The organism is Ruegeria sp. YTSC230 (assembly GCF_059609665.1).
The window spans coordinates 1-115,343 of the sequence record NZ_JBXWMC010000001.1; the positions used below are offsets into that span (position 1 = coordinate 1).

At 53.8% G+C, this 115,343-nt stretch carries 101 protein-coding genes and 6 pseudogenes (1 of these 107 running past the window's edge); 73 read left to right on the forward strand and 34 right to left on the reverse strand.

All coding sequences use genetic code 11. The features are described 5' to 3' along the window. Window positions 1-89, forward strand: a pseudogene (locus tag AC2FD9_RS00005) (IS6 family transposase); the annotation flags it as partial. A 78-nt stretch (window positions 90-167) separates the two neighbouring features. On the opposite strand, the gene AC2FD9_RS00010 reads toward AC2FD9_RS00005, so the two are convergent. Further along, entirely contained in the window at window positions 168-947 is a 780-nt protein-coding gene (locus AC2FD9_RS00010; protein ID WP_496834770.1) for an MOSC domain-containing protein, read from the reverse strand. Window positions 948-1,347: 400 nt separating this feature from the next. Between AC2FD9_RS00010 and AC2FD9_RS00015 the strand changes: the two genes are divergently transcribed. The 13 genes from AC2FD9_RS00015 to AC2FD9_RS00075 all read left to right on the forward strand — a co-directional run bounded on the left by AC2FD9_RS00015 (window position 1,348) and on the right by AC2FD9_RS00075 (window position 15,617). Further along, window positions 1,348-2,667 (forward strand): ABC transporter substrate-binding protein, encoded by a 1,320-nt coding sequence (locus AC2FD9_RS00015; protein WP_282168719.1) that lies wholly within the window; start codon window positions 1,348-1,350, stop codon window positions 2,665-2,667. 79 nt (window positions 2,668-2,746) lie between these two features. Then, a complete protein-coding gene (locus AC2FD9_RS00020) occupies window positions 2,747-3,694 on the forward strand; it encodes a carbohydrate ABC transporter permease (protein ID WP_058274730.1) in 948 nt (315 codons plus the stop codon). Next, complete coding sequence (locus AC2FD9_RS00025; RefSeq protein WP_010442361.1) at window positions 3,691-4,629, forward strand: carbohydrate ABC transporter permease; 939 nt, start codon at window positions 3,691-3,693, stop codon at window positions 4,627-4,629. Before AC2FD9_RS00020 ends, AC2FD9_RS00025 begins: the two co-directional genes overlap by 4 nt. After that, window positions 4,626-4,814: a hypothetical protein gene (locus AC2FD9_RS00030; protein WP_058274732.1), complete on the forward strand. Its 189-nt coding sequence runs from the start codon at window positions 4,626-4,628 to the stop codon at window positions 4,812-4,814. Before AC2FD9_RS00025 ends, AC2FD9_RS00030 begins: the two co-directional genes overlap by 4 nt. Window positions 4,815-4,816: 2 nt before the next feature. Continuing rightward, window positions 4,817-5,914 (forward strand): ABC transporter ATP-binding protein, encoded by a 1,098-nt coding sequence (locus AC2FD9_RS00035; RefSeq protein ID WP_496834771.1) that lies wholly within the window; start codon window positions 4,817-4,819, stop codon window positions 5,912-5,914. Beyond that, the gene (locus AC2FD9_RS00040; protein WP_496834772.1) at window positions 5,907-6,899 is read left to right on the forward strand and encodes an ABC transporter ATP-binding protein; all 993 of its coding nucleotides are present in this window, start codon (window positions 5,907-5,909) and stop codon (window positions 6,897-6,899) included. Before AC2FD9_RS00035 ends, AC2FD9_RS00040 begins: the two co-directional genes overlap by 8 nt. An 11-nt stretch (window positions 6,900-6,910) precedes the next feature. After that, a complete protein-coding gene (locus AC2FD9_RS00045) occupies window positions 6,911-8,533 on the forward strand; it encodes a dihydroxyacetone kinase subunit DhaK (RefSeq protein ID WP_282168716.1) in 1,623 nt (540 codons plus the stop codon). A gap of 37 nt (window positions 8,534-8,570) precedes the next feature. Next, window positions 8,571-9,599, forward strand: coding sequence for a LacI family DNA-binding transcriptional regulator (locus AC2FD9_RS00050; RefSeq protein WP_496834773.1), 1,029 nt, complete (start codon window positions 8,571-8,573; stop codon window positions 9,597-9,599). A 28-nt stretch (window positions 9,600-9,627) separates the two neighbouring features. Further along, complete coding sequence (locus AC2FD9_RS00055) at window positions 9,628-10,683, forward strand: sugar phosphate isomerase/epimerase family protein (protein WP_496700085.1); 1,056 nt, start codon at window positions 9,628-9,630, stop codon at window positions 10,681-10,683. Beyond that, window positions 10,683-11,837, forward strand: coding sequence for a Gfo/Idh/MocA family protein (locus AC2FD9_RS00060; protein WP_496834774.1), 1,155 nt, complete (start codon window positions 10,683-10,685; stop codon window positions 11,835-11,837). The genes AC2FD9_RS00055 and AC2FD9_RS00060 overlap by 1 nt, the downstream gene beginning before the upstream one ends. A gap of 77 nt (window positions 11,838-11,914) precedes the next feature. Next, window positions 11,915-13,372 carry a xylulokinase gene (gene xylB, locus AC2FD9_RS00065; RefSeq protein ID WP_496834775.1) on the forward strand — a complete coding sequence of 486 codons (1,458 nt, stop codon included), beginning with the start codon at window positions 11,915-11,917 and terminating at the stop codon, window positions 13,370-13,372. A 78-nt stretch (window positions 13,373-13,450) separates the two neighbouring features. Beyond that, window positions 13,451-14,329: an aldose epimerase family protein gene (locus AC2FD9_RS00070; RefSeq protein ID WP_496834776.1), complete on the forward strand. Its 879-nt coding sequence runs from the start codon at window positions 13,451-13,453 to the stop codon at window positions 14,327-14,329. Continuing rightward, complete coding sequence (locus tag AC2FD9_RS00075) at window positions 14,319-15,617, forward strand: cytochrome-c peroxidase (protein ID WP_058274740.1); 1,299 nt, start codon at window positions 14,319-14,321, stop codon at window positions 15,615-15,617. The genes AC2FD9_RS00070 and AC2FD9_RS00075 overlap by 11 nt, the downstream gene beginning before the upstream one ends. On the opposite strand, the gene AC2FD9_RS00080 is transcribed toward AC2FD9_RS00075, so the two are convergent. Both AC2FD9_RS00080 and AC2FD9_RS00085 read right to left on the reverse strand, forming a co-directional pair. After that, window positions 15,618-17,126, reverse strand: a complete 1,509-nt coding sequence (locus AC2FD9_RS00080; RefSeq protein WP_496834777.1) for a CRTAC1 family protein — start codon at window positions 17,124-17,126, stop codon at window positions 15,618-15,620. Next, a complete protein-coding gene (locus tag AC2FD9_RS00085) occupies window positions 17,116-18,333 on the reverse strand; it encodes an ROK family protein (protein WP_496834778.1) in 1,218 nt (405 codons plus the stop codon). The genes AC2FD9_RS00080 and AC2FD9_RS00085 overlap by 11 nt, the downstream gene beginning before the upstream one ends. A gap of 151 nt (window positions 18,334-18,484) precedes the next feature. Here AC2FD9_RS00085 and xylF point away from each other — a divergent pair, with 151 nt between their 5' ends. From xylF to AC2FD9_RS00110, 5 genes and pseudogenes are all read left to right on the forward strand, one after another. Further along, window positions 18,485-19,504 carry a D-xylose ABC transporter substrate-binding protein gene (xylF, locus tag AC2FD9_RS00090; protein ID WP_282168707.1) on the forward strand — a complete coding sequence of 340 codons (1,020 nt, stop codon included), beginning with the start codon at window positions 18,485-18,487 and terminating at the stop codon, window positions 19,502-19,504. 60 nt (window positions 19,505-19,564) lie between these two features. After that, window positions 19,565-20,863, forward strand: coding sequence for a sugar ABC transporter permease (locus tag AC2FD9_RS00095; RefSeq protein ID WP_496834779.1), 1,299 nt, complete (start codon window positions 19,565-19,567; stop codon window positions 20,861-20,863). Continuing rightward, the gene (locus tag AC2FD9_RS00100; RefSeq protein WP_186437488.1) at window positions 20,863-21,666 is read left to right on the forward strand and encodes an ATP-binding cassette domain-containing protein; all 804 of its coding nucleotides are present in this window, start codon (window positions 20,863-20,865) and stop codon (window positions 21,664-21,666) included. The genes AC2FD9_RS00095 and AC2FD9_RS00100 overlap by 1 nt, the downstream gene beginning before the upstream one ends. A gap of 8 nt (window positions 21,667-21,674) precedes the next feature. Further along, on the forward strand, window positions 21,675-22,982 hold the full coding sequence (gene xylA, locus AC2FD9_RS00105) for a xylose isomerase (RefSeq protein WP_496834780.1): 1,308 nt from the start codon (window positions 21,675-21,677) through the stop codon (window positions 22,980-22,982). A gap of 62 nt (window positions 22,983-23,044) precedes the next feature. Then, window positions 23,045-23,715, forward strand: a pseudogene (locus tag AC2FD9_RS00110) (IS6 family transposase). Between the two features lie 7 nt (window positions 23,716-23,722). On the opposite strand, the gene AC2FD9_RS00115 reads toward AC2FD9_RS00110, so the two are convergent. Continuing rightward, on the reverse strand, window positions 23,723-24,502 hold the full coding sequence (locus AC2FD9_RS00115) for a HalD/BesD family halogenase (RefSeq protein ID WP_496834781.1): 780 nt from the start codon (window positions 24,500-24,502) through the stop codon (window positions 23,723-23,725). Between the two features lie 107 nt (window positions 24,503-24,609). On the opposite strand from AC2FD9_RS00115, the gene AC2FD9_RS00120 reads away from it, so the two are divergent. The 9 genes from AC2FD9_RS00120 (at window position 24,610) to AC2FD9_RS00160 (ending at window position 33,189) form a co-directional block, all read left to right on the forward strand. After that, a complete protein-coding gene (locus AC2FD9_RS00120; protein ID WP_496834782.1) occupies window positions 24,610-25,524 on the forward strand; it encodes a LysR family transcriptional regulator in 915 nt (304 codons plus the stop codon). A gap of 247 nt (window positions 25,525-25,771) precedes the next feature. Continuing rightward, a complete protein-coding gene (locus AC2FD9_RS00125) occupies window positions 25,772-26,131 on the forward strand; it encodes a group I truncated hemoglobin (protein ID WP_282121406.1) in 360 nt (119 codons plus the stop codon). 965 nt (window positions 26,132-27,096) lie between these two features. Then, window positions 27,097-28,515, forward strand: a complete 1,419-nt coding sequence (locus tag AC2FD9_RS00130; protein WP_496834783.1) for a circularly permuted type 2 ATP-grasp protein — start codon at window positions 27,097-27,099, stop codon at window positions 28,513-28,515. A 2-nt stretch (window positions 28,516-28,517) separates the two neighbouring features. Beyond that, the gene (locus AC2FD9_RS00135) at window positions 28,518-29,459 is read left to right on the forward strand and encodes an alpha-E domain-containing protein (RefSeq protein WP_496834784.1); all 942 of its coding nucleotides are present in this window, start codon (window positions 28,518-28,520) and stop codon (window positions 29,457-29,459) included. Window positions 29,460-29,462: 3 nt separating this feature from the next. Next, window positions 29,463-30,260 (forward strand): transglutaminase family protein, encoded by a 798-nt coding sequence (locus AC2FD9_RS00140; RefSeq protein ID WP_282121409.1) that lies wholly within the window; start codon window positions 29,463-29,465, stop codon window positions 30,258-30,260. A gap of 11 nt (window positions 30,261-30,271) precedes the next feature. Next, the gene (locus AC2FD9_RS00145) at window positions 30,272-31,003 is read left to right on the forward strand and encodes a proteasome-type protease (RefSeq protein WP_496834785.1); all 732 of its coding nucleotides are present in this window, start codon (window positions 30,272-30,274) and stop codon (window positions 31,001-31,003) included. Between the two features lie 447 nt (window positions 31,004-31,450). Next, window positions 31,451-31,972 (forward strand): ricin-type beta-trefoil lectin domain protein, encoded by a 522-nt coding sequence (locus tag AC2FD9_RS00150; protein WP_496834786.1) that lies wholly within the window; start codon window positions 31,451-31,453, stop codon window positions 31,970-31,972. After that, window positions 31,969-32,646 (forward strand): PEBP family protein, encoded by a 678-nt coding sequence (locus tag AC2FD9_RS00155; RefSeq protein ID WP_496834787.1) that lies wholly within the window; start codon window positions 31,969-31,971, stop codon window positions 32,644-32,646. The genes AC2FD9_RS00150 and AC2FD9_RS00155 overlap by 4 nt, the downstream gene beginning before the upstream one ends. A gap of 18 nt (window positions 32,647-32,664) precedes the next feature. After that, window positions 32,665-33,189, forward strand: coding sequence for a ricin-type beta-trefoil lectin domain protein (locus AC2FD9_RS00160; RefSeq protein WP_496834788.1), 525 nt, complete (start codon window positions 32,665-32,667; stop codon window positions 33,187-33,189). Window positions 33,190-33,926: 737 nt separating this feature from the next. Here the strand turns inward: AC2FD9_RS00160 and AC2FD9_RS00165 are convergent. Next, window positions 33,927-34,346, reverse strand: coding sequence for a hypothetical protein (locus AC2FD9_RS00165; protein WP_496834789.1), 420 nt, complete (start codon window positions 34,344-34,346; stop codon window positions 33,927-33,929). Window positions 34,347-34,622: 276 nt separating this feature from the next. Here AC2FD9_RS00165 and AC2FD9_RS00170 point away from each other — a divergent pair. Beyond that, window positions 34,623-34,838, forward strand: a pseudogene (locus AC2FD9_RS00170) (protease HtpX); the annotation flags it as partial. A 123-nt stretch (window positions 34,839-34,961) separates the two neighbouring features. Here AC2FD9_RS00170 and AC2FD9_RS00175 read toward each other — a convergent pair. From AC2FD9_RS00175 to AC2FD9_RS00185, 3 genes are read right to left on the reverse strand one after another with little or no spacing between them, the layout of a single operon-like run. Further along, entirely contained in the window at window positions 34,962-35,987 is a 1,026-nt protein-coding gene (locus AC2FD9_RS00175) for an adenylate/guanylate cyclase domain-containing protein (protein ID WP_496834790.1), read from the reverse strand. Beyond that, the gene (locus AC2FD9_RS00180; RefSeq protein WP_496834791.1) at window positions 35,980-36,321 is read right to left on the reverse strand and encodes an Hpt domain-containing protein; all 342 of its coding nucleotides are present in this window, start codon (window positions 36,319-36,321) and stop codon (window positions 35,980-35,982) included. The genes AC2FD9_RS00175 and AC2FD9_RS00180 overlap by 8 nt, the downstream gene beginning before the upstream one ends. A gap of 3 nt (window positions 36,322-36,324) precedes the next feature. Continuing rightward, a complete protein-coding gene (locus tag AC2FD9_RS00185; protein WP_496834792.1) occupies window positions 36,325-43,731 on the reverse strand; it encodes a GAF domain-containing protein in 7,407 nt (2,468 codons plus the stop codon). Between the two features lie 448 nt (window positions 43,732-44,179). Between AC2FD9_RS00185 and AC2FD9_RS00190 the strand changes: the two are divergent. Further along, a pseudogene (locus AC2FD9_RS00190) lies at window positions 44,180-44,813 on the forward strand (IS6 family transposase); the annotation flags it as partial. Window positions 44,814-45,282: 469 nt separating this feature from the next. On the opposite strand, the gene AC2FD9_RS00195 reads toward AC2FD9_RS00190, so the two are convergent. Next, entirely contained in the window at window positions 45,283-45,510 is a 228-nt protein-coding gene (locus AC2FD9_RS00195; RefSeq protein ID WP_496699827.1) for a hypothetical protein, read from the reverse strand. 59 nt (window positions 45,511-45,569) lie between these two features. On the opposite strand from AC2FD9_RS00195, the gene AC2FD9_RS00200 reads away from it, so the two are divergent. The 6 genes from AC2FD9_RS00200 to AC2FD9_RS00225 all read left to right on the forward strand — a co-directional run bounded on the left by AC2FD9_RS00200 (window position 45,570) and on the right by AC2FD9_RS00225 (window position 52,776). Next, window positions 45,570-46,226: a GNAT family N-acetyltransferase gene (locus AC2FD9_RS00200; RefSeq protein ID WP_496834793.1), complete on the forward strand. Its 657-nt coding sequence runs from the start codon at window positions 45,570-45,572 to the stop codon at window positions 46,224-46,226. Between the two features lie 233 nt (window positions 46,227-46,459). Next, window positions 46,460-48,190, forward strand: coding sequence for a sensor histidine kinase (locus AC2FD9_RS00205; protein WP_496834794.1), 1,731 nt, complete (start codon window positions 46,460-46,462; stop codon window positions 48,188-48,190). After that, entirely contained in the window at window positions 48,187-49,527 is a 1,341-nt protein-coding gene (locus tag AC2FD9_RS00210; RefSeq protein WP_496699830.1) for a sigma-54-dependent transcriptional regulator, read from the forward strand. The genes AC2FD9_RS00205 and AC2FD9_RS00210 overlap by 4 nt, the downstream gene beginning before the upstream one ends. Window positions 49,528-49,652: 125 nt before the next feature. Further along, complete coding sequence (dctP, locus tag AC2FD9_RS00215) at window positions 49,653-50,663, forward strand: TRAP transporter substrate-binding protein DctP (protein ID WP_496834795.1); 1,011 nt, start codon at window positions 49,653-49,655, stop codon at window positions 50,661-50,663. A 68-nt stretch (window positions 50,664-50,731) separates the two neighbouring features. Then, on the forward strand, window positions 50,732-51,364 hold the full coding sequence (locus AC2FD9_RS00220) for a TRAP transporter small permease (RefSeq protein WP_170716593.1): 633 nt from the start codon (window positions 50,732-50,734) through the stop codon (window positions 51,362-51,364). Between the two features lie 11 nt (window positions 51,365-51,375). Beyond that, on the forward strand, window positions 51,376-52,776 hold the full coding sequence (locus tag AC2FD9_RS00225) for a TRAP transporter large permease (protein WP_496834796.1): 1,401 nt from the start codon (window positions 51,376-51,378) through the stop codon (window positions 52,774-52,776). Between the two features lie 460 nt (window positions 52,777-53,236). Here AC2FD9_RS00225 and AC2FD9_RS00230 read toward each other — a convergent pair whose 3' ends face one another. Continuing rightward, entirely contained in the window at window positions 53,237-53,962 is a 726-nt protein-coding gene (locus AC2FD9_RS00230; RefSeq protein WP_496834797.1) for a TetR/AcrR family transcriptional regulator, read from the reverse strand. A 196-nt stretch (window positions 53,963-54,158) separates the two neighbouring features. Here AC2FD9_RS00230 and AC2FD9_RS00235 point away from each other — a divergent pair, with 196 nt between their 5' ends. The 8 genes from AC2FD9_RS00235 (at window position 54,159) to AC2FD9_RS00270 (ending at window position 62,016) form a co-directional block, all read left to right on the forward strand. Continuing rightward, window positions 54,159-54,854 carry a hypothetical protein gene (locus tag AC2FD9_RS00235; RefSeq protein ID WP_496834798.1) on the forward strand — a complete coding sequence of 232 codons (696 nt, stop codon included), beginning with the start codon at window positions 54,159-54,161 and terminating at the stop codon, window positions 54,852-54,854. A 145-nt stretch (window positions 54,855-54,999) separates the two neighbouring features. Beyond that, on the forward strand, window positions 55,000-55,257 hold the full coding sequence (locus AC2FD9_RS00240; RefSeq protein WP_496834799.1) for a hypothetical protein: 258 nt from the start codon (window positions 55,000-55,002) through the stop codon (window positions 55,255-55,257). 44 nt (window positions 55,258-55,301) lie between these two features. Further along, on the forward strand, window positions 55,302-55,490 hold the full coding sequence (locus AC2FD9_RS00245) for an outer membrane beta-barrel protein (protein ID WP_496834800.1): 189 nt from the start codon (window positions 55,302-55,304) through the stop codon (window positions 55,488-55,490). A gap of 386 nt (window positions 55,491-55,876) precedes the next feature. After that, window positions 55,877-56,980: an alpha/beta fold hydrolase gene (locus tag AC2FD9_RS00250; RefSeq protein WP_282168683.1), complete on the forward strand. Its 1,104-nt coding sequence runs from the start codon at window positions 55,877-55,879 to the stop codon at window positions 56,978-56,980. A gap of 171 nt (window positions 56,981-57,151) precedes the next feature. After that, complete coding sequence (locus tag AC2FD9_RS00255) at window positions 57,152-57,574, forward strand: DUF6653 family protein (protein ID WP_496834801.1); 423 nt, start codon at window positions 57,152-57,154, stop codon at window positions 57,572-57,574. A gap of 136 nt (window positions 57,575-57,710) precedes the next feature. Continuing rightward, entirely contained in the window at window positions 57,711-58,043 is a 333-nt protein-coding gene (locus AC2FD9_RS00260) for an NIPSNAP family protein (protein WP_282168681.1), read from the forward strand. A 409-nt stretch (window positions 58,044-58,452) separates the two neighbouring features. Further along, window positions 58,453-59,319: an NAD(P)-dependent oxidoreductase gene (locus AC2FD9_RS00265; RefSeq protein WP_496758085.1), complete on the forward strand. Its 867-nt coding sequence runs from the start codon at window positions 58,453-58,455 to the stop codon at window positions 59,317-59,319. Window positions 59,320-59,643: 324 nt separating this feature from the next. After that, complete coding sequence (locus tag AC2FD9_RS00270) at window positions 59,644-62,016, forward strand: autotransporter family protein (RefSeq protein WP_496834802.1); 2,373 nt, start codon at window positions 59,644-59,646, stop codon at window positions 62,014-62,016. Between the two features lie 241 nt (window positions 62,017-62,257). Here AC2FD9_RS00270 and AC2FD9_RS00275 read toward each other — a convergent pair whose 3' ends face one another. After that, window positions 62,258-63,169 (reverse strand): LysR family transcriptional regulator, encoded by a 912-nt coding sequence (locus AC2FD9_RS00275; protein WP_496834803.1) that lies wholly within the window; start codon window positions 63,167-63,169, stop codon window positions 62,258-62,260. A 107-nt stretch (window positions 63,170-63,276) separates the two neighbouring features. On the opposite strand from AC2FD9_RS00275, the gene AC2FD9_RS00280 reads away from it, so the two are divergent. From AC2FD9_RS00280 to AC2FD9_RS00305, 6 genes are all read left to right on the forward strand, one after another. Next, on the forward strand, window positions 63,277-63,651 hold the full coding sequence (locus AC2FD9_RS00280; protein ID WP_496834804.1) for a hypothetical protein: 375 nt from the start codon (window positions 63,277-63,279) through the stop codon (window positions 63,649-63,651). Window positions 63,652-63,663: 12 nt separating this feature from the next. Further along, window positions 63,664-64,629, forward strand: coding sequence for a TIGR03571 family LLM class oxidoreductase (locus tag AC2FD9_RS00285; RefSeq protein WP_496834805.1), 966 nt, complete (start codon window positions 63,664-63,666; stop codon window positions 64,627-64,629). Window positions 64,630-64,641: 12 nt separating this feature from the next. Continuing rightward, on the forward strand, window positions 64,642-65,430 hold the full coding sequence (locus tag AC2FD9_RS00290; protein WP_496834806.1) for an SDR family NAD(P)-dependent oxidoreductase: 789 nt from the start codon (window positions 64,642-64,644) through the stop codon (window positions 65,428-65,430). 92 nt (window positions 65,431-65,522) lie between these two features. Continuing rightward, window positions 65,523-66,368: an enoyl-CoA hydratase/isomerase family protein gene (locus tag AC2FD9_RS00295; RefSeq protein WP_496834807.1), complete on the forward strand. Its 846-nt coding sequence runs from the start codon at window positions 65,523-65,525 to the stop codon at window positions 66,366-66,368. A gap of 41 nt (window positions 66,369-66,409) precedes the next feature. Next, window positions 66,410-67,396 (forward strand): zinc-dependent alcohol dehydrogenase family protein, encoded by a 987-nt coding sequence (locus tag AC2FD9_RS00300; protein ID WP_496834808.1) that lies wholly within the window; start codon window positions 66,410-66,412, stop codon window positions 67,394-67,396. A 355-nt stretch (window positions 67,397-67,751) separates the two neighbouring features. Continuing rightward, window positions 67,752-69,509, forward strand: coding sequence for an adenylate/guanylate cyclase domain-containing protein (locus tag AC2FD9_RS00305; protein ID WP_496834809.1), 1,758 nt, complete (start codon window positions 67,752-67,754; stop codon window positions 69,507-69,509). Window positions 69,510-69,645: 136 nt separating this feature from the next. Here AC2FD9_RS00305 and AC2FD9_RS00310 read toward each other — a convergent pair whose 3' ends face one another. Further along, window positions 69,646-70,578, reverse strand: a complete 933-nt coding sequence (locus AC2FD9_RS00310; protein WP_496834810.1) for a LysR family transcriptional regulator — start codon at window positions 70,576-70,578, stop codon at window positions 69,646-69,648. A gap of 364 nt (window positions 70,579-70,942) precedes the next feature. Between AC2FD9_RS00310 and AC2FD9_RS00315 the strand changes: the two genes are divergently transcribed. After that, window positions 70,943-72,622, forward strand: coding sequence for a BCCT family transporter (locus tag AC2FD9_RS00315; protein WP_496834811.1), 1,680 nt, complete (start codon window positions 70,943-70,945; stop codon window positions 72,620-72,622). Window positions 72,623-73,107: 485 nt separating this feature from the next. Here the strand turns inward: AC2FD9_RS00315 and AC2FD9_RS00320 are convergent. Continuing rightward, window positions 73,108-73,865 (reverse strand): annotated as a pseudogene (locus tag AC2FD9_RS00320) (IS5 family transposase). A gap of 817 nt (window positions 73,866-74,682) precedes the next feature. Here AC2FD9_RS00320 and AC2FD9_RS00325 point away from each other — a divergent pair. From AC2FD9_RS00325 to AC2FD9_RS00365, 9 genes are all read left to right on the forward strand, one after another. Continuing rightward, entirely contained in the window at window positions 74,683-74,940 is a 258-nt protein-coding gene (locus tag AC2FD9_RS00325; protein ID WP_496834812.1) for a YjhX family toxin, read from the forward strand. Between the two features lie 9 nt (window positions 74,941-74,949). Then, window positions 74,950-75,471 carry a GNAT family N-acetyltransferase gene (locus tag AC2FD9_RS00330; RefSeq protein WP_496834813.1) on the forward strand — a complete coding sequence of 174 codons (522 nt, stop codon included), beginning with the start codon at window positions 74,950-74,952 and terminating at the stop codon, window positions 75,469-75,471. 446 nt (window positions 75,472-75,917) lie between these two features. Beyond that, window positions 75,918-77,039 (forward strand): aromatic ring-hydroxylating oxygenase subunit alpha, encoded by a 1,122-nt coding sequence (locus AC2FD9_RS00335; RefSeq protein WP_496834814.1) that lies wholly within the window; start codon window positions 75,918-75,920, stop codon window positions 77,037-77,039. Window positions 77,040-77,062: 23 nt separating this feature from the next. Further along, on the forward strand, window positions 77,063-78,562 hold the full coding sequence (gene betC / locus AC2FD9_RS00340) for a choline-sulfatase (RefSeq protein ID WP_496834815.1): 1,500 nt from the start codon (window positions 77,063-77,065) through the stop codon (window positions 78,560-78,562). Window positions 78,563-78,570: 8 nt separating this feature from the next. Beyond that, window positions 78,571-79,362, forward strand: a complete 792-nt coding sequence (locus tag AC2FD9_RS00345) for an SDR family NAD(P)-dependent oxidoreductase (protein WP_496758112.1) — start codon at window positions 78,571-78,573, stop codon at window positions 79,360-79,362. Continuing rightward, a complete protein-coding gene (kce, locus tag AC2FD9_RS00350) occupies window positions 79,362-80,294 on the forward strand; it encodes a 3,5-dioxohexanoate:acetyl-CoA acetone transferase (RefSeq protein WP_109312331.1) in 933 nt (310 codons plus the stop codon). The genes AC2FD9_RS00345 and kce overlap by 1 nt, the downstream gene beginning before the upstream one ends. 10 nt (window positions 80,295-80,304) lie before the next feature. Then, on the forward strand, window positions 80,305-81,723 hold the full coding sequence (locus AC2FD9_RS00355) for an aminobutyraldehyde dehydrogenase (RefSeq protein WP_496834818.1): 1,419 nt from the start codon (window positions 80,305-80,307) through the stop codon (window positions 81,721-81,723). Beyond that, the gene (locus AC2FD9_RS00360; protein ID WP_496834820.1) at window positions 81,723-82,463 is read left to right on the forward strand and encodes an SDR family NAD(P)-dependent oxidoreductase; all 741 of its coding nucleotides are present in this window, start codon (window positions 81,723-81,725) and stop codon (window positions 82,461-82,463) included. Before AC2FD9_RS00355 ends, AC2FD9_RS00360 begins: the two co-directional genes overlap by 1 nt. Then, window positions 82,463-83,395 (forward strand): 3-hydroxyacyl-CoA dehydrogenase NAD-binding domain-containing protein, encoded by a 933-nt coding sequence (locus tag AC2FD9_RS00365; protein WP_496834822.1) that lies wholly within the window; start codon window positions 82,463-82,465, stop codon window positions 83,393-83,395. The genes AC2FD9_RS00360 and AC2FD9_RS00365 overlap by 1 nt, the downstream gene beginning before the upstream one ends. Here AC2FD9_RS00365 and AC2FD9_RS00370 read toward each other — a convergent pair. The 7 genes from AC2FD9_RS00370 to AC2FD9_RS00400 all read right to left on the reverse strand — a co-directional run bounded on the left by AC2FD9_RS00370 (window position 83,373) and on the right by AC2FD9_RS00400 (window position 91,913). Further along, window positions 83,373-84,404: a GlxA family transcriptional regulator gene (locus tag AC2FD9_RS00370; protein WP_282150826.1), complete on the reverse strand. Its 1,032-nt coding sequence runs from the start codon at window positions 84,402-84,404 to the stop codon at window positions 83,373-83,375. The two genes, AC2FD9_RS00365 and AC2FD9_RS00370, sit on opposite strands and share 23 nt — an antisense overlap. A 256-nt stretch (window positions 84,405-84,660) precedes the next feature. After that, entirely contained in the window at window positions 84,661-85,716 is a 1,056-nt protein-coding gene (locus tag AC2FD9_RS00375; protein WP_282168663.1) for an ABC transporter ATP-binding protein, read from the reverse strand. Further along, window positions 85,716-86,963 (reverse strand): MGH1-like glycoside hydrolase domain-containing protein, encoded by a 1,248-nt coding sequence (locus AC2FD9_RS00380; RefSeq protein WP_496834824.1) that lies wholly within the window; start codon window positions 86,961-86,963, stop codon window positions 85,716-85,718. Before AC2FD9_RS00380 ends, AC2FD9_RS00375 begins: the two co-directional genes overlap by 1 nt. Before the next feature lie 5 nt (window positions 86,964-86,968). Continuing rightward, window positions 86,969-88,177, reverse strand: a complete 1,209-nt coding sequence (locus AC2FD9_RS00385) for a carbohydrate ABC transporter permease (RefSeq protein WP_058274684.1) — start codon at window positions 88,175-88,177, stop codon at window positions 86,969-86,971. Then, entirely contained in the window at window positions 88,177-89,409 is a 1,233-nt protein-coding gene (locus AC2FD9_RS00390; protein ID WP_496722828.1) for a carbohydrate ABC transporter permease, read from the reverse strand. Before AC2FD9_RS00390 ends, AC2FD9_RS00385 begins: the two co-directional genes overlap by 1 nt. 57 nt (window positions 89,410-89,466) lie before the next feature. Further along, window positions 89,467-90,822, reverse strand: coding sequence for an ABC transporter substrate-binding protein (locus AC2FD9_RS00395; protein ID WP_496834826.1), 1,356 nt, complete (start codon window positions 90,820-90,822; stop codon window positions 89,467-89,469). Beyond that, window positions 90,819-91,913, reverse strand: coding sequence for a LacI family DNA-binding transcriptional regulator (locus tag AC2FD9_RS00400; RefSeq protein ID WP_496835492.1), 1,095 nt, complete (start codon window positions 91,911-91,913; stop codon window positions 90,819-90,821). The genes AC2FD9_RS00395 and AC2FD9_RS00400 overlap by 4 nt, the downstream gene beginning before the upstream one ends. A gap of 251 nt (window positions 91,914-92,164) precedes the next feature. Here AC2FD9_RS00400 and AC2FD9_RS00405 point away from each other — a divergent pair, with 251 nt between their 5' ends. Further along, window positions 92,165-92,383, forward strand: coding sequence for a hypothetical protein (locus AC2FD9_RS00405; RefSeq protein WP_496834828.1), 219 nt, complete (start codon window positions 92,165-92,167; stop codon window positions 92,381-92,383). A 550-nt stretch (window positions 92,384-92,933) separates the two neighbouring features. Here AC2FD9_RS00405 and ureG read toward each other — a convergent pair. The 9 genes from ureG to AC2FD9_RS00450 all read right to left on the reverse strand — a co-directional run bounded on the left by ureG (window position 92,934) and on the right by AC2FD9_RS00450 (window position 98,408). After that, on the reverse strand, window positions 92,934-93,563 hold the full coding sequence (gene ureG / locus AC2FD9_RS00410; protein ID WP_496834830.1) for an urease accessory protein UreG: 630 nt from the start codon (window positions 93,561-93,563) through the stop codon (window positions 92,934-92,936). Beyond that, the gene (locus AC2FD9_RS00415) at window positions 93,560-94,213 is read right to left on the reverse strand and encodes an urease accessory protein UreF (RefSeq protein ID WP_496834831.1); all 654 of its coding nucleotides are present in this window, start codon (window positions 94,211-94,213) and stop codon (window positions 93,560-93,562) included. Before AC2FD9_RS00415 ends, ureG begins: the two co-directional genes overlap by 4 nt. Beyond that, window positions 94,197-94,649, reverse strand: coding sequence for an urease accessory protein UreE (ureE, locus tag AC2FD9_RS00420; protein WP_058272433.1), 453 nt, complete (start codon window positions 94,647-94,649; stop codon window positions 94,197-94,199). Before ureE ends, AC2FD9_RS00415 begins: the two co-directional genes overlap by 17 nt. A gap of 28 nt (window positions 94,650-94,677) precedes the next feature. Beyond that, on the reverse strand, window positions 94,678-94,902 hold the full coding sequence (locus AC2FD9_RS00425; RefSeq protein ID WP_109312318.1) for a DUF1127 domain-containing protein: 225 nt from the start codon (window positions 94,900-94,902) through the stop codon (window positions 94,678-94,680). A gap of 121 nt (window positions 94,903-95,023) precedes the next feature. After that, a complete protein-coding gene (gene ureC, locus AC2FD9_RS00430) occupies window positions 95,024-96,784 on the reverse strand; it encodes an urease subunit alpha (protein WP_496834834.1) in 1,761 nt (586 codons plus the stop codon). Further along, window positions 96,759-97,091, reverse strand: coding sequence for an urease subunit beta (locus AC2FD9_RS00435; protein WP_058276343.1), 333 nt, complete (start codon window positions 97,089-97,091; stop codon window positions 96,759-96,761). The genes ureC and AC2FD9_RS00435 overlap by 26 nt, the downstream gene beginning before the upstream one ends. Beyond that, a complete protein-coding gene (locus AC2FD9_RS00440; RefSeq protein ID WP_158506935.1) occupies window positions 97,088-97,249 on the reverse strand; it encodes a hypothetical protein in 162 nt (53 codons plus the stop codon). The genes AC2FD9_RS00435 and AC2FD9_RS00440 overlap by 4 nt, the downstream gene beginning before the upstream one ends. An 18-nt stretch (window positions 97,250-97,267) precedes the next feature. Further along, window positions 97,268-97,570 (reverse strand): urease subunit gamma, encoded by a 303-nt coding sequence (locus AC2FD9_RS00445; protein ID WP_496834836.1) that lies wholly within the window; start codon window positions 97,568-97,570, stop codon window positions 97,268-97,270. A 1-nt stretch (window position 97,571) separates the two neighbouring features. Next, window positions 97,572-98,408, reverse strand: coding sequence for an urease accessory protein UreD (locus AC2FD9_RS00450; RefSeq protein ID WP_496835494.1), 837 nt, complete (start codon window positions 98,406-98,408; stop codon window positions 97,572-97,574). A 375-nt stretch (window positions 98,409-98,783) separates the two neighbouring features. Here AC2FD9_RS00450 and urtA point away from each other — a divergent pair, with 375 nt between their 5' ends. Genes urtA through urtE form a run of 5 tightly spaced genes read left to right on the forward strand, consistent with a single transcriptional unit; the run spans window position 98,784 to window position 104,745 of the window. Beyond that, window positions 98,784-100,064, forward strand: a complete 1,281-nt coding sequence (gene urtA / locus AC2FD9_RS00455; protein ID WP_496737442.1) for an urea ABC transporter substrate-binding protein — start codon at window positions 98,784-98,786, stop codon at window positions 100,062-100,064. A gap of 59 nt (window positions 100,065-100,123) precedes the next feature. After that, window positions 100,124-102,076 (forward strand): urea ABC transporter permease subunit UrtB, encoded by a 1,953-nt coding sequence (gene urtB / locus AC2FD9_RS00460; RefSeq protein ID WP_496834837.1) that lies wholly within the window; start codon window positions 100,124-100,126, stop codon window positions 102,074-102,076. Between the two features lie 3 nt (window positions 102,077-102,079). Next, window positions 102,080-103,309 (forward strand): urea ABC transporter permease subunit UrtC, encoded by a 1,230-nt coding sequence (gene urtC / locus AC2FD9_RS00465; protein WP_496775886.1) that lies wholly within the window; start codon window positions 102,080-102,082, stop codon window positions 103,307-103,309. Further along, complete coding sequence (gene urtD, locus AC2FD9_RS00470; protein ID WP_496704462.1) at window positions 103,306-104,046, forward strand: urea ABC transporter ATP-binding protein UrtD; 741 nt, start codon at window positions 103,306-103,308, stop codon at window positions 104,044-104,046. The genes urtC and urtD overlap by 4 nt, the downstream gene beginning before the upstream one ends. A gap of 3 nt (window positions 104,047-104,049) precedes the next feature. Continuing rightward, window positions 104,050-104,745, forward strand: coding sequence for an urea ABC transporter ATP-binding subunit UrtE (gene urtE / locus AC2FD9_RS00475; protein WP_496699864.1), 696 nt, complete (start codon window positions 104,050-104,052; stop codon window positions 104,743-104,745). A gap of 426 nt (window positions 104,746-105,171) precedes the next feature. On the opposite strand, the gene AC2FD9_RS00480 is transcribed toward urtE, so the two are convergent. Continuing rightward, entirely contained in the window at window positions 105,172-106,116 is a 945-nt protein-coding gene (locus tag AC2FD9_RS00480) for a hypothetical protein (RefSeq protein ID WP_496834839.1), read from the reverse strand. A gap of 277 nt (window positions 106,117-106,393) precedes the next feature. On the opposite strand from AC2FD9_RS00480, the gene AC2FD9_RS00485 reads away from it, so the two are divergent. Beyond that, window positions 106,394-106,549 (forward strand): hypothetical protein, encoded by a 156-nt coding sequence (locus tag AC2FD9_RS00485; RefSeq protein WP_282151865.1) that lies wholly within the window; start codon window positions 106,394-106,396, stop codon window positions 106,547-106,549. Window positions 106,550-106,646: 97 nt separating this feature from the next. Here the strand turns inward: AC2FD9_RS00485 and AC2FD9_RS00490 are convergent, their stop codons facing one another. Further along, on the reverse strand, window positions 106,647-107,066 hold the full coding sequence (locus AC2FD9_RS00490) for a hypothetical protein (protein WP_496834789.1): 420 nt from the start codon (window positions 107,064-107,066) through the stop codon (window positions 106,647-106,649). Between the two features lie 276 nt (window positions 107,067-107,342). Between AC2FD9_RS00490 and htpX the strand changes: the two genes are divergently transcribed. After that, complete coding sequence (htpX, locus tag AC2FD9_RS00495) at window positions 107,343-108,248, forward strand: zinc metalloprotease HtpX (RefSeq protein ID WP_496834841.1); 906 nt, start codon at window positions 107,343-107,345, stop codon at window positions 108,246-108,248. A 399-nt stretch (window positions 108,249-108,647) separates the two neighbouring features. Here the strand turns inward: htpX and AC2FD9_RS00500 are convergent, their stop codons facing one another. Together AC2FD9_RS00500 and AC2FD9_RS00505 are read right to left on the reverse strand one after the other, a co-directional pair. Further along, on the reverse strand, window positions 108,648-108,812 hold the full coding sequence (locus tag AC2FD9_RS00500; protein WP_496834843.1) for a hypothetical protein: 165 nt from the start codon (window positions 108,810-108,812) through the stop codon (window positions 108,648-108,650). Beyond that, window positions 108,809-109,303: a hypothetical protein gene (locus tag AC2FD9_RS00505; protein ID WP_496834845.1), complete on the reverse strand. Its 495-nt coding sequence runs from the start codon at window positions 109,301-109,303 to the stop codon at window positions 108,809-108,811. The genes AC2FD9_RS00500 and AC2FD9_RS00505 overlap by 4 nt, the downstream gene beginning before the upstream one ends. Before the next feature lie 509 nt (window positions 109,304-109,812). Between AC2FD9_RS00505 and AC2FD9_RS00510 the strand changes: the two genes are divergently transcribed. Beyond that, window positions 109,813-111,486 (forward strand): acetolactate synthase large subunit, encoded by a 1,674-nt coding sequence (locus AC2FD9_RS00510; protein WP_496834847.1) that lies wholly within the window; start codon window positions 109,813-109,815, stop codon window positions 111,484-111,486. Between the two features lie 93 nt (window positions 111,487-111,579). Here AC2FD9_RS00510 and AC2FD9_RS00515 read toward each other — a convergent pair whose 3' ends face one another. Continuing rightward, the gene (locus tag AC2FD9_RS00515; protein ID WP_496834848.1) at window positions 111,580-112,335 is read right to left on the reverse strand and encodes an N-acyl homoserine lactonase family protein; all 756 of its coding nucleotides are present in this window, start codon (window positions 112,333-112,335) and stop codon (window positions 111,580-111,582) included. 219 nt (window positions 112,336-112,554) lie between these two features. Here AC2FD9_RS00515 and AC2FD9_RS00520 point away from each other — a divergent pair, with 219 nt between their 5' ends. From AC2FD9_RS00520 to AC2FD9_RS00535, 4 genes and pseudogenes are all read left to right on the forward strand, one after another. After that, window positions 112,555-113,430, forward strand: coding sequence for a 1-acyl-sn-glycerol-3-phosphate acyltransferase (locus tag AC2FD9_RS00520; RefSeq protein WP_496834850.1), 876 nt, complete (start codon window positions 112,555-112,557; stop codon window positions 113,428-113,430). A 133-nt stretch (window positions 113,431-113,563) separates the two neighbouring features. After that, window positions 113,564-113,704, forward strand: a pseudogene (locus AC2FD9_RS00525) (IS6 family transposase); the annotation flags it as partial. A 573-nt stretch (window positions 113,705-114,277) separates the two neighbouring features. Then, entirely contained in the window at window positions 114,278-115,303 is a 1,026-nt protein-coding gene (locus AC2FD9_RS00530) for an ABC transporter substrate-binding protein (RefSeq protein ID WP_113788652.1), read from the forward strand. Further along, window positions 115,304-115,343, forward strand: the 5' portion of a protein-coding gene (locus tag AC2FD9_RS00535; RefSeq protein WP_496834852.1) for an ABC transporter permease. The gene runs 2,177 nt beyond the window's last position; the window shows 40 of its 2,217 coding nt (coding positions 1-40); the start codon lies at window positions 115,304-115,306; its stop codon lies beyond the right edge, outside the window.

The window sequence follows — 115,343 nt, forward strand, 5'->3', positions numbered from 1 at the left end:
ACCAGGAAAGATCGCTAGCCAGTCGAGACACCTTCAAGCTGACCCGCGCCGCCGCTCTTAGCGAGTGGCGTCAACTTTGTTCCGGATAAGTTCGCGATTTCCGCGGCAAACTGAGGCTAGTTCAAATTAGTCTGACAGCACCCCGCTGAGATTATTTCGAATTTGTTCTACGGCGACCACATTCCAAGTTGTCCTACGTTAAGAGTTCCGCTGTCTTTCACCTCTGCATAAACGCCCATATCCATGTGGCCCAAGTGTTTTCGAATAAGGAACGGGATTCTCATGTCTCGTTCGGCTGTTTCTGGGTTAACTTCAGTGGCGGCGCATCTTTTTGTTCGCGAGATAATTTTTAATTTCACGTCGCCAAACACCAAGGTAAAGCCGACAGAGTCCAATTCGGAAAACGGTGGTAACCCCTCCAATTCAATATTCGCGCGAAACCTTGCCGGGTGTAATTCCACGTTTAGCTGTCTACCAAGCGCGTCGACAGAGGCCAGGTTGAGAATAGAAATAGCGTTCATCATTTTTGGCGACACGACCGAAACGTCCGTAAATCGATGTGGGTAGGAAGAGACAAACACTGGCGGCTCGGGGTCCCTTAGACCGAGTGTGTTGTAGAGGAAAGTCGCCGCGTCCCTTTGCCCCTTTGGCTCACGCGTTTCGAAGTGGTGAGTTTTCACTCCTACTTTAATTTCCAGCAGCTGGTTTTGAGCGTCGAATTTAGTTTGGAGACCGGCCAGACCTGCTTCATTCAAAAGCACAACAAAGCGGTCTTTTTCCAGCGGTTTCGGATTAAGGGTGTCGAAACCGGAGTTGTAGCGAGCAAAGCCAAAAAGGCGGTCACCAGGAATGCCTTCTCCCGCCAGCAGGTTAACGGTGCTTAGTGGTTCCGGACTCAAACCTTTGATAGGGTAGCGGTTCATCCGCACAATGTTGAGTTCGTTCATTCGTGGGATCCTGATTTGTCGAGATATTCCGGCGGTGGGGCTAGCAAGCGCTCTTCAAACTATCCCAATTTAACTCCTTGGATGAACGTCTAGAATATGGTTTCGGCACTATCTTTGGTGGGTTCGGGTTGGCAATCTAAAGCCTTCGGCGTCGCGATTTAAAGCATAGACGCGTTCAATTTCGAATTCCTTCTCCCTTTTCGCATAATGATTCTGAGGGGGCGGGGCGGTGAAATATGTAATAAAAGCAACTTAGTATTGATCATTGTCAAGGTAGATTTAACGGCTCTGAGGTACGAACCTCAAAAATTTCTGGACTTGAGGTGCGTACCTCAAATAGCCTTGGAGGTATGCCGCGATTCGCACATCCTCGATTGACGGCGAAAAAAGGGAGGAATGGATGACTTACACAAAACTGGCTTCGGTCAGCGCAATAGTCCTTGCCGCTACTACTCTTTCTACCAAGGCAAATGCTGAAGATCTGACACTATGTTGGGCGGCATGGGACCCGGCCAACGCGCTTGTCGAACTATCAAAGGAATTCGAAGCAGAATCCGGCCACACAATGAATTTCGAATTTGTTCCTTGGCCAAATTTTGCGGACAGGATGCTGAACGAACTGAACTCCGGCGGTAAGCTCTGCGACCTGCTGATTGGTGATAGCCAATGGATCGGCGGTGGCGCTGAGAATGGCCACTATGTCCAGCTGAACGACTTCTTCGATGCTGAAAGCATCAGCATGGACGATTTCGCACCTGCAACAGTTTACGCTTATTCGACCTGGCCCAAGGGTACACCAAATTACTACGCGCTGCCCGCGATGGGCGATGCGAATGGTTGGTTCTACCGCAAGGATTGGTTCGAAAACCCTGAAATCCAAGCCGCGTACAAAGAAGCGACTGGTCAGGACCTACGCGAGCCTCAGTCTCAGAAAGAGTTGTTGCAGATCGCGCAGTTCTTCCAAGGTCGTGAAATCGACGGCAAGACTGTGTATGGGGCTGCAATCTTTACCGAGCGCGGCTCGGAAGGCATCACCATGGGTGTCACCGGGGCCCTGTATCCGTGGGGTTTCAAATACGAAAACACTCCTGGCTCATATGATATGGAAGGCGCCGTAAACTCACCGGAAGCGGTTGAGGCTCTGGAATTCTACAAAGAATTCTACAAAACGGCGACGCCTCCGGGATACACCAACTCTTACATGGGTGAGAGCTTGGATGCATTTAAATCCGGTCAAGTCGCCATGGCTATGAACTGGTTTGCGTTCTTCCCGGGTCTTTACGCCGATCCCAATACCGGCGGTGACAAGATCGACTTCTTTGTGAACCCACCGCAAAATCAGGCAGGCTCGACACTGGGCGGACAAGGAATTTCTGTTGTCAGCTACTCGGATAACCAGGACGCCGCACTTGAGTACATAAAGTGGTTCGCGCAGCCGGAAGTTCAGGCCAAATGGTGGGAACTTGGCGGTTACTCGGCACATAACTCGGTGCTTGAAGATCCTGGTTTCGTGGACAGCCAACCGTTTGCCGGTGATTTCCTAGAAGCAATGGGTGGAGTACAGGATTTCTGGCAGGAGCCTGCCTATGCGGAACTCCTGCTGGCAATGCAGAAACGCATCCACGACTACGTTGTTGCCGACCAAGGCACAGCTCAAGAAGCGCTTGATCTTTTGATCGAAGATTGGACGGAAGTCTTCGAAGACGAAGGTAAGCTGTAACCCGGACGCAGGCAGGAGCGGGTGCGAACCCGCTCCACCTTCTCCCGTGTGTCGTAATCCAACAAGAACTGGCAATGAGATGTCTGACAGGTCCGTAAATCGCGTTGCGCAGGCAACGCCCGAGCGAGTTGCGCGAAAAATCAGGGGTTTATCCGACCGCGCGATCGCATGGATATTCATCTCCCCAACGATATTTCTACTGCTGGCAATCAACATCTTTCCGTTGATCTGGACCATCAAACTTAGCTTTACCAACTACAAGGCCAATCGGATCGGGCGCGAGGTCAAAGACGTTGGCTTCAAGAATTACGAGCGTATCCTAACCGACTCTGACACCTGGCTGAATATGCAGGCGACGGCGCATTTTCTATTCTGGACGATCTTCTTTCAGGTTCTGATCGGGTTCACTTTGGCGTGGCTGATCAACAAGAAGTTTAAGGGCAATGACCTTTGGACCACGATCATTGTGTTACCGATGATGCTGTCCCCGGCCGTTGTCGGGAACTTCTGGAAGTTCCTGTATCAGCCACAGATCGGCCTGTTCAATTACATCGTGTCCTGGTTCACCGGCAAGGAGCCGTCGAGCTTTGAGATGTTAGGCTCAGTAACTTTGGCCCCATGGGCGATCGTCATTGTTGATACATGGATGTGGACGCCGTTTGTTATGCTAATTTGCCTAGCCGGGCTGCGCAGCATTCCCGACTATATCTACGAGGCTGCCGAGATCGACCGGGCCAGCAAGCTGCGGCAGTTCCTCACGATTACTATCCCGATGGTGCTGCCATTTCTGATGCTCGCGGTGCTGTTTCGTGGGATCGAGAACTTTAAGATGTTCGACTTAGTGGTTCAGCTCACCGGCGGAGGGCCGGGTTCTGTAACGGAACTCACTTCGATCAATCTCAAGCGGGAGGCGTTTGAGAAGTGGCGCACCGGCTATGCCTCGGCCTATGCGATCATCCTTTTCGTCACCGTGTTCGGCCTTGCGTCGATCTACGTCAAAGCCCTGAACAAGGTGAAACAGAGATGAGTAGCTTTTCCGTCACCGAACCTTCGAACCGGTCCAAGTGGATCGCAGGCTTCTTGGTCATCACTTATGCGCTGATCACGATGATCCCGTTGGTGTGGATCTTGCTGACTGGCTTCAAATCGCCAGCCGATGCGATCAGCTATCCACCCAAGGTGGTTTTTGACCCGACGCTAGAAGGCTATGTCAACCTTTTCACCACACGCACACGGCAAACGCAGGAGTTTCTGGAAGCCAATCCACCGCAGAATTGGGCCGATGAGATCGTGCGCCAATACGACATGGTGATCGTTGGACCATCCAAGTTCGGTGAGCGCTTTATGAACTCGGTCATCATCGGGTTTGGATCAACGTTCCTGAGTATTTTTCTTGGCACTTTGGCGGCCTATGCCTTCAGTAGGTTCAAGGTCCCGCTTAAAGACGACCTTCTGTTCTTCATCCTCAGTACAAGAATGATGCCCCCGGTTGCTGTCGCCATCCCAATCTTCCTGATGTTCAGAAATCTTGGACTCAGCGATACGCACTTGGGAATGATCCTGCTGTACACGGGCGTGAACATCTCTCTGGCAGTGTGGTTGCTGAAAGGATTCATCGACGAAATCCCAAGAGAGTACGAAGAAGCCGCTCTCATAGATGGCTACACACGCTTTCAGGCATTTTACAAAGTGGTGCTGCCACAAGCCGCGACCGGCATAGCCTCGACAGCTATCTTCTGCCTCATCTTTGCATGGAATGAATATGCATTTGCCGTACTGCTTACCTCAGCAAATGCGCAGACCGCGCCGCCCTTCATCCCAACCATTATCGGTATCGGTGGTCTGGACTGGCCTGCTGTGGCGGCTGGAGCAACGATCTTCCTGATCCCGGTTATGATTTTCACCATCCTGATGCGCAAACACCTGCTGCGTGGGATCACATTCGGAGCCGTGCGCAAATGAGCGAGTTTCTTACCGGATTGATGCGGCTTCGCCGCGGCCCATGGGAAATGGTCGCAACTATCCTTATCGCACTGGGTGTCTTCATGCTGATGCAGCCCTTTGTCCTTTGGGCTTTCACCTACTCTTTCATCGTAACGCTGATCGGAACCGTTATGTTCATCATCGTCAGCCACTTCCCGGAGTAGAAATGGCCCAGATCATAGTCAAAAACGTAAAAAAGATGTTCGGCGATTTCACGGCTGTACGCGAAAGCTCGTTCACAATTGAGGATGGTGAGTTCTTCATGCTGCTGGGACCATCCGGTTGCGGAAAAACAACGACATTACGGATGATCGCGGGCTTGGAACTTCCAACATCTGGCGAGATTTACCTCGACGGTGAAGAAATCAGTCAACGGCCACCTTCAGAGCGAGACATTGCCTTCGTATTCCAGATGTTCGCGCTGTACCCGCATATGAACGTGCGTAAGAATATCAGCTATCCGTTGATTTCGCAGGGGATGCCACGTGCCGCGGTCAAAGCCAAGATAGAAGAAGTCGCCGGAATTCTGGGGATAACAGACATTCTTGACAGCCCCGTCGGAGGGCTTTCGGGAGGAGATAGACAACGGGTTGCGCTCGGGCGCGCGATTGTTCGTGACCCCAAGGCATTCATGATGGACGAACCTCTTGGTGCACTTGATGCAGAGTTTCGTGAACACATGGCCGAAGAACTGCGCGCGCTTCATGACCGTATGGGTGCGACCACTGTTTACGTTACACATGACCAGTTGGAAGCCATGCAAATGGGCGACAAAATCGTAGTGATGAACAATGCTGTGATCGAGCAATTCGGCACGCCTCAGGAGATTTACGACAAACCCGCTACGATGTTTGTAGCTAATTTTATCGGGTCTCCTTCGATGAACTTCCTGCAATTTCAGGGAAAGGTCGAACCTGGCACTGAAATGGTTCGCCTGAACGGGCATGACGAACCTGTTCCCAAACTGATGGAAGGGGCCGAAGGTGACTTGGTTTTTGGTGTCCGCCCCGAGCATGTTTTTCTATCGGATGCAAGCGCCTACCGGGCCAAGGTCCTGGCCGCAGAATATTTGGGAACCACCCAGATCGTGACATTGCAAAGCCCCAACGGTGAGCTGAAAGCCCGAATTGATGCACGCGAAGTCGTTAGCCCTGGCGAGACCGCGGGATTGGAGTTCCGCTCACCCGCAGTAACCCTTTTTGAAAAATCTACCGGACGCGCGTTGAGGTCCGCTCTGAACGACGAGGTGCTGAGCAATGGCTGAAGTCGTTTTGGAGAGTATCTCGAAGTCATTCGGCAATCTTAAAGCGGTGGATGATATCTCAATGACGATCCCCAACGGTGCCTTTGTGGTGTTGTTGGGCCCGACCGGCGCGGGAAAAACAACAACACTGAGATTGATATCCGGACTTGAGAAACTGGATTCAGGAACAGTGCGCATTGGCGGGCGTGACGTTGGAATAGAAACACCTGCCCAGCGCGATGTGGCGATGGTCTTCCAGCAATACTCGTTGTACCCGCATATGACAGTGCGTGAGAACCTGTCCTTTCCCCTGCGGTCACCGATCCTGAAGACGCCAGAGGATGAGATCGCGAGGAAGGTCAACGAAGTCGCCGAAATCCTCCAGATCCCACACAAGCTGGACAACAAAGCCACCGAACTGTCCGGCGGCGAAATGCAGCGCGTTTCAATCGGGCGGGCGCTAGTGCGTGACCCCCAGATATTTCTGATGGATGAACCCCTCAGCTCTTTGGACGCCAAGCTTCGGGCGGATTTGCGGGTCGAATTGAAAAGAATTCAGGCAGATCTGGGCTCCACGCTTTTGTATGTGACCCATGATCAGGTCGAGGCCATGACGATGGCTACGCATATCGGCGTGCTGGAAGAGGGCAGGTTGGTGCAATACGGCACGCCTCGAGATATTTATGAAAACCCCCGCAGCGTGTATGTCGCGAGCCGGTTGGGTTTGCCGCGCATCAACATTCTGCCATCCAACTTGTTTGGAGGGGATCACAAAGGCCCTCAGATTGGCCTTCGTCCCGAGAATATCATGGAAGGCGAGGGCAGTGATGCTCGTGTGATCCGTGCCGAGCACCTTGGTGACCAAACGCGATTGCACTTGGATTTGAATGGCCACACGGTCGTGACCTTGATTGATGTTCATCAGGACTACCCTGCCGGGCAAACGATAAAGATTCGTCCTCATAACCCGTTGTATTTCGACGCCTCCGGCGCGCGCGTGGCTTAAGGAGCAAAAGCATGGCCCAGTTCCTCAATACAAAAGAAACCCTTGTAACAGAGGCGATAGACGGCCTTTTGGCCTCTTCTGGCGGCGCATTGACTCGGTTGGACGGTTATCCGCATATCAAGGTGGTTTACCGCTCGGACTGGGACAAATCGAAGGTTGCGTTGGTCTCTGGTGGAGGGTCCGGTCACGAGCCAGCTCATGCAGGTTTTGTCGGGGCTGGAATGCTGACCGCCGCTGTTTGCGGAGAGGTGTTTGCATCCCCATCGGTTGAAGCGGTTCTTGCTGGTATTCTCGCCGTGACCGGCGAGGCGGGGTGTTTGCTGATCGTCAAGAATTACACGGGCGATCGGTTGAACTTCGGGCTCGCTGCAGAACGTGCCCGCGCCTTGGGGCGCAAGGTTGAGATGGTGGTGGTGGATGACGACATCGCCTTGCCGGACCTACCGCAACCGCGCGGTGTGGCAGGGACCTTGTTCGTACACAAAATTGCCGGCGCGCTTGCGGAAGATGGCGCTGATCTGGACACCGTGACCAAGGCTGCAAAAAGCGTCATCGATAAAGTGGTCAGCATCGGGATGAGCCTGGACACTTGCACTGTACCGGGGTCTCCGAAAGAGAACAGGATTGCGCCGGGCAAAGCTGAATTGGGCTTGGGTATCCATGGCGAACCGGGTGTCGAACAGGTGGAATTTGCCAATGCGGTCACAGCAATGTCCACCGTCGTGGAAAAGTTAAAACAACGGGTCGGTGCGGGGGAGTGTGTTGCGTTGGTCAACAACCTCGGGTCGACAACCCCTTTGGAAATGTCCGTGCTGACGCACGCTTTGTCCGAGACTGGTTTGACGAGTCACGTTATTGGTCCTGCGCCAATGATGACATCGCTGGACATGCATGGGTTCTCTGTTTCTGTGTTGCCCGTCAGCGAAGGCGAATTGTCGGCGCTTGAAGCTCAGGTCGGTCTGGTGGCATGGCCCGGCGTCAATTCTATTGGTCCAGTTCAAGTTGCACCTTTGCCTGATGGCTTGACCCCGATTGATCCTATTCCTTCAAACAACCCAGCCACAAAGGAAACGATTACGCGATTGTCCGAATTGCTGATAAATGCCGAAAAAGACCTGAACGAATTGGATGCCAAATCCGGTGACGGAGACACCGGTAGCACATTGGCAACTGCGGCGAGGGCACTGCAGGGTAGCCTGGACCGAATGCCCCTTGCGGATCTGACACAACTCTTCCCCGCTTTGGGCAACGAACTCAGCCAGACAATGGGCGGTTCTTCGGGCGTGATCCTTGCCATCTTTTTTAATGCTTCCGGAGACGCCTGCGCCAGTGGCGCGTCGATCCCGAAGTCCCTTGTGGAAGGTTTGAACCGCGTTAGCCAAGTTGGCGGGGCCAAAGTTGGGGACAGAACGATGATCGATGCGTTGGCTCCCGCGCTGGACGCTTTGCCTTTGGGTTTGGCTCAAGCTGCACAGGCGGCGCGCGAAGGTGCAGACAGTACGGCAAATATTCACCGTGCCAAGGCCGGTCGGGCTGCCTATGTTCCCGAGGAAAACCTAATGGGAAATAACGATCCTGGCGCTGAAGCCGTCGCCTTGCTGTTCGAGGGGTTGGCGCAGGAGATTAAAGGCTGAACGACTTGTGGAAGACCAAAAACACAAACTAAAATTGGTGAATAAGCCAACTGTGAATGACATCGCGCGCGTTGCGGGTGTTAGCTTAGCAACCGTTGATCGAGTCCTGAACAGGCGACCAGGCGTTCGGGCCGTGACCGTAGAAAAGGTTCAACAGGCAATCAATGAGCTTGGCTATGTCCGCGACACCGCTGCAGCTAACCTTGCGCGACAGCGTATCTATAACTTCTTGTTCGTGCTGCCCGATACCGACAACGAGTTTGTCGAAGCGCTCAGCAAGCAGATCGTTGAACAGTCACGCGACCAGTTAATTGAGCGGACGCGTATGAAAATTCAACGGGTGGCTCCGTTTGATCCTCAAGAAATTGTCGAGATTCTGGATGCGCTGGACAGTCGCGATATTGATGGCGTCGCCGTTTTCGGACCCGAAACGCCTTCGGTCCGGGATGCCGTGAAAAGAGCCCGGGACAAAGGCGTTCCGGTGGTGGCTTTGGTGTCTGACCTGCCTAGCTCGGACAGGGACCATTTCATTGGAATTGACAATGTTTCGGCAGGTCGTACGGCGGCTCAACTGATGGGGCGCTTTGTGCATCGCAAGGGAAAAGTGCTGGTGCTGACAGGTTCGCGCCTGGCGCGAGATCATTTGGAACGGCGCCAGGGATTTGATCTGGTTATCGCCGAGGATTTTCCGCATCTCGAAGTAGTGGCGTCGGTCGAAGGTCGCGATGACCCTGAGCTAATCTACAAGATGATGCCCGAGATTTTTGAGACCTACCCGGATCTCGTCGGGATCTACTCTTCCGCTGCTGGCAACGCCGGACTGATCCAGTTTCTGTCCGACGGCAATATCAGCAAAGATCTGGTGATTATTGCTCACGAGCTTACGCCGCTGAGCCGCGAAGCGCTGACTCGCGGGACTTTTGATGCGTTGATCTCACAGGATTCAGGCCACTTGGTCCGATCTGCGGTTCGTCTACTGCGCGCAACATCTGACAAGGTTCCGTTCAACAAAGCGCAAGAGCGCATTCGTATCGATATCTATCTGAAGGAAAATTTGCCGCCATAGAGGCATCGGTTTTTGGGGAGGAGACATTATGAAAACGATAAAAGGCCCGGCGTTGTTTCTGGCACAGTTTGCCGGAGATGAAGCGCCCTTCAATTCGTGGGACGCCATCACCAAATGGGCGGCGGATTGCGGCTATAAAGGCGTTCAGGTGCCCAGTTGGGATAGCCGGTTGTTTGATCTTGAAACCGCCGCCTCAAGCACGGACTACTGTGACGAGTTCAAGGGTAAGGCTAAAGAAAACGGCGTAGACGTCACCGAGTTGTCCACGCATCTTCAGGGCCAACTTGTAGCCGTGCACCCCGCATACGACACAGCTTTCGACGGCTTCGCCGCCGAAAGCGTTAGAGGGAACCCGAAAGCCCGGCAGGAATGGGCGGTGGATCAGGTTAAGAAGGCGCTGTCAGCCTCCAAGAATTTGGGGATATCAGCGCACGCGACATTCTCTGGCGCACTGGCCTGGCCCTATGTCTACCCTTGGCCGCAACGTCCTGCAGGTCTGATCGAAACGGCGTTTGATGAACTGGCCAGCCGTTGGATGCCAATTCTGGATCACGCGGAAGACTGCGGCGTCGATGTGTGCTATGAAATCCATCCGGGCGAAGACCTGCATGACGGGGTGACCTTTGAGATGTTCCTCGAACGGACAAGCAACCATGCTCGGGCATGTATGTTGTACGACCCGTCACACTATGTCCTGCAATGTCTCGATTATCTTGACAATATCGACATCTACAAAGACCGGATCCGGATGTTTCATGTCAAAGACGCCGAGTTCAACCCGACCGGTCGGCAGGGCGTCTATTCCGGTTATCAAGGCTGGGTTGATCGGGCAGGGAGGTTCCGGTCGCTTGGCGATGGTCAGGTCGACTTCGGGGCTGTGTTCTCCAAAATGGCGGCGAACGACTTTGACGGCTGGGCTGTGGTAGAATGGGAGTGTTGTTTGAAACACCCTGAGGACGGGGCGCGTGAAGGCGCGCAGTTCGTGTCCGATCACGTTATCCGCGTGACCGAGAAAGCCTTTGACGACTTTGCGGATGGTGGCACAGACGAGGCGGCCAATCGGAAAATGCTGGGGATAGACTGATGGTAACTGGACGCAGTGAAGAAACATCTGGCCGCATTCGCCTTGGCATGGTTGGCGGCGGCAATGATGCGTTCATAGGCGGTGTGCATCGAATTGCCGCTCGCTTAGACGACAAGTTCGAGTTGGTCGCGGGTGCTTTGTCTTCAACGCCGGAGAAATCCAGGGAAAGCGGTGCGGTGTTGGGACTCGACCGGGTCTACGACGATTTCAAGCAGATGGCGATCAGAGAGGCGCGTTTGAAATCGGGGATAGAGGCAGTCTCGATCGTCACGCCCAATCACGTTCACTACGCCGCCGCGCGCGAGTTCCTGAAGCGCGGCATTCATGTGATTTGCGATAAACCCCTCACCTCGACCCTTGTGGATGCCAAGAAGCTGGTCAACGCGGCAGAAAGTTCCGGTGCGCTGTTCATTCTGACCCACAATTATACCGGCTACCCCATGGTCCGTCAGGCGCGTGAGATGGTCGCCAATGGGGAGATCGGCAAAATCCGCGTGGTTCAGGTTGAATATCCGCAGGATTGGTTGACCGAGCAGCAGGACTTCAAACAGGCCGAATGGCGAACCGATCCTGAGCGTTCCGGCACAGGGGGGTCGACCGGTGACATCGGAACCCATGCTTATAACATCGCCTGCTTTGTGACAGGTCTGAAACCGGAGAGCCTTGCAGCTGACTTGCAGGCCTTCGTGCCAGGACGCAAAGTCGATGACAATGCGCATGTCCTGTTGCGGTTCGAAGGCGGCGCGCGCGGGATGCTGTGGTCGTCCCAAGTTGCCCCTGGAAACGAAAACGCCCTGCGATTGCGCGTATATGGTGAAAAGGGTGGGCTTGAATGGGCGCAGGAAGACCCGAACTATCTTTGGTTTACGCCTTATGGCGAACCAAAACGTCTGATCACCCGAAATGGGGCTGGAGCCGGGGATGCCGCCAATCGGCTGAGCAGGGTGCCTCCGGGTCATCCGGAAGGGTATCTGGAGGGGTTTGCAAACATCTATAGTGAAGCTGCGGATGCCATAATAGCGTTTCGAAATGGCAATTCGCCTGATCCGTCGGTGATCTATCCCACCGTTCAGGATGGGTTGAATGGTGTCAGGTTCGTCGCAGCTTGTGTGCAAAGCTCTGCAAGAAATGCAGCTTGGGTAAAGTTGGAGTAGCGCGATACTCGCCTTGACAGGGCGTCATCCATAATTAATTTTACCAATTAAAATAAAACATCAAAGGGTGACGCCGAATGTATCTTGGATTGGATTTGGGAACGTCGGGTCTCAGAGGAATTCTGATTGATGACGCCGGTCTCGTCGTTAGCGACGCAGAAGCTGGCATTTCCACATCGACGCCAAAACCCGGTTGGTCCGAGCAGAATCCGCCAGATTGGATTAACGCGTGCACAAAGGTTATTGCGAAGCTCCGGTCAGACAACGCATCGGCATTCGCAAAACTGCGCGGAATTGGTCTGAGCGGGCACATGCATGGTGCCACCTTGTTGGATGCCGAAGGTGAAACTCTAAGGCCCTGCATTCTATGGAATGACACACGATCTGCAAACGAGGCAAAAACACTCGATCAGTCTCCACAGATGCGGACCATTTCCGGGAACATTGTTTTCCCGGGTTTCACAGCGCCGAAACTGGAATGGGTGCGGTCGCACGAGCCCGAGGTTTTCTCAAAAACAGCCAAAGTTTTATTGCCGAAAGACTATCTTCGGTTTTGGCTGACAGGTGAGTACATCTCGGACATGTCAGACAGTGCCGGAACATCCTGGTTGGATGTTGACAAACGGCAGTGGTCTGAAACGGCGCTGGGTTTGGGGCACATGCAGGCCGCACAGATGCCGCGTCTTGTCGAAGGGAATGAGCCGGCTGGTGAACTGAAAACCGAGCTGCGGCATGCATGGGGCCTTTCTGGTCCTGTTGTCGTGGCAGGTGGCGCAGGCGACAACGCAGCGGCGGCTTGCGGTATCGGGAGCGTAAAGGACGGTGCGGGTTTCGTGTCGTTGGGAACGTCCGGAGTTCTTCTTGTTGCTCGGGATGCATATGCCCCGGCGCCTGAAACTGCAGTGCACTGCTTTTGCCATGCTGTTCCCGAAATGTGGATACAAATGGGGGTCATACTCTCGGCAACAAACAGTATGAATTGGCTTTCAAGCAATCTCGGCCAACCTGTGGAAAAACTGGCGTCGATGGTACCTGATAGCATTGCCAGACCTTCTTCGATTACGTTCCTGCCGTATCTTTCAGGCGAGCGAACGCCGCATAACGACAGTCGCATTCGAGCAGCATTCTTGGGTGTCGACGTCGCATCGGGCCCCGCCGATCTGACCCAATCTGTGATGGAGGGCGTTGCCTTTGCGATGCGTGACTGTCTTGAAGCCTTGAAAAGCACAGGAACCTCGCCGACCAACTTGATGGCTGTTGGAGGAGGCGCAAGATCCAGGTTTTGGTTGGAAACACTTGCTACGGTATTGCAAGTGCCTTTGGACGTTCCAAAAGGCAGCGAATTCGGCGCAGCCATGGGCGCTGCACGTCTTGCGATCTGTGCCGCCAACAATGCAAAGCCCGGCGACATTATGAAGCGGCCTAAAATTCAGGAAAGCATCGACCCACGCAACGATCTGGTCGAACCCTATGAAAGGGAATTCGGGCAATATCGGCAGTACTATAAGGCGCTGGCACCTTTGACGGGTGGATGATGGTTGAAGTTGGAAAACCTTCTCGGTTCGAAACGGTTATACTGAATGATGGGGACATGCGAGCCTCGGTCCTGAGCAATGGGGCGTTATACTCAAGGTTGGTGGTACAAGGACGTGCGGCATATTTTGGGGTTTGATGACCTAAATAAATACTTCACCGATAAAACCTATTTGGGCGCGACCGTTGGCCGTGTTGCGAACCGGCTCGGCGGCGCGCGGTTCGAGTTGGAAGGCACTGGTTTGGAGCTTAACGCCAATGAGAGTGAAGACCCTCTACATGGGGGAGCGGAGGGGTTTTCAAAACAATTCTGGAACCTTGAGCAGACCGCACCAAACGAAGTGGTAATGCGTTACCTTTCACTCGACGGGGAAAGCGGCTTTCCTGGGAACGTCCGGTTCGAAGTCAGTGTCACGCAACGGAACCCATGGTCGACCTACACACTACAAGGTCATTCTGACCGGCCTACACCGATCAGTCTTTCACAACACAACTACTATACTTTGGGCAGCGCAAGGGGTGTTGACGCACACGAGCAGGAACTCGCCTCAGAGCGGTACTTAGAAATTGACGAACAAGGAGTTCCGTCCGGCGGGTTGTGTTCGACCAAGGACAGCGAATTGGATTTCTCTACACCTAGATCGATCAGGCATGTTCCGATGCCGATCGACCACTATTTCTGCTTTGATCAAGCCCGTGACCCGACAGATCCGGTCACGAAATTCACCGCGTCGTCCGCTCTTTTTCTGGCCGCTTATGCTGACCAACCCGGAGCACAGGTTTATTCGGGTGCCCATATGGCGAAGCCACTACGCGGTTCATCTGGTTCGTGCATCGAGCCATCGGGATGCCCGAACGCGCCCAACATACCTTCGTTTCCCTCGGTCATTTGCACGCCCGAAAAACCGTACCGGCATGAACTCTCGCTCGAGATCACGGAAGGTGGCAATGGGAGTTAGGCTATTCATTCCCATCATCAGCTTTTTGATTGCTGGCACCAGCGCCAATGCTCAGGAACTTGGACCACCTCCGACTTTCCTTGAGCCTGATTTCCACCGCGTTGAATTGGGACAGTTGCTTTTCTACGATCCGGTTTTGTCCGGCAACAAGAACATCAGTTGTGCGACCTGTCATCACCCTAGGCTTGGCACGTCGGACGGCCTTTCGCTCGGCATCGGGGAAGGCGGGATCGGCTTGGGTACTGAACGCACGCTGGATACTCAGAATACGCCGGAGCAACGTATCCCTCGAAACTCACCGGCGCTTTGGAATCTTGGTGCGACGGAGTTCGCGACGTTTTTCCATGATGGGCGTCTTGAAGCCGATCCAACGCAACCAAACGGGATCAGAACTCCTTTGGGGACACATATGCGGTCCGGTTTTCAATCGGCATTGGCGGCACAGGCGATGTTCCCGGTGCTTTCACCAGACGAAATGGCCGGTCATTACTCCGAAAATGACGTCAGCGAAGCGGTTCGATTGGGGCTATTGACACAACAAGGTGGAGCGTGGGACCTGATTGCGGCTCGAGTTGCCGCCATCCCAGAATACAAGCAGCGCTTTGATGCCATTACGCCGGGTAGTGAGATCTCATTCACGGCCATTGCAAACGTGATCGCAGATTTCATCGCATTCGAATGGCGCGCCGACAACAGCCCCTTTGATCGCGCGATGCGAGGCGAAGACGCACTATCTAAAAACGCCGAATTCGGCATGCACCTGTTTTTCGGCAAGGCGGGGTGCAGCAGTTGCCACGCGGGCTGGTTCCAGACGGATCACAAGTTTCATTCGATCGGTTTGCCGCAAATCGGGCCTGGAAAGGCCGCGCGGTTTGAGAGTCATGTTCGCGATGATGGGCGACTTCGTGTTACAGGTCGTGCCGAAGATGCGTTCACATTTCGCACGCCATCTCTACGCAATGTAACGCTGACCGCGCCGTATGGGCACAACGGAGCATTTGCGCGACTCGAAGATATCGTGCGCCACCATCTGGACCCGGTTACATCCTTGCGAAACTACACGGTGGAGATGGCTTTGTTGCCAGATTTCCCGGGCTCTGAAGACGAAACTCCCTTGCTGGAGCAGCAACATCTGGATGCCATTGCCAACAGCAACAGCTTGTCGAAAATTACTCTTACGGATCACGAGGTCGACGCTCTTTTAAGTTTTCTGGCAAGCCTTGAGGATCCGGCGCAGAGGCTGGGTGTGCCTGCCCAAGTTCCAAGCGGTCTGCCGGTAGATCAATAGTCACCGACGCATTTGAACAATCTGGTTCGGTGCCACGTCCTGCCATGTGCTGGCCTCTCCATCCGGCCAGACTACCCGAAGCTGTACTTGGGTTTCGTCCCCCAAACCGAAATGATGATATCCAGCCACGCCACCAGCATGTCCACCGCCAATGGTTATTTCTCGGGTTTGCAAACCTTGCGCGGTTTGAACCTCGACAAATCCACCGACCGCTGCCTGGTTGGATTTGTCCTGAGCAACATCAACCAACAGCCAATTGCCGCCTGTTGAGATATTTTGACTGACCTCAAGTTTTGATCCGCGGTTTACGACCACCAGATCGAGCCACCCATCGTTGTTTAGATCTGCAAGCGCTGCACCACGAGACTTCGCCGTCGAGGCAACACCAGCCTCTGACGAGGCTTCGAAAAACTGACCTTCCGGGCGCTGAACCAACAGGTTATTTGGGTCGTTCAGGGCAGCATCCGGCATTTGCTCTACATTGCCTTTGGACACGAAGATGTCGTCTCGGCCGTCATTGTTGACGTCTCCAAACTGTGCGTGCCAGCCGGTCGACGGCCTTCCGTCGTTGCCGACATGTGGTCTGTGGGCCGTTGTGCCTTTTTCGTAAGTTGCATCGCGCCACGTCGGGCCGTTGGTGTCCGGGTCAAACACCTGAAGCTTCTGGTCGCCCATCGAAGTCAGATAGACCTCGGGAAAGCCATCTCCGGTCAGATCGCGAGAGGCAATACCCATTCCCCAGATCGAATAGGGCAGCCATCCGTCTTCGGACGAGTATAATCGCGGCTCAGGCTCCATCGCCCATAGCTGCTCTTGCCCATTGCGTACATAGTAGTGGCGGTCATTGCTGACACGAAGGTCTGCGCGTCCGGTTCGTGCCCAGTCGGAAAACAGAATGGAAAGCGAGCAGAAGCTGGGTTCCAGTTGCTGGAGGGGGGCGTAGCTGCCCTCGTTCGGGCGATAGAGTAGGGTTGGCTCGCAGGATTCAAACGGGCCTTCCGGGTCGAAGCGATCCACGTAAGTTCCAAATGCCAATGTTGGCAAGGATTGGTCGTCTTCCCATGTGGCCGAAAATCCAGTGGTCCAGTGATCCACGGATTGGAACTCGATGTTATCGAAGGGACGGAACTGACAATCCGACTGACCTTGAAGCAGGACATCATCGCCCACACGCAATATGGCCAGATCCATCAAACCATCGCCGTCAACGTCCAATGGGTAGGCGCCGGTTACTCCGGTTAAGGACAGCTGATCCGGTGTCTCAATAAGAAAAGAAACCTCGCCCTCAGAGGTGTTTTTGAACAGCTGAGATCGATTGGACCCGCCCGCGACGAACAATTCGGGTAATGTGTCTCCGTTACAATCAAAAACCGCTACTCCGCCGCCAACAAAGTGCTCCCAACCGCCATCGTAAATATGAACGGGCACGTCGATGCTTTTGAATTGAAGCTGTGAATCGGCATCGGCAGCTGTGGCAAGAACGAGTAATGCCGCAAATTCAGGACGCATTCGCCGCAAGCCCCTTTACCTTCAGGATCGAGACCTGTTCGATCCCATACGCGGCAGCACCTTTGGCCCACATCAGATCGCCCCAGTGATGCACTTTGATTTCAGGCAAGGGTGCGTCGACATTCACAACACCATTTTGAATGCGCGTCATAACCTCGGCCGAGCAGAGGTGTTCAAAGCTCATTTGCGCACCTGACACAATGATGCATTGGGGATCGAACAGATTGATCAGATTGGACACTCCAAGACCAAACATCTGCCCCGCACGCGCAAGCACCGAGGTGGCTCTGTCATCACCGGAATTGGCGCGAGTGTGGATGTCCGAGACCGTTTGCATGTCGTCGGCGTGACCTGTGACAGTCATTTCTCGGATCAAGGCGTAGTCCCCAACATAGGCTTCCAAGCACCCCCGTTGACCGCATTGGCACAGAGCGCCGTCGAGTTGCACTTTGGTATGCCCAAACTCAGCCCCACAGCCTCTTTTCCCGCGGTAGAGCCTACCGTCCAAAACGATACCGAGGCCAACACCATGTTCGATCGTGACAACAAGAAAGTTCTTTAGCCCTTTGCCTAGCCCAAAAAGCTGTTCGGCTTTTGCGACGAGGTTGGCGTCGTTTTCCACGAAGGCAGGGCAGGGGAGCTCTTTCGCAATTAAAGGGTTGAAATCAATGTTTCTTTCGGTCACCGAAGACGACCAGTGGACAAAGTTTCTAGCTGCATCAATCTGCCCAGCCAATCCGATTGAAATGCCAGCCAAGTGTTCGATTGAAAGACCGACCTGTTGGCATGTGTCTTCAAGGGCCAAGCGGATAGTCGATATAAGGTTTGCCGGCGACATTCGGGCGTCTTCAAGCTGGGCCTTGTGCGACGTCACCTCGTTCCCTTCAAAATCCACGAGAATGACCGAGATCATTTGGCGTGCAACCTTCAGGCCCGCGACAAGGAACGACTGGCCGTCCAATTGCAGCAAAACTCTGGGTCGCCCCCTTTTTCCCGACTTTGACTGTGCTTCGCCTTCAATCTCTTTGATCAGCCCTGCCGAGATCAAATCAGCCGTTGCTGAGGTGATCGTGGCAGGACTGGTTTCCAAGGCGGACGCGATATCAATCCGTGATACGGATCCCTTGCTTCTGATCTGTTCCAACACCCGCAAGCGGGTTGCGTTTCTTTGGTCTAAAGAAACCACAGACGCTTTGCTTTTCAGCATCTTGCCCTCTCGAATCTTACTCTGGACCCAACTTAAGTGAATTTAATGGTGTCTTGTAGGCTAAATATTTTACCGACTGAAATAAATATGGTATTCAAATTTGTGAGAGCCGCGAATCGAAATGCGATGGCTCGGCAAATGGGAGGAAATCATGAAAAAAATTCTCAGCTTTTCGGCTGTGGCCACTTTGTTGGCTTCGACCGCATTCGCAGAGCCAGTGGTTGGTGTAAGCTGGTCGAACTTTCAGGAAGAGCGTTGGAAAACGGACGAGGCGGCAATTAAGTCGGCGCTTGAAGCAGGCGGCGCCGAGTACATTTCGGCAGACGCGCAATCGTCTTCCGCAAAGCAGTTATCGGACATTGAAAGCCTGATCGCCCAAGGTGTGGACGCGCTTATCATTCTCGCGCAGGACGCACAGGCCATCGGACCGGCTGTTCAGGCAGCGGCTGACGAAGGTATTCCGGTCATTGCTTATGATCGCCTGATTGAGGATGACCGTGCGTTCTATCTGACTTTCGACAATGTGGAAGTCGGCAGAATGCAGGCCCGAGCTGTCTTTGAGGCCATGCCCAAAGGCAACTACGTGATGATCAAAGGCTCTCCTACTGATCCGAACGCAGATTTCTTGCGGGGTGGACAGCAGGAAATTATCGGAGCCGCAGTAGACAGCGGTGACATCGTAATCGTTGGTGAAGCCTATACGGATGGTTGGCTGCCCGCGAACGCGCAGCGAAATATGGAACAGATTCTGACCGCGAATGAGAACAACGTGGATGCAGTTGTTGCTTCGAACGACGGGACAGCAGGCGGCGTTGTTGCTGCGCTGACGGCACAGGGTATGGAAGGCATTCCGGTGTCCGGTCAGGACGGCGACCATGCGGCCCTGAACCGAGTTGCGCTGGGAACTCAGACAGTTTCGGTATGGAAGGATGCCCGTGAACTCGGAAAGGCCGCTGGCGAAATCGCTGTCGCACTGAGTGGTGGAACAAGCCCGGCTGACGTCGAAGGCGCAACGAGCTGGACATCACCAGGTGGCACCGCGATGAATTCGGTCTTCCTCGCGCCGGTTCCTATCACCAAGGACAACCTGTCCGTCGTTGTGGACGCCGGATGGATCCCATTGGAAGATCTGTGCCAAGGCGTTGAAAACGGACCTGCTCCTTGTAACTAATCTTCAAAGTCCCTGGCTCTGTCTGGGCCGGGGACCATTGCTGAATATGAAAGATCGGAAATGACCGAAACTTCGTCTCAGCCGGTACCTGAAAAAGCGAAACCCAGCCTGTTCCATCAATTGGAACTGGATATGCGGCTTTTGGGAATGATCGGCGCATTTGTCATCCTGTGTATCGGGTTCAACATCTTCACGGATGGACGGTTCTTGACGCCTCGGAACCTGTTCAACCTCTCCATCCAGACGGTTTCAGTGGCCATTATGGCGTGCGGAATGGTGTTCATTATCGTCACTCGCCACATCGACTTGTCGGTAGGAGCGCTGCTGGCAACAACCTCGGCCGTGATGGCAATGACGCAAACCGAGCTTTTGCCGCAAATACTTGGGATGGGTTTGAACAATCCGGCAACCTGGGCGATCACAATTGTTGTTGGGCTGTTTGTCGGCACACTGATTGGTGCATTTCATGGCTGGATGATCGGCTATCTGACGATACCGGCTTTCATTGTCACACTTGGCGGGTTTTTGGTTTGGAGAAACGTAGCGTGGTATCTGACCAGCGGCCAGACGATTGGCCCTCTGGATAGCACGTTCCTGATGTTTGGCGGGACTAACGGAACTTTGGGAACAACGACAAGCTGGCTGTTTGGACTATTCGCTACTGCGATCGCGATCTGGGCGTTGTGGAGTGGTCGCCGCGCAAAAGCGTCACATGGGTTCCCTGTGAAACCTGTTTGGGCCGAGGCCACTCTGGCTGGGATAATCGCATTTGCTATCCTTGGGTACGTTTACATCGTAAACAGCTACGCTATTCCTACGCGCCGTCTGCAACGTATGTTCGAAGCGCGCGGCGAGACAATGCCAGAGGGGCTGGTTGTAGGATACGGCATACCGATTTCTGTCCTCATTCTGATTATCGTGGCTGTCACGCTGACAATCGTGGCGCGTAAAACCCGGTTTGGACGCTACATCTTTGCCACCGGCGGAAACCCGGATGCGGCAGAGCTTTCGGGTATCAATACTCGGCTGCTGACCGTGAAGATTTTTGCGCTTATGGGCTTCCTGTGCGCCGTTTCTGCTGTGGTCGCCTCGGCGCGCCTTGCAAACCACTCAAACGACATTGGCACGCTGGACGAACTGCGCGTCATCGCCGCTGCAGTGATCGGAGGAACCGCATTGTCGGGCGGCATCGGTACCATCTATGGCGCGATCCTTGGTGCATTGATCATGCAGGCGCTGCAATCGGGCATGGCAATGGTTGGCGTTGACGCGCCGTTTCAGAACATCGTGGTCGGCAGCGTCCTCGTGTTGGCTGTCTATATCGACATCGTCTATCGCAAACGACTGGGGGCAAAATGATGCAAGCACAGGATATGCAGAAAAAACCTTCCGGCACAGGGGGCGGTTCAGGCGCGCCGCCATTGGTCGAGATGCGCGACATCTCGATTTCCTTTGGTGGGGTCAAGGCCGTTGACCATGTGTCGGTCGATCTCTATCCGGGTGAAGTCGTTGGTCTACTTGGCCATAACGGGGCCGGAAAGTCCACGTTGATCAAGGTATTGTCCGGTGCCTATCAGATGGACCACGGCGAGATCCTGATCGATGGCAAGCCGGTCGAGATTGGCAATCCCCGTGACGCCCGGGCAAACAATATCGAAACGATATATCAGACGCTCGCCTTGGCCGACAATCTGGACGCGACATCAAACCTGTTCCTGGGGCGCGAGATGACGACGCCTTTTGGTTTGGTCAACGACGCAGCCATGGAGGCCGAGTGCCGAAAGATCATGGCGCAGCTCAACCCGAACTTTCAGAAGTTCAATGACCCGGTCTCCGCCTTGTCGGGTGGGCAAAGACAATCAGTAGCGATCGCTCGGGCTGTCTATTTCAACGCGCGTATTTTGATCATGGACGAGCCGACAGCAGCGCTTGGGCCGCATGAAACGCAGATGGTGGCAGATCTAATCCACCAGCTAAAGGCGCAGGGCATCGGGATTTTCCTGATCGATCACGACGTGCATGCCGTCATGGAATTGTGTGATCGAGCCTCGGTTATGAAGAACGGAAAACTGGTTGGGACGGTCGATATCGCAGACGTCACTGATGACGATCTTTTGTCGATGATCATTCTCGGCAAGCAGCCAACGCAAAAAGCAGAATAGGGTCAGGTATGACAAGCGGATTTTTCAATGGGATCGAACGGATCCAATATGAGGGCGTGGATAGTCAAAACCCAATGGCCTTCCGGCATTACAACCCCGATGAAGTGATTTTGGGTAAACGCATGGAAGACCATCTGAGGTTTGCAGTGGCCTGGTGGCATTCCTTCGCATGGGAAGGGGGAGATCCCTTTGGAGGACCCACCCTGGAGCGCCCATGGCATCCGCAGGACGACATGGGACGGGCCCGCATGAAGGCCGATATCGCTTTTGAGATGTTTGAACTTTTGGGCCAACCCTATTTTTGCTGGCACGACGCTGACATCCGTCCCGAGCAGGGCAACTTTGCTAAAAACCTCAATGCCTTGGAAGAGATCACCAATTACATCGGTGAAAAGATGCAGGTTTCAGGCACCAAGCTTCTTTGGGGAACGGCCAATATGTTCAGCCATCGTCGCTGGATGTCTGGCGCCAGTACTAATCCAGACCCTGACGTTTTTGCATACGCCGCAGCGACAGTAAAATCCTGTATCGACGCGACCCACAAGCTTGGCGGCGAAAACTATGTTCTTTGGGGCGGACGTGAAGGCTATGAGACCCTGCTGAACACGGATCTGAAAACCGAACTGGACCACATGGGCAGATTTTTAAACATGGTCGTAGAGTACAAACACAAAATCGGGTTCAAAGGTACCATTCTTGTAGAACCGAAACCTCAGGAGCCTTCCAAGCACCAATACGACTATGACGCAGCTACTTGCATCGGATTTCTCAGGAAGTACGGGTTGGAGAACGAAGTGAAACTGAATCTCGAGCAGGGCCATGCGATCCTGGCCGGGCATAGCTTTGAACACGAAATTGCAGTCGCGGCTGCCGGAGGGATGCTGGGTTCGATTGATATGAACCGCAACGACTACCAGTCTGGATGGGATACAGATCAGTTCCCGAACAATACACCGGAAGTTGCCCTAGCTTACTATTACATCTTGAAGGCGGGTGGTTTTACCACCGGCGGCACAAACTTCGACGCCAAAATTCGCCGACAATCGATTGACGCCGTCGATCTGGTGTCGGCTCATATCGGTGGAATGGACATATGTGCACGCGGTTTGAAAGCTGCCGCGGCAATGATTGAAGATGGTGGCTTGGATGCCGCTCTTTCGGATAGGTATTCAGGTTGGAACACTCCAAAGGCGGCCTCAATGTTGGAAAGCAGTCTGGAGCAAGTATACGACCGGGTCATAGATGAGGATATTAACCCGGCACCAAAGTCCGGTCGCCAGGAAATTCTGGAAAACTACGTGAACAGGTTTGTGTGAAAATAGTTGTTGTCAGAAGAACTTGGGTTGAGGCGGGCAGGGTGCCTTCGTAGCCTTTGCGCATGATCAAACAATCGCCATTCAAATACTTCAAGACCAGTCCAGAGGTCATTCCTCTGGCAGTCATGCTGTACGTTCGGTTCCCATTGTCGCTTCGAAACGTGGAAGACCTGCTGCACGAAAGGGGAATTGAGGCGAGCCACGAGACTGTTCGATTTTGATGGAACAAAGTCGGCCCGATGTTTGCTGCTGAGATCCGAAGAAAGCGGGTGCAACAACTTCGAGCCTTTTCAAAATGGAAGTGGCATGTGGACGAGGTTTTTGTGAAGGTGAACGGCAAACGCCACTATCTCTGGCGTGCAATCGATCACGATGGTGAGGTGCTGGAAGCAGTTGTCACCAAACGCCGAAACAAGCAAGCGGCATTGAAATTCCTCAAGAAATTGATGAAACGCCATGGTTGTGCAGAGAGATCGTGACGGATCGCTTCGCTTCCTACAAAGCTGCGCTCAGAGAAATGTGCGGGCCCGAAAAACAACAGGCGGGAAGGTGCTTCAACAACCGCGTCGAGAAATCCCACCTGCCGTTTCGACGAGCCCAAAGCAGACCCAGGGGCGTTCTGCGGCGAATGACCGTTTCAAGTCCAAACTACTTGATGCTGCGCGTGGCAGCAATGTCAGCTTTCAGGTCGCTCTCGTATTTTCTACATTGCGGGGCGAGGCGATCGCGGTGAGCTACTTTTAGCTCAATCGACCATAAAAGGTCATTCGGGCGGCTTCAGAAAGTTCGACACCGGGTTCGGCATTATAAGCGAGCACTGCGAGAATGCGCGTTAGATCACCTTCATTCGGTGCCACCCGGTGAATCGAGTTGCGGCCCCGGAAGAAGACCAGTGTACCGGCATCGGCCTCGACAATTTCCACTGGTGCCTTTCCGTCCAAAATTTCATTAACTTTCTCAAATCCCATTTCGCCTAAATCTGCATCGCGAACGGCGTTAACGTATTCGAACTTCCCACCCTTTTCAGGCGCTTGCACCATCAAGGTGATGGCAAAGGACGAGTTGTCAAAATGCCAGCCAAGCTCCTCTCCCTTTTCAGCAAAATGCAGGTTGATGGAAGATAGCGGGTCTGCGTATTGGTGCATCGCGTCTTCGCCGAGGACATCGCACAAGAAGCTCCGGAAAACCGGGGCGTCATAGAGTTGGCGCAACGGTGAGCCCTGTGGCATCAAATCATCGGTAATACATCCTTTGGATGAGGTAACGAGGCGATTGCGTGCATGGTCGTCAGCAAACCTTTCGTCTTTTGGGGTCAGGTAGACGTTGTGTTGCTTGGTTGACTTAAAGACCTTGTCTTTGTTGGCGGTGCCCTCGTCACGGATTGTATCAATCGCCCCCTTTTGAACAAATCCCGGCATCACGAAGACACCCGTTTCGTTAAACTCTTTCTTACAAGCTGCGCGGAAATCCGCATTGCCGATCGGAAAGGCTTTTAAGTCGATAATGTCTTTCAGCTCCATTGGTCTCTCCTGCCGTCAAGTTGCGTTGTTGACGTGATACAGAGGCACAAAGAACAAATAAAATTGTTTTTTGTTGCCTTTAAAGTGGAAAAAGTTATCCAAGCGTCATGGTCGAAATAACACTCAAACAATGCCGCTACTTCCGAGCAGTGGCGCAGACTGGTGGGATCGCTTCAGCAGCGCAGCTCGTTGGCATCTCGCAGCCCGCCGTTGCCCAAGCTATCGCCAAACTGGAAACTCAAACGGGACTTGTGTTGTTTCGACGCTTGCACGCGCGCGGAATGGAGCTGACGGCACAAGGTGTCGAGTTCCTTCGATATGCTGAACAAATGCTGGTTTACGCCGACAAAATGGACGTCGCAGTGGCAGATATTGCTGCTCACAGAATGGGAACATTACGCATAGGCTGCTTTCAGTCGATTGCGCCGTTCTACCTGTCGCACATCCTCAGCGTCTTCCCGAGACACATGCCTGGTGTAGTTTTGGATGTCGACGAACTTCTGCAAGAAGACCTGATCATAGCCCTGGGCCGAAGCGAAATCGACCTAGCGATCCTTTATGATCTGGGCATTGATGAAACCTTGTTCCGCATACGTCCTCTTGCAACGGCAGACCTCTATCTGATCGTTCCACCAAACCACAGGCTTTCAAAAAGGGCGTCCGTGTCAATTCGAGAGATCGACGGAGAGGAGTTCGTGCTTTTTGATGCGCTTCAAAGCCGGGACTATTTTCTTAGCATTTTTGCCGAGTTCGATATTGCACCGAAGATCACGTTTCGATCGTCGTCGATTGAATCGGTTCGCTGTAACGTGGCAAACGGGCTGGGTGTTTCGCTTCTCTCGATGAAACCTGCCGACAACAAAACCTACGACGGCGGTCGGGTTGTCCCGATCAAACTCTCAGATTCAATACCGCCGATGCGAATTGTCATCGCGTCACATATGGACGCCCCAGAGAATCTGCTGGCTGACAGGTTTACCGGCATTTGTCGGAGCCTGTTCCAGGACCGGAAAATTCCATAGGACGTTGCGAGGTTGGAAGCTAAATAACGTGGAGAGCGGTCATTTATCGGACGCTGGGAAACGCCTGCTTTGTCCGCAATGCGGTCTCTCGGGAAAATTTAGCAAACGACCGCATTGAGCCCAAAGCGCTCATCGTTTTTCAAGGTGAGCTGCGATCAATTGCGTGGCCAAAATGCAATAGATTTGGCTCCAATTAGAATACCATGCTAGCGTCTGAGAAACGCCGATCAAAAAAAAGGGATAGACAATGCCTGCGACACTTTATGATCGTTTGGGGGGAACGGATGGTATTCGGCGAATAGTTGACACGCTGGTGGACAATCACTCCAAAAACCCAGTTGTCTCTGCTCGATTTGCAGGAAGTGATATGAAGCACCTCAAGCAAATGGCAGGAGACTTCTTTATTACTGGTTCTGGTGGACCTGAGATCTATGCAGGCAAGGATATGGTTGCCGCGCATCGGCACATGAACATCAGCGGAGATGAGTTTGTCGCAGTATTGGACGACGCCGTGAACGCACTACAGGCAAACGACGTTGGTCAGCGGGAGCAAGAGGAAGTTTTGTACATTCTATATAGCCTCAAAGGGCAAGTCGTTGGGATTTGAGTATTGCGTGAACGGAGTGCACACGGAAAAGTGAAAACTCGGTCATTGGATTATTTTAATGTGGAGCAGGTATCGCCCAGGTCTTGCTGAACGTCCACTGATGGCGCCAATTGACAGTGAGTTTGAGAGCTTTTTCTTGGTCTCATTCTTGCTATCTTGCTGCGTATGATCGCGTTAGGAAAATAGTGGTGCGCTATTTGGCAAAACTATTTGCAGGAATTTTCTTCCTTGCTGTGGCAGTTTCAGCCACTAGCGGTGCGGCAGCCACAGCGGTGGAGTGTAGCAACGCCGGAGGGTTACCGAAATGACAAACGGAGAAGCGGTATGTTCTTTTCGCAGCAGAACTTGCCCAAGTGAATGAAAAACATATCAGTCGCTCAGACAATGGCACCCCAAAACTTGTGGGGGCTCGCAATGCACGGGCAAAGACGAGTGTAGCACGAAGCAGGGTTGGTCAACAAAACCGCCAATGTGTGTCTATGAGAGCGGTAGAAATTCTGAAGGCAATTGCACCAAGAGAAACAAATGCGAGGCGGACCTAGTTGTTCGGGTAGCCTGCACCTAATGAGTTTGAGGTGCTGTTCCGGCGACTCCAAGAAACCTTGAAAAAATTCATTCGTGCATTTTCGGCAGCCCAGATGTTCGCCTTGGGCAAGAGTTGCAAGAGTCAATAACTTGGCTTCGGGCAAATACAGACGGCAGCTTTGTCCGCAGAGTGGTCGTTCGGATGTACTGCAGCGAAGGTCCGCATCGAGCCCAAAGCGGACGTTCCGTTGCAGCGAAAAGCCATGTAATGCTCAGTGCATCTCAATGAATGTGACATCAACTGAAAACACGAATAGCACCGCGTTGTTTAGACCATCACAATCGTCAATAAGCCTGAAAATTAGACGCTCCTTCCCTAGGCAGCATCCAACCAAGCCTGAATGACTTGAAAAATCTGATCTATGCGTAAAACTAAGAGCATGAGTGAGTATTTTGATGAAATGTTCAACGGCGATGGATCACTTAGAGGTCCATACGAAGAGATCGGCCGCTGGTTTAATGCGGAAGACGCATCACGACTGAGGGCGAAACAGCGCGAAGCCGAAGAAGTGTTTAGGCTGACGGGCATCACTTTTAACGTATACGGCAAAGCCGAGGCCGAGGAACGTCTGATACCGTTTGATATCGTACCACGAGTTGTTTCAGCGCGGGAATGGCAGCGGCTGGAACGCGGTATCGAACAGCGGGTGCGGGCAATCAACGCATTCCTACATGACATTTACCACCGTCAAGAAATTGTCCGGGCCGGGCGCGTGCCGGCAGAGATGATTGCCGGAAACGAGGCCTTCCTGCCGAAGATGCTTGGTGTCTCACCGCCCGGTCAGGTCTATACGCACATAGTCGGGGTCGATCTGGTGCGAACCGGACCAGACGAGTTTTTCGTTCTGGAGGACAACGCCCGTACACCATCCGGGGTCAGCTATATGTTGGAGAACCGGGAAACGATGCTAAAGATGTTCCCCGAGCTCTTCAGCGCGACGAATGTTCGTAATGTTTCAGACTACCCCCGCAATCTGAGACGATCTCTTGCTGCCTGCGCGCCGGCTTGCGCCGACGGGGAGCCAACCGTCGCGGTGTTAACCCCAGGCATCTATAATTCGGCCTATTACGAACATGCGTTTCTTGCTGATCAGATGGCAGTGGAATTGGTCGAAGGCCACGACCTACGCGTTGTTGATGGGCGGGTCTGCATGCGTACCACCAGAGGTTACAAGCCCATCGACGTACTTTACCGCCGCGTAGATGACGACTTTCTGGATCCCCTGAATTTCAACGCCGATAGCGCCTTGGGCGTACCTGGTATCCTGGACGTTTACCGTGCAGGAGGTATCACAATCGCCAACGCACCGGGGACCGGTATTGCTGACGATAAGGCGATCTATTCCTACATGCCTGAAATCGTTGAATTCTACACGGGTGAGAAACCCTTGCTGCAAAACGTCCCGACCTGGCGCTGCAGTGATCCCGAGTCTCTCTCCTACGTGCTGGACAACCTGTCCGAGCTTGTTGTGAAAGAAGTACACGGGTCTGGCGGTTATGGAATGTTGATCGGACCGACCGCCAGCAAGAAAGAGATTGCGGCGTTCCGCTACAAGCTCAAATCGCGGCCCGGGAACTACATTGCTCAGCCGACGCTGTCGCTTTCGACGGTTCCGATCTTTGCGCGCTCGGGACTTGCGCCCAGACATGTTGACCTAAGGCCGTTCGTTTTGGTGTCACCCGAAGGGATCAAGATCACACCCGGCGGTTTGACCCGCGTGGCGCTTAAGAAGGGATCTCTAGTCGTAAACTCAAGCCAGGGTGGCGGGACCAAAGACACCTGGGTTCTGGAGGACTGACCATGCTGGGAAAAACTGCAGGTGGGTTGTTTTGGATGTCCCGATACCTTGAGAGGGCGGAAAACACGGCCAGGCTGCTTGAAACAGGTCAGCGGATGGCGTTGACCCGTACCAAGAACTCCGCCGAGGAATGGGGCTCTGTTCTGAAAACGGCCGGCGTTCTGGATGCGTACTACGCCAAATACGATGATGTTTCAAAAGACAACGCGGTAGATTGGGTGCTGCGCGATGCTGATAATCCATCCTCGATCAAGTCAGTCATCAAACAGGCACGAGACAACGCGCGCCTTGTTCGAACCGCGTTGACCCATGACGTCTGGGGTGCAGTAAACTCCACTTGGATGCAGATCGATGAGATCATGAAGCGCCGTGTGAATGAGCGTGATTTGCCTGCGACGCTGGAACTTATTCGCCAACAGGCGGCTTTGGTTCGTGGTGCCACATTGGGAACCATGCTGCGCAATGACATCTTCGACTTCACCCGTATTGGTACGTTTGTCGAGCGGGCCGACAATACCGGGCGAATTCTGGACGTTAAGTACTATGTTCTTTTGCCCACGGCCTTTTCAGTGGGCTCATCACTGGACAATATTCAATGGGAAAGCATCCTCCGCTCTGTTGGTGCGGGTGGCGGGTATCGAATGACTCATGGAGAGAAAACGCGGCCGTCTGATATTGCCCAGTTTCTGATCTTGGATCAGCGCATGCCTCGCAGCCTGCACTTTTGCTGCAGAAAAATTCAGGAGAACCTGTCATACCTGCAGAAAGACTATGGCTTTGCCGGGCCTTCGTGCGAGGCGTCTAAAGTTCTCTACGAGAAATACCTGGATCAGCAAATCTCCGATATTTTCGAGCTCGGACTGCATGAGTACATTCAGGATTTTCTGACAGATCTCGGCAACTTAAGCCGTCAGATAGAAATCGATTACCGGTTCTATGAGTAGCAAATGAAACTGCACATTCGACACGAGACACGATACGATTTCGACGCGCCGGTTCCCTTCGGGCTGCAGCAGCTGAGGAAAACGCCAAAGTCATTTCGCAATCAGAGCATTTTAAGTTGGAGAACCAAGATCTCCGGCGGGCGCAAAGAGCTTACATTTGAAGACTACCACCGCAATACGGTGGAGTTGATCAGTTTCGAGCTAAATACCCGAAGCATCTCGTTGATCTCCGAAGGCGTTGTTGAGGTGGAAAACACACATGGCGTACTGGGGCGTCATGAAGGGTCGACACCATTGTGGCTATTCAAAAGAAGCACACCTCAGACAATGCCGGGGAAAGGGGTCGCCGATGTGGTAGGCGCGTTGCCAACAGGCAAACCACTTGAGCAGATGCATGCCCTGTCTGAAAGAATTCGAACACAGGTCGCGTACGAGGTTGGAAGTTCGCACCCGGGTTGGAGCGCAGAAGACGCTCTCAGAGCAGGTTGTGGCGTGTGTCAGGACCACGCGCATATTTTCATTACCTGCGCGCGGCAGATCGGAGTGCCGGCACGCTATGTATCCGGTTACCTTATGATGAACGAAACGGAACTACAGGACGCGACCCATGCCTGGGCCGAAGTGCATTTGGATGGTTTGGGGTGGGTCGGGTTTGACGTTTCAAACGGTATTTCACCTGACGATCGATATGTACGTGTCGCGACCGGTCTGGACTATTCCCAATCTGCACCAGTAATAGGGAACAGAATAGGGACAGCGGGCGAGCAATTGACAGTGCAGTTGCAGGTCGCACAGCAGTAACGGAGAATCTGATGACCTATGCTGTGGGCATGCGGCTGAACCGCGGACTGGTTTTCATGTCCGATACACGCACAAATGCAGGCGTGGACAATGTTTCGACCTTCAACAAAATGTTCAATTGGACAGTCGAAGGCGATCGGTCGATCACAATCTTAGCAGCTGGAAACCTGGCGACGACCCAGGCCACGATAAGCCTTCTGGAAGAGCGTACGAAAGCGCCCGCAGATCGTTCGCCATCGATTTTAGAAGCGCCGACCATGTTTCAAGTTGCGCAATTGGTCGCAGCTACACTGAATGACGTCATCGAGGAGCATGCCCGGTCCGGTCAGCAAGCCGACAGTGCCTTTCACGCGACACTCATTTTAGGTGGGCAGATAAGGGGCGGCCCGTCACGCCTGTTTCTAATTTACCCCGAAGGCAACTTTATCGAGGCTGGCGACGACACCCCGTTCTTTCAGATTGGAGAGACAAAATATGGTCGCCCAATTCTGGTACGCGCCTATGATCCGGAAATGAGTTTTCCGGAAACCGTAAAACTCCTGCTTGTAAGTTTCGACTCCACAATTAAGGCCAACCTATCTGTCGGCGCTCCGCTTGACCTGCTTCTGTACGATGAAGACAGCTTTGAAAGTGGTACACGGTCCAGATTCGAAACCGACGACCAATACTTTCGCATTATTTCCGAAGGGTGGGGCGACGCATTGAAATCTGCCTTGTCCAAACTTCCGGAATACAACTCTTAGGGAAAACTAAACGGTTGAATGCCGGTTTTGTCCGCGGTGTGGTCGTTCGGATGTACTGCAGCGAAGGACCGCATCGAGCCCAAAGCGACCAGCGCGGCGACATACATAAATGTCTGTTTCCATCTCCAAGAATAATTGCGACGGAAATTAACTAATCAGCCGTTGTACCAATTCGGACAACGGAGAAAAAATGCCGGACTGCGCACGAATACTACCTTTCATCGCATTGGTTGTCTTTTCTGGGATGAGCTTGCTCGCCATAAAAGCATTAGAGACGCTTGTTGTCGTGGGGTACACCCCGTTAGAACGCCTGTCACTGACGGCGAACCCAATTGCGTGGGGCGATGCCACGCGACAGGCAACGCGACCTTTGAGTTGAAAACCTTGGAGTGAAGAGCGTGACCCTCACGACCAGATCGCACCGAATATAGAAACGGAACACTGCTCATGAAACCTGATATCCTGTTCAATTCCATTGTGGCATTTGCCTTCATTGCCGCGCCTGCGCTTGCCGACTCACCGAGGCTTCAAACGCCTGCCCCCGTCATCTACTTGGCCGACAACCTTGACGAACAAGACGATCTCGGTTGGTGCATTGACACGCTTGGCAGAGGATTTGCCGAGCGACTGCAAGCCCATTCCTGCAAACCGGAAGGCGGCGACGTGCAGTTTTCGTTCGATGCCAAAACAGGAAATATTCAATCGGTCGCATTCTCGGACTATTGCATGTCTCATCAACCCAATGAGGAAAGCACGTTCGCCCTCGTCTCCTGCGATACTGCAGCAACTGACCAGCAGTTCGTATACGACCCAGAGAGTAGGGCCATTCGTACATCAGACGACGAAACCACTTGTGTTTCCGCTGGCCAACACAGCCAATCTGCCGGACCGTACATGTCACGGGCACTCGTTTTAACTGACTGCGTGACAACTCCTGAAGCGCTCAAGGAATGGGTGATTCTAGAATGAGACGCGCTAACGACTTCACAAAAGGACCTTTGCTGAAACCAACAATTTTCCTAATCGCGCTATTCTTTGTGACGCCCGTGGCCCTACAGGCCGAGACCTTCTCTGCGGATGTTTGGGCCGACAATTGGTTCGAACTGCGCGTAAATGGCACCCAAGTTGCCGAAGACAGCGTGCCGATCACGACGGAACGCTCGTTCAATGCAGAGAGCTTTGATTTCACGGCTGAGCGCCCCTTTGTACTGGGTCTTGTGGCCAAGGACTTTAAAGAGGATGACACGGGACTGGAGTATATCGGCACCCGTCGTCAGCAAATGGGCGATGGTGGCGTGATCATGCAAATCAGGGATGCCTCTGGCGCGACTGTGGTAGTAAGCAATGCTGACTGGCAATGCCATGTGATCCATGCCGCACCGCTAGATAAAACTTGCGAAAACGAAAACGATCCCGTGGCAGGCACAGCCCCGTGTGGATTTGATGCCAGCGAAGAACCCGCAGGCTGGGATGGTGCTGACTTCGACGTATCGTCTTGGGCAAGCGCAAGCGTTTTTTCTGAGGCTGAAGTCGACCCAAAATTCGGGTATGATGAAATCTCTTGGGATGCGTCCGCCGAATTGATCTGGGGCCCGGATTTGGAACAGAGCAACACCGTTTTGTGCCGTTTGACCGTCAACTAACACCCAAGGACAACCAACATGTTGAAATCAACCCTCATGACCATTGCTGTTTTAAGCACTGGGATGGCCCATGCGGAAAACGTCGAAATTTATGTCGTTGATATGCTCGACAACATTCAGAACGGTTATTGTATCGACATAGCAAAAGGTAAAGGTGCTTCTGCCAATCCCAAAGATGGGCTCCAAGCGCACACCTGCTACAGCCCTCTCGGCGAAGTGCTGGTCGATCAGGCGTTTGATCCAGAGCAATTCGCGGACGGTGTCCTCTTTATGCCTGAGTTTTACGTCTGCATGCAGGCTACCTTGACCGAGGCCGATGCGCCCGCTGAATTAGCTGCCTGTGATGGCTCTACAGCCCAAAGTTGGGTTTTTGACGGCGAAGGCACCATAACCCCTGCGGCTGCCCCAGAAATGTGTCTAACCCTGACGGGTGAGACCAGAACCGGTCGCAGCGAGGAAAACCAGATGATGGCAATGACGCTTCAGGCGTGCTCTGAAGAACAAGCGGCGTATCAGACTTGGTCTAATCGCACTGCGGACTGAAAGGGGCCAAGGAGGCACCCAAGTTGTGCTTCTGGGGCCGACAAGCGCGTCTGTGCAGATTTCTGTAAGTATCGTCAGAGTTCGTGTTTTTGAAAAGCCGATATTAGATTGAGCGCCCAGAATTGGCGCTTTGTCCGCAATGCGGCCTCTCTGGAAAATTTAGCAAAAGACCGCATTGAGCCCAAACTCTCGAATGCTGCGCAAAAGAACGTCGGTACGAATTAGGCGGAGGCCAGCCGTTGACCTCTGCCTTATGGGGTTATTTGCTGAAAAACTCTGCCACAGCATCAGTCGACGCTTTAACTGCCTCAGGCTTGTAGTAGAAGTCCACATGAGAGAATTCGTCAAACGCCAATTCTTTATGTTCGTTCGTCAGCTTGGCAACAAACTGGGTTGAGCAAGGCGCGATAGGTGTCTGGACACTCGGAGATCGACTTCCAAGTGAATGCAATGACTACTCGTCGAAAGTCTCTGTTGGTAATCGCAATGGCTGATCCGCACAATGCGCGGGGACAAACGGTGGCGCTGAATGATGCGGTAAGCAGTCTTCCGCAGTTGCACTCTTCAAATTCAACACGGAGACGAGGTCATCTTGCTCAAGCCCAACATGGCGATGGCTTGGATAGGTCGGCCAATCTAAGGTCTTGCTCGAAAAGCATTGTGGCTCCGTTAATAGGGACGGTAATCGATCAGCAGGAAATCCCACCTGTAGTCGAATTTTCTTGATGGGAACTCATTTAGTTGAGGAAATCTTCACCGAATTTACTTGCAACGTCGACCACACGGTTATCGTCAGTTTGAATGGAGTTCGCGGGATTGCCTCCTCCAAGCTCAGCCTTAGCGGAGGTCATCCAAAAAGCTCGTTGCCAGGGCGTCATATCGGCCGGCAGCGCCTTTAACACAGTTTCCATCAAGGGAAGCGGAGTTCCGTCTTCTGCGAACTGAAAAGATGGGTACGCGTTGATGCCTTCATATGGGACAGAAAAAACCTTTCCGGTCCTCTTCCAGATCTCACCTATTCGCGTGATTTGCCAGGAACCTTTCTTCCACTGCGCATGAACAGATCTATTGTCCAGCAACGGATATTTCCGGGCAAACTCATCTTTGCGGATGTCATCGACCGCGCAAAACGGTTCTTCGAACTTGGTAAAATACATCTTCTAACCAACAACACTTGTTGAAACACACAAGTCCATACTGTCAGAAACCCAACTTCTTGAAAGTAAGATTGTTCACACACTGTAATACGCTCTTTAGTGAGGGCGCAGGCTCACGTTATTGAATTTTAATAATTTATTTAAAATTCAGTTCGAGGGAAAATCGCCATCTGCTCAGCGTGAAAGTCCACAATGCCGCAGATCGGGGCGACAATCATTGCAACATGAACGTATTGATCACACATCATGTATGAGCCGCGTAGAGGTCTGCATCGAATGGGTTATACGAAGACTGCATTATTGATGGCCGCAATGACGGCCTTGTTCATGGGGTTGGGATACCTTCTGGCAGGAGCGGGCGGCATGCTGTTCGCATTGGTGCTGCCAGCAGGCATGAACCTGTTTACATGGTGGAACTCAGACGAAATGGTCCTTCGTTTGCACAACGCAAGGCCAGTTTCATCTGGTGACCATGCAGGGTTGTCCCAAATGGTCGGCGTAAAAAATTCAAACCGTTTTCGCGAATCCAAATTGAGTGGCTGCGACGGCGGGGAGGTTAATAGTAAACGATCTTTCAGGAAATGATATCTGAGAAACGATACTCGTGTCGGAAGATCACAAAGCGTGAATGTCGAATGGATCGGAGAAGCCCTTGATCTGGGTCCCGCCAAATGTCTCCTGAATATCAACTCCGTCGAGCAGATCCAGGGTCTCTTGATCGACCAAAATCCGGCTTCCGGTGTTCTGGGTTTCCGCTTCCAATCGGGCTGCGAGATTTACCGAGGATCCGATACAGGTATAGGTCGCCCGGTTGTCAGTGCCGGCATAGCCCGCGACGACTTCGCCTGTGGCGATACCGATCCCGATCCTTAGACTCCGTTCTCCATCCGCGAGCCGGTCGTGATTCAGCATCTCTATCATGCTCTGCATTTCATGCCCCGCAGCTACAGCACTTTGCGCAGTGTTGTTCAGAGGTTGTGGAACACCGAAGAGAGCCATCAACCCGTCACCCAGCATCAGGCTGACAATGCCGCCATTGCTGGTCACCGCCTCGAACATCAACGTGTAAAAGGTGTTGAGTAGATCAATTGTTGCCTCGGGCGCTAGGCTTTCTGAAAGTGCTGTGAAACCGCGAATGTCGCAAAAAAGAACCGATGCGTTTGCACGTTTGCCACCGATGGCAAACCCAGACTCTTGTAGGTCTTGCGCAACCTCGGTGGTTGCGAAGCGTTCGAGAAGGCGTCTTTGTTCGTCCCGCAGTCGCTTCTTTTCAAGACCGCTGGAGACGCGGGCGCTGAGAAGCGTCTTGTTCACCGGCTTGGGCAGGTAGTCTTCTGCGCCTAACTCGATGCAGCGCACAATATTGTCGAGCCCTTCGACCGAGGAGGTCACAATCACCGGCAATTCGCGCAGGTCGGGGTCCGCATTGATTGCCTCCAGAACCTGAAATCCGTCCATTTCCGGCATTTCGATATCGAGTAGAAGCAGGTCATAAGACTGACTCGACAACATCTCCATCGCGACGAGGCCGTTCTCCGCGACAGAGGCTTTGTGCCCCAACAGTTCAACGTTGCGAGACAGGAGTAGCCGATTGACTTTGTTGTCATCAACGATGAGGAGATGGCCGGGTGCATCAGTCATTGTTCAGGGTCCGCAGGGCCACAGCAGCTTTGGCGAAAACGGCCTCCAGGGCTTTCGCATCTGTAAGGTCGCCAGTCGCGGGCATGTCCCCGAGCTCGATTTTTCTTGCCAACTCGGCCAGCGTAGTCGCACCAAAGGTGTTTGCATTCGATTTAATGGAATGAGCCGCGCGGCGATATCCATCGGGGTCGGACGCGTCGGCAGCCGCTTTCAATTCGGCAATCATGCCGGGGGCTTCGTCGAGAAAGGTGTTTACAAGCTCGGCGGCGAATTCGTCGCCAGTCGCGTCCTTGAGTTCAGCGAAGATATCAAGATCAATTGGACCGTTTGTCATGGATTACTTGCTTTTCCTGGGAACATTCAAAAGGGCTTCGATGAGAATAGGCAGGCGGATCGGTTTGGCGATGTAGTCGTCCATCCCGGCATCTAAACACATCTCGCGGTCGCCTTGCATTGCGTTAGCGGTCATGGCGACTATACGCGGTCGGTCTTCTCCGGGAAAATCTTTGTTTATGCAGCGTGAGGCTTCAAGCCCGTCCATTTCGGGCATCTGCACATCCATTAATACAACATCGTATGTTTGCCGGTTCACGCTTTCGACCGCCTCAGCGCCGTTGCTGGCCAGATCAGCTCGATAGCCCATCTGTTCAAGCAAGCGAAGCGCAAGTTTCTGGTTCACCAAATTATCCTCAGCCAGCAGAATACGCAGAGGGTGCCGTTTGGCCATCAATGGATCAGTCTGGGGTTTGTCTGCGGGCTTGGTCGGTTTCACGGGAGTATCTTCGTTTGAAAACAACGTGACCAGAGTGTCGAAGAGATGCGACTGACGCAGCGGCTTGGTGAGGTTGGCAGCAAAGAGGCCGTCTTCGAGGTCGATGTCGCGCGGACCAAGAGAACTAAAGAGGATCAGCGGCAAGTCCGGATGCTTGGCCCGAATTTTCCGGGCAAGTTCCTCACCATCCATTTCTGGCATGTGCATGTCGAGAATTGCCAGATCGAACTTTTGAGCCTTCTCGAGTGTGGCCAGCGCATCGGACGGGGTTTCGCAGGTAGTGGTTTTAGTGCCCCATTTCTCGGTCTGGAGCGACAAGATTTTACGGTTGGTGGCGTTGTCATCCACCATAAGGATGCGTTTGCCTTCAAGCTCGGACTGAACGCCCACCAGATCGCGCGACGATGATTTGACCGGTTTGGAGGGTTTGGCCCGGATCGTAAACATAAAGGTCGAACCATGCCCTTCACCGTCACTTCGTGCCCACATGGTGCCGCCCATGAGTTCCGCAAGACGCTTGGAAATTGCCAGGCCGAGTCCGGTGCCGCCATATTTGCGGGTTGTTGAGCTGTCTGCCTGACTGAAGGACTGGAACAGACGGCTCATACCTTTTTCGCTCAGGCCAATACCAGTGTCGCGGACTGTGAAAGTTAGCTCAAGCGATCCGCGTTTCTTGGTGGTTTGTTCAACAGATAAAACCACTTCCCCGCTTTCGGTAAACTTCACGGCGTTGGAAAGAAGGTTCAGCAGGATCTGCCGCAACCGGGTCAGGTCGGCACTGATCGCAAGGGGCAGAGCGTCGTCAAATTCATAGGCCAGATCAAGCTTCTTTTCGGCGGCCTTGCCGCTGATCAGATCTAGCGCGCTTTCGATACTTTCACGCAGGTCAAACGGATGGTTCTCGATGTCCATCTGCCCGGCTTCGATTTTCGAAAAATCGAGAATTTCGTTGATGATGCCAAGCAGCGCGTCGCCACTGTCGCGGATCGTGTTGGCATAATCGCTTTGTTCGGCATCTAACTTGGTATCCATCAGGAGCCCACTCATCCCGATAACGGCATTCATCGGTGTACGGATTTCGTGGGACATGGTGGCGAGGAACGCGCTCTTCGCTTCGTTAGCAGACTCGGCCACCTCACGGGCCTTTTCGGCCTCGCGGAAAAGGCGCACGTTCTCAATCGCAATAACAGACTGATCCGCAAAAGACTCAGCCATAGCAATATCGTCGTCCGAAAACGGTATTTTTGATTTCCTGATGAAATAGAGCCCGCCCAAACACTTGTCTCCGCGCATTAACGGTATGCCAAGAAAAGCTTCAAATCCGTTTTCTTCGTGAAGCTTCTTTGCCAAGCGCGGTAAGCCCTGCGACGTCAAATCGTGTACATGCATGGTTTTCCCGGACAGTAACACGGACGACAGAAAATTATCCTTCGGGTCCAACGGGTGTCGGGTTCGTCCGAAATCACGTAATAGGCCTTTTGGCGTCGCCAAAGCCACTTGCCACCAGAAACTGTCATCTGACAAAGCGGCGCCTGCCATGTCGCATGAAACAAGCCGTGTCGCGGAATTTACAATCGCCTCAAAAACAGGTGTGGTATCTGAAGGCGATTGGCTGATCACCCGCAGTACATCAGCACTGGCAGTCTGTCGCGCTAAGGAAGCCTGAGTTTCATTGAACAGACGCACGTTTTCCAGCGCGATGATAGCCTGATCCGCGAAAGATTCGGCAATGGCTACTTCGTCATCACTGAAAGCCTTCGACGTTTTCCGAATAAAGACGAGAGTGCCGAAACAGTCTTTCCCTCGCATCAAGGGTACCATCAAGAACGACTTGAATCCTTGTCGCTCTACGATTTCCGTGTCCCGCGGAGATAGTTCATCAAAGCGCGATTCATCCAATTGCAGCGTCTTGCCGCTCTGGATGACGCGGGATGGCAGGTTGTCGTCGGGATCAATTGGCAGGCGCTCAGTCCAAGTGATTTCCTCTAAACCATCCGGAGTTGCGGCCGCCACTTGCCAGTATTCAGTTTTGTTAGCCTGCATGGCAATCGACAAGTCGCAATCGATGAGAGCTGTAGCCAGTCCGACAATCTTCTCAAAAACCGGTTTGGTATCTGTCGGGGATTCCGAGATCACTCTGAGAACATCCGCACTTGCCGTTTGGCGAGAGAGTGCGACTTGCGTATCGTTGAACAATTTAGAGTTTTGAATCGCTATGATCGCCTGCGAGGCAAAAGTCTCCATCTGCTTGATTTGCTTGTCCTCAAAGGCGGCTTTATTTCGGCTGCCCATACTGATGACACCAATCGTGTCACCGTCGCGTATCAAAGGTACAGAGAGAACCGACCTGTATCCTTGCAAGTTGGACCTAAGGACCGGATCATAGTTAGGGTCCGCTTGAGTATCCTCAACGTAGTCGGCGCGCCCATATAAAAGCGCCCGGGCGGTCGCCGACGTTTCCCCTGGCTCAAATGGATGCGACTCGAGGAATTTGGCAAAATTCTCTGTGAGATTGTGCCCGGCAAAGAAATGGAATTTTCCGTCCTCGGGTTTCTTTAGCGCCACAAAAGCATCCTGTAGGCGGCAGATGCGCGACGAAACCGCTACCAACGCTTCCAAAACCGGCTCTAAAGCGTCAGGGGAACGGGAAATCACCTCGAGCACTTCGGATGTCGCCTTCTGATACCCCAGTGCCTCTTCAACTTCTGCAGTGCGGGCCTGCACTTCTTTGAACAGTCGCGTATTGTTGATGGCGATCACGGCCTGGGACGCGAAGGTTTCGAGTAGGCTGACTTGTTTGTCGCTAAACGCAGCTGCCTGCCGATGCGCCATAACAATAACGCCAACGGTTACGCCATTGCTGACCAAGGGGACACCAAGAGTGGTAAGGTAGTCCCCGATCTCAGCCGCTTTTTTCCATGTGTAAGTCGGATCCCTACGGGTGTCTTTTATATAGACCGTCTTGCCTTGCAGAGCCGTGCGCCCGATGCAAGAACCTTCCTCGGGCGCGATAGGGTTGTCGGACAGGAATTTGAGAAAAGCATCACTGACATTGTGAGACATGGCCACGCGGTATAGGCCATCGTCAGCATCCTTCATTGCAAAGAACGCGTATTCCGGTGAACAGATACGCGACGAGACCTCCAGAATGGCGTCCAAAACCGGAGGAAGATCGTTCGGTGAGCGCGAGATGACGTCGAGCACTTCAGACGTCGCCGTCTGATACTTCAGCGCCTCCTCGACTTCAGCAGTACGTTCCTGAGTTTCCCGGAACAGCCGTGCGTTCTCGATGGCGATGCTGGCTTGATTTGCAAAACCCTGAACGAGTTCGACGCTGTTTTGTTGCGGCGGTCCGGCCTCTGCCCAACCGACAATTATAACGCCCCAAATCCGCGCCTCTGCCCGGATCGGTACGGCCATCAAGCGCCGATACCCAGCCTTTCGGGCAAGCTCTGGACTGAAATACTCGGGCCCCCGCGCATCTGCTAGATGCTGGACTTCGCCGCTTTCCACGACCAATGGAGCCAGATGACCCTTGGAAGGTACCAAGGGATAATCCGAAGTCAGTGCCTTCAAAGTAGCCTGCGGAAACCCGTATTGTGCGCAGAAATGATAGAGGTTGCCGTCAAAGCGCTCGAGGACGCAGAACTGCGCTCCACAAAGCTCAGCGGATTTTTGCACGACAAGGTCAAACACAGGCTGGATGTCGGAAGAAGCTTCGTTGATCAGGTGCAAGATTTCAGCACCGGAACGTTCGCGCACCAATGCGTCTTCAACCTCGGTCGTGCGCGCTCGTACTTCCTCGAAGAGCCGTGTGTTATTGATAGCAATCAACGCTTGGGAGGCGAACGTTTCCAAGAGCGCGATCTGTTTTGAATTGAATGGTGCAACTTTGTCGTGGCAGAGCACGATCACACCGACTACAACCTTATCCTTGACCAATGGGACACCCAGAAGCGAGCGATACTTGCCAATACGCGCCGCTTCCTTCCAGGCGTATTCGTCAGCTTCAGTGTCCTCGTAGTAGACTGTTTCTCCTCGTGCAGCTGTTTGGCCAATACCGCTCCCATGACCTGCCGCCACTGGGTGTGCCTTCATGAACTTCATGAAATCACTGTCAAAGTCGAGCATGATGTCAGTATGGTAAAGGTTGTCTTGCGGATTCAGAATCGAGATTGCCGCATATTTTGGCTCGCAAATTCGGCTGGCGACTCTCAGTATCTCCTGCAGCACCGGCTCCAGCTCATTCGGAGATCGCGAGATCACAGACAACACGTCCGACGTGGCGGTTTGATACTCCAGCGCCTGCGTGACTTCTTCTGTCCGCTCCTCCAACTCGTGGAAAAGGTTTGCGTTGGTAATCGCGATAACGGCCTGATCAGCGAAAGTTTCCAACAACTTGATCTGCTTGGCGGAAAAACCCAAGACCACTGACGCCCCAAGAGAGATAACGCCTACGACTTCACCGTTTTTAACCAGCGGAAGCCCAAGCAATGATTTGTAATCACCCACGCCGCTTTCTTCCAACCAGGTGTAGGTGTCATCCGCTTCGACATCTTCGACATAGCTTGTGCGTTTCGACAAGATCGCACGCCCACTTACACCGTTCTCCGTTGGCGAAATCGGGTGAGCTTTGACGTATTCTGCAAAGGCCGTATCCTGTGTGAGCGTCGAGTGCACATGAAAAAGCCCATCGTCCGGGTTCAGCATTGCGACATAGGCATCCTGCAATTCGCAGATGCGCGACGCTTCTTTAAGAATGGCGTCCAGAACGGGCGACAGTTGATTGGGAGACGCTGAGATCACACGCAGCACTTCGGATGTTGAAGTCTGATACTCCAAGGCTTGCGTGACTTCCGCCGTACGGTCTTGCACCTCTCGGAACTGGCGTACGTTATCCATTGCGATGACGGCTTGGGCCGCAAATGTTTGGACCAGAGCGACGTCATCATCCGAAAATGGCGAAGCTTCGCGGCGATAGAGAACGATCACCCCAAGACCCGTGTCGTCTTTCATCAACGGCACCGCAAGGACCGAGCGAGCCCCTTCAATCTCAACCATCTGAACCCGTTTTGGATCGCGATCCTGATAATAAAGCGGATCATCTGCAATATCGTCTTGCCGGATGATCTGGCCATCGATCATAGGGCGGATTGCAACCAGTTCCGTACGGGTCAAGGGCTCCACGAACCCCTTCAGGGCCTCATCAAAATCCGTTCGCGCTCCGATATTGGCCGGAATTGTTGCAAGGCCACGTTCGTGATCGGCGACACACAGAAAGGCCAGCGGCGCTTTGCACAAACGGCTGGCATTTTCGAGTATGCTATTGAAGACAGGGCTATCGTCATCGCGACTGCGGCTGATGACTTCTAGGATTTCGCGCGACGCTTCTTCCCGTTCAAGTCGTTCCTGAACTTCACGAAACTGGCGCGTGTTTTCGATGGCAATGACTGCATGTTTGGCGAACTCTTCAATCAACTGCACGTCAGTGTCAGCAAATGGCCGCACCTCACGGCGGCTGACCGCGATGGCTCCGATGGCCTGATCTTCTTGCATCAGGGGGACTGTAACGCGTGACCGAATGCCTTCGATCTCAACCATCATGGCGGCTGTAGGATGGCCCGAGCGATAAAAATCCGTGTCGGTCAAATCATCGATGCGACCAACCTTACCTGTTCGTATCGCAGTGGCTATGGGAATCGATTCGTCCAACTGCCACTCGTCTCCGACATCAAATTCGGTTCTCTGATGCCCCCAATTCGCCGCCAACCGCCCGTGGGTCCCGGCATCGTTGATCAGAATAAGTACTGCCTGATCTGCGCCACACACCTTGGTTGCCTGCTGAAGCACTGAATCAAAGACGCGCGCATCGTCGTCACGGCTTTGGCTAATGACCGTTAAAATTTCCTGCGTTGCCGTCTGACGCTCCAACTGCGTGTGCAGCTCATTCAATTGTCGCGTGTTGTCCAAGGCGATCACGGCTTGGGCGGCAAAGCCCTCTACCAGAGAAATCTCGTCGTCCGTAAAGGCCCGAACCTCGCGTCGGTAAATCCCGATTACGCCCACGGGCGTGCCATCTGCCGACATTAGCGGGACCGTCAGAAATGACCGGACACCTTCTTCGTCTACAAGTTGACGGCGCCATGGGTCGCCTTTGATATACTGGTCAGTCAGGCGCAAATCGACATTGTGAATAACGCGCGCCTCGCGCACGGACTCCGCAATCTGGAGATGTGAGTCCAGTGACCAACGATCTACGCCAACCTCGTAGGTCGCCAACTGATCACCAAAATGGGCCGCATATTCAAGGTGGGTTCCAGCCTCATTCAAAAGGCTCAATGTGGCGACATCTGTTTCGCAAAGCCGAGCGGTGTTTTCCAGGATCGTCTGGAACACCGGCGTCTCATCTTCTCGTGATTGGCTAATTGTCTCAAGAACTTCACGCGAGGCGCCTTCGCGTGCCAGGCGGATTTGCAATTCGCGGAATTGGCGAACGTTCTCAATGGCGATTACCGCTTGGGCGGCAAAGGTTTCGACGAGCTTAACCTGATCGTCGGTATAGGGCCGCACCTCGTCTCGCGCCAACATCAAGCATCCGATTGCACCGCCGTCCACCTTTAGAGGAACAAACAGATTGCTGCGGCACCCATGCTTGTCGACAATCAACTTGAACCGTTCATCGCCGGATTTGTGGAAATCAGTGTCTCCCATATCCACAACGCGTTTGGTCTCGCCGCTGAGGATTGTTTCAGTCACCAGAGAATTGCCCGGCTCCATCGTGTATTTACCGTCGCGCCAGAGCTGCTGAATGTCAGGGTGCAGGTTAACACTGGCCACGAGCCGCTGAAGAGCGTCGCCTTCCTGTCCAAGAACCAAGCCAGCAAAAACAGCGTCGCAAAGGTCTTTGGCAAGCGCGACAATCAGATCGCAAACCGGCTGTACGTCGTCCTTGGTCACAGAGATCGCCTGCATCACGCGAGCGGTGGCTTCAAACCGCGCCTGTTGATCAGCTGCGCTTAACTCCGAACTTGGCGCAGATGATGGCGCAGGACTTATAGGGGTCCCTGATGCCTTTTTGTCGCCCAACTGCGCCCAAACTCCCACGTCAATTCTGACTAACAACTGCCCGGAGTTTAGAGAGCATGTAATAGAAGTCACTGGAATTCTTTACGGATGATGCCCTTTGCATTCATGCACATGCGAGCACGGCCCACTAAGCTCGGATCATCCAGCAGGTCAGCGCGATGAATCAACAGTATAGTGTCAAGGCGCTGAAGGGCCTTATAGGCCTTACTGCTCAGGGCCTCCATACGCGCTTCGAAATCCTCAGGATGTTCGACCTCTGAGGTGCTCCACCGAAGGTTTAGTCAGCAGAACTTGTGTTGAAGCGGGCAGGGTGCCCTCGTAGCCTTCGCGCAAGATTAAGCAATCGCTATTCAAGTACTTCAAAACCAGTCCAGAGGTCATTCGTCTGGCGGTCATGCTGTACGTTCATTTCCCACTTTAGAGACGTGGAAGACCTATTGCATGAGCGTGGTATTGAGGTGAGCAACGAAACCATCCGCTATTTGTGAAACAGGATTGGCCCGATGTTTGCTGCTGAGATCAGACGGAAGCGTGTCTAGCAACTGCGCGCGTTCTCCCAATAGAAGTGGCACGTGGAAGAGGTTTTTGTGAAGGTGAATGGCAAGCGGCATTGTCTTTGGCGGGCTGTTGATCACGAAGGCGAGGTACTGGAAGCGATTGTCACCAAACGTCGAAACAAGCATGCGGCATTGAAATTCCTCAAGAAATTTATGAAGCGACACGGTAAAGCGGAAAACGTCGTCACGGATCGCTTCGCATCGTATCGGGCCGCTCTCAGAGAGCTTGGTGCAACCGAAAGACAGCAGACGAGCAGGTGGCTCAACGACCGCGTTGAGATCTCCCACCTGCCATTCCGACGAAGAGAATGCGCCATTCAACGTTTCAGGCGCATGCGAAGTTTGCAGAAATTCGCCTCCGTCCATTCCTCTGTCTACAACCAATTCAACCAGGAGAGATCTCTAACTAGCTGAGACACTTTCAAACTGACACGCTCCGGCGCTCTTTCCGAGTGGCGCGATCTTTGTGCCAAATAAAGGTCAGCTATGCTGGACTAGCTGAGACTGGTTCGAATTTGTCTAACAGCACCGCCATAAATATATGGCAAATCCGACCACCCTTTGACCACGCTAGAAACCGTCGATTTTGCGGTTTCCCAGAAAGTTTCTCACGTTCATGTTCAGTTCTTGTTCTGGTCCCGCTTAACCGGGCCTGCTTCGCGAGTCGCTTTTGACTGGCACTCTTCGAGTATTTTTGGACCATGGCCAGCCTTTTGTGACCTGTGATGGCCGAAATTTGGTGGTCAGTTCATCCCGCCTCTGCCAGTTCGCTTGCTGCGCTATATCGCAAGCCGTGAAGGCTGTAAGCGTCGAGGCCCAGCTTTTTGCGTTGCACGATCGTGGCCTTCTGAATTTGGTCGTAGTTCAGTTTACGACCATGTTAGTCGCAAAGGATGTAACGCAGGCTATTGGTCCGCAAAGTCCCGGAGTGTGAGAGTTCAGCCAGCGCAATGCTTTGCCAGTACAGCGAATGGCCGGTTTGTAGAAGTTTCACTGCGGCGTATGACGTCAACGTCAACGGCCAGAATGGGCCGGTATTCATCCAAGTGAAATGCGCCTGACCTCCGAATGTTGTACCGCCCACAAACGCCTGGGCCAGTTCAGTCATCCATCGGTGCTTGAGCAGGACAAAAATTGCTCATTTGACAACATGTATTTGCGACCCACATGCTGAAACGTGAAAATCGAGGTGGAACGACCAAAGGTAATTTCATGTTTAGATCATCAACCCGTCGTGAAGCAGAAAGTTTGTTAAGCGGACTTGCTCTTGGATTTTCTGCCGACCCATTCATGCGTTGGCTGTATCCTGAACCTGCCGATTTCCTTACCCACTTCCCGCGAGTAATGGACTTCTTTGGCGGGCGTGCATTTGAAAAGGGTAGCGCGTTTCAAAACGATGATTTCACTGCTGGCGCACTTTGGCTTCCGCCAAGCATTCACCCTGACGAAGAACGGCTTGTCGCCTGTTTTGAGCAGACGGTCTCACCAGAAAAGCATGATGCGTTGTTCGAAACCTTCGGGCAGATGGACAATTATCATCCCGATGAAGACTGCTGGCATTTAGCTTTTATTGCGGTCGATCCAATTCGCCAAGGAAAAGGGTTGGGGTCCGCGTTGCTTGAATGCTGCCTTAAACGTTGTGACGAAGATGGAAGACCTGCTTACTTGGAGTCGACAAACCCTACAAATCTATCGCTGTATAGGCGCTATGGTTTCCAAGAGATGGGTCTAATAAAAGCCGACCAAGCCCCCCACCCCTGTTTCCGATGTTTCGAGCCGCCCAATAGAGAGAGATCAAACGGCTGCATTGTCTGCGATCTGTGAGTTTGACAGGCTTCCTATCTCGCCGCTGCAACGAATGGCGGCAAAGAGGGCTGCGACCGCAGCAATTCGGTTGGCTACTGGATGTTGGCTGTGGCCCGGAACGTTAACTTAACTTGCCATAAAGACCCTGACAGCCTTATTAGGCCTGAAAACTCACACTTAGGATTAGAATTCCCGGGATGGACGGCCAAAAAATGCTGTGATCCTATGCTGACGCAGTTTATGAGCAATTAATGCGGTCAACTTCGCTTATTGTCATCTTTTTAGCGGCCATTGCAGCGAGCATTGGCCTTAATCTGGTGTCATACCAATACTTCCTTTCGGAGGAGCTTTCGAAAGCGCAGGGCCGACTTTCTCTCTATCAAAGTTCGGTTAACAGCGAACTCGAACGGTTTTCCCACTTCACATATGTGCTTTCACAAGACTCCTATGTCATTGGAACGGCCGAAGGTGACGGCACGGGAATATTAAACCGACGGCTCGAAGATTTTGCGGCGCGGGCGGGACTGGATGCGATCTACCTGATGGACGAGGACGGGATCACGATTTCCGCATCGAACTACCGCGACACTGAGAGCTTTGTTGGCCAAAACTACGCATTCCGCCCGTATTTCCAAACTGCCATTTCCGGTGAACAAGGCCGCTTCTATGCCATTGGGGCAACGACTGGCTTGCCGGGCTACTTCATTTCCAACGCGGTGCTTGACGATCACGGAGCTTCAACTGGAGTCATAGCTATCAAGATCGACTTCTCGGACCTTCAGGACAGTTGGAAAAATTCGGGCGAACAGGTTTTGTTGGCCAATGAGGACGGTGTTGTTCTTCTGTCCTCTAACTCTGATTGGCAATACCGCGTGCTGACGCCATTGTCGGAACAGCAACAAGAACGGATTCAAAACGCAAGACAATTTCCGGGGCAAGACTTAGATCCATTGGATTGGGCTGAGTTGCCGGGGGATCGGGCCAGAATTGCGGGGACGAAGCGGTTGCATCTTGCAGCAGCAAACTTACCGCATGGGTGGTCGCTTCACTATTTCGCAAGCGATGATCGGGCCGTCGCGCGAAGCTGGCTTGTGACCGCGCTTTTTGTCCTTTTGGCAGGGCTCGCATTCACTTTTTTTCAGGTACAACGTGCACGACGTGTAAGCGCGGCCTTGGCGCGGTCTGAACAAGAGGAATCGATGTTGCGCGAAGCGAATGAACGGCTCGCGATCGAAGTCGAAGACCGCAAGTCAGCCGAACGGCGCCTCAAACGCACCCAAGGCGAATTGGAGCGTGCAAGTAAACTGGCGGCCCTTGGACAACTCTCGGCGTCAGTAACACATGAACTGGGCCAACCAATCGCCGCCATGCGCAATCATTTGGTTGCGGCAGAGATCGGATCTCCGGTTGAAACCAAGCTATCGCGAAAAATCGGAAGCTTGGTTGACAGGATGGAAGGGATTACACGCCAATTGCGGTTCTTCGCGCGCTCAGAGAGCGAGGCTTTCGCCGACGTAAACCTGTGCGCTTCAGTTAATGCCGCGTTGGCTCTGGTTGCGCCAAACATCGAGCAGTGTAAGGTGGAAATCTCAGTTGATGCGCCGACCGGTCCGGTTTTTATCCGGGGCAGTGCACTGCGGATCGAACAAGTCATCACTAATCTTTTGCGCAATGCCATAGATGCTACGGATGAAGCGGATGCGCCTGAAATCCATATCGCTGTCACGGCTTCTGATGATGAGGTCGTGTTGGAAATTCAGGACAACGGTCACGGGTTGGGCGAGGCAACGCTGGCTGAGTTGCAAGAGCCATTTGTAACCACAAGAGAGAGCGGGCGAGGCATGGGCTTAGGACTGGCCATTTCCACCAGCATTGTCAAAGATCACGATGGCACAATGACGGCCCGAAATCGTGAGGGCGGCGGATCGGTATTCCGTGTCACCTTTCCGACGGCCTCAATTACTGAAGAAACGGACGAATGACCCAGCAGCAACCCTTCAAAGTTCTGGTCGTTGACGATGACAAATCGATGCGACAATCTCTTGTCGAGTTGCTCGAAGCCGCTGGCTGGACTGTCAGCGCCTTGCCGCGTGCAACCCAGGTGACGGAACATCTGGCCAAAGCATCAGCCGATGTCATTTTGTCCGATGTACGTATGCCCGGCATGTCGGGCCTTGAATTGCTGGCCAGCCTGGATAGGCATGTGGCGCCTCCAGTAGTTTTAATTTCGGCACATGGTGACATCCCGATGGCGGTTCAGGCCATACAGGACGGGGCGTATGGGTTTATCGAAAAGCCATATGAACCAAGGCGATTGCTTACGGTGCTGAGGCACGCGGCTGAACAAAACCGAATGCGAAAAAGCAATGCCCGCCTCAAAGACCGGCTGTTCAAACTGTCAGGCCTTGACCGCATCCTGCTGGGACAAACAGACGCCATTACAGACTTGCGACAAGATGTACTTGATCTTGCTGATACTTCGGTTGCGGTTTTGTTGCAGGGGGATACCGGCACCGGGAAAGAGCTGGTTGCCCATGCTTTACATGATTTGGGTCGCTCGCCGGAGGCACCGTTTCTGGCGTTGAATTGCGCCGCATTGTCTGCCGATACGTTTGAAGCGGAAATGTTCGGCGTCGCGGGTGAATCCGACGGAAGGCTTGTGGCGGCATCGGGCGGAACCTTGTTTCTGGACGAAATCTGCTCGTGCCCACCAGCGGCGCAAGCCAAGCTACTAAGGGTCATCGAAGATCAGCAGGTGCTGCCGGTGGGGGCTGTGTCGCCGGTGCCAGTAAGCTTCAGGGTCGTGTCAGCAACCAACGAAGACGTTGTACTGGCAGCCGAGGAAGGCCGCCTGCGTCAGGACCTTTTGTTTCGATTGAATACTGTTGTCTTATCCTTACATCCACTACGACAAAGACGGGATGATCTGGTTCTGTTGGCAACGCATTTCTTGAGCGAATACGCGCAGGTTTACGAGATAGACGCGCCAGAACTCGATCAGGACGATTTGGCCGCTCTGCTTGCACATGATTGGCCCGGCAATGTGCGTGAATTGCGCCATGTCTGCGAACGGTGCGTTTTGGCGGCTCGACGCGGAGGAGGGTCGGTGGCACAGGCTATACACAGCGATCAGCACTTCGACGAAGTGCCAGATACGCTGCGCGAAGCGGTTGCTGCTTTTGAGCGCGAGCTCATCGGCAAAGCCATCAAAGCGCACAAAGGCCGAATGGATGCCGCCGCCGAAGCGCTTGGGATCGGCCGCCGGACACTCAACGAAAAGATCGTCAAACTTGGTCTCGATAAAGAGGCGCTGTTGTAGGAGAAATCACTCTGCGGATATCCGCAGGGACTCCGAAACTTCACGCGCATTTTCCTTCATAGGCAGGCTGCTGCGCATCCTGAATACTCTGCCCAAACACATTGCGTGATCTGGGAGGAGCCATTATGCGCAAACATCTTAACCGGGCGGCCATCGCCGCCCTGTCGCTGACCGTTGCATCCGAAGCACTAGCTGTCGAATGGAACGTTTCCTTGTGGGGCAAGCGTCGTGCCTTTACCGAACACGTCGAGAAACTCGCCGAACTGGTGAACGAAAAGACGGGCGGCGAGTTCACGCTCAACATCAGCTATGGCGGCTTGTCGAAGAACAAAGAAAATCTCGATGGGATTTCGATTGGTGCGTTTGAAATGGCCCAGTTCTGCGCTGGCTACCACCGCGACAAGAACCCCTCGATCACCGTTCTGGAACTGCCGTTTCTGGGCGTGACATCGCTGGAACAGGAAATTGACCTGTCGAGGGCTGTCTATCAACACCCGGCAGTTGTCGAGGATTTGGCACGCTGGGACGCGACTCTGCTGATGCCGTCTCCGCTGCCGCAATACAACCTTGTTGGCGTCGGTGACGCGCCGAAATCCTTAACCGATTTCGAAGGTCTGAGTGTGCGCGCCACCGGCGGCATCGGTAAAGCGATGGAGACGGTTGGAGCAGTTCCGACCTCGATGTCTGCGTCCGAAGTGCGTCAGGCCATGGATAGCGGCATCGTCAAAGCTGTCAGCTTTGCACCACACGCACATATGTCCTTCGGCACCATTGAAAATGGCACGTGGTGGACGACGAACCTCAACCCCGGCACCGTCAACTGCCCAGTCGTGGTGAACTCGCTGGCGCTGGAAGACTTATCTGACGAACACCGCGAAGCTCTGCTGGGATCGGTGGAGGAGGCATTGGATCACTATGTGAGCCACTACCAGACCAAAACGATGGAAGCGTGGGGTCCTGAGCTGGATCAACGCGGCATCGAACGGGTCACTTTCAGCGATGAAGAAGTCGCGGCGTTTAAAGAAGCCGCTGCCGCCCCCGCGGCCGAGGCCTGGATTGCAGAAAACACCGAGCGTGGCCTGCCAGCACAAGAGCTTTATGACCTTGTGACTGGGAAGATCGCAAACGGCAGCTAATCCACTCACAACCCGGCGTCGGCCAAGCTGGCGTCGGGTGCCCTTTCCCCTGACAGCGGAGTACAACGATGGCCGGGTCATCCCAGGTGCTGTCTGACGACAGCCGTCTCAGCATTCTCGATCAACATCTCTACAAACTGGAGAGCTTTCTGGCCTTGATCAGCGGTCTTGCAGTTTTCTCGCTGATGGTCATGGCCGTAGTCTCCGTTGGTGGTCGGAATTTCGCCAATGCGCCACTTCCTGGTTACGTGGACTGGATCGAGCAGGCCATGCCGTTAATCGCTTTCATGGGAATTTCCTATGCGCAGCGTGATGGCGGTCATATCCGAATGGACATGGTTGTTGGAGCGCTTAGAGGCCGGACGCTCTATATCGTTGAGTTCATCACGACAGCTGTCATTCTGGCGCTGATCGTCTTGCTGATCTGGGGGAGCTGGGCGCATTTCGCACGTAGCTTTGACTTTGGTGCGCCACTCTGGAGCCGCGACAGCTCTATCGACATAGGTATCCCGTTGTGGCCCGCAAAGCTGTTGGCCCCCGTCGCCTTTAGCGTGCTTTGCCTAAGGCTTGCCCTACAGCTCTGGGCCTATGGGCGCGCGATCCGGCATCCCGATCAAGCACCTATTGCCGTCCCACTAATAGCCGATGCAGCCACTCAAGCTGCAATGGAAGCCGAGCACGTCTCGGGCCACGACAACTGAGGTTAAATCTTATGGAACCCATTGATATTGGCCTGATCGTCACGGGCGGTATGCTTGTTCTTGTGGTGCTGGGGATGCGCGTGGCCTTTGCCGCCGCGACAGCAGGCATGGTTGGTCTGATCTGGATCTTCTGGGCCAAGTTCGGGTATGATCCGGCGCGGTTCGGCAAGGCAGTGACTGTGGCTGTCAAAACAGCGGGGCAGGTGCCGCACTCCAAGATTTCAAGCCAAGCGTTGAGCCTTATCCCGACTTTCATCCTGATTGGCTACCTCGCCTATTACGCGGGCCTGACCAAAGCACTGTTCGAAGCCGCAAAGCGTTGGCTGGCATGGGTCCCCGGTGGGCTTGCGGTTTCGACCGTTTTCGCAACAGCTGGGTTTGCGGCGGTATCCGGGGCCTCGGTCGCCACATCCGCTGTGTTCGCCCGTATCGCCATCCCCGAGATGCTGAGGATCGGCTACGACAAGCGTTTTGCTGCAGGTGTCGTCGCTGCAGGCGGTACGCTTGCCTCGCTCATTCCGCCTTCGGCCATTCTGGTCATCTACGCGATTATCGTCGAGCAGGACGTGGGCAAACTGCTGTTGGCGGGATTCATCCCGGGCATGTTCTCGGCTGTGATCTATGGCTTGCTGATCATTGGCATGGCTGTTGTGATCAAAGACTTTGGTCCCGCAGTCTCAGGCTTTACATGGAAAGAGCGTTTCATGTCTCTTCCGCCCGCACTGCCTATCTTGTTTGTCGTCGTTACCATCATCTTCTTTGTCTACAACCCATTCGGAGGCGATGCTTGGGGCACGCCAACCGAGGGTGGCGCAATCGGTGCCTTCGTTGTCTTTCTGATGGCGCTATATCAGGGCATGCGCTGGTCCGAACTTAAAGACGCGTTGCTGGAGACGGCCAAGCTAAGCGTCATGATCTTTACCATCATCTGGGGCGTGTTAGTTTACGTCCGGTTCTTGGGTTTTGCTGAGCTGCCCATCGCGTTCTCCGACTGGATCGTCTCGCTCGAGATGTCGCCAATGCTGATCCTGATCTGCATCCTTCTGGCTTATGCCGTTCTGGGCATGTTCATGGATGCGATCGGAATGTTGTTGCTGACGTTGCCGGTTGTTTATCCCGCGGTCATGTCTCTGAACGGTGGCGAGGCCGTAAGTGCGGCCGACAGTACCTTCGGGATGTCCGGCCCGATGTGTGCAATCTGGTTCGGTATTCTGGTCGTAAAAATGGCGGAGTTCTGTCTAATTACGCCACCGATCGGATTGAACTGCTTTGTCGTCGCCGGCGTGCGCGATGACCTAAGCGTCCAAGATGTTTTCAAAGGGGTAACACCCTTCTTTCTGGCGGATGCAGCGACGATCGCAATGCTCGTTGCCTTCCCGGCGATCGTTCTTTGGTTGCCTGGACAGGTTTGAACGTTATGGGAATTGCTACAGGTCGAAACACGCTTGTTTTTGAAATCTACTGAACGTTCGAACATCATGACATAAGAAAAAATCTCGCGAGGCTTTTCAAATACGGCGACTGAGTCGTATGCGGACAGTCAATTTGAGTTGCCCTTTGGCTTTCGGAATTTTGATCCGACGAAGCATGAGTTGTCTGCGAATTTGAAAATGCAGATATTGGGCTAACGCGCAGCGAGATTTCGACTTGTTGTGCATTGAGCAAGTTTGGCCAGCCTCAGGTTTTGCACCCGCAGCGAACGGCAGGTTCGACGGGGCGCAGCGCAGCGACGATGTGATCAGTTGAAAGGCAGCAATTGGCTGTCCCCACGTCAGTTTTTGTGGGGCAGGGGGCTTTGCCGCAACGGCACCGAGGTCAGCATCGAGCCCTTTTTACCGAATGCTGCACGAGGTAATCGCTGACTAGACCAGATTAGTTTGCCGACGGAGGAGTTGCAGGCACAGTTTCCATGGTAGCCTCCACCGCTTCTGGCCAGCCGAAATTCGTTGTCCCATCCGGCAATCCCAAAATGCGGTCGAGCGTGAGAAACTGCATGTCGATTGCCGCCTGTAATTTCTCTGCGGCGTGATCGGCTGTGTCAGATCCCCGTACTTCAATCGCGCGCAACAGCGCGAGATCAATGAAGTTGCTTAGGAACAAAATGAGTTCTGCGGCGGTATCGACATCCGCAACGGTAAACGTGCCCTCATCACAGCCTTTCTGAATAATCCTGATCAGGACGGGCATGGCGCCAGTTCTGACCCTGCGCTTGAAGTGTTCAAGCAGAACTATGTTTTTGTCCTGATTCATGACCCTGAAAAATTCGACCTGACCTGGGTAGTCATGTTCGCGTAAGTAGTTAGCCCGCAGGTGGGTAAAGCTGTGCAACAGGTCAAGCGCAGAGGACATCTCATCAGAGGCAACAACAGCCATTTGCGACGTTACACCCTCTGCCATTCCGTCCAATACACCGAACAACAACTCGTCTTTAGATTTGAAGTGATGATAAAATCCGCCCTTCGAGACGCTCGCCATATCCAGCACATCTTGTATGGTGGTATCCTCGAAGCCTTTGGAAAAGAACAACATCTGCGCGCATCCCAGCAGCTGAGCACGCCGTTCTTCGGGCGGCATGTTCTTTCGCGTCGTAGAATTCATACACTTTCCCCTTGCAAACCGACCGGCGGTCTGTAAATGCAGACCCGTGGTCGGTTTGTACCTCGACTCGCCTGGCAGAGCAATGCAATTCGCCTGCCAACCCTAGTTTAACGATGCGTTTACGCAGCCTAATTCCGCAAGCGATAGTGCTTTGTGGACCCGGTTGAGTTGCGCTCACTATGCAGGATTGAATGCCATGATTGTTCTTGTCTGCGGGAATGTTTCACCACCCGAGTTGCGTCGAATGTCGCGCCTGACGGGTACTCGCGAATTGCTCGGGTTTCTGATCACAAATTGCCTGAAGCAGTGTGTGGCACTACGAGTGATAACCCCGACAAGCTCGAAGCAGAAGCCCCCAAAGCAACGCACAATTCAATCAGGATATGGAAAGGCTATGAAAAAACGCCACAAACCACAGGGTCCGGAGAACCCGGCATCTTTTGAAGTAAGTCGAAGTCGAAGGTTTTCTATACGACGCATTGCCAACTCAGTTCAGTTTGTACGTTCAGCGTTCGTCGCGCTCATCTGTGGTGCCGCTCTGAGTGGATGTGCCGCCAACATGGCGGCGACAGGCAGAGATGGCCCTGATCTGAGCGTCGTTAGCCAGGAGGCCACCCGGTTCAATGTTGAACGCCAGTTGGGCTCACCCGATGAATTGCAGCAACAAGCCAATGGAGACTGGGTGGCCGTCTATGATGTTGAGCCCAGGACAAAACCGAACCTTGCGCGAGCAGCAGGTCATGGAACATTGGATCTTTTTACCTTCGGGCTTTGGGAAGTTGTGGGTGGCCCGCTAGAGGTGGCACACGCGCGTCGGGTACTGGTCACTGCCCGATATGACCAATCAGGGAAACTGCTTCAAATGACCAGTAAACCCAAACCCATCTTCTAATCAAAGTTTTGGATCACGGCTGGACGGAAACCGGAAAGCGGTAATTCCAATACCCCCACTAACGGAAAATCACTCCCGCTGGCGCATCACGTATGGCCAGCGTTCAGATCGCCTTTCCACACAACCAAAAGAACGGACCTTTAAAATGAAGACTATCACGAAGATTGCGCTTGCTGCCATGATGCCGACTTTGTCCTTGGCAAATGAAAGCTGGACCGGCTTCAACGCCGGTTTGCAGCTATCCACAATCGATGTCTCCGAGGGCAACAACGACAACGGAAATGCGGCCCTCGGTCTCCATGCTGGTTATCTTCACGATTTTGACGGTTACATAATTGGTGGTGAACTTACTTATGACGCAGGTGCTGAGGGAAAGCCGAAAAAGTCGATACTGTACGCCTGAAGTTCAAAGGCGGGCATGTAATTGGCCGGACATACCTTTATGGCGTGATTGGTTACGCGAACATCGATGGCGGATCCACGAGCGAAGACGGCTATTCTGCTGGCTTTGGCGTGGCCTATCGTGCGACGGACAGGGTTCTGGTTGGTCTTGAATACCTACGAGACACATATGACACGCCGGGTGATGATATCACGGCTGAATCTGTCGCGCTTCGGGTGTCCTACAAGTTCTAGCTGTAGCCATTCGAGATTTCGAAAATGGCGGGGACTTCAAACGGTTCCCCACTATTTTACCACCTTCAAATTTCGACGAGGCGCCAGGTGACTAAAGTATCGACTCTAAAGAATGAACGGCTACACCTAGGACCAATTAAAGTGAAAGCTTGGCTCGGCTATCTTTCTTTTATGGTCTCGAAACGCCCAGCGTTTATGGGCGGTCCTGTTTTCCCGCGTTTGCCCAAACATGGGGAGCTGGCATTCCTGTCTAATCACATGCGTCGCGATGTTGGCCTCCCAGAATATCACGAGCGCGAGCCCAATCTCTACCTGAGGTATTGAGATCAGGTCGCAACGGAATTCGAGACGCCACCGCAATGCAATAATCCAATGGACAGCGAGCAATGTACTCATTCAAACTTCGACGCCTTCTCTTACTACTGACATTTTGTGTTGCCATCGTTGCTGGATGGTCTTTTGCCCAGGATCGACAAGAAGTTACCGTGACGCGCAGCGGTGAAGATGTTGCAGCCAAAAAGTGTTTCGGAAGTTTCGTTTCACAGGAAGTAGTTGTTCTTGGCGGAATTGAACAAACGATACTTATTCGCACTTGTGATTTGTCCCAACCGGTGCTGCTTTTTTTGCACGGAGGTCCGGGTGGTGCCGTGATGCCCTGGGTCGAATTGTTTCACACGCCCTTGCTGGAAGAGAGCTTTGTCGTTGTCCATTGGGATCAACGCGGAGCCGGAAGTTCATTCAACGAAGATCTCACGATAGAAGGCATCGCGCCATCCAAGTTGGTGGCGGATACACTTCAACTTACCAACCTCTTACGCGACCGCTTTGGGCAAGAAAAAATATTCCTGACCGGTCATTCCTGGGGCAGCGCGCTAGGTTTCATGACTATCGCAGAAAATAGTTCACCCTATCACGCATTCATCCCAACGTCAGAGCGTGTCGCGTGGGTAAGCAGTATGAACATGGGCTTTGAGTGGGCATTGGATCAGGCAGAAGTTCGCGGCGATGCTGAAACTCAGCGGAAACTCAAGGCGATTGAGCCGTTCGATGCACTTGATGAGGCAGATCTCACCGTTCAGCGTGAAGTTTTAGCAGACTACGGAGCCGGAGACTTTCATACCGAAGGGCTATGGGATCGCTATCTCTCCTATGTGCTAGAAGGGCGGAGCCCCTACTACACGGACGCACAGGTTAAGAACTATCTCCGCGGTCTTGAGCTATCGAGCACAGCAATTGAACAGCCCGAGATCGTTGGTGCATACGACCTCGTCACCTCGCACCCGGTCCTAGATCTACCGGTCCACTTCATAACTGGAGCAGAAGACCAGAACACCCCGGCAGATCTGGCACATGAGTATTACAAACACCTCAAGGCTCCAGCGAAGAGTTTTACCCGTATCGATGGCGCCGCCCATATGGTGATGTACGACCAACCCATTGCCTGGGCTGAAGCCCTGGTTCAAATAAGAAACCAGACGCCTACCAACTGACGAGCGGTACGGCGCGTCGTCATACAGTTCAATCAATCCTACCCCTCCCATTTTCGGAGAGGTGGATCAAGGAGTTGCAAAGATGGACATCGCTCGATTTTCCGAACGCCTGATGGGCATGAAGGACGAGGTTTGGCTGCGGCATGCGAACCCTTGGTCCGTCTGGCCCCTGTGTTGACACCCCTGCCGCTTATGGGCTTGGCAATCTGGAGCAGAGCATGGATTGATTTTTGGGCATGGCTTGCGGTCGGCGTCGTTCTTGTCTGGATATGGACCAACCCACGCGTTTTTTCGCGGCCGGAGACTTTCGACAGTTGGTCCGCGCACGGTGTTCTTGGCGAGCGTGTCTGGCTGCGGCACCGCGATAAGGTTGCGGCTCATCATAAACGCGCCGCAAATGCAGTTGCCTTCGCCAGTAGTATGGGTCTGGTGCCTTTTGCATACGGCCTTTGGGCGTTCGATCTGGGGTTCACTTGCCTCGGCATAGTTGTGATCTCAGGTGGCAAGATGTGGTTTGTGGACCGCATGGCCTGGGTTTGGAGCGACTTCGTGCGCGACGGTGGAACTCTAGATGATCTGACAGTTGGAAGTTGAGCTATGGCACCACACTTCCATCAATCGGAATGTTCTGAGCTTCTTGCATCATTCAAGGGTACGATGGGTGGCACGGCGAGGATCAGCCTCAACAGGCTTCACCCAAGAGAATATTCTAAACAATCAGGTTACACACATGATTATCGAAGTTCGCCGCTACACACTAAAACCCGGACGTCGCGAGGAGTTTATAGAGTTCTTTGAACAAGAGAACCGTGTTGCATTGCGAGACGCCGGGATGCTGGTCTTTGGCCCCCTGCGAGATTTGGACAATCCGGACAAAGTCCACTGGATGCGGGCATTCTCGTCGCTCGAGGAACGAGACAGGATCAAAGATAGTTTCTACAAGGGACCCGTATGGAACAAGCACATCGAGCCCTTGGTAATGCCCTTAATCGCCCACTTCGAGGCGGATGTAACCGAAACAACAAACGGGTTTGAGAATTTCGGCGGTGGCGTATCCCTTTAAATTCCGGGGCCCACAATCCGAAGGGCTGACAGAAGAGAACAAGACACGTTCCACAGCACCGATTGTAGCCACTGGCGGGTGCGCAGTGGGTGGCGATGATCCAAAACAGACCTTGATCGGACGGCAAACTAGCGACGCCAATACCCACCCAATTAACCGGAAGCGAAAAAGGCATTAGATCTCGAAAGTAAAGAGGGCTGCGACCGCAGCTTCTCGGCTGGCTGCTGAATGTCTGCTGTGGGCCGCCCTCGTGATCAGCTATTGGCGGGGCAGGGGGCTTTGCTGCAAGGGCACCGAGGTCAGCAGCGAGCTCAAAACGGAAAATTAGATTCCCCGGCTCTTCTCAGTCATCCGTGATATCGTTTTCAGGCTTGCGGTTGGTAAGCGGGGCACAATGGGGGAATGGGGAATGACAAGCGACATTACAGTTGTTGGACTGGGCGCAATGGGAACTGCTCTGGCAACCGCGCTCTTGGACTCCGGGCGTAATGTTACCGTCTGGAACCGCACGCAAGACAAAATAGAGCCCTTGGTGGAGCGGGGTGCGCGGGGTGCCGATGAATTGGATGAGGCCATTTCGGCAAGCCCTAGGACATTGATCTGCCTTCTCAACTACTCAACCACAAACGCTCTTTTTGATACTCCTCCAGTCTCAAAGGCTGCCGTCGGTAGCGACATTATTCAGCTTGGCACTTCGTCGCCGCAAGAATCTGAGGACAGTAAAAAGCAATTTAACAATTGGGGCGCAGGTTACCTTGACGGCACGATCATGTGTTGGCCAGGCGACATCGGAACGTCAACCGGCCGGATAGCGGTCGCAGGAGACGAAATCGCATTTTCTGATAGCAAAGCAGACCTTGACGTACTCGCCGGCGATTTACGCTACTTGGGTTCCAACGTCCGCTCGGCAGCGACATTGGAGCTTGCGTTTCTTTCGCGACTCCTTGGCATAATTTTTGGAAGTATACACGGATCGCTTGTCTGCGAAGCCGAGGGGTTACCTGTGTCTGAGTTCACGTCCATCCTTCCGCCTGGTGACAGGGCTATTCCTCTAACCGAAGCAATCCATGCAGGCTCTTTCGACGAGATTTCTGGCGGCGGCGCATCAGTTGATGTGGCAGCAGAGGCGGTCACCGGTTTGTACGATCACGCTGTTTCCATGGGTATCAACACTGAACTACCGACTGTAATGCGCAATTGGGTCAAACGTGCGCAGGACGCTGGCTTTGGAAAACAGGAAACAGCAGCAATTATCAAAGCGCTTCGTAAAAATTGAGGCGCCAATTGTCCGCTGCGTCCGCAGACTGTGAGTTACCGTTCTACAGGATTTCGCACGCGCGACGAACGGCAGCTATGCGGGTTGCGACTGCAGCATCGAGACAAGCCGATGGATGTCGGCTAAGGGCTGTTACCACGCGTTCCAACAAACTGACTTATCGGCAGCATTGTCCCGCCCGGCAGTCGTTCATGTCGCCTGCAGCAAACGTCTGCTTTGAGCCCAAAGCAGTCAATCGTTCGACTTTTCCAAAATATTTAAAAAAAGTGCACTGCATATCAAAAACGGGTGTAGCCTCACTTGTGTAGTTAGGGGAGAACGCTAATGCAAACAAAGGACCCGGCAAATTCAGCAAGGTACGCTCAGCGCTTAATTGTCTCTCGTTCCACGTTGGGTGCCTTGGCTTATTTGCTATTGCCGGGCGATGCCTGGGCCCAAAGTTCGCAATCTTGCGTCGAAGTTGGTGCTCCCCGTGACGAATACACTGCTGGAACAGAGACTATTCTTAGCGGGCAGACGATATCTTCTACTGTGAAAACCTGCCTGCCAATTCCAAACGGACCCATCACGGCGCTTCTGATTGGTAATTCTTCCATAACGCCTTCTGGGGAAATTGAGCTTTATGTCCCGGGGCAGAGTCAAAATCCAGACAGAGCATCGGTACTGACTTTGTTGAACGTCGATGTAGCGGCTGGGAGCGGCGACTTTGTTTCACGGGAGGCCTTGACGACGCAAATCAACGGCACACTACGAGTCAATATTGTAGGGACTTCGATTGGATCAGGACGATCCATGACATTTGCACCTACAAACGGTGGCGATGTTGATCCTACAGAGGTTTACTTCCAGTCAGATACTCCATTGACCTACGATGATTTGACAGTCACTAACGCGACAGAAATCGCTTTTGGTGTGCTCAATATTCAGACAAGAGTTGCTGAAGCGTCTGATTTTACTCTGACCAACAGTTCGATGTCGGCCACTAGCGATATGGTGATAGGTGGCGGCACAACGCTACGACTCGATGCATCCAGCAGTCTGACCACGGTCGATTTTGATAACTTTGGTACTCTGGCCGGCAACGGCACCGTGAACGCATTCAATTTCAACGTGAGAAATGGCGCTGTTCTTTCACCGGGCTCCTCGATTGGGACGTTGAATATTAATAGTGCAATTTCCTTCGATGCAGGGTCGACGATTTTGTCGGAAGTCGACCCCACAGCGGCACAAAATGCGGATCTGGTTTCGTCAACAGACGCAGTCACTGGTATCAACAAAGCTACCATACAAGTCGAAGCTGCTCGGCCCGGCCTGACTGCGCAAGACTACGCTGCCGGCAACAATTATACTGTTTTTCGAGCTTCAAGTTTTGATGGAGACTCACCGACGCTCGTTGCAGGTGGATCTCTGCCAGCTTTGTCTAACCTTACGATAGCCAATACGCCCACGGCAGATGGTCAGGTCGACATTGCATTCACTGCACAACCGGTCTCAAGCTTACCGCAGAACCCGGCGGTTACCAGTTCGCCAAACGCCAGCAACCTCGCTGGAGCGGTTGCTAATACCACAAACACATCACCGGGGACGGGACTCAGTAGCGGTTCAACAATTGGTGCCGCTGTCAACACGCTCACCAATTCAGGTCTGGCTGGGTTTAATCGCGTGCATGCGGAACCCTATTCCTCCAACCTGACTATTGGGCTTGAGCAACTAGACCTGATAACAAACACGGTTCTGAGCCATGCTGACTGCCGCAAATATCAAGCAGTTGGTTTCAACAATCAAAACAGACCCGTTGCATCAGGTGGCATCGACACGGTCCACAGCCCTAGTGACGCAATCGACTGCTCTGATCGGCGCTGGTGGATCGACACGGCCTATGTGAGCGGGGACGTTGATGGAAGTAACGGCCTCGGGACATTCGACTATTCGCTCGGCACTATTTTGGTCGGTGCGGATGTCTTCAGTTCGGAAAGAGGGGTCGTTGGCGTGTACGCAGGATTCGGGACGTCCTCCATGGATGAGCACGATCAAGTTGATCAGGACTTTTCGACCGACAGCTATCACGCGGGCGTCTACGGGCGTACAACGACCGGAACGTGGGAGTTCTCCGGGCTAATCGGTTACATGTTCGGTGAAACTGACGCCAAGCGGAATAACCCATCTGTAGATGGGTTTACGGGAGGCGAGGCAAAGTCGGATTTGGACCAAGAAGGCATTCATGCCGGTATCCAGGCACGGAAGCTGTATAATCTGGACAGTGGCGCAAGAGTTTCCACGGTTTTCGGACTAAACTACGGGCGCATCCAACAAGGCTCTGGAACAGAAACCGGAGGCGGCGATTTCAACTATTCAATTGAAAAAGCGGATGCAGAGTCTTTGGTCGCCTCGATTGGCGTCGACTATCAACGGGACTTCTTGAGTGACAATGGTGTGCTAACCCCAATTGCCTTTGCTCGCTACGAGTACGACTTTTTTGCCAACAAGGATGGTGAGCATGAAGTCACGGTTACAAGCCCGATATTTGGGACATTTACACAGGTCGGGCAAAACCGAGGAGCCAACGGCTTCGTTCTCGGGTTGGGGCTAGGGTATCAAATATCCGAGCAAGCCAGACTAACAGCAGGATACGGCTATTCGGTACGTTCAAATGGTCAAGAACATGGTTTGGGGGCAAATCTTAGTGTTCGATTCTGATTTCGTTACACAGTTGTTTCTTTTTTGACATCATACACGTTGACCACAGTTGTTGCGGCAATCATCGATGAGCCCTGTGGACGTCAGCTTTGTCCGCAACGTGGACATTCGAACAAGTTGCAGCGTACGGCTGCTGTGTGGACAAACCAGGCTTTCGCGATTGGATAAACCATGTCCGCTTAGCGCCAGTCTCCGACCTTGGCGTCAGGATGTCTGAAAGCGCACTTGACCTACTTTGCACTCATGTTTCCCAAGGAGGCTTTGTGCCAATCTCAGCGACCAGAAAGTCCATGAACACCCGCACTTTGGGGGACAGCACGTTGGACTTGGGATAGATCAACCACAAGACATTGTCTTCGCTGGCCTCAAAGCTTGGGAGAACCCGTATCAATCGGCCTGATTTTAGTTGATCGTGCACGCTCCATAGAGCGTTCAAGGAAATACCGGCTCCGGCTAATGTGGCGTGAACCTGGCATTGACCGTCATCGATAATCAATTGACCTTCGGCTGATGCGGGATCGAAAATGGCGTTCTCGCCTGCCGGTCCTGTCAGTGGTCGCGGTTGTCGGTTTTGGAAAGCGATCAGATGGTGGTTTGTCAAATCGGCTGGTGTTTCGAGAACGCCGTGCGTGTCGAGGTAGTGCGGCGCGGCACAAAGAATACGCTGGTCATCAGCCAGTTTGCGACCCTTAAGGCTGCTGTCGACAAGTGGCGCGTTCCTGAGTGCCAGATCATAGCTTCCTTCGATCAGGTCGAACTGCACATCCGACAGACGCAGATCTATTGTGAGGTCGGGGTGCTGTTCAAGGAACTTAGGCAGGATTGGCGCAATGTAGAGCTGTGCAAAACTGCTTGGCGCAGCGAAACGCAACGTGCCCTTGATGGTTGTTTTCTGCTTGCCCAGAGCCGCAAGTGCGGCCTCTTCCTGCGCGATGATTTCTCGGGCGAAAGGCAGGAAATCGGCACCTTCAACTGACAGCGACACTTTGCGTGTAGTGCGATGCAGCAGTTCGGAACCCAAGCTTTGCTCTAACTTGGCGAGCTTTGCGCTTGAGACGGCCGGGGCCATTCCAAATGCGCGCCCCGCCGCGCTGATGTTCAACATTTCTGCCGCTCTTACAAATAATCGCAGCGCGTCTGTATCAAGTCCCATTATGTGGTAAACCCGAATTATCAATCCGTGAATAGGTAGTTTATATGCAATTGGATTGACGTTAAATCCCTCTCATCGATGCAATGAAGCATGGGAAGGAGGCGCAAATGGCGCGGACAGCCACAGTCAACTACCACGTTCACAAACTCTATCGGCAAGCATTTGAGCTAGATGCAGGCGGGACTGCTGATAATCTGGTGTCCCCCGAACTGACCTCCGCGGTTGTTGCACTGGAAGATACCCGCGCGACTACCAACACAGTTGCATTTGCCTCTGATGCCGTTGAATTCATATCGCTAGAAACGCAGGCTCGGGATTTTGCCGGAGAGGCTTGGAAACCGGTATACGATGCTGAGCTGACAGCGACGTTGTCGGACAGGTTGGGCGTGCGCGAGGTTGTAGTTTTTGATCACACTGGTCGGACGGATGACTCCCATGCAACGCGCAAAAGCATCGAGAGCCGTACTTTGGTGCTCTACTAAAGGAACCCAGAGATGTTGGATAAAGTGCAGCCTACTGAGTTTGCCCAGATCAACGTGGCCTACAACCGGGTGTTCCGTCCCGGACGACTGAGCGTTGGCCTTGTGCTGCCTCTCGAAGCCTATGCCGTCGACGCAGAGCCGACGCTACGGGGGCACCTGAAAGCGGCTCAGAAAGCCGAGGAACTTGGGTTTGCAGCACTTTGGTTGCGCGACGTGCCGTTTTATGTTCCAAGCTTTGGTGATCCCGGACAAGTTTACGATCCATTTGTTTATCTGGGTGCTCTGGCAACAGTGACAGACCGGATTGCGCTTGGAACGTCGAGTGTCATCTTGCCATTGCGTCACCCCGCGCATGTGGCCAAGGCAGCGGCGACCGCAGATATGCTCTCGAGTGGTCGGTTGCTGTTGGGCGTTGCTTCAGGTGACCGCCCCGAGGAGTACCCGGCGATGAACCACAGCTTTGACGACCGAGGGGCACGTTTCCGCGACTGCATTGACTACATTCGCGCGGTTGGAACGGCCTATCCCAAGTATGAAAGCGCTCAGGGCACGCTGTCTGGCGGTATTGACCTATTGCCAAAGCCGCATGGCACACGTCTGCCGATGCTTATTACCGGCGGTAGCCAGCAATCTCCCGATTGGGTGGCGCAGAACGGCGACGGTTGGATGACCTATCCGCGCAATGCGTCTGCCCAAGGGCAGGTCATCGCGGATTACCGACGACGCGTTAGGGAAGCGGGCCAACTGGACAAGCCCGTCATGCAGTCGCTTTATGTCGATGTCGTTGCCGACCCCGCTGCGCCTCCGCGTCCGATCCATCTTAGGTTTCAGTCTGGCACCGATTTCCTTCGCAGCTATCTGCGCGAGGTTGAAACGCTCGGGGTCAATCACGTCGCCCTGAACCTTCGGTTCAATCAAGCATCTATCGTTTCAACCCTCGAACACCTGGCAGACACTTTGCTGTCTGACTTTTCCTAAAGGATCAGACCGATGACCAAAACTATTCTCATCACAGGCTCGACCGACGGCATTGGCTTGCTCACAGCAAAGAAGCTGGCCGCCGATGGGCACAAAGTGCTTTTGCATGGTCGCAGTGTACCCAAATTGGAGAGCGCAGCTGCCGCTGTCGGAGGCGATGTCGAAACCTATGCCGCTGATCTGAGCGATCTGTCCGCGGTTCGAAAACTGGCCGAAAGCATACGGGCCGAACATGACAGGTTGGATGTATTGATCAACAACGCAGGTGTGCTGAAAGCCCCGCAAACCGTGCTTGAGAATGGGCAGGATATCCGCTTTGTGGTGAACACGCTCGCACCATACCTTTTGACCGAATTGCTACTGCCGATCATTCCCACCGACGGGCGGGTCGTGAATCTGTCATCGGCAGCACAGGCCCCGGTGAACATCAAGGCCATGCAAGGCAATGTTCCGCTGGCGGATATGGAAGCCTATGCTCAAAGCAAGCTGGCTATCACCATCTGGACCCGGGAATGGGCGAGATCGCAAACCGAGGCACCGGTTATGGTCGCTGTAAATCCCGGATCACTATTGGCCTCAAAAATGGTGAAAGAGGGCTTCGGCGTTGCCGGGAACGACATGAGCATAGGTGCTGATGTTCTTGTTGATGCGGCGTTGGGTGAGCAGTTCGCTGGTGCGTCGGGTGCATATTTCGACAATGATAGTGGAGCCTTCGCAAATCCGCATGCTGCGGCGCTGGACAAAGGTCACGTTGCAGACGTCATGAACACAATTAGAGGCTTGATCAGCCAGACTGCCTGACCAACGCGGCGCGAAAGCGCCTCGTACTTCCACCATTAACTCTCCCCTGACCCTCGCGCATGCCGCGTCGAGGCCCAAGAAAGGACTGCCTGATGAAATACGAGAACTTTCAAACCTTTGACGTAGCCCTTGAGAACGGTATCGCTACAGTGACATTCAACTTTGGCTCCGTGAATGTGCAGGGCCAGGAAATGCTGGCAGATCTCAACAGTCTGGCCATGCGGCTGGAGCGTGATCGCGATACCAAGGTCGTAGTCTTTCAATCTGCCAATCCGGAAATCTGGGTCTGCCACTACGACACCGACCTGCTCAAGGACATGTCGACTGAGGCCGTGTCCCGCGAGGACGCCCAGCTTTTGGACCTGCAATCCGTCTGCGAGCGGATCAGTAAGGTGCCGCAGGCAACCATCGCAAAGCTGGAAGGGTTTGCACGTGGTGGTGGGCACGAATTGGCGTTGGCCCTCGACATGCGCTTTGCAGCGCGGGGAAAGTATAAGTTCATGCAGATGGAAGTTGGCATGGGTATCCTGCCCTGCGGCGGCGACGCCTCGCGCATGGCGCGTCAGACCGGCCTTGGAAAAGCGCTTGAGATCATCCTGAGCGCGCAAGACTACGACGCGGATGATGCAGAGCGTTTGGGCACCATCAACAAGGCTCTGGAGCCGGATGAAATCGGCCCGTATGTGACCGCACTTGCCGAACGGATCGCACAATTCCCTGCAGAGTCGATCAATGCCTGCAAACAGATGGTTTATGAATCCATCGACAAACCGATTGATGAGGCGCTGAAGGCCGAAGCCTATTGGCTCTATCAGGCCACCAGCAAAACTCCGGCGGTCAAACGGTTCACCATCGCAGATGAACAAGGTCTGGAACACGACATCGAAAACCAGCGCAAGTGGGGCGATCTGGTGATGCAGGTGCAGGACATCAACTGATCCCCCGAACCAAATCATCACGGAAGAAAAGGAATACCCCAATGAAAGCAATGGTTTTAAATACCTACGGACCCGATGCACCGTTCGAGCTTGGTGAAGTGCCCGACCCGGTCGCGATGCCTGGGCATGTGGTCGTCAAAGTGGCCGCGACTAGCGTCAATACCGTCGATACAATGATCCACAGCATGGGCGCGGACCTGCCCCTGTCCCCCAAATTGCCGGCTGTGCTTGGTATGGACTTTGCTGGCACGGTCATCGCAATTGGCGAAGGCGTGTCAGGTTTTGCCATAGGCGATGAGGTGTTCGGCTGCGCCGGTGGTTTGATGGACCTTCCCGGCTCTCTGGCACAGTACATCAATGCAGATGCCCGCCTGATTGCACATAAGCCCAAGACTCTGGGCATGCGGGAAGCCGCCGCTCTACCTCTCGTCGGCATCACGGCCTACGAAGGTTTAACCCGCGCCGGTGTTGGCGAAGGGCAGACTGTTCTGGTTCAGGGCGGTGCAGGTGGCGTTGGTCATGTCGCGGTTCAAATCGCCCGTCATCTTGGCGCAAACGTGTCCGCGACAGGCCGCGGCGCAGATCAGTTGTCCTTGATCGAGGGTCTTGGTGCGCGTCCCTTAGATTTTACAACGCAAACAGTCGAGGACTATGTTGCCGAGCATACTGATGGCGTGGGCTTCGATGTGGTGTTTGATAGCGTTGGCGGGCCGAACATGACGAACTCGTTCGAAGCCGCCAGGCTCAATGGCCATGTCGCCTCAACGGTCGCGATGGTCGAGATTGATTTGACGCCTGCGCATTTCAAAGGTCTGTCTCTGCACGTCGTTTTCATGCTGATCCCAATGATGCACGATGTCGGGCGGCAAGCCCATGGAGACATCTTGCGGTCGTTGGCGGATCTGGTGGATTCTGGCAGGCTCAAGCCAATTGTCGACGAACAGAAGTTTGGGTGGGGCAATGTCGATGCCGCCTATGCGCATCTAACGCATGGGGGTGCGGTCGGAAAAGTCGTTGTGGAACTATGATCTGATCCGGTTGGGGTTGGTGCGTGTATGATGACCTTGCGCACCAACTCAGTTTGAGCTGCAACTGATGTCGCTTTTCAGTGCTTAGCTGACTTCAGTGCAAACTCCAGCATCGGTTACTTTGGGCCCGTTGCTGAAGCTCACTGCACCCTGTAACAGCGACCGATAGGCAGTCCAAAGCGGTCTTTGATTTCGAATCCCCAAAGTTGAATTCAGGCCGTACGGAGCCTTGGTGGCCATATTATTATTGGCTTCAACAAGGGTCTTCGCGATAGAACAGCAAACGTTAAGGGGTGGCACGAATGTAGACCGCGACGGGTATTACCTCTAACGTGTTTTTCGCGGAGGGCTGACTGTGAAGCGGAAACTTGCGGCGATATTGGCAGCCGATGTCGTCGGCTTCTCACGCCTCATGGGGCGTGATGAAGAAAACACAATTCGGCGTCTAAACCTTCTGCTTTCTGAATTGGTTCAACCCCAAATACGCGATTCCAGTGGGCGAATTGTCAAGTTGATGGGCGATGGTCTGTTGGCCGAATTCACAAGTGTGGTCGACGCGGCGGACTGCGCTGTCGCCATTCAACGGGCTATGCAGGACCGAGAACCTGACGCCCCCCACGGGCAACCCATTCAGTTGCGGATCGGTATTCATCTGGGAGATGTGATTTCCGAAGGCTCCGATATTTTTGGGGAAGGCGTCAACGTGGCCGCAAGATTGGAAGCAATCGCAGAACCTGGAGGCGTCTGCATTTCCGAAGATGTATACCGTCAGATCAAAGGAAAGGTCTCTGGCAGTTTCAGGGATCTGGGCGAGCAAAACTTAAAAAACATCGAACATAAGATTGGGGCCTACAACATCGATCTCGACCCGGCGCGCCTGTCACCTGAGTTCTACGAAGTTCTGACAGGTGAGCGGTTGGAGTTGCCGGACCAACCTTCAATCGCTGTCCTGCCATTTCAAAACATGTCAGGCGACCCAGAGCAGGAATACTTCGCGGACGGAATTACCGAAGACATCATCACTGCCTTGTCGCATATCAATGGTCTCATCGTGATGGCGCGCAATTCGACATTTGCCTACAAAGGAAGGTCTGTCGATGTAAGACAGGTCGGACGGGAATTAGGTGTTCGTTTCGTCCTTGAAGGGAGTGTCCGAAAGGCAGGGCAGCGGGTTCGCATCACAGGGCAGCTTATTGAATGTCAATCCGGCTCGCATTTGTGGGCCGACCGGTATGACCGTCAGATTGAAGATATTTTTGCAGTTCAAGATGAAATCACACGCGAAATCTCCGTTTCATTGGCGGTCAACCTTACACACGGGCAAGAGCTCAGACTTTGGGCTGATCAAGCGCCTAACTTTGAGGCGTGGGACTTGATGATGCGTGGCATCAGTGAACAATACAAATTTACAAAAGAAGGGAACCTTTCCGCGATTCAGCTTTACCGGAAAGCAGTTGAGCTTGACCCCGAGAACTCGTCATTCAAAACGGGCCTAGGGTGGGCGTTGCAAGCTGGTGCCCGCCTTGGGTTCCATCTAGACCCAAAGGCGTCAACTGACGAGGCCCAGTCAATTTGCGATGCATTGTTAAAGAGGAACGATGTCTCAGCTGATGTCTATGCACTACAAGGGTATATTTTCACAAACCAATCTCGTTTTGATGAAGCCAAAGCCTTCTGCAACGAAGCTATCGAACGGCAACCCAGTGTCTCGCTTTCTCATGCCATGCTGGCAATTGCGTACAATAGTTGTGGTGAATTTGAGGAAAGCCTGAACAGCATGCGAAAGGCCATTCGGCTGTCGCCCTATAGCCCAGACTGGTATTTCAGCCATTTGGGGGATGCCTATCGCGGATTAGGGCAGCTGGAGCAGGCAAGAACGGTTTACCGGCACTTGGAAACCCGCCTGCCTGGCACCGTGTTGTGCCAAGTCCGTATGGCCGCGATCCACGCTGATTTTGATGACACTGAAAACGCCAAGAAAGCGGTAGAGGCCGTTCTTTCCATCGATCCGCAATTTTCAGTTCAAACCTATACCGGCCACACCGTCTACAAGACTGACGCCCTGCGCAAGTTCTGGGCGGATGCTATGCTAAAAGCGGGTCTACCAGAATAACGTCGCAGTATTGCAGAGATCAGAAGATTGCTTAGGCTGCCAGGAAATTGCGCGGTGCTTTCATATGTAAATCGGAAACTTGGATCAGGCACAGTATCGACTAAGATAGATGTGATTTCACTGCCGATGCAGGGCACTATGCCGAAGGCGATGAGAAAACCTGGTCCGCGATCCAGTCGAAAACCATGCGAGGACCGCGACCCAAATTGGCTGGGTCCCGCGACATGACGTAGCCAGCGTCGCTTATGACTACGTCATTTGTGACTTTCACAAGCGAACCATTGTTGAGCAAGCCATCAATTAGGCCGATCCAACCCAACGCGACGCCATCTCCTGCCAAAGCAGCCTGTGTGACCATGTCGTAGTTGTTAAAGCTGATGTAGTTTTTCTTTCTTTCGCCTGTAATGCCCAGGTTATCAAACCATCCCTGCCAGGTTTGCCACTCGGCGGTGGCGGGTTTTGACAAACTTAGAAGTTGAACGTCCAGTAGGTCTGTCGAAGAGCGAATTGGTGTTATCTTTTCTAATAGCTGGGGGCTGCAAACTGCCGCGACGATTTCTTCCAATAATAGAATTTCACCAGGCTTGATCTGACTCCTGGGTGCAACATGGATCTGTATATCGCAATCCGGGTCGTCCACGCCAGGAGGCACAGTAGATGCCAGAATTTGAATTTCAATCTCATCCCCAAGTTCCTCACGTAAATAGGCCAGACGCGGTAACAACCAGAACGTAGAGAAGGCGAAGTCGGCAGAAATCCGAACCCTTGGTTTGGATTTACGTTCCAGTAATGAACCAACCGCATAGCCCATTTGTGTCATTGCTGGTTTGACCACGTTGAGAAGCCTGAGCCCTTCATACGTTAGCGAAACGCCTCGGTGTTCTCGTTTGAAAAGTACTACGCCCAGATCGATCTCCAAGCCTTTGATCCGTTGAGAGATCGAGGATTGGGTCAAGCCAAGCGCTTCTCCGGCACTTGTGAAGTTCCCGTGTTTTGCGACCGTCTCAAACGCATAGAGCGCAACAAGGTTACGGCTGAGGTTGATATTAGCATGGTTAATGTCACTCATAATTACTGAGCTACTGCAAAACCACTCGAATATGTACCAAAAACTTTGTCAAAGGATGTTTTTTCGACCCGGTTAGAAAAATATGGGACCGAGTTATGACAGACCACAGACGCAACCGGACAGTTCAGCCTGCAATGGCAATGCAGGTGGGCAAGATCGCTGACGGCATCTTTGGATGTAGTGCCTCGTCTGCACGGAGGGGCGATTACCATTCAACAGACCGTGCATGCAGAGTTTAATCTGCCGCTTTTTTGGCCCGGGCTGGGCGGCACGGTTTTCGGCTGCTCCAATCAGGGCATGAACACTCAAGCCACAGCAATCTGATCTTGCAATCTGCTTGATCAGCAATAGGGAGAAAATGAATATGGCAGTTAAGCCTCCACTATCGGAACTTCCGATCAAAACCGCTGACAACGGTTTTTATCGGGGGTTCAGCGTCAACGTGACGGTAATCAGTAAGATCATAATCAGTTTGTTGGTGGTCTGGTGTATTGTGTGGCCTACACAAGCTGGCAGGGTCTTGGGCGATTGGAACGCGGCCATTCTGGCTCAATTTGCCGCTTGGTACATCTGGGTCGTAACAGCTTTTGTTATCGTTTGTATTGGGCTGGCAATCTGGCCCACAGCAGGGCGGCTAAACCTGGGTGTGAAAGGTGAAAAGCCCGAATTCTCGAACTTCTCATGGTTTTCGATGATGTTTGGCGCCGGGATCGGGGTCGGAATGCTGACATGGGCCGTTGCGGAACCTGTCGCGCATTTCAAAAATAACCCGTCGGTCATTCAGGGCGTCACAACCGCGCTCGAGGCGGATAACGTTCGTACCGCTTATGTCTGGTCCTATCTCCATTGGGGCCTCGGTGCTTGGGCGTGTTACGCCATTGCAGGCCTCGCGCTGGCGTTCTTCAGCTACCGCCGCGGGCTGCCATTGACGATCCGATCATCGCTAACGCCGCTGTTTGGCAAGGCGCTGTCCGGTAACCTAGGTCATCTAATCGATATTGTGGCTGTTGTTGCCACGATCCTCGGCGTTGCTCAAACTCTGGGTTTCGGGGTTGAGCAGTTCGTTGCGGGTCTGACACGGATCGGTATTGGCGGGTTGGCACATGCCGATGGCTCGGCGACCACGCTTGGGATCGTTGTTGCGCTTTTGGTTATCATGGGGGCCTCGACATTGTCGGCGCTGTCCGGTGTTGGCAAGGGCATCAAATGGCTGTCGAACATCAACATGGTGTTGTCGATATTCCTGCTGGGCTTCTTCATCATCTTCGGTGCCACGTTCTTTGGCGCAAGTGCTTTCTTCGTCGGGATTTGGGACTATCTGGTCGCTCTGCCGTGGCTCAGCTTTAACGTTTATGCATCTGATGGCGTTGAAGGATCGGAATCCTTCCTGCTTGCCCAATGGCAAGGCTGGTGGCCAGTATTCTACTGGGCCTGGTGGATTGCGTTCGCACCTTTCGTTGGACTGTTCCTGGCCCGCATCTCTCGTGGTCGTACGATCCGAGAGTTTGTGCTGGGTGCAATGATCGTTCCTTCGCTGATGTGTTTTGTCTGGTTTGCATGGGCCGGTGGCACAGCGATTGATCTGGAATTGAATGGCAATGCGAACGGCGTGATCCTGGATGCAGCGAATGGCGACAAAATCTTTGCCATGACAGAATTCATGCTGGCTCCGATTGCTCAAGCGCTGGCCTGGGCTATGGCGGTGGTCATCGTTGTTCTACTGATGACCTTCTTGGTCACCTCGGCTGACTCTGCCGTTTTGATTGTGAATACGATCAACGCTGCAGGCGACGAAGGTCCCAAGGCACGCCCGCACATCATGTTCTGGGGTGCTGCACTGGCTCTGGTTGTTGGAGGGTTGCTGATTTCAGGCGGCACCGGTGCCATTCAGACTGCAATGGTGATTGGGGCATTGCCGTTTTCGATCGTGATGGCTCTTATGTGCATCGCTTTGATCAAGGCAATCTGGAATGATGGTCGGCGCGAGGCCGCAGGCGTTGCTTCGACAATTGATCCGGAAACCTCGACGATGCCAGCTGAATAGGCATCGCAGAAAACAATGAGGCCCTGGTTAACATATGGGGCCTCATTTTCCACGACACACTTATCCATTTTGAAATTTGCTATGCGATCGTAAACGGCTGGAATGGGGTATCTGAACTGTGGAGTGTACCGAGCGATGAATGTCGGCTTTTGACCGTCCTGACTGGGCAGGTGGCACTGTGACACGTGACTTTGCAAAGTCCGCTTTCTGCGCATCGCAGACCTTAGTGTGTCGAGAAGCAATTTGAACTTTGGGCTCGAACCAATCGCTGAAAGAAGCGTCACGGCTGGCAGATGTTCGGATGCACCGGGTGGCTGACTGAGGAGAGTGCAAGCGCTCTATTTTCGCGACTTATTTTGAATTTAATACAGTCTCTGGATCGGGTGCAAAGTCCGCAATTCTTATACGTGAGATTAATTTCGGCCTGCGGTGGTTGCCTGAAATTCTACATGAGGAATTGACATGACGAGACCTAGGGTCCGGATTCATAAACAGTATATGACGGTTTCCGCGAGTGCGATGGCTGAGAGGAAGACCTTGGGACAACGGCCATAGCGTGTCGCCACGCGCCTCCAATACATGAGCCTGTCAAAAAAATCTCGATGCGGTTTCGCCGCTTGTATCTGCGTTTGTCGTACTTGACCGGCGTCTTGCGTTGCTTTCGCCCGGGGATGCAGGCACGTATCCCTTTGTCTTTCGGCGCTTCTCGAAACCAATCGGCGTCATAGCCGCGATTCCCGAGCAGCCAATCCACGTTTGATATACTGCTGAGCCGAGCCCGAGCACCGGTGCCATCACTAACTTGTTCGGCGGTAACGAACAGGTTGGGCGGGCGCCCTTGGCTTTCAAATATAGCATGCAGCTTGGTATTCATACCGCCCTTGGTTCTACCGATCAGATGGTCGCGCCCCCTTTTTTTCGCGACAATACTGGTCGCAGTGCGGTGTGCTTTTAGATAGGTCGCGTCAATCATGACTGTCTTCTCTTCGCCATGCACGGCGGCCAGACCAGCCATGATCCGCGCTAAGATGCCTTTCTCGCTCCAACGCTTCCATCGGCTATAAAGCGTCTTGTGAGATCCGTATTCTTTTGAGGCATCTCGTCAGCGCAAACCATTGTGATTGATCAAGATAATCCCACTCAACTCCCGTTTGTCATCAACCCGGGGCTTGCCGTGCGACTTCGGGAAAAATGGGACGAGCTTGGCGATCTGCTCGTCGGTTAGCCTATGAAGATCGCTCATGTCACCGCTCCGTTTTGGGAGCCATGAGTCATTTTGCACACCGAAAATCAATGCATCCTGACCCTAGCAGCCTTCAGTCCAGTTCTAGGATCAGGCATGGCCGCTCTGGCCAAGAAGCGGCGGCTTTGCAAGCTTTACCGGAATGGCGGCTGGAGCCAGGAGCTAGTCAAAAATTAGTCCTGCGAGCATTCAGCTTCGAATTCAAGAAACAACGGGCGGTCGCTGCGCCCAAAGCTTTGGGCCAAAGACGCAAACCTTTAGGCGAAATGCAAAGCTATGGGCGCACCTACAATAAGTTGTAGGGACGCGCATAACGCTGCACTGCAGCGCACGAAATTGCCGGGAAGATTCGGCGTTGCTACCCAAAACTGTGCACTCGGATTCAACCGTAACTTTGCACTCCAAATTTCAGGATTAATTCGCATGCCGCCACCGTTCGTGGTCGGCGAATCTCGCCTCTCCCATCGAAATTCCGAAGGAGGCAAACGGCCCTTGAAAGCGGCCGTTTCCATCGGCCTCATCGAAGGTCTGGTTCGGGCCCATTCTTCCGGATGCTTCAGCTCGGACGAATGTCGGTTTATCTGCATTGCTTGGATATAGTTTTTTACACACATATATTGACGGCTCTTGGATCGAACACTAAGTGCATCGCACGCTTGAGGCAGGTCGCCTCTCGTTATGGAGATTTTATGAAAGAGTCCCGGGCCTAACGCCCGTTCCTGGCGAAGCAAATACAGGAACACCAACATTGATAGGCACACTCACGCGCAACGCTGAGTGTCCTGTTTCTGTACTTTCGTAAAATCGAGACATCCCAATGAACATCTCAAAGCACGAGCAACGTGTTTTGCATGAACTCGCCTTAGGTGGTGAGATCAAATACGTGCGCGCCGACAACGGAAAGGTACAATCCGTTCAGTGTTATACTCGTGACGGCTTTGCCTTCTCGGCCTGCACGATGGACGTATTCAAACGTCTCAAAGACAAGCGCTTCATCAAATCGAAAAATGGCGGCTCCTACCGGATTACGCATTTGGGGAACCAATCCGTTCGTGCGCAAATGAACCAAAGATAGGAATGAACTATGAACCACTCAGAGATCGAAGCCATCGAGGAAGTCCACAGACATGCGTTTGGCGAGGCTGAGGGAGCAGAAATAGCCCAGCTCGCGAAAGACTTTCTCGACCAACCGAAGACAATCTCGATCAGTGCGGAACGCGATGGGAAGATCGCTGGCAACGTGTTGTTCACACCGTTTGTTTTCAAAAACCACCCTGACACAAAATGCTACTTGCTGGCACCATGCGGGGTGTCGCCAGTGTATCAAGGCCGTGGTGTTGGCAAGGAGATAATGGAAACCAGTATAGACCACCTCAAGTCCATTGGAACGGACGCTGTGTTCGTGTTGGGCGTGCCGACGTTCTACCCCCGGTTTGGGTTTGTCCCGACCGACAAGCAGACGCCGTATCCAGACCTCCTGACAGCCCCTGAAGCATGGATGGCGCTTGAGTTGACTGCAGGCTCAGTCGAAAAACTGAGCGGTAAAACGATTGCGATCACGCCGTTCATGCACTCGCATTGGTGGGACACATCACAGCACGGATGAAAGCATATTTCATTATTAATTCAAGCAATAACCAGACATTCAATTTATCAAGTTGAATGTTTGGTTTGTCCGCAACTCGGACGTAGGTCCTGTTCAATTCAAGGTCCGGTTCCCGCATAAGCAGTCAGTGGGACGTCAAAGCAGACGTTGCCGCGTGCCGGCTGGTATTAGCGTCCGGTTGCAGCCGCTTTGTGGACATCCGACAAAAGTGCTCAGATGTCCGCGTTGGGCCCATTTTGCTGATTGCTGCAATGTGCAGGAATGACCGCTGAACAGGAGCCGGCAAGGGGCCAGCATTCGCTTGTCAGCTAATTCCAATGCTTGGTGGATTAATACGGTGTCCCCGAAAGCCAAATGCTTGGCGAAAATAATCAAACTAGCGGCTGATTAAACATAGCTCCGAATCCCACTTGAAATAGATTTAACCTAACATCGGAGGCGCAATCATGACTGATTCAGATACAATTTTCTTTGGCTATCATGCTGATCCATCGCGCTCCAGCTCATTGCAGGCTGCTGCCTATACCGAGCGCAAGTGGTTTGACGCAGACCTTCGCGCCATCCTCTCCAAAACTTGGCAATGGGTATGTCATGTCGAGAAAACACGTGGGCCGGGATCTTATGTAACAGTGGATATTGCCGGCCAACCCATTGCCGTTGTGCGTGATAAAGAGGGTAAGCTTCGTGCCTTTTATAATGTCTGCAAACACCGTGCGCATGAATTGCTGTCGGGCGAAGGCAATACAACGCGGATCATGTGCCCCTATCATGCTTGGGTCTATAAACTTGACGGGCAATTGGCCCGCGCGCCACATACCGAAAACCTCGAAGATTTCAGGAAAGACGAGATTTGTCTCGATGCAGTGCAGGTCGAGGAATTTTGCGGCTTTGTTTTCGTTAATTTGGATCCGATGGCAGCTTCTTTGTCAGAACAATCCGGCAACTTGGAAACCGAAGTGCGCCATTGGGCACCGGATGTGGATCAACTCACTTTTGGCCATCGTCTGACCTATGACATCAAATCCAACTGGAAGAACGTCGTGGACAACTTCCTAGAGTGTTATCACTGTCCTACAGCGCACAAGGATTTTTGTGACCTCGTGGATATGGATACCTACAAGGTTACGACCTACGGCATTTACTCCAGCCATATGGCTGACGCGGGCACAAGTCCGAATTCCGCTTATGACGTGTCGAATGCCACCGTGAAAACCCATGCGGTTTGGTGGCTCTATCCGACGACCTGCCTGATGCGGTATCCGGGACGGTCAAGCATGATCGTGTTGAACATCATCCCCGTTGGGCCAGATCGGACGCTTGAAACTTACGACTTCTTCCTTGAGACGCCGGAACCCGACGCGATGGAGTTGGACGCAATTCGTTATCTGGACGAAGTTCTTCAGGTCGAAGATATCAGCCTTGTCGAAAGTGTGCAGCGCGGGATGAACACACCTGCGTTCACCCAAGGTCGGATCGTCAATGACCCGGATGGTTCCGGCAAGTCCGAGCACGCCGTACATCACTTCCATGGCTTAGTCCTGGATGCTTACGCAAAAGGTGCTGCGTGACGCGGCCAAACATCCTCGTGATAATGGCGGACCAATTGGCACCGCACTTCACTGGGGCATACGGGCACAAGGTTGCCAAGACACCCCACTTTGATGCGTTAGCCGCGCGCGGCATGCGCTTTGATGCGGCTTATTGCAATTCTCCACTCTGCGCACCTTCACGGTTTGCTTTTATGTCGGGCCAGCACATCAGCCGCATTGCAGCTTATGACAATGCATCCGAGTTCAGAGCCTCGGTGCCAACATTTGCGCATTACCTTAAATCGCTAGGCTACCGGACCTGTCTTTCAGGCAAGATGCATTTCGTTGGCCCAGATCAGATGCATGGGTTCGAAGACAGGGTAACAACCGATATCTACCCCGCGGATTTCGCATGGACCCCGGATTGGGAAGCGCCAGATGAGCGGATCGATAAGTGGTATCATAACATGCAAACCGTCAAGGAAAGCGGTTTGGCCCATGCGACCTTCCAGATCGACTATGACGATGAAGTTGGCTTTGCCGCCAATCGCTGGCTCTTCGATGTGGCCCGAGACAAAGCACGTGGGAACGATGCACCCTTTGCGATGGTGGTAAGCTTCATTCACCCGCATGATCCTTACGTTGCGCGACCTGAATGGTGGAATCTTTATTCGGACGATGAGATCGACATGCCGTCCTTTACACCCGTGACGGAGGATCAGGACCCGTTCTCGCGTCGATTGATGGATGGGATCGAAGCATCATATGTGCCGCTCAGCGACGAAGAAATCCGTCGCGCGCGTCATGCTTATCTGGCCAATGTCAGCTACTTCGACAGCAAGATCGGGGAGCTGATTCAGACCCTCGAAGAGACGGGCGAGTTGGACAACACCATAGTGTTTGTAACTGCGGATCACGGCGACATGCTGGGAGAACGTGGGCTGTGGTATAAAATGAATTTCTTTGAACACTCTGCGCGCGTTCCACTGGTCATGGCCGGGCCGGGCGTTGTAGTGGGGACAACGCAGAATGCAGTGTCACTGGTTGATTTGCTGCCGACCTTTATCGATATCGGCGGCGGTAATGAGACGATGATCGGAGAACCGATCGACGGCCGCAGTCTAATGCCTTTGGCCCGTGGCGAATACGACTCAGTTGATGAAGCCATCGGTGAGTATTGCGCTGAGATGACGGGCTATCCCGTAATCATGATCCGGCGCGGCCCTTTAAAATACATTCATTGTGACAGCGACCCGCCGCAGCTCTACGACCTAAACGCTGACCCGCTGGAAACAAAAAATGTTGCCACAGACCCTGACTATGCTGACCCGGCAGCCCGCTTTGCAGCCGAAGTCGCGGAACGGTGGGACGGTAGTGAATTGCGAAAGAAGATTATCGCCACGCAGAGATCACGCCGCGCGTTACATGCCGCGATGGAAGCAGGTGCCAGCGAGCCATGGGATTACAACCCACCATCTGATGCAAGTCAGCAATATGTCCGCAACAACTTGGATTGGACGGTGGCCGCGAGTCGCTACCGCTATCCGCCTTTGAAGGATTGAAGCCAATGATGCTGAACGGAAAAATTGCCCTTGTGACCGGCGCGCGCGGTGGCATCGGGCGTGCAATTGTCGCGCGGTTCCTAAAAGAAGGGGCAACAGTATTTGCAGCTGACCTCACACCGGAAGGATCGTTAGACCAGCACGACGAAGATGGCAGTCATTTTGTTAAGCTGGATGTGACTCAAGAGGCAGACTCGGTTGCGGCGATGGATCATGTGCGCGCCACACAAGGAAAGTTGGACATCTTAGTAAACGCGGCCGGGATCGAGATCGAAAAAACGGTTGAAGAGACCACGCTGGAGGAATGGAACCAAAGCTTTGCGGTTAATTCCACGGGCACGTTCCTGACCTCGAAATATGCCATCCCGTTGATGCGCGAAGCGGCGAAGACAGGGAATAGCGCAAGCCTCATCAATTTTGGCTCCTACGATGGGTTCATCGCTGATCCGGGCCTTGCGGCCTATTGCGCAACCAAAGGTGCCGTACACGCTTTGACCCGCGCAATGGCTTGCGATCATGGCCCCGAAGGTATCCGCGTAAACGCCATCTGCCCCGGCTATATCGATACCCCAATGCTGCAGAGCTTCTTCAACGGAGATGGATCTGGTGGCGCCGGCGGCAATATTGAAACGCTGCAACAGGCCGTGCGCGATGTTCATCCGACGCGCACCTACGGGACGCCACAGGACATTGCAAACCTGGTTAACTGGCTTGCTTCCGACGAAGCACGGTATGCCTCTGGCCAGTTGTGGGTTCTGGACGGGGGGCTGTCTGCACAAGTGCAGCAGATGAAGCTCTGATGCCCAAATCCGTCATCATCACCTGCGCACCCACAGGGGGCATCCATACGCCGTCGATGTCACCACATCTGCCGATTACGCCTGCCGAGATCGCGACAGCAAGTATTGAAGCGGCACAAGCCGGCGCGTCGATCATTCACTTGCACGCACGGCATCCAGAGACCGGCAAACCCGACCCCCGACCCGAGCTATTTCAGCAGTTCCTGCCTGTGATCAAACAGTCCACTGATGTGGTGATGAATGTCTCTACCGGCGGCGGTTTGGGTATGTCGATGGATGAGCGCCTGCTGGCCGCAACTTCGACTAGCCCAGAGATGGCATCTCTCAACATGGGTTCTATGAACTTTGGCATCTTTCCGATGCTGCAGAAATACACCGAGTTTCAGCATGATTGGGAACAGCCATTCCTGGAGATGACAGAGGACTTCATCTTTCCCAACACCTTCAAAACAATTCGTTACGCCATTGAAAAACTTGGTGGTGATCATGGCACCAAGTTCGAGTTCGAATGCTATGATCTTGGACATCTCTACAACGTCAAATGGTTCGTGGATCAAGGCCTGATCAAACCGCCTTTTTTCATTCAGATGGTGTTCGGCATCTTGGGTGGCGTTGGCGCGGATGCAGACCATCTAACCCACATGCACAACACAGCGGACAAGCTGTTCGGGGCAGAGAATTACGAATGGTCTGTCCTTGCCGCTGGCCGTCACCAAATGCCTTTTGCAACCCAAAGTGCATTGCGCGGCGGAAACCTTCGGGTTGGTCTCGAAGACAGCCTGTTCATTGGCAAAGGTGAGTTGGCCAAATCTAACGCGGAGCAGGTTACGCGCATCCGATCAATCGTAGAAAACCTTGGCCTTACGGTCGCGACGCCAGCAGAAGCGCGCATGCGGCTCGCACTAAAAGGCGGCGATCAGGTAGGGTTTTGAGGAGACGCTTATGCAGACGAAAATGTTGATCAATGGCGAATTGGTCGAAGGTACCGAAGAGGCGTTGGAAATCCTGAACCCTGCAACAGGCGAAATCATCTGCACAGTAAAAGAGGCCAGCGATGCACAGACCGAGGCGGCAGTGCGCGTTTCGGCAGAGGCATTTGAGACCTTTTCGGGTACGACCCCCGCGGAACGCGCTGCGATATTGCTTCACATAGCTGAAGTTATCGAGGCGAACAGTCTGGAGTTGGCAGAACTTGAGAGCTTGGATGTGGGAAAACCCTGGCCATCGGCTCATGATGACGAAATGCCGCTGACGATCGATGTCTTTCGCTTTTTCGCCGGGGCTGCGCGCACCATGATGGGGTCTGCCTCTGGAGAGTATGTCGCGGGTCATACCTCGATGATCCGGCGCGACCCCATTGGCCCTGTCGCGGCCATCGCCCCCTGGAACTACCCGCTGATGATGGCATCCTGGAAAATTGCTGCACCAATTGCGGCTGGATGTTCGGTGGTGTTGAAACCTTCCGAGATCACGCCGCTGTCTACTCTGCGACTTGCAGAGTTGTTACAAGATGTTCTGCCAAAAGGCGTGCTAAACGTGATTCATGGTCGCGGGCTCGGCGTGGGAAATACCCTGATGAACAGCCCGCAGATGGAAGGGATCAGTGTTACGGGCTCTCCGGCGACAGGCATGGCTGCAATGCGGGCTGCTTCCCAGACAATTAAACACGTTCATCTGGAATTGGGCGGCAAGGCGCCGGTCATTGTCTTTGATGATGCTGATCTCGATGCTGTGGCCGAGACGATCCGATATGGCAGCTACTTCAATGCCGGTCAGGACTGCGCACAGCCTTGCCGCGTGATGGTTGCAGACAGTGTTTACGACAAACTTGTGGCTGCGATTGCCGATCAAGTTGGCCAGATCCAGACTGGTGCACCGAAAGCTGAAGGAACGGAAATGGGCCCGCTTGTCTCTGCGACACAGCGGGATCGTGTGGCTGGTTTTGTCGATCGCGCACGCTACAGCTCTGAAATCGTTTCCGGTGGGGCGTCTGGCGAAGAAGACGGCTTTTTCTACCAGCCGACAGTCATTGCCAATGTCGACAACACTGCAGAGATTGCCTGCAACGAGGTATTTGGACCTGTTGTAACTGTCTCTCGTTTTTCCGAGGCAGAAGATGCGTTGAAGATCGCCAACAACGGACCTTACGGGTTGGCCTCATCGGTTTGGACACGAGATGTTGGGAGAGCAATGCAAATGACGTCCAAGTTGCGCTATGGATTCACCTGGGTAAACACGCATGGGGTTGCGACGCCCGAGATGCCATGGGCCGCGATGAAAGGCTCGGGAACAGGCAGTGATATGTCGGTCTATGCATTGGACGCTTATACTGCGATCCGTCATGTCATGGTGGCACACTGATGCGGTTGGCTGGAAAACGCGCCTTTGTCACAGGCGGCAAGCAGGGCATTGGGCGGGGTATTGTTGAGGCGTTCTTGGCTGAAGGGACCGCTGTCACTACCTGCGGGCGCGGCCCTCAACCCGATGATCTGCCGGAAAATGTGGTTTGGTACACACTGGATGTGTCCGACGCCGAAGCGGTTGCAGAGATCGTCAGTATAGTCGGTGGGACTGATATCCTTGTAAACAACGCCGGCGTTCAGGTCGAAAAAACTGTTACCGAAAGCTCGGACGCGGATTGGGACTTGGTGATGGGCGTAAATGCGCGAGGCGTTTTTAACTGTTGTCGCGCCTTCATTCCAGAAATGTCGCAAGGTGGCTCGATCATCAACATCGGTTCGATCTCGGGCAATGCCGCGGATCCGTCGATGGCGCTCTACAATGCGTCAAAAGCGTTTGTGCATGGGCTCACACGCTCTATTGCAGTGGACCATGGACCAGCGGTGCGCTGTAATGCGATCTGCCCGGGATGGATTGAGACGGGCATGCTGGATGCAGCGTTCGACCTCGCGCACGACCCGGAAAAGGCCAAATTCGACGCGCTGGCTCGCCACGCGGTCAAACGCTTTGGCAAACCTGCCGATATTGCAGCGATGGCTGTGTGGCTGGCCTCTGACGACTCGTCTTTTGCAACCGGCCAGTTGTTCACGGTGGACGGTGGCCTGACGGCGGCCTCCCCCCTTAATCCGGGACTGTTATGATGTCAGAAATTGAAAGAACCGCCATTCTTGGAGCCGGTGTGATAGGGGCAAGCTGGGCAGCTTTGTTTCTCGCCTCGGGCCGTAGCGTGACGGTCTTTGACCCCGATTCGAATACCGAAGCATCCGTTCGCTCTTATGTCGAAAAAGCCTGGCCGGCACTGGACGAGTTGAACCTCACAGATAGGGCCACACCCGACGCTATCACTTTCGTTTCAACCGCCGAGGCGGCTGTCCAGGGCGCGCAATTTGTTCAGGAGAACGTGCCAGAAAGACTGGCAATTAAGCATTCGACCTATGCCGGGATTGAGCCAGAGTTGAACCCTAACGCAATAGTTTCAAGCTCAACTTCCGGCCTGACGCTTGAAGCTTTGCAAGAGGGATGGCGCGATCCCAGCAAATTGATCCTAGGTCATCCATTTAACCCACCGCATCTCATCCCATTGGTCGAATTGACCATCAACGATTCCACCGGTTCAGATATCTTGGACCGCACAGAAGCTTTCTACAAAGACATTGGTAAGATCACGATCCGGATCAAGAAAGGCATGCCAGGACACGTCGCGAACCGTTTGCAAGCCGCAGTTTGGCGCGAGGCCGTTCATATGGCGGTCGAAGGTGTTGCCAGTGTCGAAGACATCGATAAAGCGATGTGGGCTGGCCCGGGACTGCGATGGGCGGCGATGGGTCCGACAACCCTTTTTCACTTAGGCGCAGGCGATGGTGGCCTGCAGGCTTTCTGTGACCATTTCAAAGACACATTCAATGGCTGGTGGGACGACCTGGGCGACCCTCGTCTTGATGAGGATGTCATCAATAAACTGGTCGATGGCATTAACGATCAAACTCAGGGGCAAAGTACCGAAGAGTTATCAGCGCAACGCGACAAGATGCTTACAGCGATGCAAAAAGCTACCCAACACTTTCGGACTTGATGTCGGGATTGAACATTGGCCAAGCGCGAAACTCGAACGGGGTGCGGCCTTCAATGCGATCCGCACTGGGTGTCAATCCAAATCGTTTGCGGTATGCCCGGCTGAAATGAACCTGTCCATTAAACCCTGATGCTTCCGCAATCTCGCTGAACTTAAGCTCAGTTTGCGTCACTAATCCGCGCGCGCGATCAAGGCGAATGTCGCGGTAATACTCGATCGGTGACTTATGGACATATTGCTGAAACAATCGGCTAAGTTGTCGTTGCGAAATCTTCAACCTCGCTGATATTTCAGGGATCGACAAAGTGGCTTCCAAGTGCGCCTCCATCAAATCGATCGCGTCCCTTACCACTCCAGAGGTGACGTAACCCAGCGGCTCCATGTCTTTGGGGTTCTGTGATTGGCCTTCTCCGCGCACATTGTGATGAAAAAGGTATCGAGCAGATGCATTGGCGATACTCTCACCAGCGACAGAATGTACAAACCGCAATCCCAGATCGGTTGCTGCAGAACCCCCGCAACAAGTGAAAATCTTTCCATCCATAATAATCATGTTCTCTGACACGGTGGTGTCATGGGCCGTTTCGGCAAAGGCGTCGATGTGTTCATAGTGAACCGTTGCGGTCTTTCCTTTGAGTAGTCCAGCCGTCGCAAGTACAATCGCGCCGGTATCCAAACCACCAACGATTGCTCCACCCGATTCCCATTTCTGTAGGGCTACCTTGAACTGAGGTGTCCCGTGACGCTCAGGTGTCCAACTAGTACTCACCAGAACCATCCAAGGCTTGCGCCTCACCACCTCCGCCAGTGGGGCAGTGTCAACGACCAAGCCACTGCTGGATTCAATTGGACCACCGGGGTCTGAGACATAGGTCCAAGAAAATCGAGCTGAACCCGTCAGGTAATTTGCTACTCTGAATGGATCCACGAAAGACGTTGTCGCCGAAACATTAAAATGCGAACTCACCAAAACAACTATGTCTAACTTGCGATCTATTGGCTGCGTCATGGCCGATTTTGTAAAACAGCGTCCAAAATTGTCAATTATGTTCCGGAAATACGCAAAAGACACCAAAGGGCATTGTCAGAGGAAACCGGCTTGAGGCGGGTAGGGTGGTTTCGTCGCTTCGCGGGAAGACAAGACGCTCGCGCTTCCACTACTTCAAAACCAGCCCTGAGATCATCCGCCTGATGTTGATGATGTATGTTCGATTTCCGCTGTCACTTCGCAACGTCGAAGACCTGCTGCCTGAGCGTGGTATTTGCTATTCATGCCCCAGAGCCTGCCCGTTTTCGTCAAAAAAGTGCAGTTTGTCGGTCGGGAAGTGCAGACCAATCTTCGCCCCAGGCTTAAGGTCCGTATCACCGTTAAGTCGGACGGTTACCTTTTCTTCCACGCCGCAATCAACAATCAGGAAAGTGTCTGCACCCAAGTATTCGATCACCTCGATTATCCCATCACTCTGACCCTCACCCGCGGCAACCACCTCGATGTGTTCAGGACGAACACCCAACTTCTCGGCAACACCTGGCAGAGCAAAATCACCGCTTCTGCCGTATTCCAGGGTGTAGCTGCCCGCTTGGGTGGAACAGGGAAGTACATTCATCTTCGGGCTGCCGATAAACTGTGCGACGAACAGGTTGGCCGGGTGTTCGTAAAGCTCGCGAGGCGTACCTACTTGAGCGATTTTGCCGTACTCAAGAACAACAATCCGGTCGGCGAGAGTCATTGCCTCAACCTGATCATGCGTGACGTAGATCATCGTGCGCTTGAGGCTTTGGTGAAGTTTGGCGATCTCATACCGCATCTCAACACGAAGCGCTGCATCTAGGTTTGAAAGCGGCTCATCGAACAGGAACGCCGTCGGATCGCGTACGATAGATCTTCCGATCGCCACCCGCTGCCGCTGACCGCCAGACAGGTCCTTTGGCCTGCGCTCAAGGAATGGTCCCAACTTGAGAACCTCGGCGGCCCGGTTGACCTGTTCGGCTATCTCGACCTTAGATACCCCTGCAACTTTCAGAGAGAACCCCATGTTCTCGGCAACCGTAAGGTGCGGGTATAGCGCATAGGATTGGAACACCATCGTCAGCCCGCGTTTTGAAGGCGGATGATCTGTGACGTCGCTGTCACTTATCAACAGAGATCCGCGCGAGATGTCCTCGAGCCCACCAATCATGCGCAGCAGGGTAGATTTCCCACAGCCGGACGGGCCGACGAAGACAATGAACTCACCTTCCTCGATCTTGAGATCTACGCCCTTGATAACCTGCGCCGAGCCGAACCACTTTTCGACTGACTTTAGTTCGATGCTACCCATCAGGCCCTCCCTGCCCAGTGAAGCCAGACGGCGGCTGTCCAGGTGAATGCCTGGCCACCCGCAGGGCTGCCGGTTTTTGGGTCGAAGTACTCTGCGAACCCATAGCCCGATATCAGTTCGGCAGTTTTCTGGCGCAGCTGTTCTGCCTGTTGTGCATGCCCCATATCCGCCAGGCCAAACCCGATCATCATGTTCATGAAAGCCCAGGTCGGACCTCGCCAGTACCGACGTGCGTCGAATTTCGGCATGTCCGGATCATAGCTTGGAACGGGGTAAGGCACAGTTTCCAGTACTGATTTCAATCCTTTAAGCATCCGATCAGACTCCATGCCAGCGTACCAACACAAGTATGACGCGTTGGAAATACTCTCGGCCATCTCCCCGGTATGCGCGTCTCGGGAGTCGAAGCTCCCTAGGTCCTCGTTCCAAAGCGAACGCGCGCCGGATTCCAGCTTTTCAATGTCCTCACTCAGGCCCTCGGCCTCCAGTTCGAGCTTCTCGCTGATCATCAGCACGTCCCGTGCAGCACGAAGAGTGGTGAACGTCATAGTGGGATCGGCGACGCGGAACGGGTTCAGGGACAACAGGGCTTGCTGGTCCCATCCCGCATCTCTGCCGATCTGAACCAGCTTGATGTATCGGTCGTAGTCGAACTTTGTGGGTCGGTCGTCGCTGTTCACGTGGCTGGTGTCGCGGCGCTGGTATTCTCCAACATCCGATGCATCCATGCGCGCCATGGAGTTGTCCCAATCAGGTGCGTTGTCGCGACCTGCCTCCCACGGATGGGTCGTGCAAACGGCACCGAATTCATCAAGGCGCCATTTCATAATCCAACGATGCCACGCCAACAATTTAGGGAACAGCTCCTTCATGCGAGCATCCCCAAACGCGGTATCCTGTTCCCAGATTTTACGTGCCATGGTCGCGGCAATGGGGGGTTGGATGATGCCCGAAGACGGGATCGGGCCATTGCATCCCCAAACATCGGGACCGGGGAAATACCCTTCATCCTGCTGGTGGAACAGGATATGCGGAACCATGCCGTCTCCCCATTGCCCGGTGAACAGCGTCTCGATCTCAGTCCAGGCGCGGTCGAGGTCGAACTGGGCAAAGCCAAGCGCGGCAATCGCGCTGTCCCAGTTCCACTGGTATGGATACAGCCCCTCGGTAGGAATGGTGTAGCCGCCGCGATCGTTCGCAATCAGGATATTGCGCGCCTCGTGGTCGGAGTTCGTATGTTGGTTCATCTGTGTCATCCTTTGACAGACCCCGCTGTGAGGCCCTTGGTCATGAAACGTTCAAGCCCCAGGAACAGCGCCATGATAGGAACGGTGGCGATCACCGCACCGGCCATCAGGTGCTGACGGGGAATTTCTGAGGAGTTCAACATCGTGACCCCTCGGGTCAGAGTGAATTTCGACGGGTCGTCCAGCAGCATGAAGGCTAGCAGGAATTCATTCCACGCGATCATGAAGACATAGAGCGAGACTGAGGCCAGCGCGGGCAGGCTGAGGGGCAGGGTGATCTTCCAGATCACCGCCAGGCGCGACAGACCGTCCATCAGCCCGGCTTCCTCCACCTCGGTCGGCAGACCCCGGAAATAACCTTGCAGCATGTACAGGGCCACCGGGATCGTGGTGACCGGATAGATCATGACAATCCCGAGGATCGAGTTGCGCAGCCCTGTCAGCGAGAAGGCGATATAGATCGGTAGTGCCAGAACGATCATCGGCACCATGTAGATCAACAAGATCGAACGCGAGAACGCCTTTTGACCCTGAAACCGGAACCGAGCAACCGCGTAAGCTCCGGGCACGCTGAACAGTAGCGTGATGAATACGGTCAGGACCGAGACATAAAGCGAAGTCCATAGGTATGTACCGAAATTGAAGTCACGGAACAGCTCGGTGTAGCTGCGGAACAGATCGGTGCCCTGGGACAAGTCGACCGAGAAGTCCAACGGGTTCTGTAACAATGCCTGCTGAGACTTCAGGCTGGTCATGACCATCACGTAGAACGGGATCACGACGATTGCCGTGAAGAATATGTACCCGAACCCTGTGAAGAAGCGGATCACCGCCTCTTCGTATTCATGGCGCGTGAGCTCTCCGAATGGCGTTTCTTTAAGGATCGCCGCCAGGGAAAGGTGCATGACGACGGTCATGGCGACAACTGTGACCACAACAGCCTGCAGGGATGTGTCCGAGCCGATCAGAACCGGACCAAACCCGGTCAGCCCGGACAGGCCCAGAAACGCCGATATGCCGAGGCGGGCCGGAGCATGCTGCGCAGGAAAGCGGACATAGACCAAACCGGCGACTGCACCCCAGATCAGGCAGAGCAGAACTTGTGGGCGAAAAGCGGCCCCGGTTGAAAACGACATGGTAATTGCCACCGTGGTTGCGATCACGACTAGCCAGATTGCGCCCAGTACCGGGGCAGTAAGATACCCTTTGCGCATCACAGACCCTCCTCACGGCTGATGAAGCGGAAGAAGACAAAGCTGAAGGCGATCAGGCACACCAGGATCACAACGGCCACCGCCGCACCTGCACCGATGTTCGAGATCGCAAAGGCCTGCTCATAGACATTCACGGTAAGCGTGCGGGTGCCCGCATTGCCGCCGGTCAGCAGAAAGATGTCGTCGAACTTATTGAACGTCCAAATGAAGCGAAGCAGGAACAGCACTGATAGAATGCCCAACAGTTGCGGGATGCTCAGCAGCCAGAACTTCTGGAACGGCGAAGCTCCGTCCATATCCGCCGCCTCATACATGCTGGAGTCGATGGACTGCATCCGGGCCAGGATGAACAGGAACGACAGCGGGAAATAGCGCCAGATTTCGAACACGGTGACCATGATCAGCGCCAATGGGCGTTCACCGAAGAAATTGATTGGCTCGCTGCTCAGCCCCATCTGCACTAGCAAAGCGTTAGCGGAACCTGAGAAAGGGTCAAACAGCGTCACCCAAGTGAATGCGACGGCGATGACGGGGGCAACATAGGGGAACAGGTAGAGGCCACGGATGAAGCCTTGTCCCCTAAAGCTTTTGTTCAGCAACAAAGCCGCGAACAAGCCCATGACCAAAGCGCCAATCGTGCCGAAGACTGTGTAGAACAGCGTGACCCAGAGAACGCCCCAGAATTCCGAGCCATCAAAGACCCGGGCAAAGTTTTCCAGGCTGAACTCAAGGTTGGTCAGAACGTTTGGCCCGCTTCCTGTGAGGCGAGGCTCGGATTCTTCGACGAAATCCTCGAATGCTTGGAGATCTCCGTCGACCGTGACCGGGATGCGGATACGCTCACGCTGACCACCATCCAAGGTGCCAAAATCACAAAACAAATCCCGCCCCTCCAGGACGCAGGGCTCGACGATTTCTCGGACGGCAACGCCATCTGGCAGCACATCACTCAGGGTCACGCCTTCAACGGCGATCTTCTGGCTGGAGTTACGCAGCCGGTATTCGATCCGCAGATCGTCGCCAGAGCCGCGCAGGCTTTCGCGGACAACCGGAGCAGGTGGGCGCAGGTCGGACAGGGTAAACGGTTTGAAGCTGATCCAGATGATCGCCAGCAAGGGCAGGATCACCACAAGCGACACGCTGATCACGGTCGGAGCCAGCAGCGCCCAAGCCAGACGCGCCTCGCGTTTGGCAAGAGCCCCGGTTCCGGTCGGTGGGGTGGCCGAAGACATGGAATACCTCGAAGGGTTGCGAGCAGCGGCGCGAACGCCGCTGCAGGTGCTGGTTGATTACTGAACTTTGGCCAGCTCTTCGTTCATGGCTGCAACTGCGGCAGCCGCGTCAATCTCATCGTCGATATACTGCCGGACCACGCGGTTGATGGCCTGAGAGTTGATCATCTTCGACGCCAGCGCCAATTGACCTTCAGCCACGCCCCAGCGCTGTGCAACGTCCAGACCGCCCACGATTTCGTCGATCATGGCTTGGTCATAAAGCTCACCCAGAGGGGCCTTGCGGTCAACGCCTACAGGCAGCTCGGCCCATGCTTCAGAAAAGGCTGTCGGATTGTCGGCGTTGCCGCGACGAACAGGGAATTTGCCCTCAGGCGCAATTGCCAGAGTTTGGGTGTACCCGTCATCCATCGCGAATTTCACGAATTCCATCGCGGCGTCCGTATCCGCATCGTTGGTAATGCCGAAATACCGCACATCGCCCCATGCTGCGCCATCCGGGTTGGACGGGCCAGAGAAGTTGGTCACGATTCCAGTCTTGCTCGCCAATTCGCTTGAGGTCGGATCGTCGCTGATTGTTGGCGGAGCGCTGTCCCGCAAGCCGGCCAGTTCATCCAGAATGAAGGGCGACCAAATGATCATCGCGGCCTTGCCGTCGAAATACAGCTCTCGCGATTGCTTCCAGTACAGCTCACCCGGAGGCGACGCTTTCGAGATTGCTTTGTAGAAGTCCAGAACCTCGGTTGTCTTGGCCTCATCCAGTGGCTGGAAACCATCAGCGCCAACTGGCGAGACGCCATTGGCGAGGAACACATGTTCCAGCACTTGGCTCATGAAGTTCTCATCAACTTTGGTCGCGGCGACAAAGCCGTACATTTCCGGCGGGTTGTGCAGTTTTTCCAGCGCAGCCAATACGCTGTCAAATGAGTTGGGCGCATCCAGCCCGGCATCGTCAAATAGGTCTTTGCGGTAGACAACCATTTGCGTCCAACCATCGACAGGTACCGAGGCTGTTTCGTCATTAAAGGCCGCCATATCCAATGCGCCGGGTGCAAATGTGTCGGCGCCCAGCTCTTCGATCACTTCTGTCGCAGCTTCGGTGTCAAGGATACCTGCTTCGGCCCAAGGCAGCGCGTATTGCAATGGATGATAGACCACATCAGGCAGATCTCCCGCTGCGAAAGCTGCGGTAGCTCGTGTGCCCAGATCTGTTTCGGTGACCGGGATTACCTCAACTGTGGTGCCGGTTTCCGCTTTAAACTGGTCCGCCATTTCCTGCTGCTTTGCGAGCCGTTCTGGTTGCTCCTCAGTTGTCCAGAAACGAATTGTATCTGCCTGTGCTGACACGGCTGCCAGGGCCAGCGCCAGCGATGTGCCAAGCATCAGTCGAGATGCCTTTGGTGTAAGTTTCATGATCGGTCTCCTCCCCGATTTCCATTTTTGAATTGTGTAATTTTTCGCGCCAACTCTTCAGGTGTCAGGCGCGGTGGTCCATCAGAATCCCGTTCCAAAAGAACGGCTTCGCCGAGCTCACGCAGGCTTTCGGGTGCTTCTCCACGGGTTTGCCGTATGAGCATTTCAGCAAGGCGTTCGCCAGCCCGCTGTGAATCGACGCTGAATGTCGTAAGACCCGGGCTGACGTATTGGCTTTCGGGTATGCCGTCATACCCAAGGATCGAGACATCCTTACCGATTTGCAGGCCAAACTCGGCGCAAACAGTGTATGACCCTAATGCGGCCAGATCAGTCGCAAAGACGATCCCGGTCGGTGGATTCTCCAATTCCAGCAAAGCTCGCGCCTGGATTGCTCCTTCATCACGGGTGCGCGCGTCCTCGCGTATCAGTTCAAGGTCGATGGGCAAGCCAGCAGCGCTCAGACCTTCGAGATAGCCATCACGTCGAAGGTGGCTGTAGTTGAATTTCGGATCGCTGCCGACGAAGCCGATGCGACGATGGCCAAAACCACTCAAACGACTGACCGCGCTACGAATTGCCGTTTCACCCGAGATATCAAACCAAGATGTATCGTCGTAAGGGTCCGCTTGCCCGTATCCCGTTCGACCGTAGAGTATGAATGGAACATTCAGGGCGCTTAGATACTTGATACGAGCGTCGTCGACTTCCGTTCTGGGCAGAATAAACCCGTCCGCCTTGCGCTCTTCCACAAGGCGCCCCAGAACGTTGAGCATATCCTTTTCGGACTTGGCCGTTGAGATAGTCATAGTCCAATCGAATGCGCTGGCACCTTCGCAAGCGCCTGCCAGAAAGTCCTGCAGAAACGGATTGTGCCGGTCCGGTTCCCCGCTGTTAATGACCATCGCAATTGCACGTACTTTCCCTGTGCGGATCGCCTGCGCGTGGCTGAGCGGGCGATAGCCCATCTTTCTTGCAGTAGATTCGACCCGTTTTCTGGTGGTCTCCGAGATGTCGGAATACCCGTTCAAAGCGCGCGACACGGTGCTCTTTGAAAGACCGAGGTGATCAGCCAACTCGTCCAGCTTCACCCTTCGGGATGAGGGATCGCGACGGAGCGAAGATTCGCGCTTCGGTAGACTGGGATTCGTTCTCATTCCATTATTTGTTCGCTCCGAAACCGGTTTCGGCAATCAAAAAATCGAAAAACTCTTCTGATTACTCGTTTGACCGCGCTAATCCTCCGGTGCTCTGATGTTCACCTGTTCTCTGACAGTTCGATAATGTATGACTTGTTTGATTGGCAGGGGACGTCCACATCAACGGCCTCTCCGCGGAAATGATGAAGGATCTGGACGCCGATCATAGCGAGGACGTACTCGTGGTGATTGATCAGACCTATCTGCAGATGGACGCACGTCGTCCAACCCTATGGACTAAAGGGACAAAGAGGGCTGTTCGGCCGAACCAAAGGCTGCGCAAGCTCGAAGCAAAAGGCCATCTGCGACAGCCAGGGACAGCCGCTGAACGTCTTCGTGACCACCGGTCAGGTCAGGAATAACACCGGTTCGATGAAGTTCGTGTGCGGAATGTCGGCTTTCCGCCCTGCCGGTGGATGGCTTTGCGCTTGCGGCAGACTATTCGCCTATGCATCGAACGGCAGGTTGGTGGCCGCTATCCTTTGTTTTGGCCAGCAGATTGCAGCCATGGTGAATGACAGAAATGTCCGCGGAACAGACATTGAGATGAATTCTAGGAACGACTGCTCCGAGCCGACAACAAACGTCGCAATTTCGCGACTTGCGTCCCCTAAACGGAGAAATTTCTGCAAAGGCACGAACGACCAAGACGCAGCGCAGCAGCGATGCCGAACTTTCGCGCATCAGGCAGAAATATCTGATGGCGGAACCAGCGTAGCGCGTAACAAATCGGCCCCGAAGAATGGTATGGTTGTGGATGGTTGTTTAGCTTGGCTAGAGCATTTCGTATACGGACAGCCGATGAGTGAAGACAAAACCTGACACCCAGACAAACGTTGAAATGAAAGACTGTACTTTCGGCCTCTCCAATCGAGTTTAGGTGCTGACAATTTGGCATCTCCGTTCTGGAAGCTAAGTCACTTCTGAAATCATTAACCCCCCTTGCTTCACCAGGAGGTCAACAATTGCGCTAACCCCCTTTTTGTGGCGAAGGGACGAGAACAAAAATGGCCGTCCTTTGCGCATTCTGGCTGCATCTCGTTCCATGACCTCCAGTGAAGCGCCAACATGTGGCGCTAGGTCGGTTTTATTTATGACCAAGACGTCGGATTTTGTTATTGCTGGTCCGCCTTTTCGCGGGATTTCCTCTCCAGCGGCGACGTCGATCACATAGATTGTAAGGTCTGCGAGTTCCGGGCTGAAAGTAGCCGACAGATTGTCGCCACCGCTTTCGATCAGAACGATATCAAGATCTGGATGGCGTTCCTGCATTTCAGCGACAGCGGCAAGGTTTATCGATGCATCCTCGCGGATTGCTGTATGTGGGCAACCGCCCGTTTCGACGCCGATAATCCGATCTTGGGGAAGGACCTGCATGCGCACCAGCGCTTCGGCATCCTCCTGCGTATAAATGTCATTGGTGATGACGCCCACTGAACAAGCATCGCGCAGGGCTTCAGACAAGGCAGCGGTCAAAGTGGTCTTTCCGGCTCCAACCGGACCACCGATGCCAACGCGAAGAGGGCCGTTCATACTGCTCATGTTCGGAATATCCTTGAATACTGTATTTCGTGTTTCATCGACGCGATGTCCGTCAGGAACGCAGTCGAACTTAGTTCTTCTAAACCTGCCAATTGCGCCTTTTCGGCGATATGAGCACAATGCGGTGTCAAATTACGGATCAGTTTCTGAGCGTCGGTTTGCCCCAGCGGCGCAAGACGCGTTGCGCAAGCGACCAAGTTGCTTGCGAATGCTTGTAAATACATCTTCGTCGTCAGTAGTAGGGGGAGGTTTTGCAGACGCGCGGCGTGGCCCACCGACACTGGGTAGGAAAGCTGTTGGATATCTAAATCCCAGACATCTCCTGTGACAGTCCCGAACGCCTGTCCCAGCAGTTCGGTTTCCATTTTCCTTTCGGATGACGCGCAGATAGCCCGTGCCTTGGCATCGATGCTGAAAAGTTCATCTTTGTCCCGCGCGTCGTATGCGGACACCACGAACAGAGCATCATTCCATCCAGATCCGTGTTCCAGCGCATCTGAAATCCAGGCTTCGGCGTCTTGGGAGCTGGCGACCGCTCCTTCGTCAATTGCAGCTTCCAACCCATGAGAATAAGCAAAGCCCCCCACAGGGTATGCCGGAGACAACCACTGGGTCAGAGTCAGGATATCGGCGTCAGTGGGCGTGGCCATGTGTCCTGCCATGGCCATAGGCTCCGCCTTCGGGGTTGAACGGTTCGTGCACCTCGCGCACTGTGGCTCCGATTTTCAAAAGCATGTCTCGGATCACATGATCGACCTGGATCAGCAGACGATCCTTTTCGATCTGGCAGGGCGTGTGGCGATTGCCGATATGCCACGCGATGCGTGTCAGGTCCGGAGCGGAAACCTCTAGCAGTGCTTCGGGTGCAGCCTGTATTTCTACTTCGCGACCGTCGTCCAGAACCAACGTGCCACCGTGGTTCAACGAGGTGGTTTGCGACAGATCGACGAGAATTTGTTCACCACTTTCACAGGTCAGAACCTTGCGGCGCAAAAACCGATCGTCATAAGTCAGAGACAGGCAATCTGCGGACTCGCCGTGCATATGATCCGAGTAACGGCGTGCGGTGCAGAGCAGGGCGGTCATACCGTCACCTCCTCTGGAGCAGAAATGGTCAGAGCCAGATTGAATCCGCAAACACCCGGTGCACGATCCGTTCGCGTGATAGGCCGCGTTTTTTCAACTCTTCGTCGCTGAGCGATTGCAGGAATTCGACTTGCCGAACGCGTGATTGAGCTTCGGCCACACTGATCAGAGCCCCGTAGACTGATGCTGCGATGGACGCGATCAGACCGGGCAGCGAAAAGCGTGCGTGAGATTGTGTTGCTGAGTGTGCCATTTGGACCCTCGTAAACGTTGGTCCTCCCTTGGGCATTAATATCTGTCATATAGGCCTCACTTTGAAGTGGGTGTTTGGTCATTTCTGGGTTGCGCGCGGTGCAATGCAGCATAATTTTTAGTCAGAACATAAAGTATCGCTGTGCCATTGGCAGCACTTCGGCGGGTTGGCATGTCAGCAATTCGCCATCTGCCCGGACTTCGTAGGTTTCTGGATCAACTTCGACATGAGGTGTCGCGTTGTTGAGCAGAAGATCCCGTTTGCCAATTTCTCGCGTGTTTTGGACAGCGACGGTCTGCTTTGCCAATCCAAGTGTATCACCGATCCCGTCCGCCAGCGCGGCTTGCGACACAAAGGTGATGGCCGAGTTTTCAACGGATCGACCATAGGCACCGAACATTGGCCGACTATAAACTGGCTGCGGGGTGGGAATCGAAGCATTCGGATCACCCATCTGTGCACAAACGATGGTGCCGCCCAGCAAAACCATCTCAGGCTTCACTCCAAAAAAGGCAGGGTCCCATAGGACCAGGTCGGCGCGTTTTCCTTCCTCGATACTGCCAATCTCGTGGCTGAGGCCATGAGCAACGGCAGGGTTGATCGTGTACTTGGCGATGTAACGGCGAACGCGCAGGTTGTCGTTGTCACCGGATTCCTCCGGCAGGCGGCCTCGCTGTTTCTTCATCTTGTCAGCCGTTTGCCACGTACGGATCAACACCTCGCCCACGCGGCCCATAGCCTGACTGTCGGACGCGATGATGCTGAACGCGCCCATGTCGTGCAGGATATCTTCAGCCGCGATGGTTTCACGCCGGATGCGGCTTTCAGCAAAGGCCACGTCCTCGGGGATGGATTTGTCCAGATGATGGCAGACCATCAGCATGTCGAGATGTTCCTCGACCGTGTTCACCGTAAAGGGTCGCGTCGGGTTGGTAGAGGAGGGTAGGACATGGTCCTCACCGCAGATTTTGATGATGTCGGGGGCGTGGCCGCCGCCCGCGCCTTCGGTATGGAAAGCGTGGATAGTACGACCCTTTATCGCGGCAACTGTATTTTCAACAAACCCGGATTCGTTGAGCGTGTCGGTGTGGATCATCACCTGAACGTCCATCGCATCAGCGACCGAAAGGCAGCAGTCGATGGCTGCCGGGGTCGTGCCCCAGTCCTCGTGCAGTTTCATCGCACAAGCTCCGGCTCTGACCTGTTCCTCCAGAGCAGCGGGAAGCGAAGCGTTGCCCTTACCCGCAAAAGCAAGATTCATGGGAAAAGCATCTGCCGCCTGCAACATCCGGCCGATATGCCATGGGCCCGGTGTGCATGTGGTCGCCAGAGTGCCATGCGCCGGGCCGGTGCCACCACCAAGCATGGTTGTCAGGCCAGAATGCAACGCGTCCTCTATCTGTTGAGGGCAGATGAAGTGTATATGGCTGTCGAACCCGCCAGCCGTCAGGATGCGACCCTCGCCAGCGATGGCCTCGGTGCCGGGGCCGATGATGATGTCTACACCGGGCTGCGTATCCGGATTTCCGGCTTTGCCGATCTTGGCGATGCGCCCGTCCTTTAGGCCGACATCCGCCTTGTAGATACCCGAGTGATCCACGATCAGAGCATTGGTGATCACCGTGTCCACGGCGCCTTCGGCGCGCGTGGCCTGTGACTGCCCCATCCCATCGCGAATGACTTTGCCACCACCGAATTTAACCTCTTCACCATAGACATCTTCGCGGTGGCCGGTCTCGCTGAAACGCGCAGTCGTTGCGCGCTCCACGATCAGGTCTTTTTCTACTTCGATGATCAGATCGGTATCTGCCAATCGTACTTTGTCGCCGACCGTGGGGCCGAACATGGAGGCATAGTCACTCCGACTGATCTTGCCCGGCATCTTTCAAAGCCCCCATGATATGCATATTGAAACCGTAGATGTGCCGGCGCCCCTCAAATGGCACCAGCATAACTTCGCGAGTTTGCCCTGGCTCAAATCGCACCGCAGTGCCCGCCGGGATGTCCAGCCGCATACCCAAAGCTGCATACCGATCAAAATCCAGAGCCGGGTTTGCTTCGGAAAAATGGTAGTGGCTGCCGACCTGTATTGGTCGGTCGCCGGTATTGGCGACAATAACAAGACGGCTGCTGCGTCCTGCGTTCAGCGTCAGTGAGCCTTCGGCCGGAATAATCTCACCCGGGATCATTTCGGCAGCTTCAAAATCACGGTAATGGCGATGACCGCAATCAAAGCCAACCCAACTGCGAGCGCGGCGTAATCACTGCCATGAGCGTGAACTTGGGTATCCGAATGGGCCATGGCCGGACCAGCCAGAATGAGAGCGGGAAACAGCATACGGTTCATGGAGAACTCCTTTAGAAATTAGCGAATGGGGTTGTGGACAGTCACAAGTTTTGTGCCATCCGGGAAAGTGGCTTCGACCTGTACCTCGTGGATCATCTCGGGCACGCCTTCCATGCATTGGTCACGGGAGATCACTTCAGCCCCGTCTTGCATCATGTCCGCGACCGAACGGCCATCGCGCGCGCCTTCGACCACGGCGTCGGTTATCAACGCAATGGCCTCGGGGTGGTTCAGCTTAACGCCGCGGGTCAGCCGTTTTCGAGCGACCTCGGCGGCCATGGCGACCAGCAGTTTGTCTTTTTCTCGAGGGGTCAGGTTCATGTCAGAGCATCCAGCATCGGGGTAAAGTGTCTTTGTTCAGTCGGCGTAGAACTGGTATCAGCGTTCGCCGCAGAGCAAAGCTGTTGTCCGCCAGAATGCGAATGACCAATAGGTCTTTCCGGATCAGGGTTGCACCGGCGGTGTCCGGTAGCATTTCCCGGACAGGTTTTAGATGACCTTCGGCGGAACTCGACGCTAAGACGATTAGCGCCATCGCCCCTGCGCCGTTCGCAATATGCGGCTTGGACAAATGCGTATGCCAATCACCTGAGAACCTGATCGCCTCGAGAAACACTGGCGTGTCCTCGCGGCGAATCTCGATTCCATCGCGCAAGCGGATGCCGGTCAGCGTCTCGCCCATGGCAATGCGCCCAAAGACCAGCGGCTCGACCATCAGCATTTCAGCATCAAGCCCCATGTCGATCCTGAGGCGTCGGTCCAAAGCACTGCCGTTGTACAGGATGGTTTCCTGCGGCAGCCAGTTCAGCCGGGCGCCATCCTCAACCGTCAAATGGTTTGTAATCTGGCCCCATTCTTTGGGCTGGGCTTTGTAGGCGCGCTCACAGGCTTGTGTCGTCAAAGTCAGCGCCGTGCATTTTGCTGCCTTGCAAGAAAATCGGAATGAATCGCCTCCGGTCACGCCGCCCGCCGTGTTCAGAAGAACCGCATCAAGATCAGGTGTGATCGTTCTGGGGAACAGGCATTTAAAGGACCCAGACTGGCGAAATCTGTCCAGTACAGTCCTGTTGCCCAATTGCTTGGTGCTTAAGCTGACGGTGCCTGCAGCACGTGGCGGTACCGCGCTGTGCGTGGGTAATATGGCTGCAACTTGTGTAATAGGGCACCTTTAGCGCGTCGTTTGGTGCCACCTGTTTCTCTATTGAAGTGTCGGAACACTAATCTGCAGTGTCGGAATCTGCTTATTTCCACATCGTGTGTCTAAATTTTAGACAGCAACGTCCGACTTAGATGAAAAAATATGCGCTTCTCGCCGATTTTCCAAATTGGGCTAAAGGTAAGTTGCCAACCTTGCTGCAATGCAGAAACCGTGTGGGTGCCACCGCGGAAATGACCCGGGGGGTGTGTGACGGCTGCGCGAATTGGACCTCGAACACAACCGCCACACGGAACGCAACAACAGTTGCGGGGATCAGGTAGAAGAAGAGTGTGCCTTTGCGCAAGCCCTCTCTCCCGGCCCCGCCAGGAGGATTACATGAAATCGCTCAAATCCACGCTCGCCGGATCGGTTGTATTTGCTGCCATAGCCACCGCTGCCTTATCTGCCGAAGACACGATCAAGGTCGGAGTGCTGCATTCGCTGTCGGGTACGATGGCAATCTCGGAGACTACTCTGAAAGACACCATGCTGATGCTGATCGACCAGCAAAACGCTAAAGGTGGTCTTTTGGGCAAGCAGCTTGAGGCCGTTGTTGTGGATCCCGCATCGGATTGGCCGCTGTTCGCGGAAAAAGCGCGTGAGCTGCTGACCGTCCACGAGGTGGATGTGATCTTTGGCAACTGGACTTCGGTCAGCCGCAAATCAGTACTGCCTGTGATCGAAGAGCTGAATGGTTTGCTGTTCTATCCGGTTCAGTATGAGGGCGAAGAAAGCTCTAAAAATGTCTTTTACACCGGTGCGGCCCCGAACCAGCAGGCGATCCCAGCGACCGATTATTTCCTGGAGGAACTGGGGGTTGAGAAGTTCGCTCTGCTCGGGACGGACTATGTCTATCCCAGGACCACCAACAATATTTTGGAAAGCTACCTTAAGCAAAAGGGTATTTCGGACGCGGATATCTTCGTCAACTACACCCCCTTTGGCCATTCTGACTGGTCCAAGATCGTATCTGACGTCGTCGCACTGGGCGAAGATGGCAAAAAGGTTGGTGTGATCTCGACCATCAACGGAGACGCCAACATTGGTTTCTATAAAGAACTGGCCGCAGCTGGTGTTTCGGCAGATGACATTCCTGTGGTGGCCTTTTCGGTTGGTGAGGAAGAACTGTCCGGCCTGGATACGGCGAACCTCGTCGGTCACTTAGCGGCTTGGAATTATTTCCAGTCGGCGGATACTGATGTGAATGCCGAATTTGTCGAAACCTGGAAAGCCACCATGGGTGACGAACGGGTGACCAACGATCCTATGGAGGCGCATTTCATCGGCTTCAACATGTGGGTGAATGCCGCGACCGAAGCCGGCTCGACCGAAGTAGACGCTGTGCGCGCCGCCATGTACGGGCAGGAATTCCCGAACCTGACCGGAGGTACTGCTGTGATGTTGCCGAACCACCATCTGGCTAAGCCGGTTCTGATTGGTGAGATTCAGGAAGACGGCCAGTTCGACATCATCAGCGAAACGGACGTTGTGCCGGGCGATGCATGGACCGACTTCCTGCCTGAATCCGCAGTGCTGAAATCGGATTGGAAAGATCTCGGCTGCGGTATGTACAACACCGAGACCGATAGCTGCGTTCAAACCTTGTCGAACTACTAAATCGTACGCAAGGCGGGTGTGATCGCCCGCCTTGCCCAAAGACACGCGGGTTTCACCACATGTTAAGACTATTCCTTGCGGGCCTGGCAATTCTCTTCGCCTGCCTGAACGCCAACGCGCAAGAGGGTGGCCTGCAGCCGATCTTGCAGGATCATCAGGAGATCATTGTCAAAAGCTCGCGCAAGACGATCAAACCGGCGATTGATGCGCTTGCCGCCACTGGGCTGCCGCAAGCGCAGGTGATGCTTGAGACATGGGCCGCCAAAGACATGTGGATGCGCAAGTCTGACGGTCTGTTCTTTGCCGGAACAAAGGCCGAAGGGCGGTTGTACGAACTGACCGATTTCGACACGGGCGAAGTGGTCGGCACGTTTGAGAAATCCGACCTGAAGCAATTGAAACCCAACAGCGGTGTACGCGCTATGATCGGGACAGCTCTGGTGCAGTTCCAGTTGACCGACACGGATCGAAAGAAGCGCCTAGCCGCACTAAAGTCCATTCAACGTGATCCCGAAGGTGCACTGCTCGAACCTCTTCGTGCCTCGATCGAGGATGAGCCAGATGTGGATTTGAAGGCCCAGAAGCAACGGCTCGAACGGCTGCTGACGATTGGATATGACGAAGACGTTGCGGCCCGCGTGACTGCAATTGAAGAAATGTCGAACGATCTGGGTGTCGACGTCCGCGCGGCGCTGAACCCGCTAGTGGCTACCTCACGGAAGACCGCTGCGGACCTGCCATCGGATGTTAACGTCGCCATCATTCTGGAACCCGGTTCAGAGGCCTTGTCGCGGGATGACGCATACCACCTGTTGGTCGCGAGCGACTTGGCTGCGCCCCATGTGTTGCCTGACGACATCCACCTGGCTTTGGCTGCGAACATTGATGGTGGCCGCGTAGGGGGTGTCCCGGTCGCGCAACTGAACGAGAATACTGCGCGCGCACAAGCCTACAGCACTCTGGCTGAAGCCGGACTTGTTCCTGCGCTGGTAACTGAGGCCGATATCGACACCGCGCTGGGCGCGCATGTGTTCTTTGAGACTTATGCCGAGCCGTCCATCGAAGTAACCGCCGCTGCCGAAAAAGCGCTAAAGAAGATCGAACTGAAAGTTGGCCTAAACCAGACGCTCGACCTGACGTTGGACGCGGTCTCTCTGGCCTCGATTTATTTCCTTGCCGCCATTGGGTTGGCCATCACTTTCGGAGTGATGGGTGTAATCAACATGGCCCATGGCGAATTTATTATGATGGGCGCCTATACGGGCTATGTCGTTCAGCAGTACGTCCCCGACCATACGGTATCGATCATCGTTGCCATCCCAATGGCTTTCGCGGTCACGTTTGCCATGGGCGTCGCCATGGAGCGCCTGGTGATCCGTTGGCTTTATGCCCGCCCGTTGGAAACACTGCTGGCGACCTTTGGTATCTCGATTGCCTTGCAGCAACTGGCAAAGAACATCTTTGGTACACAGGCCCGCCCTCTGACTGCTCCGGGCTGGCTGGACGGTGCCTGGGTGATGAACGATGTGGTTTCGATCAGCTATATCCGCATTGCGATCTTCGTGCTGGCGCTGATCTTTCTGGGGCTGTTCCTTTACATAATGAAACGTACAAGGCTGGGGCTTGAAATGCGTGCGGTCACGCAGAATCCGCGCATGGCGGGGTCGATGGGGATCAATCCGGGGCGGGTGAATATGCTGACATTCGGCCTCGGCTCCGGCATTGCTGGGATCGCGGGGGTGGCCATTGGCCTGTTCGCCAAAGTCACATCGGATCTGGGCAACGACTACATTGTGCAAAGTTTCATGACCGTGGTTGTCGGTGGTGTCGGCAACATCTGGGGCGCGCTGGCAGGCGCGGGGATGATCGGGTTCCTGCAAAAGGGGATCGAGTGGATGAACCCTTCAAACACGCTCGCGGCGCAAACCTACATGATCATCTTCATCATCATTTTTATCCAATTCCGACCACGAGGCATTATTGCCCTCAAAGGTCGTGCGGCGGGGGATTGAGCCATGGAACGTAGTTTTGTTGCTAAGAACCCATCTGTGTTGGTCTTTCTGGCCATCCTGTCGCTGTTTACGCTGGGTGTAACTGTCCTGTCCGAAGGGTTCGGGATCGGTGTGATCTCAACCAGTTTCGTCAAAACGCTGGGCAAGACCCTATGCCTTTGTTTGATCGCGGTCGCGATGGATCTGGTTTGGGGTTTCACCGGCATTCTATCACTAGGCCATTTCGCTTTCTTCGGGCTCGGTGGCTATATGATCGGCATGTGGCTGATGTACGAACGCACTCGGCTGATCGTGGTCGAGTCATTGTCACAAGCCGACATCCCGCCAACGCCTGCCGAAGTTGTGGACGCCATCGGCACTCAGATTTTCGGCGTAGTCGGATCATCCGAATTCCCGCTGATTTGGGCATTTTCGCACAGCTTGACGCTGCAGTTGATACTGGTCGTTGTGGTGCCTGGCCTGCTGGCACTGATCTTTGGCTGGCTGGCCTTCCGCAGTCGAGTGACCGGTGTCTATCTGTCGATCCTGACGCAAGCAATGACGCTGGCTCTGGCTTTGTATCTGTTTCAGAACGACAGCGGGCTGCGCGGCAACAATGGCTTGTCCGGCCTGCAGAACCTGCCCGGAGTCACTGTCTCTCAAGACGTTGTTTCGCTCTGGTTCCTATGGGCTTCGGCTTTGGCGTTGGGACTGGGTTACATGCTGGCGGCATGGATCGTGTCGGGCAAGTTCGGCTCGGTCCTGCGCGGCATTCGAGACAACGAGGCGCGAGTTCGGTTCCTCGGCTATTCGGTCGAAGCCTACAAGTTGGCTGTCTTCACCCTGACGGCTTGCATCGCCGCAATCGCGGGTGCGCTATATTATCCGCAGGCTGGCATTATCAACCCCGAGGAGATGGCCCCCATCGCCTCAATCTATCTGGCCGTCTGGGTCGCTATCGGCGGGCGGGGCCGGCTGTATGGTGCGGTCATCGGCGCGGCTTTTGTCAGCCTGCTGAGCACCTGGTTCACCGGCGGGCAGGCCCCGGATATTCCGCTTGGCTTTTACACGATCAAATGGGTCGACTGGTGGCAAGTGCTGCTGGGTGTTTCGTTTGTGCTGGTCACGCTGTTTGCTCCGCAAGGTATCGGAGGTTTGTTCGACTTGTATACCAACCAGCGTCATCCCGATCGGCATGGTGCCAATCTGGGACCCGATGAAGGCGCTTTGCGTGAGAAAGAGGCCAGCCTATGAGCACCTTGTTAGAGGTAAGTGGCGTATCGGTTACCTTCGACGGGTTCCGCGCCATCAACAACCTGTCCTTCCAGATTGGTGACGCAGAACTACGCTCCGTGATTGGCCCGAATGGTGCCGGCAAGACTACGTTTATGGACATCATCACCGGCAAGACCCGACCAGATGAGGGGCGGGTCATATGGGGTGAAAAGTCCGTATCTTTGTTGGATATGACCGAGGCAAAAATCGCGCAGGCGGGAATAGGGCGGAAGTTTCAGAAGCCTACGGTTTTTGAGGATCAGTCCGTGCGCGATAATCTACTAATGGCGCTAAAGAAAAATCGTGGCTGGGTTGGTGTGCTGCTTTACCGTCCGTCCAAAAGTGATTTGCAGAAGGTCGACGACCTGGCCACCGAAATTGGGCTGTATCAGGAACTGAGCCGTAAGTCAGGTGAACTGAGCCACGGGCAGAAGCAATGGTTGGAAATCGGCATGCTGCTTGCGCAGGACCCACGTCTGCTATTGGTTGACGAACCCGCCGCAGGCATGACCCCGCAAGAGCGAGAACACACGACAGACTTGCTAGTTCAAGCTGCAAAGACCCGCGCGGTTGTGGTTGTTGAACATGACATGGAATTTGTCAGGCGCCTGAACTGCAAAGTCACGGTTTTGCATGAAGGATCCGTTTTAGCCGAGGGCAGCCTTGATCACGTGACATCAAATCAGGACGTCATCGACGTCTATCTGGGGCGCTAGAAAATGTTGAAGCTGACCGATCTGACTTTGCACTATGGGCACTCGCAAATCCTCAACGGGATTTCCATGGAAGCTTCACAGGGTGAAGTAACGTGCGTCATGGGGACCAACGGTGTCGGAAAAACCAGTCTGATGAAGGCAATCTCAGGGGCGCATCCCCGTTCCGGTGGCGAACTGGAGCTTGACGGAAAGCAAATGGGTATCTTACCTGCTCATCAGATGGCCTGGAAAGGTGTGGCATATGTCCCCCAAGGTCGCGAAATTTTCCCATTGCTCACGGTTCGAGAAAATCTGGAAACAGGCTTCTCCTGTCTGCCTGCCAGCGAACACTTCGTCCCAGATGTTATTTTTGACATGTTCCCGGTCCTCAAAAAAATGCAGAACCGGCGCGGGGGCGACCTTTCCGGCGGGCAGCAGCAACAGTTGGCCATCGCGCGTGCACTGATCACAAGACCGCGCCTGCTGCTGCTGGATGAGCCAACCGAAGGTATTCAGCCGAACATAATCCAACAGATTGGCGAAGTGATCCGGCACCTCAGAAAGACGAGCGGAATGGCAATTGTCTTAGTCGAGCAGTATTTCGACTTCGCATATGATCTTGCTGACAGGTTTGTTGTGTTGCGACGCGGAGAAATCCTGGTCAAAGGCTCACGAGATGACCTGACGCGTGATCAAGTGTTGCAGGCCGTAACAGTTTAGCACTGTTCCGTGTAGTTGGCTTCGAATTAGATTCATGAAGCCCAAATCACGTTCTGCACTGAAGCTGGGGACATAGTTTGATCCTCCCAATACGTTCAAAAAAGAAATGCTTAGTTTTGAGATGCTGTCGTTCGATGCCTCTTGTCTTGATGGGTGTGTACTATCAGACAGATCAACTGGCTTCGTGTACTACTGAGGTTCAAATTGGGCATTGTCAGAGGAAACCGGCTTGAGGCGGGTAGGGTGGTTTCGTAGCTTCGTGGGACGACAAAAACCATTCCACTTCGATACTTCAAAACCAGCCCAGAGATCATTAGCCTACCCGCCCCCAAGAGGACGTTTGACAAATACGCGCATACGTTTTCGTTAAGACCGAAGCAAAAACGCGTGAGTGTAGCGCGCTTAGGTTCGCCTGCTAAGTTTAATCTACTTGCAGATCGGCAATTCCAGTGGCGGTTGATTGGGCAAGGATGCCCTCCAACTGTTTATGATCGGTTGGAGGCTGCTCTTGGGCCAAAACTTTGGTGCGCCGATTGCTTGTAGGCAAGCTGCGTTCCAATAAACTCCTGCTCGCGATAGTGATTTTCCTTTTTTTACCGCCTTGGCGACAGCGTTGATGTCTTTGGATTCTGGGTAGATATAGAGGGTCGTCGGGTTCCCTTCTACAAGCGCCAGGATTTCTTTAGAGGCGGACTGTGACCAGGTTGTACAACCATTGCTGCGACCACCCGTGTAGTTCACAAGCCTTCCGTAGGGGACAAAGCCGTCGTTGTCTGCATGTGTGCTTTGTGGGTTTTTGAACCTGCATTGCCATTTTAGGAAAACGGCGGGATGGCCCCCGATAGCGCGCTCCCGAGCATTGCTCGTTTCTCCTTGGCCATCAAACAAAAGGAACGTGCGGAAGAACGGCTGCGTTTTGCCGGATTGACTGTAGTAACCCTTGAATGACGTGCGGGTTTCAGCCGTCACATAGGCACCGCCGGCGGTTAGTTTCGATCCTTCTGCATTGCTGAAGTTCTTCGCGCATTGCCGACCATTCGAAAAATTGGCACGCTTGAGTTTTCGACCATTGCCGTAGCCGGACGAGACTGCTCGGAAGGACTTTTGCGACTCGCAGATGACGTAAAACCGCTTGCCGGGATTGCCGTTTCTTGTGGTACTTGGGTGGGTCGCATCTTTGGCAAGATAGCAGGGGTTCCTTACCTCGCCTCGACGTACTTTCTCTTTGTAAAGCGCTCGCGCCCTTTTCAAAACGATCGGGGCGATTTGCCCGTCACCCGTACCCACGTGCTTTTGTAACCACGCCGGGACATCTTGTGATATCGCTTCAACCCGGTCGGGCAGTGCGCTCGCCGCGATGGCAATTGTCATGATGGATAGTGTGAGACGGAGTGAATTCGGTAGCACCGGGAGATCTCCTGCTAGAATGTACTCGGGGCCAGTCTACCACAATTCCTATGCAATCGGGTGCCAGCCAAGTGTACAAACGAAGCTTCCTGTTGCCTCAAATCCCATTTTGCATTTCGAGGGGCTTGTCGTTCATCTTGAACAAAAGTGCTGCGACGATGCATAGGTGTCTGGACACTCGGAGATCGACTTCCATGTGAACGCCATGACTACTTGCCGAAGGTCTCTGTTGGTAACCGCAATGGCTGATCCGCACACTGCGCGGGGACAAACGGTGGCGCTGATTGATGCGGTAAGTAATCTTCCGCAGTTGCACTCTCTACAAATTCAACACGGAGACGAGGTCATTTTGCTCAAGCCCAACATGGCGCTGGCTTTGATAGGTTGGCCAATCTGAAGTTTTGTTCGAAAAGCATTGTGGCTCTGTTGCTATGGACGGCAATAGATCGGCAAGAAATCCCACCTGTAGTCGAATTTCCTTGTTGGGAACTCATTTAGTTGAGGAAATCTTCACCGAATTTACTTGCCACGTCGACCACACGGTTATCGTCAGTTTGAATGGAGTTCGCGGGATTGCCTCCTCCAAGCTCAGCCTTAGCGGAGGTCATCCAAAAAGCTCGTTGCCAGGGCGTCATATCGGCCGGCAGCGCCTTTAACACAGTTTCCATCAAGGGAAGCGGAGTTCCGTCTTCTGCGAACTGAAAAGATGGGTACGCGTTGATGCCTTCATATGGGACAGAAAAAACCTTTCCGGTCCTCTTCCAGATCTCACCTATTCGCGTGATTTGCCAGGAACCTTTCTTCCACTGCGCATGAACAGATCTATTGTCCAGCAACGGATATTTCCGGGCAAACTCATCTTTGCGGATGTCATCGACCGCGCAAAACGGTTCTTCGAACTTGGTAAAATACATCTTCTAACCAACAACACTTGTTGAAACACACAAGTCCATACTGTCAGAAACCCAACTTCTTGAAAGTAAGATTGTTCACACACTGTAATACGCTCTTTAGTGAGGGCGCAGGCTCACGTTATTGAATTTTAATAATTTATTTAAAATTCAGTTCGAGGGAAAATCGCCATCTGCTCAGCGTGAAAGTCCACAATGCCGCAGATCGGGGCGACAATCATTGCAACATGAACGTATTGATCACACATCATGTATGAGCCGCGTAGAGGTCTGCATCGAATGGGTTATACGAAGACTGCATTATTGATGGCCGCAATGACGGCCTTGTTCATGGGGTTGGGATACCTTCTGGCAGGAGCGGGCGGCATGCTGTTCGCATTGGTGCTGGCAGCAGGCATGAACCTGTTTACATGGTGGAACTCAGACGAAATGGTCCTTCGTTTGCACAACGCAAGGCAAGTTTCATCTGATGACCATGCAGGGTTGTCCCAAATGGTCGGGGATCTTGCAAAGAACGCGGGCATGCCAAAGCCCGCTGTGTATTTGATTGAAACACCCCAGCCCAATGCATTTGCTACTGGGCGCAATCCCAACAACGCTGCCGTTGCCGTCACTACGGGGTTGCTACAGACCCTCACAAGGGATGAACTGGCGGGAGTTGTCGCGCACGAACTTGCACATATCAAGAACCATGACACTGCGATTATGACCGTAACTGCCACGTTCGCGGGTGCAATTACGATGCTAGCAAACTTCGCACTGTTCTTTGGTGGAAGACGGGATAGTGCCGTTGGTCTAGTGGGGACCATTGCGCTGATGATCTTGGCTCCTTTGGCTGCGGGTTTGGTCCAAATGGCCATTAGTCGGACAAGAGAATACGCCGCCGATCGCGTCGGCGCCGAGATTTGCGGTCGACCTCTGGCATTGGCGTCTGCCCTCGAAGGTATTCAGCAAGGCGCTGCAAGCATCGACAACGATGCTGCCGAGCGAAATCCAGCGACCGCACATATGTTCATCATCAATCCACTTCATGCGCACTCACGTGACAAGCTGTTTTCAACTCACCCGTCGACGGCAAATCGGATAGCTGCGTTGCGAATGCTAGCCCAGCAGTCGAACGCAGCCGACGAAAGCAGCAACACTCGAAGCACTAAACCATCATCCAGGACTGGCCCTTGGGGGTGAAGGTCGCATGCAGGAACTGTTTCTAGTGGGCCTTGTCAGAAGAAGTCATCTTTAAGCGGACAGGGCTTTTCCTAGCCTTCGCCACAAACAAACGCTCTCCTTTGACGTAATTCAAAACCGGCCTCGATATTTTTCCTTTGATGTCACAGGGCGTTTTTTTGATCTGAAGGAACGTTCAGGCGTTGCTGTCCGGCTGGGAGGATTGACCATAAGTGGGAAAACGATCCACCACTGGCATCGTTTCGGTATACACACGGTCTCGGATAAGCGCGAATATCCAGAAGTCCGGAAGGGTTGTTGACGTGTATGAAGTAACGTCAGCGCTGCGCATGCCCTGAAGCACAACGTCGACCAGAAGCAATTCCGGTTGCGTGCGGTCAAGGACTTGCTTTGCTGTTTTCAAATTGTAGGCACGCCAACAATTTTAACGCCTTCTGGGTGGGTCAACAGTTCTAAGACAGTCGAGCGAGCTTCGTCCGGCGCGATAAAAATCATATGAACTGAAACCATCGTTCCGAACTCTTGATTGTCGCTGTGAGCGAGGTTTTGGGTATGCGGTTTCATGGTGACCGATCGCAAAGCGGTTGGGCCGCTGATTGAAGTTCATAAGGTGGGAGAGGTGGTTTTGAGCGCCCGTGTATGAGCGTGCGCCCAATTAGCAAGGATACACTTCCCAAGGCCAATCCCAAGACGAGAGCATTGGCAAAGAAGACGCCGCCAAACAGGGATGCGGCGATGTTTCCGGGCTGCTGAACAGCCGTTCCTGTCACGATTTCCAACCAGTCATAAAGGTAAAACGCGAATAGAACAGACAGGCCCACAGGCGTAACGATGAGTGCCGTCCCAAGGCAAATCAAACCGCGACCGAGCAAGGCTCGTGGCGTTTGTCCTTTGAGCACGAAGGCAGCTATTGCCCCAAAAATGCCGAGAGCGAAGACTAAGTCCACTGGAAAGGCCAGGTCACCCGAGACAGAGCGTGCGGCGGCCGAGATGAGAGGCAACAGGATGAAAGTGACGAACCCTGCGGCAAGAAGTCCGGTGAATGTTTCAGGCAAAGAGCGCGAAGTCAAAAAGTTACCGCGTTCTTGTTGATGGATAGGAACAAGCCCGGCCGGAGAAACCTGACCGAACTGTGCTGACAGTTTGTTTGGACGAGATGGCATCATGGCCCCGAGTTTTGTTGATGTTACGGCGGTTCAATTGGCCGCTTGTGCCCCTGAATTTGGTGAGCCAGCGTTTTGTTTCTTTTGGCACCTAGTCAAATTCTTGTGGAAGTTGGACAAGTTGAGTTGGAAGGATTGTTTAGAGCGTTTGGCTGAACGCGGGACGGACACGGTTGGCCTGCTCGCACCGCGACACTGTCAGCCATAGTGCCTGTTGAACCTCTGTCGCACGCGTGTTGTATTGGAATATGGCCGATGGGTATCGATAGATGCGCTGATTTCGAAACCCAATAGTTGCAAGCTACTGAAAACTGAGCGGCCCGTCCCTAAATCGGAAGGGTTAGATTTCCACCTGCATGTCAGGTCAAACCGACGGATCCACCGTGATATCAGGAGAGCACATGTCTGCTTTTGACCAAACCGCGTCGTCTTTCACCAAAGCCTCGGATTTGCTGGTCGCAGCGCTCGAGGCGGAGGGCGTTGAGTATATTTTCGCCGTCCCAGGTGAGGAAAACCTGGATGTGCTGGAGTCTTTGAGAACGTCCAAGATTGAGCTTGTCCTGACCCGTCACGAACAGGGCGCAGCGTTCATGGCGGCGACATATGGGCGTTTGACAGGAAAAGCCGGCGTCTGCATGGCAACACTGGGCCCCGGTGCCACAAATTTTGCCACACCCGCCGCCTATGCGCATTTGGGTGGAATGCCGCTGGTTATGATCACGGGCCAAAAGCCGATCAAAAAATCGAAGCAGGGCCAGTTTCAGATCATTGATGTGGTGGGATTGTTCGACCCGATTTGCAAGATGTCCAAGCAGATTGTGCATGGCAACACCATCCCCTCGTTAATCCGCGAAGCGTTTCGCGTCGCGCAAGAGGAACGTCCCGGTGCCGTTCTGTTGGAACTTCCCGAGGATATAGCGGCCGAAGATACCACCGAGCCGGTCCTGCAACCTCATCCGCGCTACTACGCCGTGGCTGGTGACACAGTTCTGAATGAGGCGGCTGAGATGATCCGCTCGGCTAAAATGCCTTTGCTTTTGTTGGGGGCGGGAGCCAATCGAAAGCATGCTCGCAGCGCACTCAGCCAGTTTGTGAATGACACGCAGATTCCGTTCTTTGACACACAGATGGGCAAAGGCGTTGTGGACGAGCGCTCAGATTTGTTTTTGGGAACGGCCGCTCTCTCCGACGGTGATTACCTACATTGCGCCATCGAGCGGGCCGATCTGATTATCAACGTGGGTCATGACGTGGTGGAAAAACCGCCCTTCTTCATGAAAGAAGGTGGAACCAAAGTGATCCATGTGAACTACAAGGCCGCGCAGGTTGACCAAGTCTATTTCCCGCAGGTCGAAGTTGTCGGCGATCTGGCTCAATCCATCGAGCGGCTGGGAAAGAAGCTTGATGGCCCCTTGGAGTTTGATCGCAGCTACTTTGAGCGGGTCAAACAGGAAACCGATATGCACATCTCGACAGGAGCAGATGATCCGCGTTTTCCAGTGATCCCGCAGCGCTTTGTTGCCGATACGCGCAAAGTCATGCGTGACTGCGATATCATCGCATTGGACAATGGCATCTATAAAATATGGTACGCGCGAAATTATCAGGCCTACCAGCCCAATACAGTCCTGCTGGATAACGCACTGGCCACGATGGGAGCCGGCCTTCCCTCAGCCATGATGGCGGCCAAACTCTATCCTGACCGTCGCGTCATGGCGATATGTGGCGACGGCGGCTTTATGATGAATAGTCAGGAGGTTGAGACCGCTGTTCGACTAGGGCTCAATCTGGTTGTGACCGTGCTGAACGACAGCTCGTACGGGATGATCCGCTGGAAGCAGTCTCACGCCGGGTTTGAAGACTGGGGGCTGGAGTTCAAAAACCCTGATTTTGTGCAATATGCCAGAAGCTATGGTGCGACCGGTCACCGGGTAAAGCGAACTGAGGATCTGGTATCCACCTTTGAGCAAGCGTTTGCAGCAGGTGGCGTCCATTTGATCGATGTTCCTGTCGATTACAGCGAAAACCAACGGGTACTGATCGATGAACTGGCCGAAAAAGTCTGTTTAATCTGATCCGTTTTTCCAAGGCTGGTCAGAGCAACGTGGCTTGAGGTGGGCAGGGCGGCATGTGACCGCTCGCTTCTTTACATCGTCGGTTAGTGAAGCTCAGCTGTAAGTCTCTGGAGCTTTTCGTAGGCTGGGCCATTGTTTCGGGCAATGACCGTAAATCACGAACGCGTCTTTCTCTGCGGCCAGTTTCATCAAGCGTTCTGCGCTGGCATTTGCCGCGGCCTCGTTCCAAGCCCCCACGAACTTTTCGTCAAATTCCTCCACTCTTGAAATCGCGTCGCTGGTCAACATCACCGCTCGTGATGGCAGTTCAACCAACAGTGCGATTTGCCCCGGCGAATGACCCGGCGCTTCCAACACTGTCAGCCCCGGACCAACGCGCACATCGCTTTCAAACAGTATATAATCGCACTCTGGCCAGTCTAATGGTTGCGCGTTACCCCAGTACAGCGGCTTGTCGAGTTTGCGTTCCTTGGCAGAGATCAGGATCGGCGCCTCTGGAAATGCATGCAACCCGCCCACGTGGTCGATGTGGGTATGCGTGCAAACATGAAGTGTGACATCTTCAGAGGTTAACCCCAGCTTTGCCAACTGTGCTGCAGGCAGGTTGTCTGGTGTGCACTCAAGCACCTCGCCAAACTCATCCAATCGATCTTCTTCAGAAGCAGATTGGGCATTCTTAGCGTATTTTTCCGGGAGGCCAGTGTCGACAAGGATCGTTTCATTTTCATCCGTCTGGATAGCAAAACCCGAAATGCCGATTATGCGACCGTTGGAGTGAACTTTGAACAAACCGTAATCCAACACGGCAAGGCTCACCGGTCGACCTTTGATAAAACCTTCAGCCCGCACTCGGTCTCTCCTCCGTTGTCCGGCAAGAACTTGGCGCACAGTTCGAAAGTCAGTGCACATACGCAATTACGATACCAAATGGATGGCGGGGTGCCTCCTTGGATAGTCAGTCTAGCCAACCCACAGTTAGTACCACAGAAAGATTCAAAAGTGTTCGCTTGGCCGTGTGCCGTTGTTGGTAATGCGTGCTAGCTTTGCGGTAACGACGGGGCAACGGTATTGACCAACGACAAGAAACACGATCCGCTGGATGAATTATTGCGCGCTCGACTGCGCATTCCGGTTGGCGCTGACCTGAGGCTAAGGGCGCTATGCCAGTTAATGAAGGGTGTTGACTGGATCAGTCGCACCACGACCGGCCAAGCGTTTTTTGCATTGAACGAAACCGAACGAATTCTGTTGGAACTGGATGAACGTACTGGGCACGACTTGGTACGAGCGGTGCTTGCGATGAATGGGGGAACTGTTGTCAAAGCCCACGGTCTTGAAAACATTCCAGCCAGCGGCCCCGTCATCATTGGATCGACACATCCAATCGGCACTTTCGATTTTTTGGCACATGCGGGAGCTCTGCTTGACCACCGTTCAGACTTGAAAGTCGTCGCCGGTCGCGAGGCCGAGCGGTTTCTTGGGCGCGATTTGATCGTCCCTGTGGACTTGGACCGACAGGACAAGGTGCTGACGGCGCGCCAAACTCGGGCCGGCATGTTGGCACATTTGGAACAGGAGGGTGCGCTTCTGGTTTTTGGCTCGGGCCGCGTACCAACGTTGAAAGACGGGCTTCTGATCGAGCCGCCGTGGCGAACCGGGGTTACTCGTGTTTCCGCAGAAAGCGGAGCGCCGATTGTTCCGGCCTCAGCGAACATGCGTAATTCGCGGCACTACTACCGAACTCGACGATTGGCGGCGCTACTCGGTGGGGGAAACGACGAGTTCGGACGCAGGGTGGCATCCTTAAGGTACGTGTCCGAGCTGATTTCTAAACTAGGTGGAACCTACAATGTGTATTACGGCCCAATACAGCCTGCGGGAACTGCACCGGACGTTCTCAAAGAGCTATCAGAAGGATTGGTGCCTGGTCTTTACAAATCCTAGGGCACTACAGCAGGGCGAAAGAAAAGATCGGTCAGCACCATGGGTTGTGGGTGTCATTGAGAGTTAGGTCGCGCGTTAGTTTTAGCCTAAGACTAAAACTGAACTGGTATGATATGCCTTGGTTCAGGTTTCGAAACCAATACAGAAATTCGCTTCCGTCCATTCCTCCATCTACAACAACTTCAACCAGGAAAGATCGCTTGCCAGCAGAGATACACTCAAGCTGACACGCACCGCCGCCTTCGCCGAGTGGCGCGAACTTAGTGCGGCGTAAAGGGCAGCTATACTGGCTTAGCTGAGACTGGTTCGAATTTGTCTGACATCACCCATTCGAGATCGAAATTGGGAAGTGTCCCTCTGGTCACGGTTGTCCCCTGATCTATATGTGCCGAGATCAGGAAAGGGTCGGCCGCTACTAAAAATGTCTCCGGAAGAATGGGCGGAGAGCGGAAGTTCGCAGCAGCCGCACGGGGACTCAGATTGCAGGCGAAAGCCAGACCTTAAATTCGCAATACGATGATTGTTCTACATTGGAGAGAAAGGTCGCTTCAGCAAAAGGCTATCTAAACAATGCGGCATCAAAATACACTCCCGATCTTCTTACTTGGTGCTGTAAACTGGCTTGGTGATCAAAAAGCTGGCGGCGCAAGAAAAATGGTACTCGTGGAATTTCCTTGCAGAACTAACAGTACGGTGTTGAGATTGTTTCTGTCATTGGGAGGCTGGTCGGATATTGATTTGGCCAACGCAATTAGATCCACTAGCGACTTTGAGCGACCGCCTCCAACGACGAATTGACGAGTATCGCGCTGGGAATTTCGGCACGACACATAGGGGAGGAAAGAAATTGAAAAATCTGACGACAACGCTGGCGGGATCGCTGATAGCATTTGCGGCTTCGGTAAGTGCGGCCCAAGCTGAGAAGCTGACGTTTTACTGCTCGGCACAGGAAGATTGGTGTCAACTCATGGCGCGCAGTTTCGAGGATGCCACCGGCATAGACGTCAATATGACCCGCAAGTCGTCGGGTGAGACGTTTGCACAAATTCGCGCGGAAAGTTCTAACCCTAAAGGCGATGTATGGTGGGGCGGTACCGGTGATCCCCATTTGCAAGCGGCCGAAGAAGGCCTGACGATGGAATACGTGTCGCCGATGCGTGACCAGCTTCACGACTGGGCGATCTCGCAGGCTGAAAGTGCAGGTAACAAAACCATCGGAATTTATTCAGGCGCACTCGGCTACGGCTACAACTCCGACCTCTTGGCCGCGAACAGCCTGCCTGAGCCCGCATGTTGGAAAGACTTGCTGAAGCCCGAGTATAAAGGGCACGTGCAAATGGCGAACCCGAATTCCTCGGGCACCGCTTATACGACGCTTGCCTCGATGGTTCAGATATTTGGTGAAGACGACGGCTTTGAGTTCATGAAGGGGCTACATTCGAACATCAACCAGTACACCAAGTCGGGTTCAGCCCCAATCAAGGCCGCCGGTCGGGGTGAGAACACCATCGGTATCGTCTTCATGCATGATGCGGTCAAGCAAGCCGTATCAGGTTTTCCGGTCAAGGTCGTGGCCCCATGCGAAGGCACAGGCTACGAGATCGGCTCGATGTCGATCATTGATGGCGCTCGAAATGAAGAAGAAGCCAAAAAGTTCTATGACTGGGCGCTCAGCCCCGAGGCCCAGAACCTTGCGCTTGAGGTTAACGCCTTCCAGGTTCCGTCCAACAAAAATGCGGAAACCTCGGAAAGCGCACCTGACATGAGCCAGATCAAGCTGATCGACTATGACTTCAAAAAGTATGGCTCGTCAGATGAACGCAAGCGTCTTTTGCAGAAATGGGACGAAGAGGTCTCTGTGCTGCCTCAGTAAGTGACTGAAACCACGTCAAAAACGAACCACCCGGTTCTAA

Coding starts and splice junctions, on each gene's coding strand:
- AC2FD9_RS00300 (WP_496834808.1), top strand. CDS start 66,410: ATGAAAGCAATGGTTTTAAATACCTACGGACCCGATGCACCGTTCGAG.
- AC2FD9_RS00435 (WP_058276343.1), bottom strand. CDS start 97,091: ATGATCCCGGGTGAGATTATTCCGGCCGAAGGCTCACTGACGCTGAAC.
- AC2FD9_RS00075 (WP_058274740.1), top strand. CDS start 14,319: ATGGGAGTTAGGCTATTCATTCCCATCATCAGCTTTTTGATTGCTGGC.
- AC2FD9_RS00045 (WP_282168716.1), top strand. CDS start 6,911: ATGGCCCAGTTCCTCAATACAAAAGAAACCCTTGTAACAGAGGCGATA.
- AC2FD9_RS00210 (WP_496699830.1), top strand. CDS start 48,187: ATGACCCAGCAGCAACCCTTCAAAGTTCTGGTCGTTGACGATGACAAA.
- AC2FD9_RS00165 (WP_496834789.1), bottom strand. CDS start 34,346: ATGTATTTTACCAAGTTCGAAGAACCGTTTTGCGCGGTCGATGACATC.
- AC2FD9_RS00095 (WP_496834779.1), top strand. CDS start 19,565: ATGACCGAAACTTCGTCTCAGCCGGTACCTGAAAAAGCGAAACCCAGC.
- AC2FD9_RS00115 (WP_496834781.1), bottom strand. CDS start 24,502: ATGGAGCTGAAAGACATTATCGACTTAAAAGCCTTTCCGATCGGCAAT.
- ureE (WP_058272433.1), bottom strand. CDS start 94,649: ATGACCGCCCTGCTCTGCACCGCACGCCGTTACTCGGATCATATGCAC.
- AC2FD9_RS00385 (WP_058274684.1), bottom strand. CDS start 88,177: ATGCGCAAAGGGTATCTTACTGCCCCGGTACTGGGCGCAATCTGGCTA.
- AC2FD9_RS00270 (WP_496834802.1), top strand. CDS start 59,644: ATGCAAACAAAGGACCCGGCAAATTCAGCAAGGTACGCTCAGCGCTTA.
- AC2FD9_RS00485 (WP_282151865.1), top strand. CDS start 106,394: ATGGCTGATCCGCACACTGCGCGGGGACAAACGGTGGCGCTGATTGAT.
- AC2FD9_RS00405 (WP_496834828.1), top strand. CDS start 92,165: ATGAAGGATCTGGACGCCGATCATAGCGAGGACGTACTCGTGGTGATT.
- AC2FD9_RS00395 (WP_496834826.1), bottom strand. CDS start 90,822: ATGAAACTTACACCAAAGGCATCTCGACTGATGCTTGGCACATCGCTG.
- AC2FD9_RS00480 (WP_496834839.1), bottom strand. CDS start 106,116: ATGACAATTGCCATCGCGGCGAGCGCACTGCCCGACCGGGTTGAAGCG.
- AC2FD9_RS00135 (WP_496834784.1), top strand. CDS start 28,518: ATGCTGGGAAAAACTGCAGGTGGGTTGTTTTGGATGTCCCGATACCTT.
- AC2FD9_RS00030 (WP_058274732.1), top strand. CDS start 4,626: ATGAGCGAGTTTCTTACCGGATTGATGCGGCTTCGCCGCGGCCCATGG.
- AC2FD9_RS00085 (WP_496834778.1), bottom strand. CDS start 18,333: ATGCTGAAAAGCAAAGCGTCTGTGGTTTCTTTAGACCAAAGAAACGCA.
- AC2FD9_RS00250 (WP_282168683.1), top strand. CDS start 55,877: ATGTACTCATTCAAACTTCGACGCCTTCTCTTACTACTGACATTTTGT.
- AC2FD9_RS00040 (WP_496834772.1), top strand. CDS start 5,907: ATGGCTGAAGTCGTTTTGGAGAGTATCTCGAAGTCATTCGGCAATCTT.
- AC2FD9_RS00415 (WP_496834831.1), bottom strand. CDS start 94,213: ATGGCCACGCCCACTGACGCCGATATCCTGACTCTGACCCAGTGGTTG.
- AC2FD9_RS00310 (WP_496834810.1), bottom strand. CDS start 70,578: ATGAGTGACATTAACCATGCTAATATCAACCTCAGCCGTAACCTTGTT.
- AC2FD9_RS00295 (WP_496834807.1), top strand. CDS start 65,523: ATGAAATACGAGAACTTTCAAACCTTTGACGTAGCCCTTGAGAACGGT.
- AC2FD9_RS00345 (WP_496758112.1), top strand. CDS start 78,571: ATGCTGAACGGAAAAATTGCCCTTGTGACCGGCGCGCGCGGTGGCATC.
- AC2FD9_RS00120 (WP_496834782.1), top strand. CDS start 24,610: ATGGTCGAAATAACACTCAAACAATGCCGCTACTTCCGAGCAGTGGCG.
- AC2FD9_RS00510 (WP_496834847.1), top strand. CDS start 109,813: ATGTCTGCTTTTGACCAAACCGCGTCGTCTTTCACCAAAGCCTCGGAT.
- AC2FD9_RS00010 (WP_496834770.1), bottom strand. CDS start 947: ATGAACGAACTCAACATTGTGCGGATGAACCGCTACCCTATCAAAGGT.
- AC2FD9_RS00360 (WP_496834820.1), top strand. CDS start 81,723: ATGCGGTTGGCTGGAAAACGCGCCTTTGTCACAGGCGGCAAGCAGGGC.
- AC2FD9_RS00020 (WP_058274730.1), top strand. CDS start 2,747: ATGTCTGACAGGTCCGTAAATCGCGTTGCGCAGGCAACGCCCGAGCGA.
- AC2FD9_RS00130 (WP_496834783.1), top strand. CDS start 27,097: ATGAGTGAGTATTTTGATGAAATGTTCAACGGCGATGGATCACTTAGA.
- AC2FD9_RS00175 (WP_496834790.1), bottom strand. CDS start 35,987: ATGACTGATGCACCCGGCCATCTCCTCATCGTTGATGACAACAAAGTC.
- AC2FD9_RS00390 (WP_496722828.1), bottom strand. CDS start 89,409: ATGTCTTCGGCCACCCCACCGACCGGAACCGGGGCTCTTGCCAAACGC.
- AC2FD9_RS00145 (WP_496834785.1), top strand. CDS start 30,272: ATGACCTATGCTGTGGGCATGCGGCTGAACCGCGGACTGGTTTTCATG.
- urtC (WP_496775886.1), top strand. CDS start 102,080: ATGGAACGTAGTTTTGTTGCTAAGAACCCATCTGTGTTGGTCTTTCTG.
- betC (WP_496834815.1), top strand. CDS start 77,063: ATGGCGGACCAATTGGCACCGCACTTCACTGGGGCATACGGGCACAAG.
- AC2FD9_RS00380 (WP_496834824.1), bottom strand. CDS start 86,963: ATGAACCAACATACGAACTCCGACCACGAGGCGCGCAATATCCTGATT.
- AC2FD9_RS00240 (WP_496834799.1), top strand. CDS start 55,000: ATGAAGACTATCACGAAGATTGCGCTTGCTGCCATGATGCCGACTTTG.
- AC2FD9_RS00275 (WP_496834803.1), bottom strand. CDS start 63,169: ATGGGACTTGATACAGACGCGCTGCGATTATTTGTAAGAGCGGCAGAA.
- AC2FD9_RS00070 (WP_496834776.1), top strand. CDS start 13,451: ATGGGGCGTTATACTCAAGGTTGGTGGTACAAGGACGTGCGGCATATT.
- AC2FD9_RS00055 (WP_496700085.1), top strand. CDS start 9,628: ATGAAAACGATAAAAGGCCCGGCGTTGTTTCTGGCACAGTTTGCCGGA.
- xylA (WP_496834780.1), top strand. CDS start 21,675: ATGACAAGCGGATTTTTCAATGGGATCGAACGGATCCAATATGAGGGC.
- AC2FD9_RS00285 (WP_496834805.1), top strand. CDS start 63,664: ATGTTGGATAAAGTGCAGCCTACTGAGTTTGCCCAGATCAACGTGGCC.
- AC2FD9_RS00185 (WP_496834792.1), bottom strand. CDS start 43,731: ATGCAGGCGATCTCTGTGACCAAGGACGACGTACAGCCGGTTTGCGAT.
- AC2FD9_RS00425 (WP_109312318.1), bottom strand. CDS start 94,902: ATGGCACACTCAGCAACACAATCTCACGCACGCTTTTCGCTGCCCGGT.
- ureC (WP_496834834.1), bottom strand. CDS start 96,784: ATGCCGGGCAAGATCAGTCGGAGTGACTATGCCTCCATGTTCGGCCCC.
- urtA (WP_496737442.1), top strand. CDS start 98,784: ATGAAATCGCTCAAATCCACGCTCGCCGGATCGGTTGTATTTGCTGCC.
- AC2FD9_RS00150 (WP_496834786.1), top strand. CDS start 31,451: ATGAAACCTGATATCCTGTTCAATTCCATTGTGGCATTTGCCTTCATT.
- urtB (WP_496834837.1), top strand. CDS start 100,124: ATGTTAAGACTATTCCTTGCGGGCCTGGCAATTCTCTTCGCCTGCCTG.
- urtE (WP_496699864.1), top strand. CDS start 104,050: ATGTTGAAGCTGACCGATCTGACTTTGCACTATGGGCACTCGCAAATC.
- AC2FD9_RS00375 (WP_282168663.1), bottom strand. CDS start 85,716: ATGGGTAGCATCGAACTAAAGTCAGTCGAAAAGTGGTTCGGCTCGGCG.
- AC2FD9_RS00325 (WP_496834812.1), top strand. CDS start 74,683: ATGAACATCTCAAAGCACGAGCAACGTGTTTTGCATGAACTCGCCTTA.
- AC2FD9_RS00015 (WP_282168719.1), top strand. CDS start 1,348: ATGACTTACACAAAACTGGCTTCGGTCAGCGCAATAGTCCTTGCCGCT.
- kce (WP_109312331.1), top strand. CDS start 79,362: ATGCCCAAATCCGTCATCATCACCTGCGCACCCACAGGGGGCATCCAT.
- AC2FD9_RS00500 (WP_496834843.1), bottom strand. CDS start 108,812: ATGAAACCGCATACCCAAAACCTCGCTCACAGCGACAATCAAGAGTTC.
- AC2FD9_RS00290 (WP_496834806.1), top strand. CDS start 64,642: ATGACCAAAACTATTCTCATCACAGGCTCGACCGACGGCATTGGCTTG.
- AC2FD9_RS00100 (WP_186437488.1), top strand. CDS start 20,863: ATGCAAGCACAGGATATGCAGAAAAAACCTTCCGGCACAGGGGGCGGT.
- AC2FD9_RS00205 (WP_496834794.1), top strand. CDS start 46,460: ATGCGGTCAACTTCGCTTATTGTCATCTTTTTAGCGGCCATTGCAGCG.
- AC2FD9_RS00195 (WP_496699827.1), bottom strand. CDS start 45,510: ATGACTGAACTGGCCCAGGCGTTTGTGGGCGGTACAACATTCGGAGGT.
- AC2FD9_RS00335 (WP_496834814.1), top strand. CDS start 75,918: ATGACTGATTCAGATACAATTTTCTTTGGCTATCATGCTGATCCATCG.
- AC2FD9_RS00035 (WP_496834771.1), top strand. CDS start 4,817: ATGGCCCAGATCATAGTCAAAAACGTAAAAAAGATGTTCGGCGATTTC.
- AC2FD9_RS00490 (WP_496834789.1), bottom strand. CDS start 107,066: ATGTATTTTACCAAGTTCGAAGAACCGTTTTGCGCGGTCGATGACATC.
- AC2FD9_RS00370 (WP_282150826.1), bottom strand. CDS start 84,404: ATGACGCAGCCAATAGATCGCAAGTTAGACATAGTTGTTTTGGTGAGT.
- AC2FD9_RS00315 (WP_496834811.1), top strand. CDS start 70,943: ATGGCAGTTAAGCCTCCACTATCGGAACTTCCGATCAAAACCGCTGAC.
- AC2FD9_RS00330 (WP_496834813.1), top strand. CDS start 74,950: ATGAACCACTCAGAGATCGAAGCCATCGAGGAAGTCCACAGACATGCG.
- xylF (WP_282168707.1), top strand. CDS start 18,485: ATGAAAAAAATTCTCAGCTTTTCGGCTGTGGCCACTTTGTTGGCTTCG.
- AC2FD9_RS00220 (WP_170716593.1), top strand. CDS start 50,732: ATGGCCGGGTCATCCCAGGTGCTGTCTGACGACAGCCGTCTCAGCATT.
- ureG (WP_496834830.1), bottom strand. CDS start 93,563: ATGAGCAGTATGAACGGCCCTCTTCGCGTTGGCATCGGTGGTCCGGTT.
- AC2FD9_RS00445 (WP_496834836.1), bottom strand. CDS start 97,570: ATGAACCTGACCCCTCGAGAAAAAGACAAACTGCTGGTCGCCATGGCC.
- AC2FD9_RS00200 (WP_496834793.1), top strand. CDS start 45,570: ATGCTGAAACGTGAAAATCGAGGTGGAACGACCAAAGGTAATTTCATG.
- AC2FD9_RS00235 (WP_496834798.1), top strand. CDS start 54,159: ATGATTGTTCTTGTCTGCGGGAATGTTTCACCACCCGAGTTGCGTCGA.
- xylB (WP_496834775.1), top strand. CDS start 11,915: ATGTATCTTGGATTGGATTTGGGAACGTCGGGTCTCAGAGGAATTCTG.
- AC2FD9_RS00155 (WP_496834787.1), top strand. CDS start 31,969: ATGAGACGCGCTAACGACTTCACAAAAGGACCTTTGCTGAAACCAACA.
- AC2FD9_RS00125 (WP_282121406.1), top strand. CDS start 25,772: ATGCCTGCGACACTTTATGATCGTTTGGGGGGAACGGATGGTATTCGG.
- AC2FD9_RS00140 (WP_282121409.1), top strand. CDS start 29,463: ATGAAACTGCACATTCGACACGAGACACGATACGATTTCGACGCGCCG.
- AC2FD9_RS00080 (WP_496834777.1), bottom strand. CDS start 17,126: ATGCGTCCTGAATTTGCGGCATTACTCGTTCTTGCCACAGCTGCCGAT.
- AC2FD9_RS00440 (WP_158506935.1), bottom strand. CDS start 97,249: ATGAACCGTATGCTGTTTCCCGCTCTCATTCTGGCTGGTCCGGCCATG.
- AC2FD9_RS00180 (WP_496834791.1), bottom strand. CDS start 36,321: ATGACAAACGGTCCAATTGATCTTGATATCTTCGCTGAACTCAAGGAC.
- AC2FD9_RS00060 (WP_496834774.1), top strand. CDS start 10,683: ATGGTAACTGGACGCAGTGAAGAAACATCTGGCCGCATTCGCCTTGGC.
- AC2FD9_RS00160 (WP_496834788.1), top strand. CDS start 32,665: ATGTTGAAATCAACCCTCATGACCATTGCTGTTTTAAGCACTGGGATG.
- htpX (WP_496834841.1), top strand. CDS start 107,343: ATGGGTTATACGAAGACTGCATTATTGATGGCCGCAATGACGGCCTTG.
- AC2FD9_RS00230 (WP_496834797.1), bottom strand. CDS start 53,962: ATGAATTCTACGACGCGAAAGAACATGCCGCCCGAAGAACGGCGTGCT.
- AC2FD9_RS00225 (WP_496834796.1), top strand. CDS start 51,376: ATGGAACCCATTGATATTGGCCTGATCGTCACGGGCGGTATGCTTGTT.
- urtD (WP_496704462.1), top strand. CDS start 103,306: ATGAGCACCTTGTTAGAGGTAAGTGGCGTATCGGTTACCTTCGACGGG.
- AC2FD9_RS00355 (WP_496834818.1), top strand. CDS start 80,305: ATGCAGACGAAAATGTTGATCAATGGCGAATTGGTCGAAGGTACCGAA.
- AC2FD9_RS00365 (WP_496834822.1), top strand. CDS start 82,463: ATGTCAGAAATTGAAAGAACCGCCATTCTTGGAGCCGGTGTGATAGGG.
- AC2FD9_RS00265 (WP_496758085.1), top strand. CDS start 58,453: ATGACAAGCGACATTACAGTTGTTGGACTGGGCGCAATGGGAACTGCT.
- dctP (WP_496834795.1), top strand. CDS start 49,653: ATGCGCAAACATCTTAACCGGGCGGCCATCGCCGCCCTGTCGCTGACC.
- AC2FD9_RS00280 (WP_496834804.1), top strand. CDS start 63,277: ATGGCGCGGACAGCCACAGTCAACTACCACGTTCACAAACTCTATCGG.
- AC2FD9_RS00025 (WP_010442361.1), top strand. CDS start 3,691: ATGAGTAGCTTTTCCGTCACCGAACCTTCGAACCGGTCCAAGTGGATC.
- AC2FD9_RS00260 (WP_282168681.1), top strand. CDS start 57,711: ATGATTATCGAAGTTCGCCGCTACACACTAAAACCCGGACGTCGCGAG.